Here is a 113,109-nt window from a genome sequence, read left to right as displayed (position 1 = left end):
TGGCCGTTCTTGAGGTCGATCGCGGGAAAGAGGATCACGGCTGCCAGCCCAGGAAATTGGCGATAAGCTTCAGGCCGAGTGTCTGGCTCTTCTCGGGGTGGAACTGAGTGCCCGCGATGTTGCCATGCGCGACCATGGCCGTGACCGGCCCACCATGGTCGGTCAGCGCCACCACATCCTGCGCCCGTTCCGGCACCAGCGCATAGGAATGCACGAAATAGGCATGCAGCCCCTGCGGCCCGGTCTCGATGCCGGCGAGCAGCGGGTGCTCCTCCTGCTTGTGCAGCGTGTTCCAGCCCATATGCGGGATCTTGAGGCTGTCGTCCGCGGGCTCGATCAGCGTGACGTCGCCGGGAATCCAGCCCAGCCCCTCCGTGACCCGGTATTCCAGCCCGCGCGAGGCCAGAAGTTGCATGCCGACGCAGATGCCGAGGAAGGGCCGGCCCTTGCCACGCACCACCTCTTCCAGCGTCTCGACCATGCCCGGCACGGCGTCGAGCCCCGCCCGGCAATCGGCGAAGGCGCCCACGCCCGGCAGCACGATCCGGTCGGCGTGGCGCACGATGCCGGTGTCGCTCGTGACATGGATCGCCGAGGGAATCCCGGCCTCGGTGGCCGCGCGCTCGAAGGCCTTGGCGGCGGAATGCAGGTTGCCGGAGCCGTAGTCGATGATGGCGACGGACTGGCTCATCGGCCCCGTGCCTCCGGGAAGAGGCCGATGATCGGCAGCGGCCCGCTTGGCCGGGACATTGCGCTCGTCGGCGCCGGCTGGGGAAGCGGCAGCGCCGGCTGCTCCGACAGCGCACGCTCGAACCAGCGCCGCTCAGCGTCCGCCAGATCGCGTGCCTCGACGACGTCGGCGAGCTGCCAGCCCTGGCGCACCAGCTTGCGCACGACAAGGTTACGGCCTTCGAGGCCGAGGAAAAGCGCGACCATCCAGTAGAGCAGGCTCAGCGCGCTGTCATGGAAGCCGAAGCGGCCATGGACGAACCAGACCGCGCCCCAGAAAAGAACGAACAGCAGCGTCGCCAGCCACAGCCGCCGGCCGAGCAGCCACAGCCCCGTCAGCAGGAAGGCGCCCCAGCTGAAGCTGTCCGGGATCACCCGCGCCTGCTCGACGGCCTCCCGCAGGCCGGTCTCGGCCGCGGGCGGCGTCATCACGGTGTAGAACGCCATCTAGAGCGCGCCCTTGGTCGAGGGAACGCGGCCGCCCTCGCGCGGGTCGACCTCGAGCGCCTGCCGCAGCGCCCGCGCCAGCCCCTTGAAGCAGCTTTCGGCGATGTGGTGGGCGTTGTCGCCATACAGCGTCTCGACATGCAGGGTGATGCCGGCATTCATCGCGAAGGCCTGGAAGAACTCGCGCACCAGCTCGGTGTCGAAACTGCCGATCTTCTGCGCCTTGAACTCGGTGCGGAAGACGAGGAAGGGCCGGCCCGAGACATCGACGGCGACGCGGGTCAGCGTCTCGTCCATCGGCAGGTGGATGTCGGCATAGCGGCGGATGCCCTTCTTGTCGCCGAGCGCCTGCCTCACAGCCTCGCCGAGCGCGATCCCGGTGTCCTCGACCGAGTGGTGGTCGTCGATCTGCGTGTCGCCCTTCACCGTGACGGTGAGGTCGATCAGCGAATGGCGCGCGAACAGGTCGAGCATATGGTCAAAGAAGCCGACGCCCGAGGCGATCTCGGCCTTGCCGGTGCCGTCGAGATGGAGCGAGACCGCGATATTGGTCTCGTTGGTGCGGCGCTTCACTTCGCCCGAACGCATGCTGGCCTCTTCAGGGCTGTCGGAGAACGGCCCGCTTTAGCAGGGGAGGCCGAGGAAGGCCACTGGGATGGGAGGCTCCGGCCACGCCGTCGTGCCGGGTCGGCGCCGGGCGCCGCCCGAGAATGACGGCGGCGGAATGGCTCACACTTTCGCCAGCGCCCGCTCCAGATCCGCAATCAGATCGTCGGGGTGTTCCAGCCCGATCGAGAGGCGCACCAGCCCTTCACTGACGCCCATCGCGGCGCGGACCTCCGGCGTGAAGCGCTGATGCGTCGTCGTCGCCGGGTGCACGATCAGGCTCTTGGCGTCGCCGAGATTGTTCGAGATGCGGATCAGCTTGCAGGCATCGAGCAGGCGATAGGCGCCCTCCTTCCCGCCCGGAACCTCGAAGGCGATCATGGTCGAGGGGCCGCTCATCTGGCGGGCGATGATCTGCGCCTGCGGATGATTTTTGTGACCCGGGAAGATCACCTTCGTCAGCCTGGCTTGCGCGGCCAGCCAGCCCGCGACCCTCGCCGCGTTCTCCGCCTGCTTGCCGACGCGCAGCGGCAGCGTCTCCAGCGATTTCAGCATCACCCAGGCATTGAAGGGAGACAGCACCGGCCCCGTCTGCCGCAGATATTGCTGGATGTCTCCCTCGATCAGTTCCTTGGAGCCGAGGATGAGGCCCCCGAGGCAGCGGCCCTGCCCGTCGATATGCTTGGTTGCGGAGTAGACGACGATGTCGGCACCGAGTTTGAGCGGGCGCTGGAAGAGCGGCGTGGCGAAGACGTTGTCGACGACGAGCTTCGCCCCGGCCTGTTTCGCCACCTTGGCGATGGCCGCGATGTCGAGCACTTCGAGGGTCGGGTTCGACGGGGATTCCAGGAAGAAGAGCTTGGTGTTGGGTCGCACCGCCTTGCGCCAGGCGTCGAGATCGGTGCCTTCGACCAGCGTGGTCTCGACGCCGTAGCGCGGGAGGTGATCCTCGACGATGTAGCGACAGGAGCCGAAGAGCGCGCTCGCCGCCACGACATGGTCGCCGGCGCGCACCGGCGCCATCAGCGCGGCGGTGACCGCCGCCATGCCGGTCGCGGTGGCGCGGCAGGTCTCGGCGCCTTCGAAGGCCGCCATGCGCGCTTCGAGCATCGCCGTCGTCGGATTGCCGAGGCGGCCGTACTGGAAGCCGGGGTCCGTGTTCAGGAAGCGGCCTTCGGCCTGCGCGGCGTTGTCGTAGACATGGCCCTGCGTCAGGAACAGCGCCTCGGAGGTTTCGCCGAACTGCGAGCGCATCGTGCCGGCATGGACGAGGCGGGTTTCAGGGTGCAGCTGGGCCGCGTCGTGATCCGATGCCGACATGGAGATGGTCCGATGCGTTCTTTTTACCGGACAAGGCCAGTAGCATCTCCTCTAGCGTTCGTAAAGAAGAACAGAATTTGCTTTCCAGACGCCTGGGGCGCGTGAAATCGGCCTTGCTCCCCAGGCTTCGTTCGCTCTACCGGCCGAGCGGCTTCAGGAAACCGGTCAGATCGGCCGTGACGTGGTGGACATGTCCGGCCTCGATCGCGGCCTGTTCCCAGGCCTCGCGGAACGGGTCGGGCGTCCTGGGGATGATCAGCACCGTCTTCATGCCGAGCGCGCTCGGTACCACCAGGTTCTTCTCGATATCCTCGAACATTGCGGCGCGGCCGGGGTCGACCGCATGCTTGGCGAGGAAGTGCTCATAGGTCGCCCGCTCGGGCTTCGGCAGGAAGCCGGCATGGACGATGTCGAAGATGTCCTCGAAGTGATCGAGGATGCCGAGCTTGCCGGCGACGTTCCTGGCATGCCCGACCGAGCCGTTGGTCAGGATCAGCTTGCGGCCGGGCAGGGCCGCCAGAGCCTCCCCAAGCTCGGGATTGGGTTCGAGCAGGGTCAGGTCGATGTCATGGGCGAAGTCGAGGAACGCGTCGGGATCGACCTGATGCTCCTCCATGAGCCCTTTCAGCGTCGTGCCGTAGCGGTGGTAATAATACTGCCGCAGCGCATGCGAGGACATCCCGTCGAGCCCGAACAGCTCCTGCAGGAACAGCGTGATGCGCTCGTTGACCTGCGGCCAGACGCGGCTCTCGTGCGAATAGAGCGTGTTGTCGAGATCGAAGATCCAGTGATCGACATGGGCGAACGACTCCGGCGTAAGCGGCGGGGTCGCTGCAGGAGCTTCGGCGAGAATGGTCTGGGCTGGAATGGTCATCGGACCTGCAGATGTGGCGAGTCCGATTCTGCGGCGCAAGTCGTTCGCGGAGGTTTAATGAAGCGCCAAGCCCGTCATGCCCGGGCTCGACCCGAGCATCTCTGAAACCAGTGTTTCCCCTTGCGAGATTCTCGGGTCGGAGCTTTGCTCCGCCCGAGAATGACGTTCGGGCTCTTCAGCGCCGGATGATCGTGCCCGCGCCCGTATCGGTGAAGAGCTCGATTAGCACCGCATGCGGCACCTTCCCGTCGAGGATGACGACGGCTTCCACGCCCTTTTCCAGCGCGTAGATGCAGGTTTCGATCTTTGGGATCATGCCGCCTGAGATGGTGCCGTCCGCGATCAGGCGGCGGCATTCCTCGACGGTGAGCTCCGGGATCAGCTCCTTGTTCTTGTTGAGCACGCCGGGAACGTCGGTCAGCAGCAGCAGACGCTTGGCGTTGAGCGCGCCCGCGATCGCACCCGCGAAGGTGTCGGCGTTCACGTTGTAGGTCTGGCCATCCTCGGCGGCGCAGACCGGCGCCAGAACCGGGATCAGCTCGGCCTTGAGCACCGCATCGAGCACGCCCGTGCTCACCTTGTCCGGCTCGCCGACGAAGCCGAGGTCGAGAACCTCCTCGATCTTGGAATCGGGATCGACGATGGTCCGCGTCACCTTGCGCGCGGTGACCATGTTGCCATCCTTGCCGCAGAGCCCGATAGCCCGGCCGCCCTCACGGGAGATATAGCCGACGATCTCCTTGTTGACCGAGCCGGCGAGGACCATCTCGACCACCTCGACCGTCGCCTCGTCGGTGACGCGCAAGCCCTGCTTGAACTCGGACTGGATGCCGAGCTTCTTCAGCATCGCCGCGATCTGCGGCCCGCCCCCGTGGCAGACGACCGGCTTCAGGCCCGACTGCTCGAGCAGCACGATATCCTCGGCGAAATCCTCGGCGGTGGCCGCGTCACCCATGGCGTTGCCGCCATATTTGATGACGATCACTTCCTGGTCGTAGCGCTGCATGTGCGGCAGTGCCTGGACGAGCAGATCGGCCGATTGCGACGGCGTGAGTTGGGGCAGATCGGTCATTCGGGAGGCTCCGCACGGCCGCAAGGAAAATGCGGGGCGCTTCTAGCCGAAGTTTCGCGGCGGCGGAAGGACGCGCGCGGCAGATCAGCCGCGTTTCGGCAGCACGGCCGCGATGGACAGGCCAAGCCAGCCCCCCAGCATGAACCAGCCGCCGATCGGCGCCGCGCGCGGAAACAGGGCCTCATTGGCGAAGCCGCGCCGCGCCAGATCGGCGGCGAAGAGCGCGGCCCCGAAGATGATCGCCGAGAGCGCGATCCGTGCCAGCAGGTCGTGCAGGAAGCCGCCCTTGCGCGCCGCCGTCGCGCCGAAGACCACGGAGGCGTGGAACAGCAGCATCTGCCCGGCCGTCTGGGCATTCGCCGCGCCGGTGACATGCGCGGCCGCAGCCAGTAACGCGACGCCGGCCAGTCCCATCAGGCCGGCGAGGGCGAGGTGAATGCGGGCGGCTGTCATCGAGGCTCTCCGGCTGGGGCCGGCGGACCAAGCCGCAGCGGCGCCAGCCGGTCAAGCGGCCCTGATGCCGCGCTTACTGCGCGTCGAACCAGCTTTTCCACTGCGGCACGGCCGTGGCGAAGGTGCCGCGATGGCTGGTGTCGCCGGTCGGAATGGCCTCGACCTTGTCGTTGCCGATCGCCTTCTGATAGGTCATCGGCAATTGGCCGATCTCGATGCGGATCGCCTCATCGGTGAGGCCGTAATAGGTCCGCACCGGCGTCTTGATCACCCAGCGATAGGCGTTGGTCTGTGCCACCAGACGGCCATAGGCCGAGTGGGCGAAGAACTGCGGGTCGAAATATTCCGGCCGGATCAGCTTCTTCAAATCTGTGGGGATAGCGGCCGGATCGAAGGGCTCGCGCAGATAGGCCTTGCGCGAGATCTCGAACGTCTCGTCGGTCAGGAGTGACCGCGCGAGGCCGGGCATGTTGTGGTAGTTCTCGAGCGAGAACACGTTGAGGATGAAGATCGTCGTGATCCAGTTCGCGTCGATCTTGCGCGGAAAGTTCAGGAAGCCGTTGAAGGCGGCGAACGCGTCGGCGGGGGCGCTGGCGGTGGTCGCGGCCTTCACCGGCATGCCGACCGCCTCGAGCCTCTCCAGCATCGCCAGCGTGACGAAGCCGCCCTGCGACCAGCCGCTGAGGAAGAGCTTGCTGTCGGCGAGCTTGAGATCGGCGAGCACGGCGCGGCTCGCGACCAGCATATCATAGGTCGCCTGCTGGTGGCTGCCCTTGACGAGATAGCCTTCGGGCTCCTTCGACGCGCCCATGCCGAAATAATCGGCCCCGGTGACGAGATAGCCCTGCCCGGCGAACTGGGCGATCATCAGCTGCGTCTCCGGCGACTGATCCGGGAAGGAGGGCACCTGCTCCTTTCCGTAGACCGTGCCGTGCTGGTAGGACACCATCGGAAAGACCGTATCGGCCGTGTCGGGAACCGCCAGAAGGCCGGTGGCGGCGATCGGCCGGTTGCCCTGCTCGGGCACGACCGACGGATAGCTCACGCGGTAGAGCTTAACCGCGTTGCGCGCGGGGGTATAGGCGACGGTGATTCCCGCGAATTTCGGGGTGTCTGTCGTCAGGATCTGGTTGAGCTTGGCGACGTCCCAGCGCCCGATCAGCTCGTACTGGACGCCGGATGCGACCTTGATGGGGGCGGCCTTGGCCGAGACCGGGGCTGCCGGCTGTTGCGCCAGGGCAGGCGTTGCGAGTGCCAGAGCGGCCGCCAGCAGGGCGACAAGTGAGGACAGTCTGATCGAGAAAGGCATAAGGGCTCCCCAGCCGGCCGCGGGCTCCGGGTCGACGAACCCCGGCCGTCGCCACGGCAAGTCGATATCCTGCCCGGGCAACGTAAAGATTTCATGGCTCGTCCGGCGCTTGCGCGGCTCAGCTGCGCTCGCCCAGCACGCGGCCGATCGCGGCGCGCAGCTCGGGGATGCCGAGCCCTTTCTCGCTCGAGGTTAGCAGCACCTCCGGGAACGCGGCCGGGCGGCGCTTGATCTCGTCATAGGTCGCCTCCGCCATGAACTGCTGCTCGGAGGCTTTGAGCGCATCGGCCTTGGTCAGCACCACCTGATAGGAGACGGCGGCCTTGTCGAGCGTCTCCAGCACCGCGCCGTCGACATCCTTGATGCCGTGGCGTGCGTCGATCAGCACATAGACGCGCATCAGATTGGAGCGTCCGCGCAGATAGTCGTGGATCAGCCGGGTCCAGGCCGCGACCTTCTCCTTGCCGACGGCGGCATAGCCATAGCCCGGCATGTCGACGATGGTCAGCCGCTCCGCGTCGTCGGTCTGGCGGAAGAAGTTCAGCTGCTGGGTGCGGCCCGGCGTATGCGAGGTGCGCGCCAGGGCGTTGCGCCGCGTCAGCGCGTTGATCAGGCTCGACTTGCCGACATTGGAACGGCCCGCGAAGGCGATCTCCTGGCCGACCATCGGCGGCAGGTCGTCGATCTTCGTCGAGGCCCAGACGAAATCCCACGGCCCCTCGAAGAGCTTGCGGGCCGCCTCGATCTCCTCGGCGTCATAGGGTTTGGTGGTTGCGGTGGTCATGGCGTTCTGCCTACACCGCCGCGCGCAGCGCGTCGATGTCCGCGCTCTGGATCGCGGCGAGGTTGCGCGCGATCCTGTCCGCGTCCCAGTCCCACCAGCGGATCGCCAGCAGTTCCGCGACGATCTCGGGCGCAAAGCGCATCTTCACGACCCGGCCCGGATTGCCGGCGACGACCGCGTAGGGCGGCACGTCCTTCGTCACCTGCGCCCGTGTGCCGATGATGGCGCCGTCGCCGATCGTCACGCCCGGCATGATCACCGCCTCGCGGCCGATCCAGACATCGTTGCCGATCACCATGTCGCCGCGGTTGTTCGCGCCGGGGCGCTTCAGCTCGGCTGCATCCCCGAGGCCGAACATCTGGAACGGATAGGTCGAGAAGCCGCCGAGCGGATGGTTGGCCCCGTTCATCACGAATTGGGCCGCCTGCGCGATCGCGACGAACTTCCCGATGATCAGCCGGTCGCCGATGAAGTCGAAATGGTAGCGCACGCAGCGGGCGACGAAATGCTCCGGCCCACGCGAGTCGTCGTAATAGCTGTAGTCGCCGACCTCGATCAGCGGGTGGTCGACCACGGCCTTCAGGAAGGCGGTGCCTTTCCAGCCCGGGATAGGGTGGCGCGTCTGCGGGTCTGGCAGGGGCATCAGCTTCGCAGGGCAGTCGGCAATGGAGTCGGCAGGCGGCAGTCGAAAGGGTCCCCGCTGCCGACTGCCTGCTCCCTATTGCCTCACTTCTTGTTGGTGTTGGCCGGCTTGGCCGGAGCCGCCACCGCAGTGGCCGGCGGCGGCTTCTTGCCGAACATGCCCTTGATGTTGTCGAAGAGTTCGATCTTCACGCCGTTCTTCTTCATGATGTAGCCCTGCTGGGTGACCGAGAGCAGGTTGTTCCAGCTCCAGTAGATCACCAGGCCGGCGGGGAACGAGCCGAGCAGGAATGTGAAGAACACCGGCATCCAGGTGAACATCATCTTCTGCACCGGGTCCGGCGGCTCCGGGTTCATCTTCATCTGGATGAACATCGTGATGCCCATGATGATCGGCCAGGCACCGAGATGGAGCATCGACGGCGGCGTGAAGGGGATCAGCCCGAACAGGTTGAACAGGTTGGTCGGGTCCGGCGCCGCCAGATCGTGAATCCAGCCGAAGAACGGCGCATGCCGCATCTCGATGGTGATGAACAGGATCTTGTAGAGCGCGAAGAACACCGGGATCTGCAGCAGCACGGGCCAGCAGCCCGCGACCGGATTGATCTTCTGCGTCTTGTACAGCTCCATCAGAGCCTGCTGCTGCTTCATCTTGTCGTCCGCGTAGCGTTCGCGGATGGCCGTCATCTCCGGCTGCATCGCCTTCATCTTCGCCATCGAGGCGTAGGACTTGTTGGCGAGCGGGAAGAACAGGCCCTTCAGGAGCACCGTGACGATCAGGATGGCGACGCCGAAATTGCCGACATGCTTGTAGATCCAGTCGAGCACGACGAAGAGCGGCTTGGTGAAGAAGTAGAACCAGCCCCAGTCGATCAGCAGATCGAAGCGCTTGATGTGCTGGCTGTCCTCATAGCCGTTGATCGCCGCGACCTCCTTGGCGCCGGCGAAGAGCCGGGACTGCGAGGCGGTCGAGGCGCCCGGCGCAAGCGCGACGGCCTCGCCCAGGAAGTCCGCCTGATAGGTGCGCTCCGAACCGGTCTGCACCGAGGAGAAGCGTCCCTCGAACTTGCGTTGCTGGTCGGGGATGACCGCCGCGGCCCAATACTTGTCGGTGATGCCGACCCAGCCGCCGACCGCATCCTTCCAGACCCTGCCGACGGTGCCGGGCGCCAACGCCGGCTCCTTGTCGAGCTTGTCGTAGGTCCACTCCTGCAGGCCGTCCTTCTCGCCGACATAGCCGACGAGGCCTTCATGCAGCACGTAATAGCCGAGCGTATGCGGCTTGCCCTGGCGCACGACCTGTCCGTAAGGGAACAACGTGACGGTGTTGCCGCTCTTGTTCTCGACCTCGTCGCGGATCTGGAACATCGCGTTCGCATCGACATTGACGATGCGCTTGAAGGTCAGGCCCTGGCCGTTGTCCCATGTCAGCGTCACCGGCTGGCCAGGCGTCAGCACCTGCTTGTCGGCCGTCCAGAGCGTCGTCGCATTGGGCACGGGCATGTTGCTGCCCGGCGCCGCGACCCAGCCGAAATCCGAGTAATAGGCGTTGGGGCCGCCGGCCGGCGAGAGCAGCACGATGATCGGGCTGTTGGGATCGACCGTCTCGCGATAGGCCTTGAGCGAGACATCGTCGATGCGCCCGCCTGCGAGCGAGATGGAGCCCGCGATCTTCGGGGTATCGATCTTGATGCGCGGGCTCGCAGCGAGCGCCTGCTCGCGCGTGCCGGAGACCAGGGCGGCTGCCGAACCCGGCGCCGTCTGAGGCGCGGCCGAACCCGGCGCCTGGCCGGGCGGTGCTGCCGTCGCGGCCGGATTGCTCGCGCCTGCGGACGCGGCCTGGGTTTGCGTCTGCTGGTTCTGCCGGGCGATTTCCTGCTGCTTCTCCATCTGCGGCTTGGCGTAGAAGAACTGCCAGCCGAGCAGGATGACGACCGACAGGGCGATCGCCAGCAGCAGATTGCGGTTGTCTTCTTTCATCATGATCGGAAACGGATCTCGCTGGTTCCGGCTGGGTCAGACGGATGAAGGCTGGGGCGCGTGGGGCGGCTTGGACGCACGCCTGTCGGTGCGGGGCTTTTGCGGCCTCGCCCGGTCGATGGCAACCGAAAGATCGGCGACGAGGCTCCGGAAGTCGGCGCCGATCGTCTCGGCGCGCGCGACGATCACGACGTCGCAGCGCCGATCGGCCTGGTCGCGCAGCGCCTGCTCCGCGGCGGCCCGCAGGCGGCGGCGAATGCGGTTGCGCTTGACGGCGTTGCCGGTTTTGCGCGAGGCGGTCAGACCGAGCTTCAGTCCGCCCCGCTCTTCATCGGGCGCGGCATCGCGCACCTGCACCAGGAAGGTGGACGAACGAAAGCGGCGGCCGTGATCGGCCGCCGCCAGAAATTCCTTGCGTTGCGTCAGACGGGCGAGGCGCATGGCGATTGGCCTGTCTTCCGGAACGGGCGCGTTCTGCTCACGCGCCGATCGGCGTCAGGCCGAGAGGCGCTTGCGGCCGTGCGCGCGGCGGGCGGCGATGACCTTGCGGCCGCCGGTCGTCGCCATGCGGGCACGGTAGCCGTGGCGGCGCTTGCGAACCAGCTTGCTGGGTTGATAGGTTCTCTTCATCGTCCGTCTCCGGGGACTTGGCGGCGCGGCGCTCGCGGCCCCTGAAGGTAGCGCAGCGGCCCGAACCGGTCATGTAATAAGGTTCCGCGCTGCCCGGAGGCTGCGCAAGTCGCGGGCTTATGGCGGATCGGCGGTACCAAGTCAATGCCGAAACCGCGCCTGCGGCGAAGCTTCGCGGCCCTTTGCGGAGCCGGCTTGCACTTCGCTCCGACATCCCCGATATAGCGCCCGGGAGGTTGGCGAGGGACGTCTCACTCGCCAACCGGGTCAGGTCCGGAAGGAAGCAGCCCTAACGAGACCGAACGGGTCTTCGTCCAGCCTCCCACCGTCGCCGCATGCTTCGACGGGCTCGGGGCCCGAGGCGGCATTGACCCTCGCCGCCCGATTGGCGAAACCGTTTCCATGAGCGACACGTTCGAAGCCGCAACCGCAGACGAGCCGGGTTTCGCCGGCTTCGACCCGCCGCCCGTGCCGGTGCCGGCCGCGGCCTCCGCGCCCTATCGCGTTCTCGCCCGCAAGTATCGCCCGGCGCATTTCGGCGACCTGATCGGCCAGGATGCGATGGTGCGCACCCTCACCAACGCCTTCGCGGCGGGGCGCATCCCGCAGGCCTGGATGCTGACCGGCGTGCGCGGCGTCGGAAAGACCACCACCGCCCGCATCCTCGCCCGTGCGCTCAACTACCAGACGGCCGATGGCGGCGGCGCGCCGACCACCGATCTGCGCGATTTCGGCATCCATTGCCGCGACATCATCGAGGGCCGGCATATCGACGTGATGGAACTCGATGCCGCCTCCAACAACGGCGTGGAGAATGTCCGCCAGCTGATCGAGGGCATCCAGTACGCACCGGTCTCGGGGCGCTACAAGGTCTACATCATCGACGAAGTGCACATGATGTCGACGGCGGCCTTCAACGCACTGCTGAAGACGCTGGAAGAGCCGCCGGCCCACGCCAAGTTCATTTTCGCGACCACCGAGATCCGCAAGGTGCCGATCACCGTGCTGTCGCGCTGCCAGCGCTTCGATTTGCGCCGTGTCGAATCCGACGTGCTGGTGAACCACCTCTCCGGCATCTGCGGCACCGAGGGCGTCGATGCCGAGGCGGAGGCTCTCGCGGCGGTCGCTCGCGCGGCCGAGGGTTCGGTGCGCGATTCCCTCTCGATCCTCGACCAGGCGATCGCGCATGCCGCCGGCCGCATCACGCTCGACGACATCCGCTCCATGCTCGGCCTCGCCGACCGGGCCCGCGTCATTGACCTGTTCGAATCGGTGATGAAGGGCGATGTCGCTGCCGCGCTCGGCGAGTTGCGCGCGCAATACGATGCCGGCGCCGATCCGGTGGTGGTGCTGACCGACCTCGCCGAGTTCAGCCACCTGGTCACCCGGCTGAAGCTGGTGCCGGACGCGGTGAAGGACGCGACGCTCGCCCAGGCCGAGCGCGTGCGCGGCGGCGATTTCGCCCAGCGCCTCTCGGTCCGTGTGCTCGCCCGCACCTGGCAGATGCTGCTCAAGGGCATCGCCGAGGTGAAGCAGGCCGACCGGCCGGTGATGGCCGCGGAGATGGTGCTGGTGCGCCTCGCCCACGCCGCCGATCTGCCGACGCCGGACGAAGCCTTGAGGATGCTCCGCGATGGCATGGGCTCGGGCTCCGGCGGGCAAGGAGGCGGGCAAGGAGGCGGCATGCCGCGTCCGCCGTCCGGCGGTGGCAATACGGCGCTTGCGGCGCGCCCGATCCTTGCCAGCGCCAATCCCATGCCCGTTGCAGCTCCTCGCGCCGTCACGGCGCCGCAGGCGATCGTCGCCTCGCTGGAGGATGTGGTGGCGCTCGCCTCGCAGCACCGTGAGATCGGCTTGAAGGTCGCGCTGGAGCGCGACGTCCGTCCCGTGCGCTTCGAGCCGGGCCGTATCGAGTTTTCGCTGGGGGAGGGCGCCTCGCGCACGCTGGCGCAGGATCTGTCCCGCAAGTTGAAGGACTGGACCGGCCAGACCTGGATGGTGGCGGTCGTCAATGCCGAGGGCGGGGCGACCCTGCGCGAGCAGGTCGCCGCGGCCAAGGGCCGGCGCGAGAGCGACGCGGCAGCCCACCCCGCGGTCAAGGCCGTGCTGGAGCGTTTCCCGGGCGCGCGCATCGTCGATGTCCGCGATCCGCGGGCTGTCGAGGCTGCGGAGAATGCAGCCGCCGCAGCCTCCGGCCCGGACTACCTGCCGGATGGCGACGAACCCCTGTTCGACGATTCAGAGCCGGATTTCGACGGCATCGATTTCTGAGGCGGATTATTTTGTCGCATTTTCTTCACGCGAACCAATATCCCCTTCGCTCGAAAATGCTCCAGGAGATGTGAAACCATGCGCGACATGATGGGCCTGATGAAGCAGGCGCAGCAGATGCAGCAGAAGATGGCCGATCTTCAGGCCGAGCTCGACACCGTCGAGGTGGAGGGCGCGGCCGGAGGCGGCATGGTCACGGTGACGATGACGGCCAAGGGCGCGCTCAAGGCCATCAGGATCGACCCCAGCCTGATGGTGCCGGACGAGCGCGAGATTCTCGAAGACCTGATCGTCGCCGCCTGCACCGACGCCCGCACCCGCTCCGAGCGCGTGATGCAGGACCGCATGGGCGAGATCACCAAGGGCCTGCCGATCCCGCCCGGCATGAAGCTGTTTTGAAGGTCAGGCGAATGGTGAATGGCGGATGGCGGGTGCAGCGGGCTGGCTTTCGCCATTCGTCATTCGCCATTCGCGGATAAGACCATGTCCCGCGCCATTGCCGGCCCCGAGATCGAGCGCCTGATCCAGCTCCTGGCCAAACTGCCGGGGCTCGGGCCGCGCTCGGCCCGGCGTGCCGCCCTGCATCTGGTGAAGAAGCGCGAGCAGCTGCTCGCCCCGCTCTCGGAGGCGATGAGCATCGCGCGCGAGCGCATCGTCGTCTGCTCGAGCTGCGGCAATGTCGATACGACAGACCCTTGCGGCCTCTGCACCGATCCACGCCGCGACGACGGGGTGATCGTCGTCGTCGCAGACATCTCAGACCTCTGGGCGCTGGAGCGCTCTGGTGCGGTCTCCGGCCGGTATCATGTTCTGGGCGGTGTGCTCTCGGCGCTCGATGGCGTCCGTCCCGAGCATCTCTCGCTCGACGCGCTGGTGGCGCGGGCCTCGGCGCCGGCGGTGAAGGAGGTCATCCTGGCGCTCAGCGCCACGGTGGACGGCCAGACGACGGCCCATTTCATCACGGATCTGCTCGGTCACCTGCCGGTCAAGGTGACGAAGCTCGCCCATGGCGTCCCGGTCGGCGGAGAGCTCGACTATCTCGACGATGGAACTTTGGCGGCAGCGATCCGCCAGCGCACGGGGTTTTGAGCGGCACGCCATCCGTCATTGCGCTGTTCGCAATGACGGATGGCGTCTTTGGTCAGAACTTGTAGGCCACGCTCGCCCGCGCGCTGTGCGTCGTCAGCTCCTGGTCGCCGGTGAGGCCGGGGAAGGGGCCCGACGAGGCGAAGCGGTTGCGGCCGAAATCGGTGTAGCGGTACTCCGCGCCGAGGATGAGATGGTCGGTGAAGGCGAAATTGACGCCGGCGCCGAGGTTCCACCCAGTCCGCGCACTGGTCAGCCGCTCGCCGAACCCGCCGCCGGTGCTGAAGAGGCGCCGCTCATACTCGGTGAAGGAGGCGCCGCCGGCCGCATAGACCATCAGCCGGTCGAAGGCATAGCCGAGCCGGCCACGTGCCGCGCCCTGCCAATCCTGCGAGACGCGGCCGGCCAGCGCGACGCCGTCGAAGCGGCTGCGGCTGTTGACGGCCTCGATGTCGCCCTCGAGCCCCAGCACGACGCTGCCCATCTGGTAGTTGAAGCCGGCATGCGCTCCGCCGAAGGCCGAATCGTCGTCGACGCGGAAGCTCATCGGCGCGTAGGGGCCGGTCGGGGCGCCGATGCGGACCCGGTTGCTGCCCCAGGAATAGCCGCCCTGGACGCCGGCATAGACGCCGGTCCAGGAATAAAAGCTCGGCAGCGCCGGAGCGGGTGGCAGCGCCACGCTGCGGAGGTCGGCGGCTGCTCCCGCTCCCGCCCACAGCATGGCGAGGCCGCTCAGGCCGGCTTTGATCAACTTGGTCATTGAACTCGCTCGTGCGACACGCCGCCTTGAGCCTCGCGGCCTAGCCCCGATAACGAAGCATTAAGGTTAACAATCGCCTAAGCCGCCCCGAGCCCCGCCCGAAAAAGGAACAATTGCGGTCACGCCTTGTTGCCCGCAAGCTTGCGCGGCAATGGAGACACCAGCGTTCATGGCCTACCTGAAACGGATCACGGGTGCGGCCGGCATTGGCGTCGCGCTTGGCTATCTTTCGGGGATGGTCTCCAGCCGCATGGGCGGCAAGAAGAGCGCCACGCGCCGCGGCCGACTGGCACGAACGCCCTGGCAGATGCCCTGGCTCGGCTGGAAGGACGTTCTGCTGCGCTTCATCGGCAATGTCATCGACAACCGCCTGACCTCGCTCGCCGGAGCGGTCGCGTTCTTCACCCTCCTGTCGCTGGTGCCGGCGCTCTCGCTGCTGGTGACGATCTATCGCTATTTCACCGATCCGGTGACGATCGCCGAGCAGTTGGACGGCGTGACCACCATGTTCCCGCAGGCCGCGCGAGACCTGATCCATGAGCAGGCGATCCGGCTGTCGAGCCAGTCGGGAGCCAGCCTGTCGCTGACCTTCCTCGTCAGCTTCCTCGTCGCGACCTGGTCGTCGAATGCAGCGATGAAGGCGATGTTCGACGCGCTCAACATCATCTACCGCGAAACCGAGAAACGCAGCCTGATCAAGCTGAATCTGGTGTCCCTTGTCACCACTGTGGGCGCGATCCTTCTTGTCACGACGGCCCTGATCGTCATCGCCAGCTTGCCGCTCGTGACCGCGCTGTTTCCGTTCCACTCGGAGGTGGAAAGGCTGATCCGGCTGGTTCGCTGGCCCACCTTTCTGCTCCTCGGCACGCTGTCGATCGCCTCTCTCTACTGGATCGGTCCAAGCCGCGAACGCATGCGCTTCGTCTGGGTCATGCCGGGCGCCATCGTCGCGGCCCTGCTTTGGGCGGGCGCCTCCTATGTCTTCTCCTGGTATGTCAGCACGCTCGGCAACTACACCGCGGCCTATGGCTCGCTGGCGACGATCGTCGTCTTCATGACATGGCTCTGGATTTCCGCGACGATCGTGCTCGCGGGCGCCGAGCTGAATGCCGAGCTCGAGCACCAGACGGCTCACGACACCACCACGGGCCGCCCCAAGCCGCTCGGCAAGCGCGGCGCCACCATGGCCGACCAGATCGGGCCCGCGAAAGCCGATTGATGCTGGATCCCCAGACGACGCGTCACGACGACCTGCGCAAGGGGCAGGGGCCCTGGCTGCCCGGGATTCCGCGCCCGCCCGGAGGGAGGCTGGAGGCCGATACGCGTTGCGACGTCGTGGTCGTGGGGGCCGGGATTACCGGCGCGCTGATGGCCGAGCACCTGACCGCGATGGGCAAGGATGTCGCTCTGATCGACCGCGAGCGCGAAGGCTTCGGCAGCACGGCGGCCTCGACCGCCATGCTGCAATGGGAGATCGACCTCCGGCTTTCTCAATTGGCCGCGCTCTACGGCTTCGAGAATGCCGCGGAGGTGTACCGGCTGAGCTGCAAGGCGGTGGCATCGCTGGGCGAGCTGGTATCCGAGCTCGCGATCCCCTGCGGGTTCTCGCCGCGCCAGACGATCTACCTGTCTGCTGGCGATGTCGGACCCCGCGAGCTGCTGGCCGAATGCGAGGCCCGCCGCCGGGCCGGTCTGCCGGGGGATTTCGTCGAACATGCCCAGCTGATGAACGGGTTCGGCTTCGACCGGGCTGCCGCCATCATCTCTCCTGGCTCCGCTGAGGCGGACCCCTTGAGCCTCTGCCATGGCCTGGTTGCGATGGCGGCCAGGCGCGGCGCGCGCCTGTTGCGCGAGGAGGCGGTGAGCTTCGACGGTTCGGGCAAGGCCGCCGCCGTCACCCTGAAAAGCGGCCGCGTCATCGAGGCCGACGCGATCGTGCTCGCGACAGGCTACGTGATGCCCGGTTGTGTGAACGACGATCTCCACCGTGTCGCGTCGAGCTGGGCGATCGCGACGGTTCCCCAATCGCCGCAGGCGCTGTGGCCTGGTCCGGCTTTGGTCTGGGAGGCCTCGGAAGACTACATCTACTGCCGCACGACGACGGACGGTCGCATCGTCTTCGGCGGCGAGGATGAGGAGATCGACGATCCGGACCAGCGCGAGGCGCTGGGTGCCGAGAAGACCGCGGCGCTGATGGGCCGCCTGCATGCCCTGCTGCCAAAGGCAAAGCTTGATCTCGGCTATAGCTGGTCGGGCGCCTTTGGCCAGACCGGGGATGGGCTGCCGCTGATCGGGCGCGTCCCGGGCCACCCGCGGCTGCTTGCGGCTTATGGCTATGGCGGCAACGGCATCACCTTCAGCTTCCTCGCCTCGCGCATCCTCGGCGCTCTGATCGACGGTCGGGAGGAGAGCTGGTTCCGGCATTTCGCGATCGACCGGCCGAAGCCCGGCTGACGGCCGAGCGGTTGCAGATCTGCAATGTCGCCCTTTCCACCTGAGGAGGCGACAAGCGTGCCCCGGCACGCCATCTTTTGGCTGCGGCGGCCGTAAGCCCCGCCCGCGAAAGGATGACAGCCATGCTCGCAACTGCAGAGAGGGACACGCCCGCCGTCCTGGAAGCGCATCAGGCGCCCTATCATATCGGCGCCGTGACGCTGCGCGTCCGCGACCTCGCCGGGCTTACGGCCTTTTACCGCGACGCCATCGGCCTGTCGGTCCTTCGTTCAGACCCGCAGGCTGCCGAGCTTGGCGTCGGCAGCACGGTGCTGGTCCGCCTTTTGCCCGGCGCCGGGCGGCCAACTGCCGCGACAGGACTGTTCCACCTGGCGATCCTCCTGCCCTCGCGGCAGGCGCTGGCGAATTGGCTGCAACATGCGGCGGGGACCGGGATCCGGCTCGAAGGCGCCTCCGATCACCTCGTCAGCGAGGCTTTGTACCTTTCCGACCCCGAAGGAAACGGCATCGAGATCTACCGGGACCGCCGCCGCGCCGAATGGCCGCGCCGTCCCGATGGCGGCATCGCCATGGCGACCGAGGGGCTCGACCTCGACAAGCTTCTGAGGGAGGCGCAGAGCGGCCCCTATGCCGGGATGCCGGCCGGTACCGCGATGGGCCATATCCATCTGCGCGTCGGTGACACCGCTGCGGCCGAAGCCTTCTACCACGGCCTCATCGGCTTCGACGTGATGGTGCATTATCCGGGTGCGAGCTTCCTCGCCAGCGGCGGCTATCACCACCACATCGCCGGCAATATCTGGGGAAGCCGCGGCGCCGGGGCGCGCGGACCGGGCGAGGCGGGCCTGGACAGCTTCCAGATCGTCGCCCGCGACGCTGCCGATTTCGAGGCGATGAAGGAGCGCATCGTGGCGGCAGGCGGAAGCGTGGCCGATGGTGTGCCGACCATCGCCGATCCCTGGAACAACCGGATCACTCTCGTTCGCTGACGGGTGTCAGCGCGCCAGCAGATGCGAGCGGCGCGTGCCGTTCGTGGCGGGCAGGAACCCCGCCGCTTCCCAGAAGCGTGCCGCACGGTCGTCGCTTGCCCGCAAAGACAGGCGCGGCGCCAAGGCGAGCCCCTGCTGGATCAGGGCGCAGGCGAGCGCCCGCCCGGCTCCGGCCGCGCGGTGCAAAGGCCGGATATAGACGGCGCACCCGCAGCAGGTCGGGTTCTGGATCGTAGGGGTCGGGCGTCAGCGCGCCGACACCCGCCAGTTCACCGTCGATGAAGGCGGCGAAGACGGCGAAACGATCGTCGCCGGCAGCATAGTGGCCCGCCAGCCATTCCTCGCGCAGGCTCTCGACGAAGCGATAGGCCTCGGCGCGCGCTTCGCTGCACAGCCCCTCGAAATCGTCCGGCAGCGTATCGCTCAGCCGGACGATCTGGATCGGCGCTTCGTTCACAGACCGTCGAACAGCGCGCTGGAGATGTAGCGCTCCGCAAAGGAGGGGATGATCACCACGATCGTCTTGCCGGCATTCTCGGGCCTGGCGCCGACTTCGAGCGCAGCCGCGATCGCCGCGCCAGACGAGATGCCGGCCGGAATGCCCTCGTTCTTGGCCAATGCCCGGGCGGTCTCGAAGGCCGTCTGGTTGCCCACCGTCACCACCTCGTCGATGACGCCGCGGTCCAGCACGCCCGGCACGAAACCCGCGCCGATGCCCTGGATCTTGTGCGGTCCGGCCTGTCCGCCCGACAGGACCGGCGAATCCTCCGGCTCGACCGCGACCATCCTGAGCCCAGGCTTGCGGGCCTTCAGCACCTGTCCGATGCCGGTGATGGTGCCGCCGGTGCCGACGCCCGAGACGATGATGTCGATGTTGCCCTGCGTGTCGTTCCAGATCTCCTCCGCCGTGGTCTTGCGGTGGATTTCAGGGTTGTGCGGATTCTCGAACTGCTGCGGGATGATCGCGCCCGGGATTTCGCTCTTCAGCTCTTCGGCCTTCGCGACGGCGCCGCGCATGCCGCCGGGACCCGGCGTCAGCACGAGTTCGGCGCCGAGCAGGGCCAGCATCTTGCGCCGCTCAATCGACATCGTCTCCGGCATCACCAGGATCAGGCGGTAGCCGCGCGCGGCGGCAACGAAGGCGAGCGCGATGCCGGTGTTGCCCGATGTCGGCTCGATCAGCGTGCCGCCGGGCTTCAGCGCGCCCGAAGCCTCCAGCGCGTCGATCATGTTGACGCCGATGCGGTCCTTGACGCTGGAGATCGGGTTGAAGAATTCGAGCTTGGCGAGGATCGTCGCCTGGACGCCGCGCTCCGCCGGCAGGCGGTTGAGCTTGACCAGCGGGGTATCGCCGATCGTGTCGGTGATCGAGTTGTAGATGCGGCCGCGGCCCGGCGCCTTCCGGGAGGTCTGCGTGTCAGCCATGGAGTCACTCCTTCAGCGGCTTCGCGAAAGGCTTGCCCTTCACGAAAGGACTTGTCGGTGACAACGCTAGTCCAATTCACAGGTTCTGTCGAACAAATCTATAAATCACATTCTAAATTGTAAAATGATCCTGTTCTGGCCGTGTGCCGATCTGGTCGGCGAGCGCCCGCGCGCAGAGCTCCTCGACATTGACCCCGGCCAGCACCTTCAGGAAGGCGGCCGAGGCGGCGGCCACCTCCGGCGCGACCACGGCATCGACGAGCGCCGATTGCGGCGGGGGGCCGAGATCCTGCGAGGCGTCCTCCATCGCCGCGCGGGCGATATCGGCTGCGGTGATGCGGCGGCGCTCGCGGGCGAGCTCGTAGCCCCCGCGCGGGCCGCGCACCCCCTTGAGGATGCCGGCATGGACCAGCGCCTGCAGCAGGGTCTCGAGATGGCGCGGCGGCAGGCCGAGCCGTCCCGCCAGCAGCTTCGCCGCCACCGGCGCCGGCCGCGCATGCAGCGCGATATCGACCACCGCGGCAATGGCGAGGAGGCTTCGCCGCGACAGCAGCATCATCGCGACGTTCCCGCGCTCGAGCCGTCCTGGATCCCGGTCGAGCCGAAGCCGCCCGCGCCCCGCTCCGTGGCGTCGAGCTGCGGGACTTCGACGAGGCTGACCCGCGTGACCGGCGCGATCACCAATTGCGCGATGCGGTCCCCGCGCTGGATCCGGAACGGCTCCTGGCCGTGGTTGATCAGCGGTACCTTGATCTCACCGCGATAGTCGCAATCGATCGTGCCCGGTGCGTTGAGCACGGTGACGCCATGACGGACAGCCAGCCCCGAGCGCGGCCGGACCTGCCCCTCGAAACCGTCCGGCAATTGCAGGGCTAGCCCGGTCGGCACGAGCATGCGCCCGCCGGCCGCCAGCACAACCGGCTCCTCGAGCGCGGCGCGCAGGTCCAGCCCGGCCGCCCCTTCCGTCTCATAAGCCGGCAAGGGAAGATCGGCGCCGTGAGCGAGGCGCTGAAGCGGGACGCTTGTCACGGCTCAGCCCGCCTTTGGCGGCAGCAGGGCCGCCAGATGCGCGACGAGGCGGCGAGCCACCTCCTCCTTCGGCAAGGTCGGCCAGGTCTCGACGCCCGACGCGCCGACGAGATGGACGGTGTTGGCGTCGCCGCCCATCACGCCCGTGCCCCCGACATCATTGGCGACGATCAGGTCGCAGCCCTTCCTGGCCAGCTTGGCCTTGGCATAGTCGATGACGTTCTGCGTCTCGGCCGCGAAGCCGACGACGAGGCCGGGCCTCCCGGCCTTGCGGTGCGCCACCGTCGCCAGGATGTCCGGGTTCTCGACCAGCGAGAGCGGCGGCAGGGCACCGCCATCCTTCTTCATCTTCTCGGGTGCCGCGTCCGCGACGCGCCAATCGGCGACCGCAGCGGCGAAGATAGCAAGATCCGCCGGCAGGGCCGCATCCACCGCGGCCTGCATCTCCCGCGCGGATTCGACATGCACGGTTTCGACTCCCTCGGGGTCGGCGAGCGTCACCGGCCCGCTGATCAGCGTCACCCGCGCACCCGCTGCTGCTGCGGCAGCGGCGATGGCATGGCCCTGCTTGCCTGAGGAGCGGTTGGCGATATAGCGCACCGGATCGATCGGCTCATGCGTCGGGCCGGAGGTGATCAGGACATGCCGGCCTGCGAGCGCGCCGGCGGCCGGCTCGCTCTGCGGGGTATCCCCGCCCGGAAGCCGGCCGAGGAAGCCGATCGCGCGCTGCGCCGCCGGCTTCTCGCCCGCCAGCGCCAGCTCGATCGCAGCCAGGATTTCCATCGGCTCGGCCATGCGGCCGAGCCCGCTCTCGCCGCGCTCGGCCATCGCGCCGCTATTGGGGCCGACGACGAGGATGCCGTCCTTCTCGAGCTGCGCCACGTTCCGCCGCGTCGCAGGGTGTTGCCACATGCGCGGGTTCATCGCGGGCGCGATCAGCACGCGCTTGTCGGTGGCGAGCAGTGCGGTCGAAGCAAGATCGTCGGCCTGCCCTGTCGCCATCTTGGCGATGAGGTCGGCGGTCGCCGGCGCGACCACGACCAGATCGGTCGAGCGCGAGAGCTGGATATGCCCGATATCGGCCTCGTCCGTCAGCGAGAACAGGTCGGTGAAGCAGCGCTCCCCGGCCAGCGCCGAGACCGAGAGCGGCGTCACGAACTGCTCGCCGGCCCTGGTCAGGATGCAGCGCGAGGCGATGCCGCGGTCCTTCAGCCGGCGGACCAGCTCCAGGCACTTATAGGCGGCGATGCCGCCGCCGATGATCAGCAGGATGGAGCGGGAAGCGGACAAGGAGGCTCCTCGGGCGAAGCGGCAAGCGACCGACTTTCCCTAGCATCAGCGGCGCTGCGCTGTCAGCCTGTCCTCATGGCCGAGGCATCTCCGGCACCTTGTAGGCCGTCGTCGCCTTGATCCGTTCCATCGCGAAGCGCGACGTGACGTTCTTCAGCGGGATCGTTTCGATCAGTTTCTTGTAGAACGCATCATAGGCGGCCATGTCCGCGACGACGACGCGCAGCATGTAGTCGACGTCGCCGGCCATGCGGTAGAATTCCATCACCTCCGGCATGGCCGAGACGGTATCGGCGAAGGTCGAGAGCCAGGGGCCGGAATGGTCCGCAGTCTCGATCTGGACGAAGACGGTGAGCCCGAGACCGATCTTCTCCGGCGCGACGAGCGCGACCCGCTTCAGGATGATTCCGGCCTGTTCCAGCTTCTGGATGCGCTTCCAGCAAGGCGTCTGCGAGAGACCGACACGGTCCGCCAGCTCGGCGATGGAGATGTTGGCGTCGCCCTGGAGCACCGTCAGAATTTTGCGGTCGATGGCATCCATCTGAAAAATCCGTCCGAGATAGAAAATGACTCTGGAGAAGCAGCGCAGGAAAGAAGGATTATCTTTTTGGAGCCCGCTACTTGCATCCAGATAGAAAATCCTTTTCTCCATCTGTCAATGGTTCCCTTGGGCGCCTCGTGCTTCGACAGGATGTGATGGTCATGGATCGCCGCCGTTTTCTCACCGGAGCCACCGGCCTTGTGGCCTTCGCGCCTTGGGCCGCGAGGGCACAGAGCCCGTCCGTCGCGGCGCGCATCGGCTATATTCCGGTGGTCGGCACGGCGCCGTTCTTTGTCGCGCAGGGCGAAGGCTGGCTGAAGCAGGGCGGCGTCGAGCCTGTCGTGACGGTTTTCGAATCCGGCCCGAACATGATCCAGGCGCTCGCCTCCGGCACGATCGACGTCTACGTCGCCGGCGTTGCGCCGCTGGCGGTCGCCCGGTCGCGGGGCATCGACGTGCGCGTTGTCGCGTCGACCGCGATCGGCGAGAACGTCGTCGTCGCTGCCCCGTCGCTGTCCAAGTTCTTTGCCGTCAATGTCACGCCGGCGGCTGCCTTCAAGGCGTTCAAGGCGGCGACCGGCAAGGCCGCACGACTCGCCACCCAGCCTGCCGGCTCGGTGCCCAACACGGCGCTGCAGCACTGGCTCTGGGAGGTCGCCCGGATCGACAGGAGCGAGGCCGAAATCGTGCCGATGGGGATCGACGCCACGCAGCAGGCGATCCTCGCCGGTGCGGTCGATGGCGGCATCGTGCGCGAGCCGGCGCTGACGATCCTCCAGAGCCGCAACAGCGCGATCAAGCTGGTGGCCGCCGGCGAGGAGGTGTTTCCGGGCCAACCCGGCACCGTCGTCGCAGTCTCCGGCGCCTTTGCGACCAGGACCCCGCAAGCGGTCCAGACGATCGTCGACGGGCTGGTCAAGGCCGCTGCGCTCATCAAATCCGCGCCCGACAAGGCGGCTCCGCATGTCGGCGCCGCGCTCGGCAAGGGCATCGTCGACCCGGGCCTGATCCGCAAGGCGCTGGTCTCGCCCGCCAGCGTCTTCGAGATCGACCCGCGCAAGATCATCGAGCCGGCTCGTGCCATGCAGGCTTATCAGGTCAAGCTCGGCTCGCTCGACAAGGAACTGCCTTTCGACGGCCTGTTCGAGACGCAGTATTACGAGCGCGCCGTCAAGGCTGGCGGCTGAGGCCGTGGCGCGGCTGCGGGCCCCCGCCCTGGCCCTGCTGGGCCTTCTCGCCTTCCTGCTGTTGTGGGAGGCGGCGCCTTATTTCGGCTGGGTGAACCCGGCCTTCCTGCCGCCGCCGAGCGTGCTGCCCCGGGCCTTCATGCGCGAGCTCCAGTCCGGCGCCTGGCTCGCGGCCATTCTGGGCTCGCTCTGGCATTATTTCGTCGGGCTGTTCGCTGGAGCGGGACTGGGCATCGCGCTCGGCGTGCTCGTCGGCATGTCGCGGATCGCGGAAGAGGCGACCGCCTGGGTGGTGCGGGTGCTGCGGCCGATCCCGGGTCTCGCCTGGGTTCCCTTCGCCATCATCTGGTTCGGCGTCACCCCGGGCGCCGCGGTGTTCATCATCGCGGTCGGCGTGTTCTGGATCTCCTTCTTCGCGGCGCAGGGCGCGGTGCGCGGTGTCGATCGCGATCTTGTCGAGGTGGCCGATGCCTTCGGCTTCCGCTCGCCCTGGGCCCGGCTGTTCAAGATCCTCCTGCCGGCAGCGATGCCAGGCATCCTCGTCGGCTTCCGCACCGCGCTCGGTCAGGCCTGGATGGCGGTGGTTGCTGCCGAGATCTTCGGCGTCGCCGGCGTCGGCCAGCGCATGATGCAGGCCTCCAGCCTGCTCGCGACCGATATCGTCGTGGTCTACATGCTGACGATGGCGGCGCTCTACGGCCTGCTCGACACGGCCTTCGTCGCCTTCCAGACATGGGTGCTGCGATGGAAAGCGTGATCGACATCAAGAGCCTGTCGCTGACCTTCACCCGCGACGGCGAGCAAACCGAGGTGCTGCGCCAGCTCGATCTTTCGGTCGAGCGGGGCGAGTTCCTGGCCATCGTCGGCCCCTCGGGAGTGGGCAAGTCGACGCTGCTGCGCGTCATCGCCGGCCTGGCGAAACCGAGCGGCGGCGAGGTCGTGATCCATGCGAGGGACGGCACCCGCCGCCCCGTCGCGCTGGTCTTCCAGGATTCGCGGCTCCTGCCCTGGCGCAAGGTGGTGTCGAATGTCGGCTTCGGGCTGGAGGGCCGCACCTCGCGTGGCCAGCGCCTCTCCAAGGCGCAGGAGATGCTCGATCTCGTCGGCCTCGGGGGCCTGGCCCAGCGCTGGCCGCATCAGCTTTCCGGCGGGCAGCGCCAGCGCGTCTCGCTGGCGCGTGCGCTCGCCGTCGAGCCCGAGATCCTGCTGATGGACGAGCCCTTCTCGGCGCTCGACGCGTTGACGCGCGAGCACCTGCAGGACGAGCTGATCCGCGTCTGGCAGCGCACGCGCAAGACGGTGCTTTTCGTGACCCACGATATCGACGAGGCCGCCTACCTCGCCGATCGTGTCGTGATCCTGTCGGGCGCGCCCGGCCAGATCATCGCAGAGCACCGCATCGATGCGGCCCGTCCACGCAGGCGCGGCGCGGCGGCGGAGGCGGAGATCGTCCGCGCCGTCCGTCAGGGGCTGGGCGCAGACATCGTCGCGGATGGTGCGGCGATCTAGCCTTTCGTTGCGACGATGAAGAGGCGCGGGAAGGGGAGCAGCACCTTGCCGTCGCTCTCGACCGGATAGGCCGGCGCGATCCGGGCGAGATAACGGGCGAGGAAAGCCTCCTGCTCGGTCGCGTCGAGCCGGTCGAGGAAGGGCTTCAGCCCCGTGCTCCTGAACCAGTCCGCGATGGCGGCGAGGCCGGCGAGCTCATGGACATAGGTGGTCTGCCAGATGTCCACCCGGCAGCCGGCCTTGTTCAGCCAGCGCCGGTAATCGCCGAAGGAGCCGATCGCGGTGCGCGCCGCCAACGCGGGTGCGAGCTTCGTCGCCCAGGGCTGCTCCATCGCCACTTCGCGCATCGCGACATGCGAGGGCCGTCCGAGATTGTCCGGCATCTGCACCGCAAGGCAGCCGCCGGGCTTCAGCGAGCGCACCAGCTGCGGAATCAGAGCGGCATGGTCCGGCAGCCATTGCAGCACGGCATTCGCGAAGATCAGGTCATAGGCATCCTCGGCGAGCCAATGGCCCGCATCGCCGAGCGTGAAGGTGAGCTGCGGCAGGCGCTTGCGGGCTTTGTCCAGCATGTCGGGCGAGGAATCCAGCCCCTCGACCCACGCCTGCGGGAAGCGCGCGGCCACCAGCTCGGTGCTGTTGCCCGGCCCGCAGCCCAGATCGATGCAGCGCTCCGGGTCGCTCGGTGGCACGCGCGCGAGCAGATCGATGGAGGGGCGGGTCCGCTCGTCCTCGAAGCGCAGATATTGCGCGGCGTTCCAGTCCGGTGCGGCGGCCATGGCGCTCTCCCTCCGGCGGCGATGGCCGGTTACGCGGTCGCGATAAGCCTCGCCGCCGAAAGCCGCAAGAACGGTCTGCTCAGAGCGAGGAGACCAGATGCCCGCCATCGACGGCGAGCGAGGTGCCGGTGATGTAGCTTCCGGCCTTGGAGGCCAGCAGCAGCAGCGCCCCGTCGAGTTCCTCGGCCCGGCCCAGCCGGCGCTGCGGGATGCGGCGGACCAGCTGCTGGCCCGGCTCCGTCGCGAAGAAGTCGCGGTTGATGTCGGTCTCGATATAGCCGGGGCAGAGCGCATTGACGCGGATACCATCGCGCGCCCATTCCAGCGCCAGCGCCTTGGTGAGCTGGATCACGCCGGCCTTCGAGGCGGCATAGGCGCTGACGCCGCCGGCGACGCGCTCGCCCAGGATCGAGGCGATGTTGACGATCGCGCCGCCGCGGCCGCCCTCCCGCATGCCGCGCGCGGCGGCCTGCGCGACGAGGAAGACGCCCTTGAGGTTGGTGTCGATCACCGCATCCCAATCGGCTTCGGACAGGTCGGCGGCCCGGCCGGCGCCGCTGATGCCGGCATTGTTGATCAGGATATCGAAGTGCCGCTCCGCCAGAGCCGCCGACACCGAGGTCGGATCGGTCACGTCCAGCCCCAGCGCTTGTGCCGCGCCGCCCGCCTCCGCGATCCCGCGGCAGGCCCCCTCCAGCGCTGCGATCCGCCGGGCCGCGAGCGTGACGTTGACGCCATGGGAGGCGAGCAGCCGGGCAAAATGCAGACCGAGCCCCCCGGAGGCGCCGGTCACCAATGCGCTCTTGCCGTGGAGATCGTCGAAGAAAGCTCGTGCTGTCGTCATCGGCCGAGCTTCGGCGCGATCGTGGCGGGGATCAAGCTCTCACGCTGAAGCAGCGAGCCACAGGCCATCCCGGATCTTCGCTGCGCGTTGTCCGGGATGACAGCCTTCCACAACAGAGGATCAGCCGGTTCAGTCGTCCATCTTGAGGGCGGCGATAAAGGCTTCCTGCGGGATTTCGACCTTGCCGAACTGCCGCATCTTCTTCTTGCCTTCCTTCTGCTTGTCCAGAAGCTTGCGCTTGCGGGTGGCGTCGCCGCCATAGCACTTGGCGGTCACGTCCTTGCGCAGGGCGCGGATGGTCTCGCGGGCAATGATCTTGCCGCCGATCGCCGCCTGCACCGGAATCTGGAACATATGCGGCGGGATCAGCTCCTTGAGCTTCTCGCACATGGCGCGTCCGCGCGATTCCGCCCGCGTGCGGTGGACGAGCATGGAGAGCGCATCGACCGGCTCGGCGTTCACCAGCACCGACATGCGTACGAGGTCGCCCTCGCGGTAATCGGTGATGGCGTAGTCGAAGGAGGCGTAGCCCTTCGAGATCGACTTCAGCCGGTCGTAGAAATCGAACACGACCTCGTTCAGCGGCAGGTCGTAGACCACCTTGGCGCGCGAGCCGACATAGGACAGGTCCGTCTGGATGCCCCGGCGATCCTGGCAGAGCTTCAGCACCGAGCCGAGATATTCGTCGGGCGTGAAGATCGTCGCCTTGATCCAGGGCTCCTCGATGAATTCGATCTTCATCACGTCCGGCATGTCGGCCGGGTTGTGAAGTTCGATCGTCGTGCCGTCGCGCAGCTTGAGACGATAGACGACCGAGGGCGCCGTCGAGATCAGGTTGAGGTTGAATTCGCGCTCGAGCCGCTCCTGGATGATCTCGAGATGCAGCAGGCCGAGGAAGCCGCAGCGGAAGCCGAAGCCGAGCGCGGCGGAGGTCTCCATTTCGTAGGAGAAGCTCGCATCGTTCAGCCGCAGCCGCGACATGGCGGCGCGCAGCACCTCGAAATCGGCGGCGTCGACCGGGAAGATGCCGCAGAACACCACCGGCTGCACCGGTTTGAAGCCGGGAAGCGGCTCAGCGATCGGCCTCTTGTCGTCGGTGATCGTGTCGCCGACGGCGGTATCGGCGACCTCCTTGATCGAGGCGGTGAAGAAGCCGACCTCGCCCGGCCCGAGCTGCTTCACCTCGGTCATCTTCGGCTTGAACACGCCGACGCGGTCGACGCCGTAGGAGGCGTTGGCGCGCATCATGCGGATGGTCATGCCCTTCTTCAGCACGCCGTCGATGACGCGCACCAGCACGACGACGCCGAGATAGGCGTCATACCAGGAATCGACCAGCAGGCATTTCAACGGCGCGTCGGGGTCGCCCTTGGGCGCAGGCAGCTTCTGGACGATGGCTTCCAGCACGCCCTCGATGTTGAGACCGGTCTTGGCCGAGATCGGCACCGCCTCCGAGGCGTCGAGGCCGATCACATCCTCGATCTGCTGCTTGATGCGCTCAGGCTCCGCCGCCGGCAGGTCGATCTTGTTGAGGACGGTGACGATCTCGTGGTTGGCGTCAAGGGCCTGATAGACGTTCGCCAGCGTCTGCGCCTCGACACCCTGCGAGGCGTCGACGACGAGCAGCGAGCCCTCGCAGGCCGCCAGCGAGCGCGACACCTCATAGGCGAAGTCGACATGGCCGGGCGTGTCCATCAGGTTCAGGATGTAGGACTTGCCATCCTTGGCCGTGTAGTCCAGTCGCACCGTCTGGGCCTTGATGGTGATGCCGCGCTCCTTCTCGATATCCATCGAGTCGAGGATCTGCTCGCTCATGTCGCGGGCCGCGACCGTGCCCGTCTGCTGGATCAGCCGGTCGGCCAGCGTCGACTTGCCGTGGTCGATATGGGCGACGATCGAGAAGTTGCGGATATTGTCGATGCTGCGGGTGCTCATGCGCGCGCCATAGCAGTGAAGCTCCCCAACGCCAAGCGCTTGGCGTCGCGCGGCCTGTCCCAAGGGCTTGCCGATTCCATGATATAAGAATAATTCTCTTCCATGAGGTTTGACACGGACGAAGACATCGACCGCCGGCTCGGAGAGCGGCTCAAGGCCGCGCGCCAGCGCCTTGACCTGACACTGGACGACCTCGCCCGCCGCTCCGGTGTCAGCCGTGCCATGATCTCGCGGGTCGAGCGTGGCGAATCGAGCCCCACAGCGGCCCTGCTGGTGCGGCTGGGCTCCGGGCTCGGCCTGTCGCTCTCGGCGCTGCTCGGCGCCGCGGAAAGTGCCGGGCCCCTGTCCCGCCGGGACGCGCAAGCCGTCTGGCGTGATCCGGCGAGCGGCTATGTCCGACGAAACGTCTCGCCGCGCGGCACGGGCTCCGGCTTCGAAATCGTGGAGGTGGAACTGCCCGGCGGCGCCGAGGTCAGGCTGGACAGCGCGGTGGGTGCGCCGGCGCTCGACCAGCAGATCTGGGTGCTGGCCGGCCGGCTCGGCCTGACCATCGATGGCATCGGCTCTGAGCTGGCCGCCGGCGACTGCCTGCAGATGTATCTGCGGAAGACCATCATCTATCGCAATCCGGCGGCGGAGCCCGTCCGCTACGCCGTCATCCTCGCCGCGGGCAGCGGCTCATTTCCGGGATATGCCGCATGAGCAGGATCGAAACGCTCGACACCGCCGCAGCCGAGTCCGCGATCCCCGACCTCGCGGCCATTCTGCAGGACTGCGTCGCCAACGGCGCCTCCGTCGGCTTCATGCACTGGAGCACGCCGGCCGACTACGAAGGCTTCTGGCGCGACGTGGTCGCGGGCGTCGGGAGCGGGCGGATCGTGCTGCTGGCTGCGCGCACCGAGGAGGGGATCGTCGGCACCGCGCAGCTCCATCTGATCGGCAAGCCGAACCAGCCGCATCGCGCCGACATCGCCAAGGTGCTGGTGCATTCGCGCGCCCGCCGGCAGGGGATCGGCGAAGCGCTCATGCGCCGGGCCGAGGCGATCGCTCGTCAGCACGGCCGCGATCTCCTGGTCCTCGACACCGACGAGCATGGCGCGGCGCGGCGGCTCTACGCCCGGCTCGGCTGGACGGAGCTCGGCACCATCCCGCGTTTTGCGCTGATGCCGGACGGCGCCGATTGCGGCTCGACCTTCTTTTACAAGAGCCTGGCCGAGGCTCAGCCTTCCTTGGCCTCGCCGCGCACATAAGGCTCCACCGGGCCCTTGAGCGTGATCGTCATCGGGCGGCCGAAGCGGTCCTTGGCGGCGCCGGCTGCGACCTTCACCCAGCCTTCGGAGACGCAATATTCCTCGACATTGGTCTTCTCGACGCCCTTGAAGCGGATGCCGATGTCCCGCGACAGAACCTCTTCGTTGTAGAAGGGGCTCTCGGGATTGACGGAGAGGCGGTCGGGAAGCTGGTCGGACATCGGCCTGGCCTGAATGCGAAGGAAAACTGGGCGCTCGATAGACGCTTCCGCGGGTAAAGCCAACTCAGCGCTTCATCCGCCCCCCGGCCACCTCGATCGCCGCAGCGATGGCATCCTGGCCCTTCGCTCTCGCATGGGCCAGCGGCATGATCCCGTCACGGTCCGCGAGATTCGGGTCTGCGCCTGCGGCCAGCACCATTCTTGTCACCTCCCGATGGCGCGGGCCGCCATCGCCGAGGATCACGATCTCCAGAAGGCAGGTCCAGCCGAGATCGTTGACGTGGTTCACGTCGATGCCGCTGGTGAGCAGCAGCTTCACCGTCTCGACATGCGCCCGTTCGCAGGCCGGGATCAGCGCGTTGCCGCCATAGCGGTTGCGCAGCGAAAGGTCGGGCTTCAGCGGCAGCATCGCCGCGACGATCTCCGTCCGCCCGGAAGCGCCGGCGAGGAGCCAGGGCGTGTCGCGGTTGGCCGCCTGCGTGTTCGGGCTGGCCCCCGCCGCCAGCAGCGCCTTCGCGGCGACGACGTGGTTGCCCGCGACGGCGAGCAGCAGGGCCGTGCGGCCTTGGGGATCGCGGGCTTCCAGATCGACACCCTCGCGGATCAGCCGTTCGACTTCGGCGGTGTGGCCGGTTTCCGCCGCGGCCAACAGGGCAGCGCCGGCCTGAGCCGTCGTCGCGGTCATCAACAGACCTCCAAGGACAGCAGCAGCCAGCCGCCTCACCGGCTCCCATCCAGCAGGCGCCCGACGACCTTGGCGGTGTAGTCGACCATCGGCACGATGCGGGCATAGTTCAGCCGTGTCGGCCCGATGATGCCGACGACGCCGACGATACGCTGTTCGGCATCGCGGAAGGGGGCGGCCACCATTGACGAGCCGGACATCGAGAACAGCTTGTTCTCCGAGCCGATGAAGATGCGGACCCCGTCGCCCTCCTCGGCCCGGGTCAGCAGGTCGATCACGTCGGTCTGCGTCTCCAGGTCGCCGAACAGCAGGCGGATGCGCTCCAAATCTTCCTGCGCCCGCAGATCCTCCAGCAGATTGGCCTGGCCGCGCACGATCAGGTGCCGGTCGCTGCCGGGGCCGGCGGATGTCGCGATGCCGCTCTCGACCAGCTTCGCCGTCAGCGTGTCCAGCTCGCGCTCCATCGACATGCGCTGCGCCGCGATCTCGCCGCGCAGTTCGCCGAGCGTCTTGCCGAGGGCGCGCGCGTTGAGGAAGTTCGCCGCCTCTGTCAGCGCCGAGGCCGGCAGTCCCGGTGGCAGCGCCAGCAGACGGTTCTCGACCGTCCCGTCCTCAGAGACCAGGACGACCAGCGCCCGGGACGGATCGAGTCGCACGAATTCGATATGCTTCAGCCGCGGATCGGCCTTGGTCGTCACCACGACGCCGGCCCCGCGCGAGAGACCGGACAGCAGCGCCGAGGCCTCCCCCAGCGTCTGGTCGAGGTTGCGATGGCCGGCAGCGGCCTTGATCTGCGCCTCGATGCGGGTCCGCTCCTCGGAGGTGAGGTTGCCGACCTCCATCATCGCATCGACGAAGAAGCGCAGGCCCCGCTCGGTCGGCAGACGCCCGGCCGAGGTGTGCGGCGCGTAGATAAGGCCTGCCAGCTCCAGATCGGTCATGACGTTGCGCACCGTGGCGGGTGACAGCGTCATCGGCAGGAGGCGGGCGATGTTGCGCGAGCCCACCGGCTCGCCGGTCGTCAGATAGCCGTCGACGATCTGCCGGAAGATCTCCCGCGAGCGCTGATCGGTCTCGATCAGGCTGCTCGCCGTCTCGGGGCGGGGCGTATGGGCGCTCATTCCGACTGGAAATGCGGGTTCGACATGGCGTTATTGTCGGCTCTGACCCGAGAAGGATCAAGCGGAAACGGTCATCGAAGGTCGGGAGAGCCCTCTCCTTATGGGAGAGGGCTCCCTGCGCCCAACCTTGCCCCGATGGGCCCAACCGCCTACAAGCCGCGAACTTCAAACAGTCAGGACCGACCCATGCGACCCTCCAAACGCGCCGCCGACGAGATGCGCAAGGTCACGCTCGAGCGCGGTGTCGTGCGCTATGCGGAAGGCTCCTGCATGGTCACCTTCGGCGAGACCAAGGTGCTCTGCGCCGCGACTGTCGAGGAAAAGGGGCCGCCCTGGCTGCGCGGCACGGGCAAGGGCTGGGTCACGGCCGAATACTCCATGCTGCCCCGCGCGACGCATGAGCGCACCCGCCGCGAGGTCACGTCCGGCAAGCCTTCGGGCCGCACGCAGGAAATCCAGCGCCTCGTCGGCCGTTCCTTGCGCGCCGTGGTCGACCTCACCGCGATCGGCGAGCGCCAGATCGTGGTCGATTGCGATGTGATCCAGGCCGATGGCGGCACCCGCACGGCCTCCATCACCGGCGCCTGGGTCGCGCTGCACGATGCGCTGAAATGGATGGAAGGGCGCAACCTGCTCAAGGGCGCGAACCCGCTCAAGGACCATGTCGCCGCGGTCTCCTGCGGCATCGTGGCGGGCCAGCCGGTGATCGATCTCGACTATGTCGAGGATTCCGGTGCCCAGACCGACGCGAACTTCGTCATCACCGGCACCGGCGGCCTCGTCGAGGTGCAGGGCACGGCTGAAGGCGCACCCTTCTCGGAGGACGAACTGATGGCGCTGCTCAGGCTCGCCAAAGGCGGCGTCTCCAAGCTCGTTGCGCTGCAGAAGGCGGCGGTGGCGTAAAACGCCGCCGTCATTGCGAGCGCAGCGAAGCAATCCAGCGCGGCAGAGCTCGAGAAGCCCTGGGGTGCTTCGTCGCTCCGCTCCTCGCAATGACGGTAAGGAAGGAACCGGGAATGACGACGCAGCACCGCCTCCTCACCGGCAAGGTCGTGATCGCGACCCATAACCAGGGCAAACTGCGCGAGATGCGCGAGCTTCTGGCGCCCTATGGCGTCGAGCTGGTCTCGGCCGGCGAACTCGGCCTGCCCGAGCCGATCGAGGACGGGATGATGTTTTCCGAGAATGCCGCGATCAAGGCGGTCGCTGCGACGCGGGCGAGCGGCCTGCCGGCCCTCTCCGACGATTCCGGCATCTGCATCGATGCGCTCGACGGGGCGCCGGGCCTGTTTTCCGCGAACTGGGCCGGGCCGGGCAAGGATTTCGCGCCCGCCATCGCTCGCGTCCAGATGGAGCTTGCCAAGCGCGGCGCGCTGGCGCCGGAGCAGCGCAAGGCGCATTTCGTCTCGGCGCTGGTCATCGCCTGGCCGGACGGCCACCAGGAGCTGTTCGAGGGCCGTGTCTTCGGAACGGTCACCGAGCATGCGCGCGGTGCGGGCGGCTTCGGCTACGATCCGATCTTCCTGCCCGATGGCCACGGCAAGACCTTCGGCGAAATGAGCGCGGAGGAGAAGCACGGCATCCCTGCCGATGGCTCGCCCGGCCTGTCGCACCGCGCACGCGCCTTCCACGCGCTGGCCGCAGCCTGCCTCAGGACGCCGGCGTGAGTGCACCGGCCGCCCTGATCGAGGGGCCGCCAGCCTCGCATCCCACTGCGGATGCGGGCTTCGCCGTCTATGTGCATTGGCCCTTCTGCCTGGCCAAATGCCCCTATTGCGACTTCAACTCGCATGTCCGGCTGCAGCCGCCGGACCAGGCGCGCTACATCGCCGCCTTCCGCCGCGAGATTGCCCATCGCGCCGCCCTGGCTCCCGGCCGCACCGTCTCCTCGATCTTCTTCGGCGGAGGCACCCCCTCGCTGATGGAAGGCCGCACGGTCGGCGCGATCCTCGACGCCATCGGCGAGCATTGGGCGGTCGCCCCAGATTGCGAGGTTTCGCTGGAGGCCAATCCAACCAGCGTCGAGGCCGGCCGCTTCGCCGATTTCCGCGCGGCGGGCATCAACCGCGTCTCGCTCGGCGTCCAGGCGCTGAACGATGCCGACCTCAAGGCTCTTGGCCGGATGCACTCCGCCGAGGAGGCGCTGGCGGCCGTCGCCATTGCCCGAAAGTACTTCGAGCGCTATTCCTTCGACCTGATCTATGCGCGTTCCCCGGCCCAGACGCCCGCGCTCTGGCGCGCCGAGCTTGAACTGGCGATCAGCCACGCGGCCGAGCATCTCTCGCTCTACCAGCTCACCATCGAGCCGGGCACCGCCTTCGAGCGCCTGTTTCGCGCGGGCAAGCTTGCCATCCCCGATCATGATGCGGGCGCGGCACTCTACGAGATGACGCAGGAGATCACCGCCCGGCACGGCCTGCCGGTCTACGAAATCTCCAACCACGCCCGCCCCGGCGCTGAATGCCGGCACAACCTGGTCTACTGGCACTATGGCGAATATGCCGGCATCGGCCCTGGCGCCCATGGCCGGCTGGTGACGGCGGAGGGCCGCATGGCCCAATCGACCGAGAAGCGGCCGGAAGTCTGGCTCAGCCGAGTCGAGGCGGAAGGCGATGCCCTCGTCGAGGACGAGCGGCTGAGCGCCGAATCGCAGGGCGACGAATATCTGCTGATGGGGCTGCGCCTGGTCGAGGGCATCGACCCCACGGTCTTCGAGGCTCTGTCGGGGCGTACGCTCGATGCCAAGCGGGTCGCCGATCTCATCGACGAGAAGTTGCTGATGCACCGCGCCGGCGGCCGCCTCGCCGCGACGCCGGACGGCGCGCTTCTGCTCGATGCGCTGGTGGCGGATCTGGCGGCTTAGGAAAAGCCGTCAGCCCTGCCGAGCCGCGCCCCGGTCTGCGGGTCGAAGACATGCACCTTGGCGGGATCGACGGTGATCCAGAGCCGGCCTTCCTGCGCAGCCACCTCCCCGGTCGCCGCCTGCATCACGAAGGGCTTGCCCGCGAGCTTGCCGTGGAAAAGCTGCGTCGCCCCCAGTTCCTCGATGAACTCGACCTCGAAGGGCAGCGAGCCGGCCTGGCCTTCGGACGCGATCTCGACATCCTCCGGCCGCAGGCCCACTTCCACGGCCATCTGCGGCGCCAGATCCAGGCGCATGTCATGCGCCTCCAGGATCGCCTCGCCCAGCGCCACGATGCCGGGTCCGTCGACGGCGCCGGAGAGAATGTTCATCGGCGGCGAGCCGATGAAGGTCGCGACGAACTTGCTTGCCGGCTTGCGATAGACATCCGCAGGCAGGCCGATCTGCTCGACCTGTCCCGCATTCATCACCACGAGCTTGTCGGAGAGCGTCATCGCCTCGACCTGGTCGTGAGTGACGTAGATCGAGGTGACGCCGAGCGCGCGTTGCAGCTTCTTGATCTCGACGCGCATCTGCACGCGCAGCTTGGCATCGAGGTTGGAGAGCGGCTCGTCGAAGAGGAAGACCTGCGGCTTGCGCACGATGGCACGGCCCATCGCGACACGCTGGCGCTGGCCGCCGGACAGCTGCTTGGGCCGCCGCTCCAGCAGAGGCTCGATGGCGAGGATGCGCGCCGCTTCCCGCACACGCCGGTCGATCTCATCCTTGGGTGTGCCGAGGTTGCGCAGCCCATAGGCCATGTTGTCGTAGACGCTGAAATGCGGATAGAGCGCGTAGTTCTGGAACACCATGGCGATGTCGCGCTCGGCCGGCTCGATCTGGTTGACGACCCGGTTGCCGATCGCGATCTCGCCGGACGAGATCGTCTCGAGCCCGGCGACCATGCGCAGCAGCGTGGACTTGCCGCAGCCGGAGGGGCCGACGAGCACGCAGAAGCCGCCATCGGGGATATCGAAGGACACGCCCTTCACGGCTTCGACGCCGCCGGCATAGACCTTCTTGACGTTGCTGAGGGTAACTTGGGCCATTGGGGTTCCCGGGCAGTCGGCAATCGGCAGTAGGCAGTCGGGGGAAGGATGGGCGTTCGACTGCCTACTGCCGACTGCCCATTGCCGAAATCTACTTTTCCGTCTCCACCAGGCCCTTCACGAAGAGTCTCTGCATGGCGATGACGACGATGACGGGCGGCAGCATGGCCAGCATGGCGGTGGCCATGGCCAACTGCCACTCGGTGAGGGCGTCGGCGGTGACGATCATCTTCTTGATGGCGATGACGATGGTCTGCATCGAGTCCTTCGTCGTCACCAGGAGCGGCCAGAGGTACTGGTTCCAGCCATAGATGAACTGGATCACGAACAGGGCCGCGATCGTCGTCATCGAGAGCGGCAGCAGCGTGTCCTTGAAGAACTTGAACGGCCCGGCGCCGTCGATCTTCGACGCTTCCAGCAATTCGTCCGGGATCGTCATGAAGAACTGCCGGAAGAGCAGCGTTCCGGTCGCCGATGCGATCAGCGGGACCGCGAGCCCCTGATAGGTGTCCAGCATGTTGAGGTCGGAGACGATCTTGAAGGTCGGGAAGATGCGGACCTCGACCGGGAGCATCAGCGTGACGAAGATGATCCAGAACGCCGCCATCCGGAACGGAAAGCGATAATAGACGACCGCATAGGCCGAGAGCACCGAGATGAAGATCTTTCCGAGCGCGATCGTCATCGCCATGATGAAGGAGTTCACCATCATGCCGATCACGGGTTCGCGCGTCGTGCCCGAGGTCCCGACGAACAGGATCCGGTTGTAGTTCTCGAGGAGATACGGTCCCGGATAGAGCGGCATCTGGCCGTTGATCACGGTCGAGGCGTCCCAGGTCGAGGCGACGAAGGTCAGCCAGACCGGAAAGGCGACAATCAATACGCCGATCGTCAGGATGATATAGGCGATCGCGTCGCCGAGGCGGCGGTCCTCGACCATCAGCCGGCCCTTCCCATCTCGCGCAGCAGTCCCGCCAGCGCTTCTGCGCAGGCATCGAGGCAGGCCCGTCCCTTGGCGGGGCTCGCCCGCCGCGCATCGCCGATCACGCCGCTCCCGGTCATCTCCCGGAACGAACGGTGGTGCGACACCTCAGGCCGGCCCGGCAGGCCTTCCAGGGCACCGAAGGCCTCGCCGCGCTTGTCTTCGCGCACGCATCCCGGCGCCAGCACCATCATCATCGAGGTTTCGACCTCGCAGGCATGCTGCACGCCTTTCTGATCTTCCAGCAGCGCCGGAAGGGCGGCCTGCGCCAGCAGGAAATACGTTGTCGCCTCGACATGCAGCCGCGTCTCGCGGGCGAAGTCGGGGAGGAAGGCGGTCAGCGCGGCGATGTTGCCGCCATGGCCGTTGACGATCAGCACCCGGTGGAAGCCGTGCCGCTCGATGCTCTTCAGCAGCGAGAGCAGCACGGCGCGATAGGTCGGGATGTCGAAGGTGAAGGTGCCGCCGAAGGTCATGTGGTGCTCGGCCATGCCGCACCAGAGCGTCGGAGCCACGACAATCTCGATGTCGCTCGCCTTCTCGGCCGCCGCCTTGCAGACCCCGCCGCAGAGCACGGTGTCGACGCCCACGGGCAGATGCGGCCCGTGCTGCTCGACCGAGGCGACGGGCAGCACGACGACGGCATCCCTGGCCGCCTTGGCCCGCAACTCCTCGGCGGTCAGCTCCATCCAGAGAACGGACGCCATCAGTAGCTCACCTTGCGCTCGATGAACTTGAACTGGATCGCCGTCATCGCGATCACCATCACGAGCAGGACCACCGATTGCGCCGCCGAGCCCCCGAGGTCGGAGCCGCCCTTGCCGTCGGAAAACACCTTGTAGACCAGCGTCTCGGTCGCACCCGAGGGCCCGCCGCCGGTCACCGAGTCGATGATGCCGAAGGTGTCGAAGAAGACGTAGACGATGTTGACGACCAGCAGGAAGAAGGTGGTCGGCGAGAGCAGCGGGAAGACGATCGTCCAGAAGCGCCGCATCGGCCGCGCCCCGTCGATCACCGCCGCCTCGATCACGCTCTTGGGGATCGACTGCAGCCCGGCCAGGAAGAACAGGAAATTGTAGCTGATCTGCTTCCAGGTGGCGGCCAGGATGACGAGCAGCATCGCATGGTTGCCGTTGAGGCGCGGGTTCCATGCGATGCCGAGCGATTGCAGCCCGCGCGCCAGCATGCCGAGCGAGGGATCGAACATGAACAGCCAGAGCACGCCGGCGATGGCGGGCGCCACCGCATAGGGCCAGATCAGCAGAGTCTTGTAGATCTCGGCACCGCGAATCTGCCGGTCGGCCATCACGGCGAAAAGCAGCGCAATCGACAGCGAGAAGATGCACACGAAGGTCGAGAAGATCGCGGTGTTGATGAAGGCCTTGAGATAGCCCGGGTCGGCGAACAGGTGCTGGTAGTTCTCGAACCAGACGAATTCGGTCGAGGTGCCGAAAGCGTCCTGCAGCAGGAAGCTCTGCCAGACCGCCTGGCTCGCCGGCCAGTAGAAGAACACGATGGTGATCGCGAGCTGCGGCGCGAGCAGCAGCAGCGGGATCGTCAGACCTTTGAAATACGCGTTCTTCTGCATTCCGGCTCTCAATTGCGCGGGTTATCCCGGGTCGACCTTTGGCCGCCCGGGATAACGCACTGTCCTGCAGCAGGCCTCAGCGCGCGGCGGTGCGCTCGAACTGGCGCAGCATCTGGTTGCCGCGCTCCACAGCCGCGTCAAGTGCCGCCTGCGGGGTCTTCTGGCCGTTCAGCGTCGACTCCAGCTCCTCCGACCAGATATCGCGAATCTGGACGAGGCTGCCATAGCGCAGGCCCCTGGAGTTGTCCGTCGGCGCCTTGTTGGTGAGCTCCAGGATCGGCGTCTCGAGATAGGGCTTGTCCTTGTAGAAGCCGGACGCCTTGACCTTCTCATAGGCCGCCTTGGTGATCGGCAGGTAGCCGGACTCAGTGTGCAGCTTGGCCTGCCGGTCGACATCCGAGATGAAGGTGAAGAACTTCGCCACGCCCTTGTACTCATCGGCCTTCTTGCCGCCCATCACCCACAGCGAGGCGCCGCCGATGATCGAGTTCTGCGGCGCGCCCTGCACGTCCGGATAATACGGCATCGCCGCATTGCCCCAGGCGAATTTCGCATTGGCGACGACGTTGCCGTAGAAGCCCGAGGAGGTCAGGAAGATCGGGCATTCGCCGGAGGTGAAGCGGCCCTCGCCATTGTTGGTGCGGCCGGAATAATCGTAGGTCTTGTCCTTCTGCAGCTCGACCAGGTTGGTCCAGTGCTTGAGGAAGGCCGGGCTCTTGTTGAAGTTCAGCACGGCGTCGAAGCCGGCCATGCCGTTGACCTTGGTCGAGAGCGGGATGTTGTGCCAGGCGCCGAACTGCTCGATGTTCGCCCAGGTCGCCCAGGCGTTCGAGAAGCCGCATTTGTCGTAGCCGGCGGCCTTCAGCTTCTTGGCGTTCTCGAACACCTCCGGCCAGGTCTTCGGCGGTTTCTCCGGATCGAGGCCCGCCTTCTTGAAGGCGTCCTTGTTGTACCACATCACCATCGACGAGGAGTTGAAGGGGAAGGAGAGCATGTCGCCCTTCGCCGTCGAGTAATAGCCGGTGATCGCGGGGAGATAGGCGTTGGGGTCGAACTTCTCGCCGGCTTCCTTCATCATCTCGTAGACCGGCTTGATCGCGCCCTTGGCCGACATCATCGTGCCGGTGCCGACCTCGAAGACCTGCAGGATGTGCGGCGCCTGCCCGGCGCGGAAGGCGGCGATGCCGGCGTTCAGCGTGTCGGGATAGGACCCCTTGTAGACCGGGATCACCTTGTAGTCCTTCTGCGCCGCGTTGAAGTCGTTGGCGAGCTTCACGACGACGTCGTTGTTGGCGCCGGTCAGCGCGTGCCACCACTGGATCTCGGTCTGTGCCAAGGCCGGCGAGGCCCCGGCCAGCGCGAAGGCGGCTGCCGTCGTCAGGATGCGGGTCTTGAATGTCATGAGGATCGTCTCCCTTTCCGCGGGCATCGGCCTCCGCGGTTCTTGTCGTTGGTGTGCAAGCTAGATGAAGCGCGGGCGACAGTTCAATGACAAATCGATGACGATTGCCGCAATCCGCCTATGGTCGGCAACGGACTTGCGCAATCACCGGGAAACGGGTGTTCTCGCGCCATCCGGGGCTCCGTGCTCCGCCTTTCCGGACGCTGCCGATGCCCGCTCTGTCACTCTCCCCCAGCTCTGCCCTGCCCGAGGACCACGCCTCGGCCGCCCTGCTCGGGCGCCTCTGGCGCCCGGATCGGGGCGGACCGGCCGTCGTCACGCTGCGGGGCGACGACCTTGTCGATGTCACAGCCGCATTCCCCACCAGCCGCGATCTCTGCGAGCAGGCGAATCCGGCGCAGGCGCTGCGCCAGGCGAAGGGCGAGACGGTCGGCACACTGGCCGCGATCCTCGCCAACACGCCGGTCGACGGACGCGACCGCACCAAGCCCTGGCTGCTCTCGCCGCTCGACCTCCAGGCGGTGAAGGCGGCAGGCGTCACCTTCGCCGTCTCCATGCTGGAGCGTGTCATCGAGGAGAAGGCGCGCGGCAACCCGGCCGCGGCGGCGACGATCCGCGAGGAGATCGGCAAGCTCATCGGCGACGATCTCTCCAAGCTCAAGCCCGGCTCGCCCGAGGCGATGCATCTCAAGGATGTCCTGATCGCGCAGGGCGCCTGGAGCCAGTATCTCGAGGTCGGCATCGGCCCGGATGCCGAGATCTTCACCAAGGCTCCGGCGATGTCCACGGTCGGCACCGGCTTCGACGCCGGCCTGCATCCGGCTTCGAGCTGGAACAATCCGGAGCCGGAGATCGTGCTCGTCGTCGCCTCCACCGGCGCGATCGTCGGCGCCACGCTGGGCAACGACGTCAACCTGCGCGATGTCGAGGGCCGTTCGGCGCTGCTGCTCGGCAAGGCCAAGGACAACAACGCCGCGGCGGCGGTCGGCCCGTTCATCCGCCTCTTCGACGACGCCTTCACGCTGGACCATGTCCGGCGCACCACAGTGACGCTGACGGTCGAGGGCGATGACGGCTTCACGCTCGAGGGCTCGTCCTCGATCGCGAGGATCAGCCGCGATCCGGCCGATCTGGCCGCGCAGATGATCGGCCCGCACCACCAGTATCCGGACGGGGCGGCGCTCTATCTCGGCACCATGTTCGCGCCGATCAAGGATCGCGATGCGCCCGGCGGCGGCTTCACCCACAAATACGGAGACATCGTCACCATCGCCGCCCCCGAGCTCGGCAGCCTGGTCAACCGCATGAAGCGCACCGACGAATGCGAGCCCTGGACCTATGGCGCCTCGCATCTGATGCGCCATCTGGCGAAGCAGGGCGTGCTCTGACAGCCCTCCGGATGCGCGGGCTCCGCCAGGCCCGTCAGCGGCTTGGTAACGTTTTTCTGCCATTTCGAGGCTTCGAACAGGAGCGCGCGTGGTGGCGATTGGCGAGATCAGCACCGGCCGGCCCCGGGCTGGCGTGAGCGGCTTTGCCCTGCGTTGCGCGGCCAGTCCCTATCTTTGGATCGCCGCCTTCGTGGCCGTTGCGGTGGCGGCGCTGAGCCTGCCGCTGCGGCTGCCGCTCGGCCCCAACGCCTGGGATACGGTCGTCTATCTCGACGCGCTCCAGCGCATTCGCACCGGCCAGGCGCCGGGGCTGGACTTCTTCGCGCCGGTCGGCCCGCTCGGCTATTATCTGATGGCCTGCCTCGACCGGCTGTTTCCGCAGGCCCAGCCCATGCTGCTGGCGAACTGGGCGCTCTTGCCGGTGCTGTTGCCGCTTGTGGCGTTGATGACGGGCGATCTCGCGCAGCGCCGGCCTGGGCAGGCGCTGGCCCTGCTGCTGCCCTTCCTGCTGTTCGCCGCATTGCCGGTGAACCTGCACTCGCTCTACCCATCGCCCGGCCTTGACGGCTATGGCCACTACAACCGCCAGATCTGCCTGCTGCTTTATCTGCTGATCGCGGCCCTGCTGTTCGTCAAACGGCGCGGGCTGCGGATCGGGCTCGTCTCCACGCTGATGCTCTCGCTCTTTCTGGTGAAGATCACCGGAGCATTGGTCGGCACGCTGCTCGTCGGCTATGCGCTTCTCGTCGGACGGATGCGGTTCGTCGACGTCGTGATCGCCGCGGGCCTGACCATCCTGTCGCTCGGCGGGATCGAGCTCGCGACCGGCCTCGTCTCGGCCTATCTCTCCGATGTCTTCGAACTGGTGGCGCTCAATACCGGCGACATGCTGCCGCGCTTTCTCACGGTGGCGTCGGTCAAGTTCAACGTCATTGCCCCGCTGTTCGTGCTGCTGGCGACGCTCGCCCTTGTCTGCTGGCGCGACGGCCTGCCTTCGACACGCTCCGGCTGGCGCGCATGGGCCGATTCTCCGCTGTGCTGGCTCGCCATCGCCTTTGCCGCGCTCGCCTTCTTCGAGACGCAGAACAGCGGCTCGCTCGAGTTCATCGGGCTGTGGCCGATCCTGCTTCTGCTGCTGACGCAATGGTGGCTGCGGGTGGGAGACCCGCTCCGTCCGGTCGTTCTGCTGCTGCTGATGGCGACAGTCCTGCCCTCGCTGATGATCTATGTGGAGCGCAGCGGCCGTGCGCTGATAGCCGCCCCGGCCTATGCGAAGCTGGACCTTCCGGAGCTCGGGCCGCTCGGCCGCTTCAGTGTGAAGCCGGAGATCGCGACCCGCGCGGCGCATATGCTCGACCATTATGCGGCCCACCAGGCGACCTACAACGAACTCGTCGCCGCCGATCTTGGGCCCTCGCACATCCTGGCTTCGGAGATCGATTATCAGGCGACCTGGCTGCTGGAGGTCCGGCAGGCCGTGCGCGCGATCGCTCGCTGGGAAGCCGAGCACAGGCGCCGGCTGAACGCGGTCTTCACGCTCGATTTCGTCGACCCGATGAACTACCTGCTGAACCGGCCGCCGCCGCGCGAGGTGCCGATCGGCCCCGATCCCAGCCGCACGACCCCGGTCCTCACGCGCGAGACGCTGTCCGAACTCGGCAGGACCGACGCGATCCTGATCCCGAAATGCCCGCCCACCCCTGAGCGGGAGGCGCTGCGTCGCCACTTCGCCCCGGCGTTGGCCGGGCGCGACCCGGTGGCGCTCGCGCCATGCTGGGACATGTATCTGCGCAAGTAGCGGAAAAGGCTCAGCCCGCCGACGTCTGCCCCGCCTCCCACCCCAGGATGGCGCGCTTGCGGGTCAGACCCCAGTGATAGCCGGTCAAGGCGCCGGATTTGCCGATGACGCGGTGGCACGGCACCACGAAGGAGATCGGGTTCTTTCCGACGGCCATGCCGACCGCGCGCGCCGCGCTGGGCTTGCCGATATGGCTGGCGACGTCGCCATAGGTGGTGGCGCGGCCGACCGGGATCCTGAGCAGCGTCTCCCAGACGCGAACCTCGAAATCCGTGCCGATCAGCACGATGCGCAGCGGTGTCTCGGCGCACCAGGCCTTCGGGTCGAAGATGCGCGCGGCGTAGGGCGCGGTCAGCGCGGGGTCGTAGTGATAGCCGGCCTGCGGCCAGCGGCGCATCATGTCGGCCAGCGCCTCCGCCCGGCCGCCCACGACCTTGCCGCCATCGACGCTGGTCGAAACCCAGCCGAGACCGGCGAGCCCGCGATCCGTGACGACGATCAGCGCCTCGCCGAAGGGCGAGGGATGGAAGCCGTAGGAGAGCTTCAGCCCCTCGCCGCCCACCTTCCACTCGCCCGGCGACATCGCCTCATGCGTGACGAACAGATCGTGCAGCCGGCCCGGGCCCGACAGCCCCACCTCCAGCGCCGCATCGAGGACACTGGCGGAGGAGGCGAGCAGGCCCTTGGCGTGGTCGAGCGTGATCGCCTGCAGGAAGGCCTTCGGCGTCAGCCCGCACCAGCGGCGAAAGAGGTGGTGGACGTCGGTCGGGGTCGCGCCGGCAGCTTCCGCGATCGCCTCGATCGTCGGCTGCTCGCGCCAGTGATGGGTGATGAAGGCGAGGATGCGCCGCACCGTATCGTAATCGGAGCCGGGCAGGGGGGCGGGGAAATCGGTCTCCGCCGGCATGGCCTCCGCGGCCCGCGCCAGCACGCCGGTCGAGAAGCGCGTCGGGGTCATCGCCGTCTTGAGCATGGCGGAGGGTTTCATCGGCGTCAGGGCGTTCATGAGGTGGAGCCTCGCATCTTGCGATCGTGAGGCGAGCCTAGCGCCCCGACCATGCCGCTCCCACCCGAAAGCTGGCAAGCGGAATGGCGATCAGTGCTCAGGACGCCCGTAATCCACGCCGCGCCGCGCCGACGCAAGCGCGGCGCCGAGCGCGTCGGCGAAGCCCGCCCGCTCGGCTGGCGAGAGCTCCCCCGCGACCGGCACGCTCTGCCCGCGCGACACCAGCTTCAGGCCGAGGAGGCCGTAATCCTCGTCATTCTGCCGCTCGAGCCGTGTCCAGGCCGGGTTGAACCGCCACACTGCCTCGCGGCCGTGATGCGAGACCTTGCGCAGAAGCACCTCCAGCGGCGACACCACGACACGCTCAAAGGCGCGGGCATGGCGGAAATTGACGTGGAAGGCGATGAACAGGGCCAGCACGTCGAGGCCGAAGAAACCCGCCACCGGCCAGGCGCCCAGAACGACGAAGGGCACCGAGGAGATCACGCTCGAGAGGCAGACCAGCGTCATCACGATCCGGAAGCCGTTTTGCCCGAGCGAGCGGTGCGGCGTGATCGTCGCGTCGAAGACCGGGCGCAGCGCCGCGTCGCCGCTGCCGCCATCCGATCGTGCGTTCAAGGCCTTGCCGGGGTCCATCGGCGCACTATAACGCCCGCATGGACCAGCAGAACAAGCCCCCGCGCAAGGGTGCTCCGGAGAAAGGCATCACATTGCCGCGCGCGCGCAAGGCGGCGGCGCGGGCGCGCAAATCGGCCGAGGTCCGGGAGATCTTCGAGCGCTTCCGGGCCGCAGACCCCGAGCCCAGGGGCGAACTGGAATCGGTCAACGCCTTCACGCTTCTGGTCGCCGTCGTGCTCTCGGCGCAAGCAACCGATGCCGGCGTCAACAAGGCCACGCGCCCGCTCTTCGCCATCGCCGACACGCCGGAGAAGATGCTGGCGCTCGGCGAGGAGAAGGTCCGGGACTTCATCAAGACGATCGGGCTTTTCCGCACCAAGGCGAAGAACGTCGTCGCGCTGAGCGAGAAGCTGATCGCCGAATTCGGCGGGCAGGTTCCGACGACCCGTGAGGCGCTCGAAAGCCTGCCCGGCGTCGGCCGCAAGACCGCGAATGTCGTGCTGAACATCGCCTTCGGGGAGGTCACGCATGCGGTCGACACCCATGTCTTCCGGGTCGCCAACCGGCTGCGCATCGCGCCGGGCAAGAACGTGCTGCAGGTCGAGCTGGGGCTGGAGAAGGCGGTGCCGCCCGAATTCGGCCGGCACGCCCATCATTGGCTGATCCTGCACGGCCGCTACACCTGCAAGGCCCTCAGGCCCGAATGCGGTCGCTGCATCCAGAACGACCTTTGCGATTCGGCGGATAAGCGCGTGGCTTGAACGAGGCTGCGTGGTCGGGCTCGACCCGGCCGTCTCTGGATCGAGAGCTTCCCGGGCCCGCCCTGCGCGCGGCCGGAGAATGAGGGCAGGGCCTTACTTGGCCTCCAGCAACTCCTTCACCGAAAGCAGCACGAGCTCCTCGTCATCGGCCTTGTTCGGGTCGCGCGAGGAGGAGAAGGGCAGGTTGTTGTCGTTGCCGACCACGATGGTGCCCTGCTCACGATCCACGATGTCGACATTCTCGATGGTGAAGAAGGGGAAGGTGAAGACCCCATCCTTCGTGCCCTGCTTCGCCTTGCCGGCCGGGTCCCTGATGGCCAGCAGGTCGATATGGCCGATCTTTCGCACCGGCTTGCCGGCATTGGCCTCGGTCATCTCGATCTTCACGATGCGCTTGAATCTGGCGATGTCGTGGAAGCAGTCGGTCCTGCGCTCGCCGGCCGGGCAGGCCTTGTCGGCGGTGCCCTCGCCGTCGTCGCGCTCGATGATCAGGCCCGTCGTGGCGTCGATCATGTTGAAATCGCCGATGGCGTTGCTCCTGGCTTCCAGCGGGTAGAACCACGAGCGTCCGGTCCACTTCTCGCCCTGGACATCGAATTCGAGGATGCGCAGCACGGCCTTGCCGTCGATCTCCTCATAGGCGTTCTTCTCGCCGTCCCAGAGCGGACCTTCCAGCATCGGATAGAGGAAACGGCCGTCCGGCGACTGCGCCATGCCCTCGAAACCCTTGGAGCGGCGGACGTTGAAGGCGACCGCGCCTCCGGGCGCTCCCGGCGTCGTCACGGCATAATGGTCGGGCGAGCGGGCGGGCTTGCCGTCGACGAGCGTCTCGAACACGGCCTCGACCTTGCCGTCCGCATCGACGCGCAGGAGATAGGGGCCGAATTCCTCGCCGATCCAGTATTTTCCGCCGATAGGCTGGATCGATTCCAGGTCGAAATCGGCACCGGAGAGATAGCGCGCCGCGGTGCCCTCATGGACGATTCGGAACGGCACCTTCTTGTCGGGATCGTGCAGGAAGGCGCTCGAGAGCCGGGTGATCCTGCCGCCGGCGAAGTCCGCCTTGAGCCTGTGGAAGAACAGAGCGGCGTCCGGCGAATTCGCCTTCGAGCCGAAGCCGTTGTCGGTCAGCACCAGGAACTCGCCGTTGCCGAGCGAGCGAATGCCGGAGAAGCCCTGCACCGGCTGGCCGGCGAACGGTGTCGAGATGCCGGTCGGGCGCCCGGCCGAAGTGCCCGCCACCGTGCCGATGGCCTCAACCCGCGTGCCGGGCTTCAGGAACTTGCCCGAGACCTTGAGGTCTTCTGGAGCCTCGGCAGGCGCGGGAATGATGGTGAAGGCCGGCAGAATCGCCTGGCCCAGCAGACTGGACGGGAAGGCCTTCGGGGCATCCTGCGCGATTGCGGGCAAAGCGAGCAGGATCAGCAGGGCGGCGGTGAAACCGGGGCGCATCGACGGCTCCTGAGCGAACGGGTCCGTGATCGTCTGCCGGCCGTTGATGGCGCCTGCGCGACGGGCCGATGACAGGGCCGCAAACCCTGCTCGGGACCCCGCTTCAATAGCCTCGCGCCGGATCGACCACATGCTGGAGCGGCTCGCCCGCTTCCATCCGCCGGATCTGCTGGGCGATCAGCGAGGCGATCGCCTCCGGCTCCGACATGGCGGCATTGTGCGGTGTCACCGTCACCAACGGATGGCTCCAGAGCGGTGAGTCGGACGGTAGCGGCTCGGTCTCGAAGACGTCGAGCGTCGCCCCCTTGAGCGTGCCGGCATCGAGCGCCGCCAGAATGTCGGCCTCGACCTGAAGGCCGCCACGCCCGGCATTGATCAGGAAGGGACCGAGCCGCCCATCCTGCGCCAGACTATCAAGGAGGTCCGCGTTGATGATTCCGCGCGTCTCCTGCGTCAGCGGCAGCAGGCTGACCAGGATGTCCGTCCGCGCCAGGAACGCGCGCATGCCGTCCTCGCCACAGAAGGTCGCCAGCCCCTCGACGCTCTTGGGCGAGCGGCTCCAGCCTGCAACGTCGAAGCCGATCGCCTTGAGCTTCCGAGCCGCGTCGAGCCCCAGCTCGCCCAGCCCCATGATGCCGACGCGCAGCGCGCGGGCGGCCGGCTGGTCGCGGTCGTCTTCCCAGAGCTTCGCTGGCTGCTGTCGCATGTAGCGATGCTGCTGCCGCAGATACATCAGGCAGTGCAGCACGACGTACTCGCTCATCCGCGTGGTGAGATCGGGATCGACCACGCGCGCGATCGGCGCCTCCGGCAGCTTGTCGTCGGCGAAGAGGAAATCGACTCCGGCGCCGAGCGAGAAGATCGCAGCAAGGTTGGGCAGGCCGGTCAGGCTGCCCGGCGGATGTTTCCAGCTCGCGACGTAGTGCACGGCGCGCCGGTCGAAGGGCTCGCCCAAAGTCACGATCGGCATCTCCGGCAGCAGCGCCTGGAAGCGCGCCCGCCAATCCTCGATATGCCAGCCCGACATGGCCAGAAGCAGACTCATCCCAGCGTTCTTTCCGTAATGCGTTCGGCGATCAGCTCGCCCCGTGTCCCAGCCTCTCCGATCCGGTAGGCCTCGCGCAAGCGCGCGCTCGCGGCGGCGTGGTCGTCCTCGCTCCGGGCGTGGACGATGGCGAGCGCGCGGTCGGGGCCGACTTCGGCACCCAGCCCCGCCATTTCCGTCAGGCCGACGGCGGGGTCGATCCCGTCCTGCGGACGCAGGCGTCCGCCACCCAGTGCCACCACGGCGAGGCCGACGCCGCGCGTATCGATGGCCGAGACCGGGCCGGACCGGTCGGCAAAGACTGGCCTCACCACGGCCGCCCTCGCCAGATAGGCCTCCTGCCTCTCGAGCAGATCGGCGGGCCCGCCCAGGGCCGCGATCATCCGGGCGAAGCGCTCCGCCGCGGCGCCCGAGGCGAAAGCTGCCTCGATCCTGTCGCGCGCCTCGTCGAGGTCGTCCGCCAGCCGACCGAGTACCAGCATCTCGGCGCCGAGTGCGACGGTGACGGCGTGAAAGCGCGGCTCGCGCCGCCGCCCGGTCAGATGGTCGAGCGCATAGGCGACCTCGAGCGCGTTGCCGGCCGCGCTCGCCAGCGGCTCCTCCATGTCGGTCAGCAGCGCCGTCGTCGGAAGTCCGGAGCCGTTGGCGACGCTGACCAGCGCCTGGGCCAGCGCGCGCGCCTGGCCCTGCTCGCGCATGAAGGCGCCGGAGCCGAACTTCACGTCCATGGCGAGGCCGTGCAGCCCCGCGGCGAGCTTCTTGGACAGGATCGAGGCGGTGATCAGCGGCAGCGATTCCACCGTCGCGGTGACATCGCGGATGGCGTAGAGCCGCTTGTCGGCGGGGGCGAGATCGGCGGTCTGGCCGATGATGGCGCAGCCGGCCTCGCGCACCACCTGCCGAAAAAGCCCGATGCCGGGCTGGGTGACGTAGCCCGGCACCGCATCGAGCTTGTCGAGCGTTCCGCCGGTATGGCCGAGCCCGCGACCCGAGATCATCGGGACATAGCCGCCGCAGGCGGCGACGGCGGCAGCCAGCGGCAGGCTGACCGTGTCGCCGACGCCTCCCGTCGAATGCTTGTCGAGCGCCGGGCCAGGCAGGTCGTCCCAGCGCAGCACGGTGCCGGAATCGCGCATGGAAAGCGTCAGAGCCACGCGCTCCTTCTCGGTCATGCCGTTGAAATAGACCGCCATGGCGAAGGCGGCCGCCTGGCCCTCGCTGACGGAGCCGTCGGTCAGCCCGGCGATGAGCTGGCGGATGTCGCCGTCGGGCAATTCGCCGCCGTCGCGCTTGGCGGCGATGATCTCCTGCGTCAGCCGCATCAATAGCTCTCCGTGCCGGGCCTGGCCGCGCCGCCCTCGATCGCCGCCACCAGGGCACCGTACAGGCCGCTCGCGCCGAAGCGGAACGTCCGAGGCGTCGCCCAGCTCGGCCCCATGATCTCGTCGGCGAGATCGAGATAGGCTTTCGCGTCGGAGAGCGTCCTGATGCCGCCCGACGGCTTCAGCCCGATGGGCCGGGCACAGGACGCGATGACGCCCAGCATCGTCCGGGCAGCAGGCAGGCTGGCGGAACGGGCGGTCTTGCCGGTCGAGGTCTTGATGAAGTCGGCGCCCGCCGCGATGGCGAGTTCGGACGCCGTCCTGATGCTGTCGAGATCCGGATACTCTCCCGTTTCCAGGATGACCTTCAGCAGCCTGCCGCCGCAGCGCCGCTTGACGTTGCGGATCATGGCCTCGGCTTCCGCGGTGCCGCCGGCCAGCACTGCGCGCCAGGGCAGGACGAGGTCGATCTCATCGGCCCCGGCCGCGAGCGCTTCGTCTGTGTCGCGGATGACCGGCGCGATGGCGGTCCCGCCGTCGGGAAAGTTGACGACGGTGGCGATGCGGACGGGGCTGTCCCCACCCAGTGCCGCGCGCGCCGCCGCGACGAAGCGCGGCCACAGGCAGACCGCCGCGACCGGGACCGGGCCTGACAGCGCCCGCGCGCACAATTCGCGAGCACCGGCCTCCGTCGCGTCGTCGCCGAGATCGGTCAGGTCGAGCATGGCGAGCGCGCGTCGGGCCAGGCCCGCATCGGATGTGGCTGAGTCGGTCATGTCAGCTCCGGCAGGAAGCCGCGCAGCAGCCTGCGCAGCGCGTGCGACGCGGTTCCGGCAACATCGCGCGTCTCGCTGTGATGCGGCGCCCCGCCATGAAGGCCCGCGCCCATGTTGGTGACGACCGAGATTGCCGCGACGCGCAGGCCGTGCCGCCGCGCCAGAATGACCTCGGGCACCGTCGACATGCCGACGAGATCGGCGCCCAGGACCTTCGCCATGCGGATCTCCGCCGGCGTCTCGAAGCTCGGGCCTGTGAACCACAGATAGACCCCCTCGCCGAGCGGCACGCCCTCGCCGGCCGCGGCGCGCATGAGGCCGTCGCGCAGCAGCGGGTCATAGGCATCGACCATCGGCACGAAGCGCCCGTCGCCGGTGTCGCCGATCAACGGGTTCGGCCCGTTGAGATTGATGTGGTCGGTGATCAAAGCGAGGCTGCCCGGGCCCATCTCGGGCCGCAGCGAGCCGGCTGCGTTGGTCAGGATCAGGGGCGGAGAGCCCAGGGCGGTCAGGATGCCGAGCGGCAGCCGCATCACGGCCGGGTCACCGCCTTCGTAATAATGCGCGCGCCCCTGATAGATCAGTACCTTGCGCCCGAACAGCGTGCCGCAGCAGAGCTGGCGGGCATGGCCCGAAACCTCGCCCTGCGGGAAGCCCGGCAGTGCGGAATAGGCAACGACGACCGGGTTCTCGACATCCTCGACGACGCTGCCGAGCCCTGTTCCCAGGACGAGCGCACAGTCGATCGGCCCGGCGATGCCATGGTCGCGCAGGGCGGAGAGCGCCGCTTCGAAGGCCGGATCGACCGTCATCGTTTCCCTTTCGAACCGGCGGGCCGGGCCGCCTCCAAATCAGCGCGGCAAATTGGCGGGTCCGAACGAGGCTGGCAACAGCTCCGCGAGGGTGAAGCGCGCGCGGATGCCCTCCGGCCCGGCGATCGCGACCGGCGTCTCGGGCGCCGCGAATTCGCGGATGCGCTGGCGGCAGGCCCCGCAGGGCGTCACCAGCTCCGCGCCCTCGCCATAGACCAGCACCGCCCGGATCGCGCGGGCGCCCGACGCGATCATCGCCGCGATCGCGCCGGCTTCGGCGCAGCTTCCGACCGGATAAGCGGCGTTCTCGACATTGCAGCCGGCATGGATCGTGCCGTCCTCGGCCAGCACTGCCGCGCCGACCTTGAAGCGCGAATAGGGCGCATAGGCGCGAGCCTGGATGCGGGCGGCGGCAGTGAACATCGCGTCGAAATCGGGCGCGGCGGCCATCTCAGCGTTCCTTCACATAGGGCAGGCCGGAGGCCTTGGGCGGCGTCGCCTTGCCGATGAAGCCGGCGAGCAGCACGATGGTCATGACATAGGGCAGTGCCTGGATCGCCTCCACCGGCACCAGCCCGATGCCGGGCAGGGTGACGCCCTGAAGCCTGATCGCAAGGGCATCGAGCACGCCGAAGAGCAGGCAGGCGCCGAAGGCGGGCCATGCCCGCCAATTGGCGAAGATCACGGCGGCGAGCGCGATGAAGCCGCGCCCGGCTGTCATCTGCGGGATGAAGCCGGCCGATTGCGCCACCGCGAGATAGGTGCCGCCGAGGCCGCAGAGCAGGCCGCCGATCGCCACTGCGGCATAGCGCAGGCCGGCGACGGAGATGCCGGCCGTATCGACCGCCGCCGGGTTCTCGCCGACGGCCCGGATGCGCAGGCCGAAGCGCGTGCGCTTCAGAACCCAGGCGGTCGCGATGACGGCGGCGAGCGCGAGATAGGCCGGCGCGCCATGGCCGGACACGACTTCGTCATAGAGCAAGCCGAGGACCGGCACATGCTCGCGCGCCCAGGGGCCAAAGGGCAGCCTCACGTCGCCGAAGCGCGCCGCGCCCTCCAGCGCCGGGGTGCGGCCGCCCTGCCCGTACCAGGCATTGCCCAGGATTGCGGTCAATCCGACCGCCAGCATGTTGATGGCGACGCCGGAGACGATCTGGTTGCCGCGCCAGGTGATCGAAGCGAAGCCGTGCAGCAGCGAAAACAGCACCGAGGCGGCGATGCCGGCCCCGAGCCCGGCCCAGGCCGATCCCGTGACGAGGGCCGCGACCGCGGCGGCGAAGGCCGCGATCAGCATCTTGCCCTCCAGCCCGATATCGACGACGCCCGCCCGCTCCGACCAGAGCCCGGCCATGGCGGCGCAGATCAGCGGCACCGAGAGCCGGACCGTCGAATCGAGCACCACGGCGATGGTCTGGAGCCACTCCATCAGCCTGTCCTCCGCCCGACCCGCAGCAGCACCGCCACCGCCCGGCGGAACAGCCCGTCCAGCGCGCCGGCGAACAGGATCAGCACGCCGCCGATCACCACCACCATGTCGCGGGTGATCGCCGGCTTGTCGAAGGAGAGCTCCGCCCCGCCCTGGTAGAGAATGCCGAAGAGCAGCGCCGCCAGCCCAACGCCGACCGGATGGGCCCGCCCCATCAACGCCACCGCGATGCCGACGAAGCCGTATCCGGCTGTGAAGTCCAGCACCAGCCGGTGCTGCACGCCGAGCGCCTCGTTGACCGCGAGCCCGCCGGCGAGCGCTCCGGAGATCGCCATCGCGACCATGGTGATGCGAGCCGGGGAGATGCCGGCATAGGCCGCCGCATGCGGGTTGGCGCCCACGGTGCGGATCGCATAGCCGAGCCGCGTGCGCCAGATCAGCAGCCACACCGCCGCCAAGGCTGCGAGCGCCAGCAGGAAGGCGCTGTTCAGCGGGGTCGCCGGCAGCTTGAGGCCGAGCGGCGCCAGCAGCTTGTGCATCGGCAGGAGCACGGCAGAGGCCGGGAAATCCGGCGTCTCCGGCTGCATCGACCCTGCCTTGCCCATCACCTCGCGGAGCAGATAGACGATCAGCGTCGCCGCCACGAAATTGAGCATGATCGTCGTGATCACGACATGGCTGCCGCGCCGCGCCTGCAGCCAGCCCGGAATGAAGCCGTAGAGCGCCCCGCCGGCAGCCGCCGCCAGGATCGCGAGCGGCGCCGCCAGAAACCCGGGCAGGGCGCCCAGAACGGTGCAGGCGAGCGCCGCGCACAGGCCGGCGATCGTCGCCTGGCCCTCGCCGCCGATATTGAACAGCCCGGCATGATAGGCGACCGCGACGGCAAGTCCCGTGAAGATGAAGTTGGTCGTGTAGTAGAGCGTGAAGCCGATGCCCTCGGCGCTGCCGAGCGACCCGCGCAGCAGGAGCGCCGTCGCCTCCAGCGGGCTTTCGCCGATGCCGACGACGACGAGCCCGGCGACGAGCAGCGCGGCCGCCACCGACACCAGCGGAACGAGCGCGGTGTCAGCCCAGCGCGGCAGGTCGACGGGGGCGGCACTCATCCGGTCAGCGTGACGTTTCCGGCAGGGTCCAGCGGGAAGAAGGGGTTGTGCGCCAGCTCCCACAGATGGCCGTCCGGATCGGCGACATAGCTGGAATAGCCACCCCAGAACACTTTTTGCGGTGCCTTCACCGAGGTCGCTCCGGCCGCGATCATCTCCGCGAACAGGTCATCGACGGCGTCTTCGCTGCGAAGGTTGTGCGCGAGGGTGATTCCGGAAAAGCCAATCGGCCCGGCCGCTACCTGCGCATCCTTCGCCAGCTGGTCCCGCGGAAACAGCGACAGCCCGATGCCGTTGAGCTGGAAGAAGGCCACGGTCGACTGCCGCGGTTCGATCTCGCGCCAGCCCAGCGCGGCATAGAAGCGGCGCGAGCGCTCCAGGTCGCCGACGCCCAGCGTCACCAGTGTCAGCCTCTGTTCCATCACGCCGCCTCGTCCGTCACGCCCGCCATCAGCAGGCCGAGCTCGCGCTCGTCCGTCGCCTGTGCGGCCCGTTCTCCGGTGATCCGCCCGCCGCACATGGCGAGGATGCGGTCGGAGAGCGCCATCACCTCCTCGAGCTCGACCGAGACGAGCAGGATCGCGACGCCCGCATCGCGCAGCGCGATCAGCCGGCGGTGGATGAACTCGATCGCGCCGATATCGACGCCGCGGGTCGGCTGGCCGACCAGCAGCACCTTGGGCTGCCGCTCGATCTCGCGGGCGAGCACGATCTTCTGCTGGTTGCCGCCGGAGAACTTCGCCGTCTTGAGGGCAGGGTCGGGCGGGCGCACGTCATAGGCGGTGAAGGCTTGCCGCGCCTGCGCCGCGATCCGGCGCGGCGAGAGCAGCGGGCCGGCGCCGTAGGCGGGGTCGTCCTGATAGCCGAGGATCGCGTTCTCCGCCGCGCTGAAGGCAGTGACGAGGCCGCTGCGATGCCGATCTTCCGGGATGTGCATCAGCCCGCGTCGGCGCAAGGCGGCGGGATGGCGCTCGGCCGCCGACAGGATCTCGCCCCCGAGCCGGATGACGCCGCGCGAGGGCTGGATCAGCCCGGCCAGCACCTCCAGCAATTCGCTCTGGCCGTTGCCGGCGACGCCGGCGATGCCGACGATTTCGCCTGCATGCAGCGTCAGCCCGACATCCCGCAGCACTTCGGCGCCGCGGGCGTCGCGGCAGGAGAGGCCGGCCGCCTCCAGCACCGGCGCGCCGCGCTGGCGTGGTTCCTTCTCAACGCGCAGCAGCACGCGCCTTCCGACCATGGCTTCCGCCAGGGCGGCGGGCGAGGTTTCGGCGGTGACGAGATGCGCCACCATCTCGCCGCGTCGCATCACCGAGACCTTGTCGGTCACGTCCATGATCTCGCGCAGCTTGTGGGTGATCAGGATCACTGTCTTGCCCTGGTCGCGCAGGGCTCGCAGCAGCACGAAAAGCTGGTCGGCTTCCGGCGGCGTGAGCACGGCCGTCGGCTCGTCGAGGATCAGGATCTGCGCCCCGCGATACAGCGCCTTCAGGATCTCGACGCGCTGCTGGAGGCCGACGGAAAGATCGCCGACGCGCGCTTCGGGATCGATCGAGAGCCCGTATTCCGTCGAGAGCTGCGCCAGTTCCGCGCGCGCCTTGGCGAGGCCTGCCTTCAGGAACGGTCCGTCTTCGGCGCCCAGCACCACGTTCTCGACCACGCTCAGCGTCTCCACCAGCATGAAGTGCTGGTGGACCATGCCGATCCCGGCCGCGATCGCGTCGGATGAGGAGCGGATGCGGACCGGCGATCCCTTGATCCGGATGTCGCCGGAATCGGCCTCGTAGAAGCCGTAGAGGATCGACATCAGCGTCGACTTGCCGGCGCCGTTCTCGCCGACGAGGCCGTGGATCGAGCCGGCCGCCGCCGCAAGCGAGACGTCCTTGTTCGCGGCGACGGTGCCGAAGCGCTTCGAGATGCCGGCGAGTTCGATCGCGGGCGCGCCGCCGGCCGCGGTCATGGCAGGATCACCAGCCCGTCATGCGCCCGCTCCAGCGCCAGCGGTTCGGCCGCCTGCAGCATCGAATCGCCCATATGGGTCAGGATGATGCGCGAGGCTGAAAGCTGCGGGCGCTTCTCGATGACCGTCCGGTAGTCGAGATGGCCGGGGAGCCTCTGCTCGAAGGTGCAGCATTCGAGCAGCAGCACATCGGCCCCGGCAGCCAAAGGCACGAGGCCCTCCGTCCAGCAGGTATCGCCCGAATAGGCGAAGATCTTGCCGCCATGCGCGAGGCGATAGCCCTGGCATGGGCCGGCGCGCTCGTCGTGATCCATCGGGAAGGCTTCGACCGCGAGGCCGGCGACGTTGCCCGGCCGGTCCGGCGCTATCTCGACGAAGCTGAGGGGGAAGCGCCAGCTCATCGAGGAAGCGCCGGGGAAATGCGCCTCCAGCAGGGTGGCCGTCCGCTGCGCGATGCCCCGCGGCCCGGCGATGGTCAGCGGGTCCTTCCGGCGCGAGACCAATTGGGCGTCGAGCAGGAAGGCCGGCAGCGCCCCGAAATGATCGGCGTGGAAATGCGTGAAGAGCACGGCCGACAGCCCGTTGCGGTCGACGCCGGCACGGTTCAGCGCGGTCATGCTGGACGAGCCGCAATCCAGCAGGATCGCCGCCCCGCCCGCCTCGACATGCAGGCATGTGTTGAACCGCCCGCCCGAGCCGAAGGCGTCGCCGGAACCCAGAACCGTGATCTTCACGTCAGTTTGGCCCGTTCGACGCTCACATCGTGCATTTCTGGTCGGACATGTAGTCATGGACCTGGACGGTGCCGGCGATGATGTCGGTCTTCGCCTTGTCGGCTGCGGCCTTCATCTCGGGCGTGATCAGCGCCTTGTTGTTGTCATCGAGCGCCCAGTCGATGCCGCCTTCTTTCAGGCCGAGCACGGAGAGGCCCGGCTTCCAGGAGCCATTGCGCGCGGCCATGAAGGAGGCGTAGGCGGCGGTATCGACGCGCTTCAGCATCGAGGTGAGGATCTTGCCGGGATGCAGGGCATTCTGGTTGGAGTCGACGCCGATGCCGAGCTTTCCCGCGTCGGCCACGGCGCGCAGCACGCCGATGCCGGTGGCGCCCGCCGCGTGGTAGACGACGTCGGCGCCGCGGTCGATCTGCGACTTGGCGAGCTCGCCGCCCTTGACCGGGTCGGCCCAGGCCGCCGGGGTCGAGCCCGTCATGTTCTGGAAGATTTCGGCATCGGGCTTGGCGGCCTTGATGCCCTGCACATAGCCGCAGGCGAATTTCCGGATGAGCGGGATGTCCATGCCGCCGACGAAGCCGAGCTTGTTGCTCTTCGAGGCCATCGCCCCCAGCAGCCCGACGAGATAGGAGCCCTCCTGCTCCTTGAACACGATGGACTGCACATTCGGCAGATCGACCACCATGTCGATGATCGTGAATTTCAGGCCGGGGAACTCGGCCGCGACCTTCTGCAGCGGGGTCGCCTGGCTGAAGCCGACCGCGATGATCGGCGAGTGCCCGTCGCGCGCGAAGCGCCGCAGCGCCTGCTCGATCTGGGCGTCGTTGGTCGGCTCGAAGTCGCGGAAATCGACCCCGGTTTCCTTCTTGAACTTCTCGGCGCCGATGAAGACGCCCTCGTTGAAGGATTTGTCGAACTTTCCGCCCTTGTCGTAGACGACAGCCGGCTTGATCGCCTGCTGCGCCAGGGCCGTCATCGCCGAGAGTGCAACGCCGGCGAGCGCCGCCGCGAAAGAAGCCAGACGCATCGGTTGGAATCCCCTGTTGAAGCGGGCGCCGTTTCCCGGCCCCTCGATGCCTTACGATGGCACGGGCGCGCGGCGTGGCCAAGCCGGCGAAGCGCGCCGATTGCCCGTCCCCGGTCGCGGGCCTAAAACAAGGCATGAGCCTGAACGACGACGAGATCGAGCGCTATGCCCGCCACATCGTCCTGCCCGAGATCGGCGGGCCGGGGCAGCAGAGGCTGAAGAACGCCCGCGTGCTGGTGGTCGGCGCAGGCGGGCTGGGCGCCCCTCTGATCCAGTATCTGGCGGCGGCCGGCATCGGCAAGATCGGCATCGTCGACGACGACAGCGTCTCGCTCTCCAACCTCCAGCGGCAGACGATCTTCACCACGGCCGATATCGGCGCCCACAAGGCGGTCGCCGCTGCCGGCTTCATCCGCCGGCTCAATCCGAACGTCGTGGTCGAGGAGCACGTCACCCGCATCGACCCGCACAATGCACGGGCGATGATCGCCTTCTACGACGTGGTGGCCGAGGGCTCCGACAATTTCGCCACGCGCTACGCCGTCTCGGATGCCTGCTTCCATGAACGGAAACCGGTGGTGATGGGCGCGCTCGGCCGTTTCGACGGCTCGCTGACCACCATCCGCGCCCATGAAAGCGGGGTGGATGGCCGCCCGAACCCGACCTGGCGCTGTCTCTTTCCCGATGCGCCGCCACCCGGCTCGATCCCCACCTGCGCCGAGGCCGGTGTGCTCGGCGCGCTGCCGGGCGTCATCGGCTCGCTGATGGCGCTGGAGGTCGTTCGTGCGGTGACCGGCTTCGGCGAGCCGCTGGTCGGCAGGCTGCTGCTGGTCGATGCGCTGACGATGCGCTTCGAGACGCTGCGCTACGGCTGGGATGAAGAAAACCCGTTGAACGGCAACGCTGCGACCGGCCCCGCCTGAAAGGCTTCCAAGCATGCGCGCTCTCTTCGTCACGCATCCCGAAGTGGTGATTGATCCGCTCGTCCCCGTTCCGCAATGGCCGCTGTCATCGCGCGGCCGCGAGCGCATGGAACTGCTGGCGGGCAAGCTCGTCGGGGCCGCGATCTCGGCCGTCTGGTCGAGCGACGAGCGCAAGGCGATGGACGGCGCCGAGATCCTCGCCGCCCGGCTGGCAATTCCGCACCATGTCCTGGCCGCGCTGGGCGAGAACGACCGCACGGCCACCGGCTACATCCCCGAGCCCGAATTCAGCCAAGTCGCGGAGGCCTTCTTCGCCCATCCGACGCAGAGCGTGCGTGGCTGGGCAACGGCGGCTGCCGAGCAGGATCGGATCGTCGCCGCGATCCAGGCCGTCGCGGCGCGTGCCGACACGGGGCTGCAGCTGGTCGTCTCGCATGGTGGTGTCGGCCGGCTGCTGCGCGCCAGGCTGGAGGGCGTCCCGATCGGTGCGGAGAGCCGCCCCGGCAACCCGCGCGGGGGCTGCTGCATGCTGCTGAGCGCGCCGCCTTTCGCCGCGCTCTCTCCCTGGACGGATATCGAGGATTGGCCGAGCGCAGACTAGCTGCGCTTCGCCTCGATCACGTCGAAGAGCTGCGCCGCGAGATCCGGGCCGCCGAGCTTCTTGATAGCACGCACGCCGGTGGGCGCCGTGACGTTGATCTCGGTCAGCTTGCCATGGATCACGTCGATGCCGACCAGGAGCAGGCCGCGCCGGCTGAGCTCGGGGCCGATCGCCTCGCAGATTTCGAGTTCTTTCTTCGACAGGTCGGTCGGCCGGGCCGCGCCGCCGCGAACCATGTTGGCGCGCAAATCCCCCTCGGCCGGCACGCGGTTGACCGCGCCGGCCGCCTTGCCGTCGATCAGGATGATGCGCTTGTCGCCTTCGGAGACTTCCTTGATGAAGCCCTGCACCACCCAGGGCTCGCGGAAGAGGTTGCTGAACAGGTCGAAGAGCGAGCCGAAATTCGGGTCGCCCTTGCCGGTCTTGAACACGGTCGCACCGCCATGGCCGTAGAGCGGCTTCATGACGATCTCGCCGAACTCGTCACGGAAGGCCTCGATCTCGGCCCGGTCGCGCGTGATCAGCGTCGGCGGCATCAGCTCCGGGAAATGCGTGACGAAGATCTTCTCGGGCGCGTTGCGCACCTCGGCCGGATTGTTGACGACCAGCGTCTTCGGATGAATGCGCTCCAGCATGTGGGTGGTCGTGACATAGGCCATGTCGAAGGGCGGGTCCTGCCGCAGCAGCACGACGTCGAGCGTCGAGAGATCGACCTTCTCCTCGCCGCCAAACGTGAAATGGTCGCCCTCGACATCGCGCACCGTGACCGGGCGCATCCGCGCCGTCACCGTGCCGTCCCGCAGGGAAAGCCTCTCGGGGGTGTAGGTGAAGAGCCTGTGCCCGCGCGCCTGCGCCTCCAGCATCAGCGCGAAGCCGGTATCGCCGGCGATCCGGATGCGCTCGATCGGGTCCATCTGAATGGCGACGGAAAGGGTCATCGGCAGGCTTCCTGTTGCGGCCGGTTCTTATCGGCCCGGCGGTGCGAAAACCGCAAGTGGGTCGCCCTGCGTCAGAGGACAAGGCCGAAGGCGGCGGGCACATGGCGCGGCCGGCGCCAGGGCGCGAGGAACACCGCATCGGCGCGCAGGTCGCAGCCCTCGGCCCAGGGGTTGAGCGCCAGCCATTGCCGGACGCGCCGCTCGACCAGCCGTCGCTTTTCGGCCGTCACCGCGCCGAGCGCGTCCTCCAGCCGGCCGCGCGCCTTGACCTCGACGAAGACGATGGTGCGCCCGCGCTTCATCACGAGATCGATCTCGCCGCCCTTGCCGCCGAAGCGGCGCTCCAGCAGCCGGTAGCCCTTGGCGGACAGCCAGAGGATCGCGAGCCATTCCGCGCGCCGCCCGGTCAGGCCGGAGCGCCTGGCCCTGCGGCGGCGCAGCTCCGGGCCCGACGCCGGCCCGCTCACGGCTCGTCGCGGGTCAGTTCGAGCGCCCGCGCATAGACCTTGCGGCGCGGCTGCCCGGTCTCGGCCGCGACCTGCGCCACCGCTTCCTTGAGCGAGACCTTCGCCAGCGCTTCGCGCAAGCGCGCGTCGATGAGGTCGCCGGCCGGCAGAAGTCCCTCCGCGCCGGGCGGGCCGATGATCACGACGATCTCGCCGCGCGCCTTCTCCTCGTCCGCGTAGTGGGCGGCGAGCTCCGGCAACGTGCCGCGCTGCACCGTTTCATGGAATTTCGTCAGCTCGCGCGCCACCGCCGAAGGGCGGGGGCCGAGCACGGCGGCGGCATCGGCCAGCATCTCGGCGAGCCGGCGCGGCGATTCGAAGAACACCAGCGTGCCGGGAATCACCGCAAGCTCCGTCAGCCGGGTCTTCCGCCCCGCCGATTTCGGCGGCAGGAAGCCCTCGAAGAAGAAACGGTCGGTCGGGAGGCCTGCCAGCACCAGCGCCGCGAGCACGGCCGAGGGACCGGGAATGCCGGTCACCGGCAGCCCTTCGGCCACCAGTTCGGCGACAAGCTTGTAGCCGGGGTCCGAGACGAGCGGCGTGCCGGCGTCGGAGATCAGGGCGAGCTTGCCGCCCTCGCGCAGCTTCGCCAGCACCTTCGGCCGCATCTGCTCGGCATTGTGCTCGTGATAGGGGTAGAGCGGCGTCGCGATGCCGTAATGCGCCAGCAGCGTCTTCGAGGTGCGGGTATCCTCGGCCAGGATCGCGTCGGCGGCGGCCAGTGTCGCCAGCGCCCGGAAGGAGATGTCGCGCAGATTGCCGATCGGCGTCGCGACGATGTGCAGGCCGGGCGCGAGCGGCTCTGCCTCGGCCTTGAGGCCGAAGGCGGTGTAGCTGGACGAGCGGGGCGGTGTGGCGGCGGTCATGGCGCGACGCTGCCACAGCGGCGCGCCCGGCGCCACGGGGCGGCAGGCCAGGGCGACCGCAACCCATAGTTAACAACTTGAAAATACCATGCGGCACTGGCACGACGTTCCCGCGGGGGACGGAGACGGTTCCGGATGGAGCCGGGAATGCCGGGCGGGGCCGATCGGCTCCCCGGCCACGAGTGGAGAACGCCCGTGTTGCACCATCGGCATGTCGGACCGACCCTGCGCTTCAAGGCGCATTTGCTGGCGGCCTCGCTCGGCCTGATGCTGGCCGCCTGCGGCGGTGGCACCTCGGGCGTACCCGGCTTCGAGAGCGGCGGTACAGGGCCCGCGGCGCCCGCCGGCCAGACGATTGGCACCGGCAAGGTCAAGGTCGGGCTCATCCTGCCGCTCGGCGCCGAAGGCCAGGGCGGCATGGTCGGCCATTCGCTGAAGAACGCGGCCGAGATGGCGCTGGCGGAATTCCCCAACGCCGACCTGACCCTTCTCGTCAAGGACGACCGCGGCACCGCCGACGGCGCCCGCAGCGCCGCCCAGCAGGCGATCTCCGAAGGCGCCGAGCTGATCGTCGGCCCGCTCTTCGCTCCCTCCGTACAGGCCGTCGGGCAGGTGGCGCGTGCCGCGAACCGCCCGGTCATCGCCTTCTCCAGCGACTCCAATGTCGCGGCGCGCGGGGTCTACCTGCTCTCCTTTCCGCCCGAGAACGATGTCGATCGGATCATCGCCTACGCTTCCCAGCAGGGCCGGAAATCCTTCGCCGCGCTGGTGCCCGACACCGCCTATGGCAAGGTCGTGGAGGCCGCCTTCCAGCAGGCCGTGGCGACCCGTGGCGCCCGCGTCGCCGCGATCGAGCGTTTCGGTGCCGACCCGGCGGCGATGCAGGCCTCGGTGCAGCGGCTGATGCCCTCGCTCGGGCAGGCCGATACGCTGTTCGTCCCGGCCGGCGCCGACACCATGCCGGCGCTCGCCCAGGCGCTGCAGCAGGGGGGCTACGACCCGCGCAAGGTCAAGCCGCTGGGCACCGGCGTCTGGAACGACAACGCCATGGCGCAGATTCCCGCGCTGAACGGCGGCTGGTTCGCCTCACCCGACACCGCCGGATTCAACGCCTTCGCCGCCCGCTACCAGCAGCGCTTCAACGCCTCGCCGACCCGGACCGCGACGCTGGCCTATGATGCGGTCTCGCTGGCGGCGGCGCTCGCCCGCACGCAAGGGTCGCAGCGTTTTTCGGAAGCGGTGCTGACCAATGCCTCGGGCTTTGCCGGTGCCGACGGCGTCTTCCGCTTCCGGCCGGACGGGCAGGTCGAGCGCGGCCTCGCCGTGCTGGAGATGCGCAACGGCCAGATCGTCACCATCAACGCTGCCCCGCGGGATCTCGGCCCGCGCTCGCAATAGGTGGTCCGGAGGCGCCAGGCGCTCCTCTCGGGCCAAACCCGCGGATGAGCCTTCGTTCAGCTTGCCGGCGCGTATTTGACCGCACAGCCATAGGCCTTCGTGCTGGCCTGCGACACGGGCTTTCCCGCCTTCAACTCCGCGACCGCCTGCCGCACATAGCTCCGGGCGCCGTCGAGGCTGGAAGCGGCCGCAGAAGGCTTGTCGTCGATGGCGCCCATATAGGCGAGCGTGCCCTTGCCATCGATCACATACATATGCGGCGTCGTCTGCGCGCCATAGGCACGGGCCATCGCGCTCCTGGGGTCGAGCAGCACGGCTGTCGGAGCCGCGTTACGCTGTGCCGTTAGCTCGCGGGCCTTGGCGGCCTCGACATGGCCCTGCTCGCCGGGGGGCGATGAGATGACCGAAAGCCAGACGACGCCATCCTTCGCCATGTCCTTCTGCAAGGTCTGCATGGTCGCGCTGTTGTAGTGCTTCCGCACATAGGGGCAGTCATGGTTGGTCCATTCCAGGACGACGGTCTTGCCCGCGAATTCCGAGAGGCTGCGGGTCCTGCCCTCGGCGTCCACGGCCTGGAAAGCCGGCGCCGGCTGGCCGATGCGGGCCGTCGCCTGCGCCGAGGCCGAGCCCGTCGCGAGCGAGAGGCCGGCGAAGGCGGCTCCGATGATGAAACACTGTCTGCTCAGGCCGGTCATGTCTGTCTCCCTTCGGTCGAGGTCTAAGGCAGGGTCGCGGCAGTCCTGGCCTCCTTGCCGGCGGCGCGTTCCGCCGCCGCGATCACCATGTCGGGCGTCAGGAGTTGCGGCAGGATCTCGGGCTGCGCATCCCTGCGCCCCGGATAGAACAGGTAGAGCGGCACGCCCGCCCGGCCCTGCTCGGCAAGAGCCTGGGCGATGCGCGAGTCCCGGTTGGTCCAGTCGCCCTTGAGATAGCTCACGCCGAGCCGGGCGAAGCTGTCCTTGACCTCCTGCCGCGACAGCGCGACGCGCTCATTGGCGAGGCAGGTGATGCACCAGGCGGCGGTGAAGTTGACGAAGACCGGCTTGCCCTGCGCCTGAAGCGCGGCCACCCGCTCGGGCGTCCAGGCCTGGACATCGTTGGCGCGCGCCTCGCCTGTCGCATTCGGAATCGCGTTCCGGACCGTGAACCAGCCGGCCCCGAGCACGACCAGCGCGGCGAGCGCCGCCCCGAAGACGCGGCGCGGCCGCGAGCCGCGCGTCACGCCGACGAGCCAGACCACGAAGCCCGCGGTCAGCACCGCCACCAGCGCGGCGAGCATGCCGTCCGGACCGGTCTGCACCGCGGCCACCCAGATCAGCCAGATTGCGGTTGCGAACATCGGGAAGGCGAAGGCCTGCTTCATCACCAGCATCCAGCGGCCGGGCTTGGGCAGGAGCCTGAGCAGGCCCGGCGCGAAGGACAGCGCCACCACCGGCAGCGCGAAGCCCAGCGCCAGCGCGATGAACACCCAGAGAGCCACGGCCGGGGCCTGGGTCACCGCATAGCCCATGGCCGCGCCCATGAACGGAGCCGTGCAGGGTGTCGCCACCACGACGGCCAGGACGCCGGTCATGAAGGCGCCGAGCCGCCCGCCGCTTCTGGCGAGCCCGTCGCCGAGCCCCGTGACGGAGCTCCCGAATTCGAAGCCCCCGATCAGGTTGAAGCCGATCAGCACCATCACCACGGCCAGCCCGATGACGAGCGGCGGCGACTGAAGCTGGAAGCCCCAGCCGACGCTGGCCCCCAGCGCACCGAGGCCGATGACGGCGCCGGCCAGCACCATGAAGGTCAGCAGCACGCCGCCGAGGAAGAGCAGGCCCTGCTCGCGCGTCTCGGCGCGGCTGCGATGCGCCGTTTGCGCGAAGCCGAGCGCCTTGATGAACAGCACCGGCAGGACGCAGGGCATCAGGTTGAGAATCAGCCCCCCCGCGAAGGCGAAGGCCAGCGCGGCGAGCAGCGTCAGGTCGGAGCCTTCGATCGGCATCGGAATCCGGACGACGGCCGGGCTGGATGGGCCCGCCCCCGGCAATGCCCCCGCCGCAGCCTGTGTCGCCAGCGCCGGGTCGGCGTCCGCGCTCAGCGTCAGGGCGCGTTTCTCCCCGTTCTGCTGAAAGGTCAGCACGCCCGAGATCTCGCCGCCGTCGAGCTTGAAGGCGCCCGAGCGTGTCAGGAGGAGAGCAGGCGGAGGACCGGGAGCGAAGGTCTGCTCGCCGGCATGGTCGATCAACGTGTCGGAGAACGGAAAGAAGCGCAGATCCCGCGAATCGGCGGGCAGGCCGGGCAACGCCAGCGAGAGCCGGTCGCCTTCGGCTTTCAGCGTTCCGCGAAAACCGGCGGGCTTTGGCAGCGCTGCGAGCGCGGCATCGATCGCTTGCTCGGCGGCGGCGTCCGGCTGGCTCACTGCTGCGACCGGCAGCGTCAGCGCGAACGATCCTTCCTCGGGAACGCAGACCTTCTCGCAGACGAGCCAGGTCGCCTTGGCGGTCAGCGGAAGGCTGTCGCCGGGCTTGGCGTCCTGCGGCACGCTGATCTCGACCGGCAGGACGACGGTACCTTCGAAGCCGAAATTGACGAGCGGGTCGACCGGGATGGCGCGGGGCGCGGGCCAGGCGATCTCGCCTGCGCCCGCTCCGGCGGGGAGTGTCCATTGGATCTGCGTCGGCTCGCCCGAATCGCCGGGGTTGCGCCAATAGGTGTGCCAGTGCGGCGCGAGCTTCTGGACCAGCGCCACGCGGAACCGCTCTCCCGGCACCACGGCATCGCGGCTGGAGATCAGTGTCGTGGTGACGCGTGGAGAGGTCACAGGCGCGGTTTCGGCGGCCGTGGCTGTCGGGACGGGCCAGGAGAGGGACAGCGCGGCCAGCGCCGCCGCCGGCAAGAGCCGGCGAAGGGCAGGGCGCTGCGGCTGGGCGCCGGCATGCCATGCCGCGGTCAGGGCTCGAATGATCGTCTGCATCGGCTTTCCATGCCTCAAGCGCTTCCGGGCCGCCAATGACAAGGCGGTGAACGCCGGGAGCGGCGTCCTATCACACGCCGCCGGGCGGCCGGCAGCGCGCCATGATGTCGCCGCGCGGCGCCCCTTATCTCCGCTGCCCGCGGAGAATCGCCTCTCCCGCCGAACACGAGGCCGTTCATGACACTTCATCCTGCCCTCATCGCCGCCAATGTCGCCATCGTCACCGGTGGCGCCTCGGGGATCGGCTTCGCTGCCGCGCGCGCCTTTGCCGGGCTCGGCATGCGGGTCGCGATCGCCGATAACGATGGAGAAGCGCTGAAGGCGGCTGGACAGGTGCTGGCGACGCTCGTCGGCGCGGAAAACGTGCTGGCGATGACGGTCGACGTCTCGCGCCGGGAAGAGGTCGTCGCCTTGCAGGACGCGGTGACTGGCCGGTTCGGCCGCGTGCATGTGCTGATGAACAACGCCGGCATCCAGCCCGAAAGCGGCATCTTCGGTCCCCATGAGGTGTGGCAGCAGACGCTTGCCGTCAATCTCGGGGGCGTCGTCAACGGGACCCAGGTCTTCGGACCCGGCATGGCCGCGCATGGCGAGCCGGCCTTGATCGTCAACACCGGCTCCAAGCAGGGCATCACCACCCCACCCGGAAATCCGGCCTACAATGTCGCCAAGGCGGGCGTGAAGGTTTTCACGGAGGCCTTGCAGCATGAGCTTCGCAACATGCCGGGCTGCGGGGTCAGCGCCCATCTGCTGATCCCCGGCTTCGTCTTCACGCCCTTGACCGCGCGCGGGCGGGTCGAAAAGCCGGGCGGTGCCTGGACGCCGGAAGAGACCGTCGATTTCATGCTCGAAGGACTGCACGCCGGCGATTTCTACATCCTGTGTCCGGATGGAGAGACGTCGCGCGCGACTGACGAAAAGCGGATGGCCTGGGCGGTGGGTGACATCATCGCCAACCGACCCCCGCTGTCGCGCTGGCATCGGGATTACAAGGCAGCCTTCGAGGATTTCGTCTCAGGGAGGTGAACCCGCCAGCGGATGCGCGCGCCAGCCGGCTTCCTCGTTGAAGCCGCGTCCGGGCGCCGGCTGACTGTCAGACCGCGGCCTCGACCGGGGGCTTGCCGATCGCATTGACGACGAATGTGGCGACCTCATGCGTCGAGAATGGCTTGCGCAGGAAATGCGCTGCCCGCAGAGGCGTCGGCACCTCCTGCGGCGCGGAGCCGGAAACGAACGCGAAGGGGATGCCGATCTGCAGCAGCGTGCTGGCGACTTCGAAGGTCTTGCCGCCCACGACATCGATGTCCAACAACGCACAAGACAACTTGTCCGCCGCGGCGCGACGGGCGGCTGCAACGGATTCGACGACGATCAGTTCTGCCTCGCCGCCGAGCTGTTCGGCCACGGCCGACTCGATGTCCATGGCAATGAACGGATCGTCTTCGACGATAAGGACGCGGATGTCAGCCATCGGGCGGCTTTCTACTCATTTACTCTGCTACACCACCTCAACGTGAGAGATGAGGCGATGTTCCGGGCTGACTTTGCGTCAGGCGCGGTTTCTTTGGATTTGACCGGAATTTTGCGACGATAGGAGTTATCAATCCGTAAGCGCGGTTCAGCGTCGGCGGCGCGGCGTGTTGAGCGTGAGATCAAGTCCGGTCACGCCGATGGCAATGTTGATGCCCCGCAGCGTCTGCACCGCCAGCGGGCGCAGGGACACGGACTTGCCCCGCCCCCCGACAAGGATGGGCGGGCCAGACGATCCATCGGCAGCCGCAAGGCCCGGCCCGGCACTGTACGAGCCGCTGAGCGCGCCGAGCGGCGCGCGGGCATAAGGGCCATAGACGCGCCAGCTCATGCGGGTACCGCGCATGGCGCTCAAATCGACGCTGAACTGCTTGACGACGGCGGTATAGATCTGGTTCGGCCCCCGCCGCGGGTGAAAGCGGCATTGCATGGGCTTCTGCGACTTGACCACCGCGGCCGCATTGGGACCGATCGTGCAGGACAGCCTTCCGCCCGGCGGGCCGGACTGGGCCAGAGCTCCGGTCCCCGACGCCAACAGGCAGCCGAGCGCGGCCCCCGCGAGGCTGAAGCTCGAATGCCGAATGCTCATCGCAGTGCTCCTGGCGCAGACGGGACGCAACGCCCCAAGATGCCCACAGTTCCGGCTCATTGGAACCACGGACGGGAGGTTGAGTTCTCACTGCATCTTGGCATGGGAATGGCGATGTCCGTGAATCGTCCACAGGCGCAGATTCTTGTCAGCGCGAATGGCTCCTTCGATCATCTGGCTGTCCCGCCGTTCTGGGAGCTGGAAGAACTCATCGATCACGGGTTGGAGCGCGCTGGTGCGTTGGCCGTGATGGCTGCTCGCCGGACGAAGCCGATGCTTGCAAAGGACAGGCCCTGCGACCCGGCGCAGATGCCCGCCATGATCGCTTTGGCCCCGACGGCCTGAAGAATTGGTCTCATTGGCAGAACCGGGAGGCGGGCGAGCGCCGCTCCTGGATATCGACATGCAGATGATCGGCATGGGCGGCGTCCGAACCCGGTCCCAGTGCGGTCATGAACGCACCGCAGGCGGATTGGCGGGTCGCGGCGAGGAAACGCTCTTGCGGAACACCGTCAGGCTTCGCCACCCGAATCTCGGATGAGCCTGCACCCGGCTCCAGGCGGAACGCGAAGATGTCGAGTGCTTCTCCGGTGGCATGCTCGCTGAACGGCCCGGCCGATGCGCGGTTGCGACGGCGGCATTCCTGCCCTCCGCCGACCTGCAGTGCCAGGAGATCCTTTTCGAACTGGCCTCGTGCCAAGGGCTGTACCGCGATGTCGAGCCAGCCTGAGACCGCCTTTGCCATGGCGCAGCTGAGCGTCGGGGGCGGCACGAGCGCCACCGTTCCGGAACTGGAGCGAACCGCCAGGGCTTCGACCACGACGGCTTCCTTGATCCGGCAGGCCTGATCCCGCGGCAGTTGCTCTGGTGGAGCAGGCCTGATCCTGTTGCCTTGAACCGCCATCAGGGCGTCGATGCAGCCGGCTGCGCCGGGCTCGCGCGGGGCAGCGCCCAGCTCCTGCGCGGGCTGGGACCGTTGCGGCTCGGGCTGCGATGGGTCGATCCGCTCGTGGCGCGGCTTCTCCGGCGCGCCCAACTCGGCGGGCCGAGGCGGAGGCATCACCGGAGAGGCGGCCGGCGACGTGATCGCCGCAAGACCGACCATGGCCGCCAGTGTGGCCGCTGCGAGGCTGCGGGATCGACCTTGTCGCGAAGGCTTCAGCTGTCGAGGGCGGCGGCGCTGGCCACCGCGATTCCCGTCAGCCCCGCCAGCGCGAGCGACAGAATATCCGCCCCCATCGCATCGGGTGGAATGATCCCCGTAAACAGAGCCGTAGCGACCGATGTCGCCCCGATCACCGCCGCCATGCACGTCATCGCCATCGTCCATGCCCTCCCGGTTGTCTCCCTGCCGACTCGCGAACGTCGGTCTCGGGATCCTGTTCCGGGTTTGAACGAAAAAACCCCGCGGCTCGCCGCGGGGTCTGAACGCGACATTTGATAGAAGCCTCAGGCGGCCTTGCGGCCCGCGCGCCGATCGAAGAACAGGGCCTGGCTGATCGCCGCCTTCACCGCCTCGGGCTGGAACGGCTTGGTGATGAGGAAGGCCGGCTCGGGCCGGTCGCCGGTCAGAAGCCTTTCGGGATAGGCTGTGATGAAGATCACCGGCACGTCGATCGAGGACAGGATCTCGTTCACGGCATCGAGACCGGAGCTGCCGTCCGCGAGCTGGATATCCGCCAGAACCAGGCCGGGACGCTTCTTGGCCACGAGGGCGATCGCCTCGCGCTGGGTGCGCGCCACGCCGGTGACGGTATGGCCGAGCTCCTCGACCATCGTCTCGATGTCGAGCGCGATGATCGGCTCGTCCTCGATGATGAGAACGTCGGTCGCGACCTGTTCGGCAATCTCCTGCCCGGCCGTCTGGATCAGCGTGGCGGCCTCGTCGGCCGGCACGTTCATGATCGTCCCGACCTCGTCGATCGAGAAGCCCTCGACCGTCCGCAGCAGGAAGGCCTGGCGTGGCCGCGGCGTGAGCGCGTCCAGGTTGCGCTCGGCGGGTGCCCGGCCGAGTTCGATCACCGGCTCGCTCATGTCGACCCCGGTCGACGACCAGAGCTTGAGGAAGGTGCGGTAGAGGCCGATGCGCGGGTCGACGTCCCGCGGGAAGCCCGAAGGATCAGCGACCAGCGCCTCCAGCATCGCAACGACATGTGCGTCGCCGCTGGCTTGCGTGCCGCTGAGGGCGCGCGCGAAGCGGCGCAGATAGGGCAGATGAGGCGCGATTTCCTTGGCGATAGACATGATGCGTCCTTATTATCCTTGTGCAATAATGGCTTAGGCGGCGGTCCTGACAAGGTTTTTATTTTTGCGGAAAGCCGGAACTTTTCGCGAGAACCCCTGTTATTAGGGCGCATTGGTGTTGCCATCGCCATCCGGCCGCGGCGAACCGATTGGTTTGAATATCCGGGACCCGCTGGAAAAGCAGGCCCGGCGGCGCGAGGGCTGTGATGACGAATATGGATGCAGCGATGTCCGACCCCGGGGCGAGCGACAATGACGATCTCGACATGGTGCTAGACCCGAAGGTGCAGGAATCGATCGGCCGCTCGCTGAAAGCGCATTACGACGACATCGTCAGCGCCCCGGTGCCAGACAAGTTCCTCGTCCTGCTGGCGCAGCTCGAGGCGACCGAACAGCGCGCAGCCGGAGCCTCGTCCGATGAGCGCAACTGACCTCAAGGCGGCCGAGTTCAAGGCAACCGAATTCAAGGACGGGCTGATCCGCGAAATCCCGAACCTGCGCGCCTTCGCGGCGTCGCTCTCGGGCTCGATGCAACTCGCCGACGATCTGGTGCAGGACACCCTTCTCAAGGCCTGGGGCAATTCGGAGAAGTTCGAGCCGGGGACGAGCCTGCGCGCCTGGCTCTTCACCATCCTGCGCAATACCTATTACTCGCTGTACCGCAAGCGCGGCCGCGAGGTTCAGGACAGCGAAGGCACCTATGCCGAGCGCATGGCGACGCATGGCAACCAGGAAAGCCATCTCGACCTTGCCGATTTCCGCAAGGCCCTTGCCAAGCTCCCGGAGGAGCAGCGCGAAGTGCTGATCATGGTCGGGGCGACAGGGCTGTCCTATGAGGAAGCCGCCGAGATCTGCGGCGTGGCCATCGGGACGATCAAGAGCCGCGTGAACCGAGCCCGCACCAAGCTGGCCGAGCTTTTGTCCATCGGCAGCGTCGATGACCTGGGTCCGGACCGCACGAGCGCGGCAGCCATGCAGAGGATCGGTTCCGAAACAGTCTGAACCCCGATGCGCCTTGCCCGTTTCAGCACCGTTAGGGCACGCCTTCTGGCGCTCCTGTTCGCGATCGCCCTGCCGATCGCCTGCGTAACGGCCCTGGCTGTTGCGACGGCCTATCGCTCCATCACCAACGCCATCGAAGCCTCCCAGTTACAGGCGGCTGACGATTTCGCCGTCCGGACCCGGGTCTGGTACCGCGGGGCGCTGCGCTCGCTTCTGTCCTTCGGTACGGCGATGAGCGCGAGCAAACTGTCTGCCGAGGCCTGCGGGCAGGCGGGGCAGGCGACTTTGGTGGAAGTGAAAGGCTTCTCGGCTATCCTGCTGCGCATGGCCGATGGGCGCAGTTGCGCGGCGTCGCGTGATCCTGCGATCCAGGCGGGCGACTTGGCAAAGGCCGCCGACCGCATGGGCAGCCTGCCGCGGGTCCCTGCATGGGGAGGCCAGGAGCTCGCAGACGCCCGTTACGGCCAGATATCGCTGGGAAACAGTCGTTTCCTCGTGGTTCACGCTTCAAATCCCGATCCGGCTCCGGGCAATCTGAGGGACGGCCTGCTCCTGGTGGACCCCGGCGTTCTTGATAACGTCTTCGACTTGGGCAACGGAAGCCAGGGCATGGAGGTGGCGCTGGTGTCCCGCGCCAGCGGCGTCGTGGCCAGCCGGGGGGCCGGCGACGACACAAGCTGGCTTCCGGAGGATAATAACAACATCCCTGCTCGCGGCGGGCGCTGGGAGGGCCGTAGTCGGAGCGGGGAGACGCGGGCCTATGTCGCGCGTGCCGTCGCCGATCCGGACTTTTATGTCATCGCTGGCTTCGACGATGCGCGCGAGCGGGCCGCGCGGATTCAGTTTGCCGTGCTGTTGCTGGCGCCGCTGATCACGCTCGGCCTGTTGGGTGCGGTCTATCTGCGCGCGCTGGAGAAGCATTGCCTGCGCTGGTTGCGGAGCATCGAGGCGGCGGCGCGGACCCGGCCCGCCGGTGCGACCTCCCGCGCCTTGGTTGCCGACGACATGCCAAGCGACATGCGCAGCGTCGCGGAAGCCTTCAACACCATGGTCGACGAGCAGGAGGTGCGTCAGCGCCGGCTCCAGACCGCGCTCGACGACAACCGCTTCCTGGTGCGGGAGCTGCATCACCGGGTGAAGAACAGCCTGCAGGTCGTGCAGAGCTATATCGGCCTGAGCAAGCGCGACTATCAGAGCGAAGCACGCCTGGCTCTGGCCGATGCCGAGTGCAGGGTCCACGTCCTGTCGGCCGCCTATCGTTTCACCCTCGCGGATGGCGAGATGCAGCCGGTCCGCGTCGACCTGTTCCTCGAGGACGTCGTCACGATGATCTCGAACCTGATCCGCAGCCGCGACCAGTCGGTCGTCAGCCGCATCGAGACCGAGGCTGTCCTGTCGGTGGATCGCATCATTCCGCTCGGCTTCGTCGTCGCCGACGTAGCCTCGCGCGTGCTGCGCAGCACGCCCGGCGTTTCCGTGACCGTGCTGGTGCACGACATCGATGCCGACACGATCGAGATCGCGCTGGAGGCCGACCGGGACATTCCCTTCCGCGAGCCGCCGCGCCTGTTCGCGGGGCTGCTCTCGCAGATCCAGGCGGTTCAAAGCGCCGAGGCGGAGGGGCGCGTTCTGGGGCGTTGGCGCGTGAAGCACGAAGGCTGAGGTGGCGGAGCCTCAGGCGGCCGACGAGGCCGGCAACAGCGGCTCTTCGGCCGGGCCGGGGATGGGCTCGATCGAAACCCCGACGCTGAGGCCGATGAAGGATCCCGCCGGCCCGGTGAAGCTGCCGGCGACCGGTGAAGCGTCGTCGGGAACACGCGCCACGGCGACACGCAGCAGCTGCCGGTCGGCGACGAGATCGTTCGTCGGGTCGAATTCGATCCACCCGTCACCCGGGATGAACACGTCCGCCCAGGCATGGGTCAGGCCGATCGGCGAAACCAGCCCGGCCGCATCAGGCGTGAGGTCCTGGATATAGCCGGTCACGAACCGGGCTGCGAAGCCGAGGCGGCGGGCCATCTCGATGAAAAGCCAGGCATAGTCCCGGCAGGATCCCCGACCTGAAAGCAGGGTATCGGCCGGATGCTGCGTGCCCTCGTCGTAGCGCACGGAATAGCCCAGTCCGACATTGATCTCATGCGCGAGGTCGCGCAGCAGATGGCCCGAGCCCTGGTCGGCGCGCTGCCGAAAGTCCGAAAGCCAGCGCTCCAGCACGCGATCGGCATCGGCCGCGGCGGGGTCGAGATAAGGCTGGAGCACGGCTTGCTCGCTGTCGCTGTAGGACAAGCCGGTCAGGACGGCTTCGGGAGCCATCCGCGTGTGGGGCAGCGCCGGGCCGAAGCGCTCGAGCGTCAGTTCGCTGATGATGTCGAGCGTATCCGAAGATTCGGAGAACTCCGCGACCGCGATGGGGTTGCCATAGGCATCGTGCAGCCAGCGCAGTTCGGCGGCCGGCGAAATGCTGAGCGCGGTATCGACGACGCGCAGGTCGAAGCTGTCCCGCGGCCGCAGCATCAGCCGGTGCGGGCCGAAGGAGACGGGCTGCGTGTAGCGATAGGTCGTCGCGTGGCGGATGCGCAGATACATGGTCGTTCCGCGATGAAGCCGTCCGAATGGTCAAAAAACAAGCCGCCGTGAGGCGGCTTTGAAGTGGAGCGCGAGGATGCGCGGGAGGGTAACGCCGCAAGGACGCTCGTGTTCCGCTCCGTCAGCGCAAAATTGTCGTGCGGCTCTGCTCGGCCATCGCCTGCTGGGACGGGCTGGGAATCGCGCGCTTGGCGGCGCTCTCGGTCTGGTCGGAGCGATTGACGGCGGCGAACTGCGCTCCGGCCGGCACCGCGTCGGCGCCTCGTGCCAGCGCGACGGTCGTCGAGCTCTCGTCGGTCGGAATCTGGAAGGCGGAGCCGAGGGTCAGGCCACCCACGACCGCTCCCATGCATCCGAAGAAGATCAGGGCGCGCTTGGCCGGAGCGAAGCTGTGGTTCAGCATGTCAGTCTCCCAAGGCTCGCCGGCCTCCTGGCCGGCTTTCATGACGGAAAAACGCCGCGAAACCGCCAAAGGTTCCCTTGGGCAGCCATTGCCGGGCGCTCGTGGAGGCAGCGGGACCATGCTATAGGAATAAGCGTCGTTGATGCCGTCGCCTTCGGGGTGGCGGCTCGGGGGATAGGCTTGCGTGATGAACCAGATGATGCGGCATGGACGTGTCGGCACACCGTGCCTCGCCTGTCCCCTGCGTCTGAAGCCTGCCTTCAAGGACAAGACGGACGATGAAATCCGCTTCATCCAGGCGATGAAGACGGATCACCGCATCCTTCCGGCGGGCAGCGACATCATCCATCCCGGTCAGGATGATGCCGAGCTCTACACCCTCTTCTCCGGCTGGGCCTTCCGCTACAAATCCCTGCCCGACGGGCGCCGGCAGATCCTGAACTTCCTGCTGCCTGGCGATCTCGTCGGCCTGCAGGCCTCGCTGCTGTCGGCTGCCGAGCATGGCATCGAGGCCTTGACGGAGGTCGAGGTCTGCACCTTCCCGCGCAAGCGGATCTGGGATCTCTTCGTCAAGATGCCGAACCTCGCCTATGAGCTGTCCTGGCTCGGTTCGCGCGAGGAATGCATGGTCGACGATAATCTGACCTCGGTTGGCCAACGCAATGCCGGCGAGCGGATCGCCGCGCTCGTGATCACCCTTTTCCATCGGGCGGATGCGTTGGGACTGGTCAGCCAAGGCAGCTTCGAGTTCCCGCTCTCGCAGCAGCAGCTCGCCGACGCGCTCGGCCTTTCGCTCGTTCACACCAGCAAGACATGGTCGCGCCTGCGCAAGGCTGGGCTTTTTGCGCTGTCGGGCGGGCGCCTGACGCTGCTCAACCCGCGGCTGACTGCCCATATGGCGGCGATCTACAATCGCCCCGCCGGCGTTCGCCCGCTGATCTGACGGCAGAGCCCGTCCCCCACGTGAACGTCTTGCGACCCGCCGAGCGGGGCGCTTCGACGAGCACCGCCCGCTTTGCGAAACCGCCTGATGCCTGCGAAAACACTTGGCGCGCGGGCCGACTTGACCCCATATGCCGCGAAGGTAACGTTGCGTTGCGCCGAGGGGGACTCTCGCGGCGCCGAGGAATGATATGGCTTCGACGACACGACATCGTCCGCCGCGCGCGGTTTCGATCGCGGCTCGCCTCGGGCAGTCGCGCGTGGGCAGCAGGCTCGAGGGCGAGGTTCGCGTCACGGCCGCCGATCTGGTCGACAGCGTCGCCGAGGCCAGGCTCAAGGTGGCGGCGGTCCGCTACAAGGTCGAGAGCGAGGTCCGCAACAAGACGCAGAAGCTGAGGAGCCGCGTCAGCGAGGCCAAGGCCAAGCTCGGCGACGAGGCCCGCTTCATCAAATCCTGGATCGACGATCCGCTGCGCACCGGCTCCGTCACGCCGTCGAGCCCGGCCCTCGCACGCCGCATGGCCTCCTTCGTCGATCCGCAGAAACCCGGCCCGGTCATCGAGATCGGCCCCGGCACCGGCCCGGTCACCGAGGCTCTGATCGAGCGCGGCATCGGCGAGGAGCGCCTCGTCCTGGTCGAGTACAGCCCGGAATTCTGCGATCTGCTGCGCAAGCGCTTTCCGCGCGCCACGGTGGTGCAAGGCGATGCCTACGCCCTCTCCACGACCCTCGCCGGCCATCTGGAGGAGAAGGCGATCGCGCTGGTGTCCAGCCTGCCGCTGTTCAACCGGCCGCCGGCGACGCGTACGGCGCTGGCGCGCGAGGCCTTTCCCCTGATGGTCGAGGGCGCGCCCTTCATCCAGTTCACCTATTCGGTGATCTCGCCGATCCCGCGCAAGGGTTCCGGGCTCAAGGCCTTCGTCTCGGATTGGGTGCTGCGCAACATCCCGCCGGCGCGCGTCTGGGTCTACCGGCAGGCGAATTGACGCAGCCTTGCGCGGCGCGGCCTGTCTTGCGAATACCGCAGCCGATCCACACAGAATCGTAACCCCCTTCGGCTAGCCACCACCTAGCCGATCAGCCTTCTGGCTTGCCTTGACATCGGCCGGAGTCCAAACCGCCGATGAGTGGTGCAGCCCTGCGTTTCAGCTTGCCGCGCTGGCGCGTGACGCGCTGGCTCGTCGATGCCGGCCCGGACGTCCCCAGCGAGATTCGCACTGCGCTGATCGGGAGCCTGTTCGGCACGTTGCCGATCTTCGCCGGCGGCGTGCTGAACTCGGTGGCTGTGTCGTTCCTGATCGCCTGGCGCATTCCGACGCTGCCGTTCCAACTCTGGTGCGCCTTTGAGGTTCTTTGCTGCGTCGTCCGGTTGCTCGTGCTGTCGAGCGCGCGGAGCCGGGCCGAGCGGGGGCTGTCCACTCCCACGGACATCTATCTCCTGCTGGGCGTTGCCTGGGCCTCGGGCATCGGCGCCGGCACGTTCCTCAGCCTGACCAGCGGCGACTGGGTGGTCGGGGCGCTGGCCTGCCTGTCGGCGGCCGCAATGGTGGGCGGCATCTGCTTCCGCAATTTCGGGGCGCCGCGCATGGTCGGGGTGATGATCGCACTGACGCTCGGGCCCTGCTGCCTGGCGGCGCCCTTCGTCGACCAGCCGATCATGCTGGTCACCTTCATGCAGATTCCCTTCTATCTCTTCAGCATGACCGTCGCCGCCTACAAGCTGAACGCGATGCTGATCTCGACCATGCGGGCGGAGCGCGAGAACGCCTTCCACGCCCGTCACGACATGCTGACCGGCCTGTCGAACCGCGCCGGTTTGAGCAGGGCCTTCAGCACCCGCTTCGCGGCCGCGCCGGAAGGCCGCCGGCTGGCACTGATCTATCTCGACCTCGACGGCTTCAAGATCGTCAACGACAGTTACGGCCACATGGCCGGCGACGCGCTGCTGCAACTCGTCGCCGAACGCCTGCGCGCCCTCGTTCGCAATGCCGACACGGCCGCCCGCATCGGCGGGGACGAGTTCGTCGTGCTCTCCGAGCAGACCGAGCGCGCGCAGCTGCAGAAGCTGGGCGATCGCCTGGTGCGCGAAATCTCCAAGCCCTATGAGCTCGACAGCGGGCACCACATCGCGATCGGCGCCTCAGTCGGCATCGCCCTCGCGCCGGATCACGGCACCGATCTCGCGGCCCTGATGAATGCGGCCGATGCGGCGCTTTACGAGGCGAAGTCCCGCGGCAAGGCGCTGTGCGTCATCGCGGGCCAGAACGCGCTGATCGAGGGCGGGAGCGCGGGCCCCGGACTGCAGCGGCTGCATTGAAGGCGCGTCGGCCGGCGTGTGCCGGCCCGGCGCCTCAACTCCGCAGGCCCGGCGCTTCCTGGCCGGTGCGCGCGACATATTCGGTATAGCCGCCGCCATAGGCATGGATGCCTTCCGGCGTCAGCTCCAGCAGCCGGTTCGACAGCGCCGCGAGAAAATGCCGGTCGTGGCTGACGAAGAGCATCGTGCCCTCGTAGTTCGAGAGCGCGGTGATCAGCATTTCCTTGGTCGCGATGTCGAGATGGTTCGTCGGCTCGTCCAGCACCAGGAAATTCGGCGGATCGTAGAGCATCATGGCCATGACGAGACGTGCCTTCTCGCCGCCGGACAGCACGCGGCAGCGCTTCTCGACATCGTCGCCCGAGAAGCCGAAGCAGCCGGCCAGCGACCTGAGCGAACCCTGGCCGGCCTGCGGAAACCGGTCCTCCAGCGTCTCGAAGACGGTGCGGTCGCCCTCCAGCACTTCCATCGCATGCTGGGCGAAATAGCCGAGCTTGACGCTGGCCCCCATATTCACCGTCCCGGCGTCCGGTGTGGTCGTGCCGGTGACGAGCTTCAGCAATGTCGACTTGCCGGCGCCGTTGACGCCGAGCACGCACCAGCGCTCCTTGCGCTGGATCTGGAAATTCAGCCCTTCATAGATGCTGCGGCTGCCATAGGCCTTGCCGACATTCCTGAGGCTGACGACGTCGTCGCCCGAGCGCGGCGCCGGCTGGAACTCGAAAGCGACCGACTGGCGCCGGCGCGGCGGCTCGACGCGCTCGATCTTGTCGAGCTTCTTCACCCGGCTCTGGACCTGCGCGGCATGGGAGGCGCGGGCCTTGAAGCGCTCGATGAAGGCGATCTCCTTGGCCAGCATCGCCTGCTGGCGCTCGAACTGCGCCTGCATCTGCTTTTCGGCCAGCGCCCGCTGCTGCTGGTAGAACTCGTAATCGCCGGAATAGGTGGTGAGCGCGCCGCCATCGATCTCGATGATCTTGCCGACGATGCGGTTCATGAACTCGCGATCATGCGAGGTCATCAGGACCGCGCCGTCATAGTTCTTGAGGAAGGATTCCAGCCAGATCAGGCTCTCGAGGTCGAGATGGTTCGAAGGCTCGTCCAGCAGCATCGCATCGGGCCGCATCAGCAGGATGCGAGCGAGTGCGACGCGCATCTTCCAGCCGCCGGACAACCCGCCGACATCGCCCTCCATCATCTCCTCGCTGAAGCCCAAACCCGCGAGCACCTCGCGGGCGCGCCCGTCCAGCGCATAGCCGTCGAGTTCCTCGAAGCGCCCCTGCACCTCGCCATAGCGGGCGATGATGTCCTCCATCTCGTCGGCCCGGTCGGGATCGACCATGGCCGCCTCGAGCTCGGCGAGTTCGGCGGCGACCGCGCTGACCGGGCCGGCCCCGTCCATCACCTCGGCGACCGCGCTGCGGCCGGCCATCTCGCCGACATCCTGGCTGAAATAGCCGATCGTGATGCCGCGATCGGTCGAGACCACACCCTCGTCGGGCGCCTCCTCGCCGGTGATCATGCGGAACAGCGTCGTCTTTCCGGCGCCGTTCGGGCCGACCAGCCCGACCTTCTCGCCCTTGAGCAGCCCGGCCGACGCCTCGATGAAGATGATCTGCTTGCCGTTCTGCTTGCTGATGTTTTCGAGGCGGATCATGGAAATGGGGGAACCTTGGAGGAAGGGGATGGCCGCCAATCCCGTCATTGCGAGCAAAGCGAAGCAATCCAGGGGACCGGGTCAAGGGTCGACCCGGTCCCCTGGATTGCTTCGTCGCTGCGCTCCTCGCAATGACGGAAGGCATCCGATCTGTTGAGAGGGCTCTACGCGATCACGCAGGCTTCGGAAAGGTGGCGCGCGGGCGCGATCAGGCCGAAATCGCCGCGCCGCGGGCATCGGCGCAACGCAGCAGGTCGGCCGGCGAGAGCCTGATCTGCAGGCCGCGCTGCCCACCATTGACGTAGACCAGGTCTTCGGCAAGCGCGGCCTCGTCGATGATCGTGGGCAGCTTGCGCTTCTGGCCGAAGGGGCTGACGCCGCCGACCTTGTAGCCCGTCAGCCGCTCGGCATCCGGCACCGGTGTCATCGCGGCCGACTTGCCGCCGAAGGCGGATGCGACCTTCTTCATGCTCGCCTCGCGGTCGGAGGCCAGAACCACACAGACGGGTTTGCCGTCGACCTGCGCGATCAGCGTCTTCAGCACACGGCGTGGCGGTTCGCCCAGCGCCTCGGCCGCCTGCAGCCCGACGCGAGCGGCACTGGGATCGTAGGCGTAGTCGTGAAGCGTGAAGAGGATGCCGAGGCGCTTCAGCGCGAGGGTGGCGGCGGTCGTCTGCGCCATGGTTCGGGGTCGCCTGTGCAGGGAAAAGTCAGCGCCGGCTTCCTGCCCAGAGTCTCCTGAAAGATCAATGGGCCGCCCTCGCCACGAAGGTTTCGGCAGCCGTGGCTCGCGAGACGTGCTGAAAAGAAGGAACCCCTCTGCAAGGTCGCGGTTGTCCCAGGGAACTCATGGGATAGGCGATATGGCTGAAGCGGCCTCTGATCAGCAGACAATTCAGCGCGAACGGCCGCGCCATCATGGCAAGAATCCTCGGATTTATTATGCACATCCGTGGCTTGCCGACCCGCGTGACTGGCCGGAGGTGGTTGCCGAGGCGGCAGAACTCGGTTTCACTCATCTGCTCTTGGGCTGGCCTTTCGGGTCCGCGGAGGATCTGCTCGCCACGAACAGTCTCGATGCCTTCGCCGGCGAGGATGCGGGCGAGGCTCTGGAGAGGCTCGCGCGCCTCTGCGCCGAAGCCGGCCTGCAGTTATGGCTCGACCTCGCCGTCGCCCGGGTTTCCGCCAAAGGCGAGCTCGCTGCTCAGGTCCGGGAGTTTTTTGCACCGGCCGTGGCGCGCGCGCTGGACCCCCGCACCATCTCGTCGACCGATACCCTCGAAGCCGCTGCCGAACATCCGCAGTTTGCGGCCTTCTGGGGGCGGCGCCTTTTGGATTGGCAGGCGCGAGGCGTTTCCGGCGTCCGCTGCCACGAGGGAAATGCCATCCCGCTGCACGTCTGGAAGGCCATCCTCGCGCCGGCGCGAGGCGCGGGACGGTCTTTCGAGGCGTTCGGCTGGCTCCCGGAAGTCCCGCGGGGTTCCAAGGTGGCCGCTGCGGAGATCTTCGACTTCCTTCCCTCCTCCGTGGCGTGGTGGAGCGGGTCCGAGACCTGGCTCATGGAGGAGTACGACGCGCTCGCTCCCCTCTGCCGGCTGATCGGCTTTCCGTCCGACCCCTTCGCGACACGCTCGCCGGCGCGCTCGCCCCTCGATGCCAGCCGGGAGCGCGAGCTTCTGGTCGCGGATGCCGCCCTGCTGGCCGATGGCTGGATGATGCCGATGGGGTTCGAATTCGGCCTCGACACCCCCTTCGCCTCGGCGCGGCGGGAGGATGACAGGGCTGCCCGGCAGGGCGGCCTCGACCGGCGGCCTGCGATCCGGGCCACGAACGCGGAGGCTGCCTCATTCGAGAGCCAACGGGCACGCTATCCCAGACAGCGCCCCCTCCTGCTCGCGAAGGACAGGAGCGTCGTCCTGCGCAAGGCGGGCACCGGCGCCGGGCATCTCGTCCAGATCAATCGCGATCCGATCAACCTTGCAGAACCTGCTTGGCGCGAACGCGCGGCCGCTGTCGACGCGGCGCCGGGCGATGGCACGTCCAGCGGCGCGCTACCTCCCGCTTCCGGCCAGGTGATGCCGCTCGTCGCGGCGCGGCCGGGCGAGCCCGATGGCGCCGTGCCGATTGCAGGCCGGCCGGAGCTTGCGGCAGCGCGCATCGCGATCGAGAATGTGCGTCCGATGATCGATGGCGGTCGTTTTCCGGTGAAGCGCCGGATGGGCGACAGCGTGGCGGTCACTGCCGATATCTTCAGCGACGGGCACGATGTGCTCGAGGCCGCGCTGCTATGGCGGCCTGCCGGTCCGGGCGAATGGACCCGGGCCGCGATGCACCATGTCGTCAACGACCGCTGGGAGGGGGAGTTTCCGCTTCTGGACATCGGACGGCATGACTTCGCGATCGAGGCCTGGTGGAGCGAGTTCGGCACCTTCCGGCGGGATTTCGCCAAGAAGCAGGCCGCCGGCCTGGACCTGACCCTGGAGGTCGCGGAGGGAAGGCTGCTCCTGGACAAATTCCTGGCTACCGCGGCGGGAGGCTCGCGCGCTGTCCTTCAGGATCATCTCTCGCGGCTCGGCGGCAATCCCGAGGAGAGCGCCGCGCTTCTGCTCTCGCAGGAACTGGCCGCAGCGATGGCCGCGTCGGATCCAAAGCAGCATGCCACCGGCTCCGAGACGGTTTATCATGTGGAGGCCGACCGGGAGGCTGCCGCATTCTCGAGCTGGTACGAGCTGTTCCCGCGCTCGATCACCGACACGCCGCACCGCCACGGCACCTTCCGCGACGTGGCCGGCCGGCTGCCCGCCATCCGCGAGATGGGGTTCGACGTCCTCTATTTCCCGCCGATCCATCCCATCGGAAAGACCAACCGGAAGGGACGCAACAACACGCTGACGCCGGCCCCCGACGATCCGGGCAGTCCCTACGCGATCGGCTCTCCCGATGGCGGACATGACGCCGTCCATCCCGAACTCGGGACGCTGGACGATTTCCGCATGCTGGTTGCCGAGGCCGAGCGTCACGGGCTGGAGATCGCGCTCGATTTCGCGATCCAGTGTTCGCCCGATCACCCCTGGCTGAAGCAGCATCCGGACTGGTTCAGTTGGCGGCCCGACGGTTCGATGCGCTACGCCGAGAACCCGCCGAAGAAATACCAGGACATCGTCAATGTCGATTTCTACGGGCCGGGCGCGATCCCCGATCTGTGGCTGGCGCTGCGGGACGCCGTTCAGTTCTGGGTCGATCACGGCGTCCGGATCTTCCGCGTCGACAATCCGCACACCAAGCCCTTCCCCTTCTGGGAATGGCTGATCGCCGATATCCGCTCGCGCGATCCCGGTGCCCTGTTCCTGGCCGAGGCCTTCACCCGGCCCAAGGTGATGTACCGGCTGGGCAAGGTCGGATTCTCGCAGTCCTACACCTACTTCACCTGGCGCAACACCAAGGCCGAGATCACCGAATATCTGACGGAGCTCAACGCGGCGCCGGCCAGCGAGATCTTCCGGCCCCACTTCTTCGTCAACACGCCGGACATCAATCCGGTCTTCCTGCAGCACTCGGGCCGTCCCGGCTTCCTGATCCGGGCAGCGCTGGCGGCGACGCTGTCGGGGCTGTGGGGCGTCTATTCCGGCTTCGAACTGTGCGAGAGCGCGGCGATCCCCGGCAAGGAAGAGTATCTCGACAGCGAAAAATACGAGATCAGGCCGCGCGACTGGCAGGCCCCCGGCAATATCGTCGCCGAGATCACGAGCCTGAACCGCATCAGGCGCAACCACCCGGCGCTGCAAAGCCATCTCGGCCTGAGCTTCTACAACGCCTGGGACGACAACATCCTCTATTTTGGCAAGCGGGCAGGACAGCGTGGCGAGATGATCCTCGTCGCGATCAACCTCGATCCGCATGCCGCGCACGAAGCCCAGATCGAGGTGCCGCTCTGGGAGTTCGGCCTGCCTGACCATGCATCGGTCGCGGTGGAGGACCTGATGCTCGGTCATCGCTTCGACTGGCACGGCAAGATGCAGGCCATCCGCCTCGACCCCCAGATCCTGCCCTTTGCGATCTGGCGCATCGTTCCGCCTGAGGGATTTTGATTGTGAACGCGCCGATGCAGCTTGCCGAGACCACCGAAGGCGTGACCACGGGCCCGCACCCCGATGGCCGCGACCCCCAATGGTACAAGGACGCGATCATCTATCAGCTGCATGTGAAGTCGTTTTTCGATGCCAACGGCGACGGCATCGGCGACTTTCCGGGAGTCATGTCGAAGCTCGACTATATCGTCAGCCTCGGCGTCAATGTGCTGTGGCTGCTGCCGTTCTACCCGTCTCCCCGCCTGGACGACGGCTACGACATCTCGGCTTACAAGGCCGTCCACCCGGACTATGGCTCGATCGCGGACGTGAAGCGCTTCATCAAGGCCGCTCACGAGCGCGGGCTGCGTGTGATCACCGAGCTGGTGATCAACCACACCTCCGACCAGCATCCCTGGTTCCAGCGGGCACGGCTCGCCAAGCCAGGCTCCGCGCACCGCAATTTCTACGTCTGGTCGGACAACGACCAGCTCTACTCCGGCACACGCATCATCTTCCTCGACACCGAGCGCTCGAACTGGACCTGGGATGCGGCCGCCGGAGCCTATTTCTGGCATCGCTTCTATTCCCACCAGCCCGACCTGAATTTCGACAATCCCGCCGTCCTCAAGGCGGTGCTCGGAGTCATGCGGTTCTGGCTCGACATGGGCGTGGACGGCCTGCGCCTTGACGCGGTGCCCTATCTGATCGAGCGTGACGGCACCTCGAACGAAAACCTGGCCGAGACCCACGACATCCTGAAGAAGATCAGGGCGGAGCTCGACGCCGCCTATCCCGACCGCATGCTGCTCGCCGAGGCCAATATGTGGCCGGAGGACACGCAGGCCTATTTCGGCGAGGGCGACGAATGCCACATGGCGTTCCACTTCCCGCTGATGCCGCGCATGTACATGGCGATCGCGCAGGAGGACCGGTTCCCGATCACCGACATCATGCGGCAGACCCCGGACATCCCGGAGAACTGCCAATGGGCGATCTTCCTGCGCAACCACGACGAGCTGACGCTGGAGATGGTGACCGACAAGGAGCGGGACTATCTCTGGAACTTCTACGCCACCGACAAGCGCGCCCGCATCAATCTCGGCATCCGTCGCCGCCTCGCGCCGCTGCTGGAGCGCGACCGCCGCCGGATCGAGCTGATGAACAGCCTGCTGCTGTCGATGCCGGGAACGCCGGTGATCTATTACGGCGACGAGCTCGGGATGGGCGACAACATCTTCCTGGGCGACCGCGACGGCGTGCGCACGCCGATGCAATGGTCGCCGGACCGCAATGGCGGCTTCTCGAAGGCCGACCCCGCCAGTCTCGTCCTGCCCCCGATCATGGACGCGCTCTATGGCTTCGACGCGGTCAATGTCGAGGCGCAGACGCGCGATTCGCATTCGCTGCTGAACTGGACGCGGCGCATCCTCGCCGTCCGCAAGGAGCACAAGGCTTTCGGCCGCGGCACCTTGCGCTTCCTCTACCCGAAGAACCGCAAGGCCTTCGCCTATCTGCGCGAGCATGACGGCGAGACGATCCTCTGCGTCGCGAACCTGTCCCGCTCGGCGCAGGCCTTCGAGCTCGACCTGTCGGAATTCGCCGGGCAGCATCCCGTCGAGATGCTCGGCAACGCGATCTTCCCCGCCATCGGCCAGCTCACCTACCTGCTCACATTGCCGCCCTACGGCTTCTACTGGTTCGTGCTGGCGAAGGACGCACAGGTTCCCTCCTGGCATACGCAGGCACCCGAGCCGATGCCGGACTTCGTCACCTTCGTCCTGAGAGGCGGTCCCGACGAGATGATCACGCCGCAATACCGGCGCGAGTTCGAGACCAGCATCCTCCCGCCCTACCTCGTCAAGCGCCGCTGGTTCGCGACAAAGGACCAGCAGCTCACCAGCGCCCGCGTCGCCTTCACCGCCCGTTTTGGCACCGGCAAGGAGACCGCGCTCGTCGCCGTCGAAGCCGATCACCCCAAGGGAACGGACCGGTACCTGCTGCCGCTCGGCATCGACTGGGACGACCAGGTCTCGGCTGCGCTGCCGCAGCAGCTCGCATTGGCCCGCGTCCGGCGGGGGCGGCGCATGGGGTATCTGACCGACGCTTTCACCCTGCCCGGCTTCATCCACGATCTGCTCGGGTTGCTGAAGCAGGGCAGCTCGCTCAAGAGCTCGACGGGCGAGGTGTCCTTCCGGCCCACGCCTGCCTTCGATGCGATCACGGTCGCTCCGGAGGATACCGTCCGCTGGCTCTCCGCCGAGCAGTCGAATTCCTCCGTCATCGTCGACCACAAGGTGATGCTGAAGCTGTTCCGGCGGCTCGCGCCGGGGCAGCATCCCGAGGCCGAGATGACGCGCGTCCTGACCGAGCGTGGCTTCGCCAATGCACCGGCTCTGCTCGGCGAGATCGTCCATGCGCCTGCGGAGGGCGACGAGGAGGTGATGGCCGTCGTCCAGGCCTTCATTCCGGGCGAGGGCGATGCCTGGGAATGGACGATGTCCTATATCGGCCGGTCGCGGGACGAGATGGCCCGCGAAGATCACGAGCTCCATGATCTGCTCGCGACCTATGATACCTTTTCGCGCACGCTCGGACGCCGGCTCGGCGAGATGCATGTCGTCCTGGCGCAGGACAGCGCGGACGAGGCCTTCACGCCCGTTCGCGCCGGAAGCGACCAGGTGGAGCGCTGGCTGCAACGCATCACCGCCCGGATCGAGAATGCCTGCGAGGGGCTGGAGCGTCATCGCGAGACCTTGGCCCCCGACGACCAGGTGCTCGCCGACGCCGTGCTCACCCGTCGCGAGGCGTTGCTCGCGCTTGTCGCGGATCTGTGCGGCGGTGGCGAGGGTGCCCTGCTTCACCGCGTCCACGGTGATTTCCATCTCGGCCAGGTGCTCGTCGCCAGCGGCGACGTCATGATCATCGATTTCGAGGGCGAGCCGGCCCAGCCTCTGGCCGAACGCCGCGGCAAGGACAGCGGCTGGCGCGACGTCGCCGGCATCCTGCGCTCGCTGGATTATGCCATCGCCTCCGGCCGGCGGCTCGGAGCGGCAGCCGGGCGCGAGGAGCGTTACGACGCTTTGGCCGCCCGCTTCCGGGAGATGATGCCGGCAGCGCTGGTCGAGGCCTATCGCGAGGCCGTCGGTGCCGCACACAGCGAAGACGAGGCGGCCTTGCTTGATCTCTTCATGATCGAGAAGGCGGCCTATGAGATCGGCTACGAGGTGAGCAACAGGCCCGACTGGCTCGCCGTGCCGCTGCTCGGATTGACACAGCTGCTGGATCGACTGCTGCCCGGCAAGGACACCGCATGATGGAAGCCACGATCGACCGTGTTCCCCCCTTGGACATGGCCACGGGCGCTGCACTCGCCGCAGGGCGACTCGGCGACCCCTTCGCCGTGCTGGGTCCCCATCAGGGTCCGCGCGGGCGTTATCTGAGGGTCTTCGTGCCGGGCGCCCTGTCTGTCGCCATCCGCCAGGCGGATCGCGAGGATGTCGGCTTGCGCGCGATGGAGCCCGAGGGCGTCTTCGCGGGCGATCTGGGGCCCGGCTCCTACCGGCTGGTCATCGCCTGGCCGGGCGGCGAGCAGGTCATCGAGGATGCCTATGCCTTCGGCCCGCTGCTGGGCGATTTCGACCTCCATCTGCTCGGCGAGGGCCATCACTACCAGCTCGCCGATGCGCTCGGCGCCAATCCGGTGACCATCGACGGTATCCCCGGTGTTCGGTTCGCCGTCTGGGCGCCGAACGCGCAGCGCGTCTCGGTCGTCGGAATCTTCAATGCGTGGGACGGCCGCCGGCACATGATGCGCCGCCGGGGCGAGACCGGCATCTGGGAGCTGTTCGTTCCCCGTCTCGCGAGTGGTGAGCTCTACAAATACGAGCTGGTCGATGCTCATGGTCAGCTCCTGCCCCAGAAGGCCGATCCGGTGGCCCGCGCTGCGGAGCTGCCGCCAGGCACGGCTTCGATCGTGCCGCGCCGGGCCTCGCATGACTGGATGGATGCAGGCTGGATGGCCGAGCGCGCAGGCCGCCAAAGCCAGGGCGCGCCGATCTCGATCTACGAGCTGCATCCCGGCTCATGGGTGCGCGAGCCTGATGGCGAGATACCGGACTGGCGCGGGCTGGCACGACGCCTGGTCCCTTATGCCAAGGGGATGGGCTTCACCCATATCGAGCTTCTGCCGGTGGCCGAACATCCCTTTACCGGGTCGTGGGGCTACCAGCCGCTCGGCCTGTTCGCGCCGACCCGGCGCTTCGGCGAGCCGGAGGATTTTGCCCTTTTCGTCGATGCCTGCCATGCCGAGGGCATCGGCGTGATCGTCGACTGGGTCCCGGCGCATTTTCCGTCGGACGCCCACGGCCTCGCCCGCTTCGACGGCACGGCCCTTTACGAGCATGAGGATCCGCGCGAGGGCTTCCACAAGGACTGGAACACGCTGATCTATAATTTCGGCCGTCGCGAGGTCGCCAATTTCCTGATCGCGAGCGCGTTGTACTGGCTGGAGCATTTCCATGTCGACGGCCTGCGCGTCGACGCGGTCGCCTCGATGCTCTATCGCGACTACAGCCGCCAGCCGGGCGAGTGGGTTCCCAACATCCATGGCGGACGCGAGAACCTTGAGGCCGTCGAGTTTCTGCGCCGGCTCAATATAATCGTCGCCGAGCGGGCGCCGGGCGCGATCGTCATCGCCGAGGAATCGACGGCCTGGCCGGGCGTGACCCGGAGCGTCGACGACGGCGGGCTCGGCTTCTCCTACAAGTGGAACATGGGCTGGATGCACGACACGCTGCATTATCTGGAGCGCGATCCGATCCACCGCCGCCACCATCACCAGGAGATCACCTTCGGGCTCGTCTACGCTTTCTCCGAGCATTTCGTGCTGCCCCTGTCCCATGACGAGGTCGTGCACGGGAAAGGCTCGCTGCTGACGAAGATGCCGGGCGACGACTGGCAGAAATTCGCAGGTTTGCGCGCCTATCTCGCCTTTATGTGGACCCATCCGGGCAAGAAGCTGCTCTTCATGGGCGGGGAGATTGCGCAGCGGCGGGAATGGAACCATGACGGCGAGATCGATTGGGATCTGCTGGAAGACGACCGTCACCGCGGCGTTCAGTCGCTGGTCAGGGACCTGAACCGCCTTTATCGCGAGGTGCCGGCGCTGCATGCGACGGACTCGCTGCCGCAGGGCTTCCGCTGGCTCGTCCAGGACGACTGGCAGAACAGCGTCTACGCCTTCCTGCGTCACCTGCCAGGCGAAAAGCCGGTGCTGGTCGTCGTGAACATGACGCCGGTGCCACGCTGGAATTACCGCATCGGTGTGCCGCATCACGGACAATGGCGCGAGCTCCTCAACAGTGATGCGGCGGACTATGGCGGCACAGGTCTCGGCAATGGCGGCGCCGTGCATGCGCAGGGCGAAGCGTTCGCAGGCGAGCCGGCCTTCGTCGAGATCATCGTCCCGCCGTTGTCCGCGCTGATGTTCACGGCTGAAGAAGCCGGCTAATCAATGGACCGGCGCGCGGCGACCGCTCCCGGGCTTGTCGGGATGTCCCGCCACGCGCAACAATCGACGATAGAGCCGGATCAGCGCGGATTCGAGGCTCGCCCGGATGATGGAAGCCCGCCCCTGACAGGACAATCGGATCTAGGCGCCTGCTCCGCCCGGGCTCTGCCGCAGCACGGCCACCGGCAGGATGCCCAGGAGACCGGCGACGGCCGCGCGGCCGCCTTCGACCATGACGGCCCTGCCCGTGAGCAGATCCTGCCATCGGCCATCCCGTGCCCGAACAGCGGTCGCCTCCGCGGACTCCCCGCCCTGCGTCGATCGGCGGACGATGACGAGCACCGCCTCCTCTCGCCAGACCCGCTCGAAGGCGAGCAGCGCCGCGCTGCCCTCGCCCTCGACGGCGACCGTCCGGTAGTCGCCGTCGGCGTAGAGCCGTGGGGATGCCGCGCGCTCTTCCAGCAGGATGTGGACGATGCGCTGCTTGATCCGCCCATCCGGCCATGACGCCAGCAGCTCGTCGAGGGAGGCTCCCTGGTCGAGAGCCCGTTCCGCCCGCCCGTAATCCACCGGCCGGCGATTATCCGGATCGACCAGGGAGAAGTCCCAGAATTCCGTGCCCTGATAGAAATCCGGAACGCCCGGCAGAGTCAGCTTCAGCACGGTCCGGGCCACGCTCTTCAGCATGCCGCGGCGGGCGAGCTCGCCCGCCAGCGGCCGGAAGCGCTGCAGGAATGGGCTCCCCGGCTTCAGGGCGTTGGCGATCAGCGTCTTGGTGGCCGCCTCGTAGTCTGCCTTCGGATTGACCCAGCTCGTCCGGCGCTTGGCCTCGCGCAGCGCCTTCTCGGCCCATTGCTGCATCCGCTCGCGGAAGGCATCGAGCTCCCGCTGGTCGTCCTGCTCCAGCAGGGCCAGGGGCCAGGAGGCGAGCAGCTGCTGCAGGATGATGTGCCGATCATTGGCATCGGGCATCGCGTCCGAAGCCGCAATGTCCGGGCTGATCGTCTGCCAGCCTTCGGCCGCCTCCTGCCAGCGATCCGGCATTTCGCTCAGGACCAGCAGCCGGGCCCGGCCGTCCTCGCCGCGCTTGGTGTCGTGGGTCGCGGTTGCGATCATCCCATGCGGCCAGGACCTGGCGCGCTCGGCATTCGCCGCATGGAACTCCTCCAGCGAGAAGCCGAAACCGTCCGGCTCGCCGCCGACCTCGTTCAGCGCCAGCATCGCGCCATAACGGTAGAACAGCGTATCCTCGACGCTCTTGGCTGTGACCGGCCCGGTCAGCTGCTGGAACCGGCGGCGGAAACGCGTCAGCGGCTCCGCCGCCTCGCCGTCGCCGGAGATCTCGCCGAGCAGTGCGCGCGCGATGAAGGCGTGGACGGTATGGTCGGGGAGGCGGCTGGAGGCGATCGCAGTCGCCACGGTCTCCTCGACCAGCGCCCGGTCCTCGGGCGCCGGTTGCTCGACGATATAGGTCCGGTAGACCGGGAAATGCGTGATGATCTCGGTCAGCGCGCGGCGCATCGCATGCGCGGTGTAATCGCGGCTGCGCCTGTCGGCTGCGGCGATGCGGGCGAGATCGGAGACGACGACCTCAAGCTCGCTGGCGAAGCTGCCATCCAGCACCTCGCCCTTGGCCCGGTGGAGCATGGCCTGGTAGGAGGCCTGCTCGCCCGTCACCCTGCGATAATCCGCTTCGATGCGCCGCTTCGACGACCGGTCGACGAGCACGCCGTCGATGACGTTCAGGACGTCGTAGCCGGTGGTGCCGGACATCGGCCAGGCGCGCAGGGTTTCGCCACGGCCGAGGATCTTTTCGGCCAGGATGTAGAAGCCGGGTCCCGCCTGCGCCTGCAGCGCGCGGAGATAGGCCTCCGGATCGGCCAGCCCGTCGATATGGTCGATCCGCAAGCCCTGGATGCGGCCCTCCCGCACCAGCTCGAGGATGAGCGCATGCGTGCGCTCGAACACCTCAGGCTCCTCGACCCTGATCCCCGCCAGCGTGTTGATGTCGAAGAAGCGGCGGTAGTTGATGTCGCTCGCCGCGACCCGCCAGTAGGCCAGGCGATAGCTCTGCATCTCCAGGATGCGGTGGAGCGTGTCGAAGCTGTCGGACAGGCCGGCGGCGCCGTTGATCAGCGCGACGGCCCGCTCCGTCGCCTTGCGAATCGCCGCGGAGCTCTCGAAGGCCTGCGTCAGCCGCTGCTTCAGGGCCTCGCAGTCCTGGACGAGGCCGGCCTGCTGCGCGCCGGCCGGCGCTTCCGACAGGATCCGCAGCCGCGCCGAGATCGCGAGAACCTCGCGGAAGGCCGGCTCCGTGCTCTCCGCCAGCATCAGGATGCGGTCGAGAACGATGGGATACGTCAGCGGGCTGATCGGGAAGCGCTGCTCGAAGTGCCAGATGCTGAAGCCGCCTTCCTCCGGCTCGAAGGTCAGCGTCAGCTCGCCGTCTTCCAGGGCCTCGCCATAGCGCTTGCCGAGGAAGGGCAGGACGAGCTTGCCGTTGGCGCCGAGACGCTCCCAGTCGATGTCGAAGGCCGCGGCATGGGGCGAAAGCCGGCCCCATTCGATGACCGATAGCCACCAGGCGTTGTCGGCGCCGCCGATGCCCATGTGGTTCGGCACGATGTCGATCAACAGACCGAGCCCATGCGCCTTCAGCGTGTCGGAGAGGCGGATGAAGCCGGCCTCTCCGCCCAGTTCCGGGTTGATCGTCCGGTGGTCCACGATGTCGTAGCCATGGGTCGAGCCGGGCCGCGCCGTCTGGATGGGCGAGGCATAGACATGGCTGATGCCCAGCCGGGCGAGATAGGGCACGATCGCGGTGGCGTCCTCGAAGGTGAAGCCCTGGTGGAATTGCAGGCGATAGGTCCCGCGCGGGACGGGCGCGGCGAGCGCCGTCGCCCCGTCCTCGTGCCGCTGGCCGGAGTGGCCCTCATGGGCCAGCACGGCGCCGGTCCATGGCCCCAAGGCGATCGTCTCGGCAACGAGGACTCCCTCGCTGGCCCAGAGACGCTGGCCATCCTCCGCCGGAAGCTCGACCGTGCCATCGCCGAAATTGGCGACGAAACGCAATGTGCCGGCGGCGAACCGCCATTGCACATCGAGCACGCCGGGGGCCGGCTCGGACCAGCGGGCTCCTTCGAACCCGCTCGCGGTGAGGGGGACGATCGAAGCGTGCCGGATGCGTAGCAGGTCCCGGATCTGCGCCAGCACCTCCCGGTGCGGCGGCTTCTCCGCCTCGCTCCAGTCCAGCGTCGATCGATCCACCGTCGCCTGCAGAGTGGGGTCGGGGATCCGTTCCTGTGCCGCCTCGTCCTTGAAGGCGCCGAAGCCGCCGAATTCGCGCCGGCGCCCATCACGCACCGCCTTCGCCAGCTCCTCGTCGGTGAAATCGACGAAATACTGGAAGGGCGCCGAGGCGGCCCATTCCTCGCCCATGAAGATCAGCGGAATCTGCGGCGCGAGAAGCAGCCCGGCCCGGGCCAGAGCAAGTTTCTCAGGCTCGGCGATATGGTTCAGCCGCTCGCCGAAGGCGCGGTTTCCCACCTGGTCGTGGTTCTGGAGAAAGGCGACGAAGGCGGAAGGCGGGAGATGGTCCGATGGCTCGCCGCGCGGCGCCCCCTCATGCTCGGAAAACTCGCCCTGATAGACGAAACCCTCGGCCAGGCAGCGGCCGAGCCGTGCGACGGGATCGTCGTAGTCGCTGTAATATCCGTCGCTCTCGCCGGTGACGAGGCGGTGCCAGACATGGTGGATATCGTCGGCCCACTGGGCCGTGTGCATCACCGGCATGCGATCCTTCCGCTCCAGCCAGCGGGCCTCGTTCGCCGCGTTTTCGAGCACGAGATGGACCTGCCTGGCCGGCAGCTTTTCCCGGATGCGTGCGGCGATCTCGGCGATGAAGTGCTGCCGGCTGTCGTCGGCGATGGCGTGCACCGCGTCGAAGCGCAGGCCGTCGAAATGGTATTCCTCAAGCCAGTAGAGCGCGTTGTGGACGTAGAAGTCCCTGACGGTCGACGACGCGCGTCCGTCGAAATTGATCCCCGCGCCCCAAGGCGTCTGGTGCCTCTCGGTGAAGAACGACCCGGCATAGGTGGGGAGGTAGTTTCCAGAGGGTCCGAAGTGGTTGTAGACCACGTCGAGCAGCATCATGATCCCGAGGCTATGGGCCCGGTCGATCAGCGCCTTCAGCTCGTCCGGCGAGCCATAGGCGTGGTCCGGCGCGTAGTGAAGAACGCCGTCATAGCCCCAGCTCCGCGAGCCCGGGAAATCGGCGACGGGCATCAGCTCCACCGCCGTGATGCCGAGACCGGCAAGCTGATCGAGCTTCTCCGCCAGTGCCGTGAAGGTCCCTTCGGGCGTCGCGGTGCCGACATGCGCCTCGTAGATGACCGCTTCTTCCCAGGGCCGTCCCTTCCAGTCGCCGTCGCTCCAGGCATAGCTGCGCGGATCGAGAACCTGGCTGGGCCCGTCGATGTCGTCCGCCTGGAAGCGCGACGCCGGATCCGGCACGAGGAGATCGTCGCTCACCCGGAACCGATAGGGCTGCCCGGCCTTGGCCCCCTCCAGGAAAAGGCGGTGCCATTCTCCATCGGCTTCCATCTCGAACTCACCTTCCGGCGTCCAGAGGCGCGCCGAGGCGAGCGACGGAGCCCAGAGGCGAAAATCGACGCCGTTCGGCTGCAAAAGGGCACCGAAGGGCATTTCGTGAAAGCGTTGCATGCAAGGATCCGTGCGAGGGGCGACGGCTCAACGCATGGCGGCGAAAAAGAGTTTCCTCGGTGCGGCAGCAATCAGAGGCGAGCGCCCGGGAACGTTCTCCGGCTGGGCCTGGCCCGTCACGCAGGAGGCAGGAGGCTGCCGTCCGCTAGGGTGGCCGGGCGCAGGAACGATCACCCGTTCGCGGCCGCACCTCGAGACAAAGGCGCAGCTCGATCTGCCTCGAAGGGTCATTGTTTCAAATAACTATAAAGTAGGCGATAATAATTGACAGCCTCGCCGCACCGGCATCTAAAGCCCGCCTTGTCTCACGAACTGCCCCGGCGGGAGAAAATCGCCATGAAGCCTTACGCGTCACTTGCTGTCCGCATCTGCGTGCTCGCAGCCACGTTCGCTGTCGCCGGCGGTGCGCGAGCCCAGGACGGCATCACGGTCTACAACGCCCAGCATGCCAGCCTGACCCAGGCCTGGGCCGATGGCTTCACCAAGGAGACCGGCATCAAGGTCACGCTCCGCAAGGGGTCGGATACCGAGCTCGCCAACCAGATCGTGCAGGAGGGCGCGGCCTCTCCCGCCGATGTCTTCGTCACCGAGAATTCGCCGGCCATGGTGCTGGTCGAGAAGGCCGGGCTGTTCGCGCAGCTGCCCAAGGACATCCTCGACCAGGTGCCCGCCCGGTTCCGCCCCGCCAGCGGTCGCTGGACGGGCGTCGCCGCGCGCAGCACGGTCTTCGCCTATGATAAGCGCAAGCTGAAGGAAGCCGACCTGCCCGGATCGATGCTCGATCTGGCCGATGCCAAATGGAAGGGGCGCTGGGCCGCCTCGCCTTCGGGCGCCGATTTCCAGGCGATCGTCGGGGCGCTGCTGGTGCTCAAGGGTGAGCCGACCACGGCCGGCTGGCTCAAGGCGATGAAGGCGAATTCAAGCGCCTATCGCGGCAACAGCGTCGCCATGAAGGCGGTGAACGCCGGCGAGGTCGAGGGCGCGGTGATCTACCACTACTACTACTTCGGCGACCAGGCGAAGACCGGCGAGAACAGCGGCAATGTCGGGCTGCACTACTTCCGTGGCAGGATCCCGGCGCCTTCCTCAGCACCTCCGGCGCGGGCGTGCTGGAGTCCAGCAAGCACAAGAAGCAGGCCGAGGCCTTCGTGAAGTGGATGAGCGGCAGGAAAGGCCAGGCCGTGCTGCGCGAGGGCGATTCCTTCGAATATGCCATCGGCAATGGCGAGGCTTCCAACCCGAAGCTCGAGCCGATCTCCAAGCTCGACGCGCCGAAGGTCGAGCCCTCCCAGCTCGACAGCAAGAAGGTGACCGAGCTGATGACGGCGGCAGGCCTTCTCTGAACAGGCCTTCTCTGAACCGGTTGCTCCGGCCGGGGCTGCGCGCGAAAGGCCTTCGCACGCAGCTTTTCCCATGACCGCTTCATTGTCCCTGGACACGCCAGCCTTGCCGGCCCTGCCCCTGCGGCGGCAACGCAACCTCGCCGGCCGCACGATGCTCCTCCTGGCGGGGGGTGCCGCGCTCTGCGCCCTGCTGCCGCTCGGCTTCATCGGCTGGATCGCGATCGAAACCGGCTGGCAAACGGCGCTGGCGCTGATCTGGCGGCCGCGCGTCGGCGAATTGCTGGCCAACACGCTGCTGCTCGAAATCTGTACGCTGCCACCGGCGATCCTGCTGGCGTTGGCGCTGGCCTGGCTGACCGAGCGCAGCGACATGCCCGGCGCGTCGTTCCTGTCCTGGCTCACCGTCGCGCCGCTCGCCGTGCCGGCCTTCGTCCAGTCCTATGCTTGGGTCAGCCTGTTCCCGCGTTTCCACGGGCTGCCGGCGGCGGCCCTGGTTTCGGTGCTCGCCTATCTCCCGTTTCTCTACCTTCCGGTCGCGGCGCAGATGCGGCGGCTGGACCCGGAGCTTGAGCATGCGGCGGCGTCCCTCGGGCAGTCGCCGGCGCGGATCGTGCTGCGGGTCGTGTTGCCGCAATTGCGGCTCGCGGTCTGCGGCGGCGGGCTGCTGGTCGGCCTGCATCTGCTCGCGGAATACGGGCTCTACGCCATGATCCGTTTCGACACGTTCACCACCGCGATCATCGACCAGTTCCAGTCGAGCTATAACGGTCCGGCCGCAAACATGCTGGCCGGCGTGCTGGTCTTGAGCTGCGCCGGCCTGATCGGCCTCGAATGGCTGCTGCGCGGCCATGCGCGCTACGCCAGGATCGGCTCCGGGGCGCCGCGTCCGGCACCGCGCCGGAAACTGGGCCGCTGGCGGCTGCCGGCCCTCGCCTTGCCGCTCGCCCTCGCCTCGCTCGGCCTCGGCGTGCCCGCGCTGACGCTGTCGCGCTGGCTGATGGCCGGGGGCGACGCCTCCTGGCAGCAGGGCGCGCTGGCTGCCGCCATGGCGACGACGCTCGGCTACGCAGCGGCCGGCGCCTTGGCTGCGGTCGCGGCGGCGCTGCCGATGGCCTGGCTTTCGGTCCGCGCGCCCAGCCGCGCGACGCGTTTTCTGGAGAGCTGTCATAGCTATCCCGGCGCCCTGCCGGGCGTCGTGGTGGCGCTGGCGCTGGTCACCGTGACGGTCAGGATCGCCCTGCCGCTCTACCAGACGGTCGCGACGGTGGTGCTGGCCTACGTTCTGATGTTACTGCCGCGCGCCTTGGTCGGGCTGCGGGCCGGCATCGCGCAGGTCCCGATCGAGCTCGAGCGGGCCGCGGCCTCGCTCGGGCGCAATCCGGCCCGGACATTGCTCGCGGTCACGCTGCCTCTCGCGGCGCCCGGCATCGCGGCTGCGATGGCGCTGGTCGCGATGGGCGTGGCCACGGAGCTGACAGCGACGCTGCTGCTCGCGCCCAACGGCACCCGCACGCTGGCCACCGAGTTCTGGGCCCTGACCAGTGAGCTCGACTATGCGAAGGCGGCGCCCTATGCCGTGCTGATGATCCTGCTTTCGCTGCCGATGACGGCGCTGTTGCACGCCCAGGCGCGGAAGACCCTCAACGCATGACCCGGCTCGTACTCTCCGGTCTTTCGAAACGCTATGGCGCCACGGCAGCGCTGGACGCGGTGTCACTGGCTGTCGAGCGGGGCAGCCGCGTGGCCATCGTCGGGCCGTCCGGCTCGGGCAAGACCACGCTGCTGCGGGTCGTCGCCGGGTTCGAGGCTCCCGATGCCGGAACGGTCGTTCTGGACGGACAGGTGCTGGCCGACGGGCCCGCGATCGCACCCGCCCATCGCCGCAGGATCGGCTTCGTCGCTCAGGACGGCGCGTTGTTCCCGCATCTGGACGTCGCCGGCAATCTCGGCTTCGGGCTGGAGCGGGACGAACCGGATCGGGCGCGGCGGCTGCGCGAGCTGATCGATCTGGTCGAGCTCGATCCGGCCATGCTGAGCCGCAAGCCGCATGAACTGTCCGGCGGGCAGCAGCAGCGGGTCGCTCTCGCCCGCGCTTTGGCCCGAAAGCCCGCCCTGATGCTGCTCGACGAGCCCTTTTCCGCCCTGGATACGGGCCTGCGCGAGAGCGTGCGGGAGTCCGTCACCCGCGTGCTGGCCAAGGCCGGTGTCACGACGATCATGGTCACGCATGACCAGGGCGAGGCCTTGTCGTTTGCCGATCAACTCGCGGTGATGCGCGGGGGGCGGCTGGTTCAGGCGGGGCGCCCCTACGAGGTCTACTGGCGGCCGGTGGATATCGAGACGGCGCTGCTGCTCGGCAATGCCGTGGTGCTCGACGCGACGATCGAGGCGGTGGGCGTCTCCTGCGTCCTCGGCCGGCTCGCCGCCGAAACCGGCGGCCGCAGCGGTCGCGCCAGGATCATGCTGAGGCCCGAGCAGTTCCGGCTCTCGCTGGCCGGGCCGGGCCCGCAGGCCGTCATCGAGGACATCGATTTCAGGGGCGGGCAATGTGCCGTTACATTGCTGATGGTGCGTGACGGCGCCGAAACTCGGTTTACCGCGCATGTGCCGAGCATGGATCTGCCCGAGCTGGGAAGCGCCGTCTTCGTCTCGGTCAACGGCGCAGCCCTGCTCCTCGGCAGGACCGGCTGAGCGGTCGTTTCGGCTTCGTCCGGCAGCGCCGCCGCAACGCGCGCGACCTCGAGCTTTCGCTGCGGCTTCGCATCATTGCGGCGCTGCCGGTGGTTCTTGCGCCGGGAGCCTGACCCGGGTGCCGCGCGCTGAGCCGAGCGCCCGGAATGACCGACAGCGGCTGTAGTGCGTTCGCGACAAACGGTGTAGCCAAGCAATCGGTTCGCGCTGGCCCCGCCGGGGCGAGCCGAGGGGCCGCTGCCGGTATCGGGCGCCTGGCGGTGGCCTTCGATGCCCAGCCCGACGCGGCGCTCGCGCAAGCGCGCCGGCCTTCCACAGCAAGCGAGCCCGCCGCCTGACCATGTTCCGCTTCATCCACTCCAGCGATCTTCATCTCGGCAAGCGCTTCGGCAGCTTCAGCGGCGATCTGCCCGGCCGCCTGCGGGAGGCGCGGCACGGTGTGATCGGGCGGCTGGCGCAGCATGCCCGCGACCATGGCGCCGATACGATCCTGCTCGCCGGGGATACGTTCGATACCGAGACGCCAGCCCCCGATATCCGCCGGCAGGCGCTTGCCGCGATGCGCGACCATGCCCCGATCCGATGGGTGATCCTGCCGGGAAACCACGACTCGCTGCAGGCGACGCAGCTCTGGTCGACGCTGAAGGCCGAGGCGCCGGCGAATGTGGTGCTGGCGAGCGAGCCCGCCGCGATCCACCTGTCGGCCGGCGCCGTGCTCCTGCCGGCGCCCTGCACGACGCGGCGCCCCGGCCGCGACATGAGCGCGTGGATGGACGGCGCGGCCACGCCGGAGGGCGCCCTGCGCATCGGGCTGGCCCATGGCGCGATCCGCGATTTCTCGGAGGAGGGGGCCTCCTCGGACGTGATCGCGCCCGACAGGGCGGCGCGCGCCGGCCTCGACTATCTCGCTTTGGGCGACTGGCATGGGCCGCTCGCCGTCGATCCACGCACACGCTACAGCGGGGCGCCCGAGCCCGATCGGTTCAAGCATCAGCGACCGGGAGAGGCCCTGCTGGTCAGCATCGCCGGACGTTCGGCCTTGCCGGAGGTGACCTCTCTGGCAACGGCGAGCTTCGATTGGCAGATGCGCGAGCTTCATCTGCTCGACAGTGACGATCCGCTCCAGGCGCTCGACGCGCTGCTCCCCGAAAGCAGGCAGCGGCGCCAGACATTGTTGCGGCTCGTCGTGACCGGGCGCAGCCGCCTGCCGTCGCGGACGGCGATGCTGGAGGCGGTCGCGCTCGCGGCGCCCGATTTCGCCTTCATCGAGCTCGACGATGCCGGCCTCGCCATGGACTGCGAGGCCGGCGACCTCGACCTGATCGATCGCGCCGGCGCCTTGCGCGAGGCTGCCGAAGCCTTGCTCGCAGAGGCAGGGGACGACGGTCTCTCTGCCGGCGAGCGGGAGATCGCGCGCGCGGCGCTGGCACGGCTGTTCTCCTATGCGCAGGCGGTGGCGTCGTGAAAATCTCGGCCCTGCGCCTGTTCAACGTCAAACGCTTCGCCGGCCGGGGCGTGGCCATCGAGGGCATCGGAGACGGCGTCAACGTGCTCTGCGCCGCCAACGAGTTCGGCAAGTCGACGAGCTTCGAGGCGCTGCACGCGCTGTTCTTCCAGCCCTATTCCGGCAAGTCCGGTCCGGTCCGGAATCTGCGGCCTTACAGCGGTGGCAATCCGCTCGTTGAGGCGGACATTGCCCATGGCGAGGAACGGTTCCGCATCACCAAGCAGTATTACGGCGGCGGCTTCGCGCGCGTGACCGACCTTGCCAGCGGCCGTCTCGTCGCTCAGGCGGACGAGGCGGAGAACTTCATCAGCGCCCTGATCAAGGGCGGCCCGGCCGGTCCGGCCGGGCTGCTCTGGGTACGCCAAGGCGTCACCGGCATCGAGAAACGCAGCAATGCCGAGGAGGATGGCGAGAAGCAGGTGCGCGCGAGCCTGCTCGAATCGGTGCAGGGTGAGGTCGAAGCCATGACCGGCGGCCGTCGCATGGCCGAGATCATGCAGACGGTGGCCGGAGAGCTCGACAAGCTCGTCACCAAACGCGGGCCGAAGGCGGGCGGGCGTTACGCCGCAGCGATCGAGGTCCGCGACAGGCTGGCGGCCGAGGAAGCGCAGATCTCCGCTGACGTCGGCCTCCTGCGGGAGGCGCTGGACAAGCGCGCCACCGCGCTGAAGCGGCTGGCCGAACTCGACGGCGCGGATGAGCGGCAGCAGCGCCAGGACGCGGTAGCGTCGGCGCAGGTCGCGTTCGAGGCCGCGCAGGCCCAGGGCGAGCGGCTGAAGACCGCGGAGGCCGAATTCAAACTGGCCCGCGAGCGACGCGATGGCGCCGGGCGTGCCCTCGAGGCGTTTCGCACGGCCTTGCAGAAAGACGCCGACCTCGCCGCGCGGCGGCGCGAGGCGGAACGGCGGCGCGGCGAGGCCGTCGGCCGGCGCGGCGAAGCAGCCGAAGCGAGCGCCAGGGCGCAGGCCGCTGCGGATCTCGCGGATGCGCAGGAGCTGGAAACCCGCGAGCTGCTGGCCCGCCTCGATGCAGCGCTGCGGGCTCGCGAGGCGGCCGAGCGTCTCGCCGAATCGCGGCAGCGGCTGAGCGAGGCGGAAGCCAAGCGCGCTGCGCTCGAGGAAGCCGAGGCGCAGCTGGCACTGGTCGGAATCCAGCCAGGCGCCATCGAGGAATTGCAGGCGCTGGAGATCGAACTCTCCGGGCTGCGCGCCGTCGCGGAGGCAGCACGGCCGTCCGTGGCCGTCGCCTATTCCGTGGAAGCCGGCGGCGAGATCGTGATGGACGGCGTTCCGCTCGCCGACGGTCAGGAGCGCAGCTATGACGGGCAGGCGCAGCTGGTGGTCATGGGGATCGGCGTGATCTCGCTGCGCTCCAACAAGACACCGTCCGGCGACAGGCGCCTCGAACAGGCCGAGGAACGGCGTCGCGCCCTGCTGGACGCGATGGGTGTCGAGACCTTGGCCGCGGCGCGTGCGCGCCAGGTCCGCGCTCAGCAGATCGATGCCGAGATGCGCGAGCTGCGAGGCAGCCTGTCCTCGCTTGCACCAGCGGGGCTGGCGCGACTGCGCGAGGAGGTCGCGGCGCAGGCGCTTGCGGGGGCCGAGCTCTCCGAGCCGGAAGGCGACGCCGCGCAGCTTCGCGCGGCGCTGAGCGCGGCGGAGCGGCAACGCCTCGATGCACGGCAGGCCTTGCGCGAGGCCGAACCCGATCGCCGCAGGGCCGAGGACGCCATCGTCGCCGCTGAGACGGCGCTTGCCACGCTGCGCACCGAACAGGCGCATGTCGAAGCCCAGCTCGGACCGGAGGAGCAGCGCGCCGCGCGTGAACGCGCGCTGTGCGAGGACTTCGCCGACCGGTCGCGCGAGGCGGAAAACGCGGATGCGCGCGCGGCGGAGCTTCGGGCGGCAGCCATCGACCTGGTCTCCGCCGAGGCGGCGCTGAAGCGCGCCCGCTCGGTCCAGAGCAGCGTCGAACAGCAGATCGTGGCGCTGCGGGAGGCCGTCGCCGGTCTCAACGCCGGGATCCGGGCGCGATCGGACGAGGCGGTGGAGGAGAGCTGGCGCGAGACCGCGGAGGCGCTGTCGGCGGCAGAGCTGCGCGTCGCCGCGTTCGACAAGGAGATCGCTGTTCTGCAGCGCCTCGCCGTTTCGCTTGACCGAGCCCGTTCAGAGGCGCGCGAGCTTTATCTCAAGCCGGTCATGGCTGAACTCAGCCCGCTGCTGGGCCTGCTGTTCGACGATGCCTCGGTCACTTTCGACGAGCGCACGCTGCTGCCGCAGACGATCTCCCGCAACGGCCAGGAGGAGGAGGTCGAACGCCTCAGTGGCGGCATGAGGGAGCAGCTTTCGGTGCTGACGCGGCTCGCCTTCGCCCGCCTGCTCGCCCGTGGCGGTCGGCCGGCGCCGGTGATTCTCGACGATGCGCTCGTCTATTCGGACGACGACCGCATCGAGCGCATGTTCGACGCGCTGCACCGCCAGTCCAGGGACCAGCAGATCATCGTCTTTTCCTGCCGGCAGCGCGCCTTCCAGAAGCTGGGAGGCAACACGCTCGCGATGGTCGACTGGCGGCCGTAGCCGCTTCGCGGCGCCGATCTCCGCCTGCCGCGCCATCCGCCGATGGGCCGGCCGGGGCGATCCGCCCGGCCGGGAGCCGCTCTCTCTCAGATATCGACCGTCGCGTTCAGCGCGTTGGTCTGGATGAACTCGCGCCGCGGCTCGACCACGTCGCCCATCAGCTTGACGAACAGGTCGTCCGCCTCGTCATTCTGGTCGATCTTGACGCGCAGCAGCGAGCGAGCGTCGCGGTCGAGCGTCGTCTCCCAGAGTTGCTCGGGGTTCATCTCGCCCAGCCCTTTGTAACGCTGCAGCGCGACACCCTTCTTGCCGATCGTCATCACCGCCTCGAACAGGTCGCTCGGCCCGTTGATCGCGAAGGAGTCCCCCTTGCGCGCCAGCGTGCCGGGCTTGGAATAGGCTTCCTGCAGCGAGATCGCCGCCGCGTCGAGGCGGCGCGCCTCGGCACTGGCGAGCATTCCGGCATCCACGGTCGCTGCCTGTCGCACGCCGCGGACCATGCGGGTGAAGACGAAGCCGCCATCCACGACCTTGCCTTCCCAGCCGCGTTCCAGCTCGTCCGAGATCAGGTCGAGCCGCTTGGCGATCCGCTCCGCCGCCTCGTTCGCCTGCGCTTCGTTGCCCTCGCTCACCGGATGGAGAGCTGCGGCGATCGCCATCTGCTCGACCACGCGCCGGTCATAGCGCGAATGCAGCTGTGCCAGGGTGTTGCGGACGTTGCGCGCCTCCTCGATCAGCGTCTTGAGATCGGTCCCGCCGCGCTCCGCCCCATCGCTGTTGCGGAAGGTCGCGCCGTCGATGGTGGTGTCGATCATGTACTCCTCGAGCGCCCTCTCGTCCTTGAGGTAGACATGGCTCTTGCCGCGCGCCGCCTTGTAGAGCGGCGGCTGGGCAATGAAGAGGTGCCCGGCATCGATCAGCTCCGGCATCTGCCGGAAGAAGAAGGTCAGCAGCAGGGTCCGGATATGGGCGCCGTCGACATCGGCGTCGGTCATGATGATGATCTTGTGGTAGCGGAGCTTCGCCAGGTTGAACCCACCCTGATCCGCCTCGCCGCGGCCGATTCCGGTGCCCAGCGCCGTGATCAGCGTGCCGACCTGGTCGGAGGAGAGCATCTTGTCGAAGCGCGCCCGCTCGACGTTCAGGATCTTGCCCCGCAGCGGCAGCACCGCCTGATACTCGCGCGCGCGGCCCTGCTTGGCGGAGCCGCCGGCCGAGTCGCCCTCGACGATGAAGAGTTCGGACTTCGCCGGGTCACGCTCCTGGCAGTCCGCCAGCTTGCCGGGCAGGGAGGCGATGTCGAGCGCGCCCTTGCGCCGGGTGAGGTCGCGCGCCTTGCGGGCCGCCTCGCGCGCCATGGCGGCTTCCGCCACCTTGCCGATGATGGTCCTCGCCTCGGCCGGGTGCTCCTCCAGCCACTCCGACAGGGCCTGGTTGACGACGTTCTCGACGACCGGGCGCACCTCGGAGGAGACGAGCTTGTCCTTGGTCTGCGAGGAGAATTTCGGGTCCGGCACCTTCACCGAGACGATCGCGGTCAGGCCTTCGCGGCAATCGTCGCCTGTGAGCGAGATCTTTTCCTTCTTGGTGATGCCGGAGCTGTCGGCATAGCCGGTGATCTGGCGGGTCAGCGCGGCCCGGAAGCCGGCGAGATGGGTGCCGCCGTCGCGCTGCGGGATGTTGTTGGTGAAGCAGAGCACGTTCTCGTGGTAGCTGTCGTTCCACCACAGCGCGACGTCGACGGTGATGCCGTCCTTCTCCGCGGTCAGCGTGATCGGCTTCTCGAGCACCGAGGCCTTGGCGCGGTCGAGATAGCGCACGAAGGCCTCGACGCCGCCCTCATACATCAGCTCCTCGCGCACCACCTCGGCATGGCGTGCATCGGTCAGCACGATGCGCACGCCGGAATTGAGGAAGGCGAGCTCGCGCAGGCGCCGCTCCAGCGTCTTGTAGTCGAACTCCACCATGGTGAAGGTCTCTTGCGAGGGGGTGAAGGTCACCTCCGTGCCGCGCTTGTCGCCCTGGGGGCCGACGACGGCGAGCGGAGCCACCGCCACGCCGTGGCGGAACTCCATGAAGTGCTCCTTGCCGCCGCGCCAGACCCGGAGCTTCAGCGAGATCGAGAGCGCGTTCACGACCGAGACGCCGACGCCGTGCAGGCCGCCCGAGACCTTGTAGGAGTTCTGGTCGAACTTTCCGCCGGCATGGAGCTGGGTCATGATGACCTCGGCCGCCGAGATGCCCTCTTCGGTGTGGATATCCGTCGGGATTCCGCGTCCGTTGTCGGTCACGGTGACCGATCCGTCGGCATTCAGCGTCACCGTGACGAGGTCGGCATGGCCGGCGAGGGATTCGTCGATCGCGTTGTCGACCACCTCGTAGACCATGTGATGCAGGCCGGAGCCGTCATCCGTATCGCCGATATACATGCCCGGCCGCTTGCGGACCGCGTCCAATCCCTTGAGAACCTTGATGGAATCGGCGCCGTAGTCGTCGGGCTGGGCGCTGAGCGCGGCATCGGTCATGAAACGGTTCCTGCACGGGCGGAGATGGCGCCCGCGATCCTCTTGATTCGATACCCTAATATAGGCGCGAATGGTGGTTTTTTCACGCGCCTACGCGTGCGTGCGCGTGGAATGCCGGAATTCCGCTATGAGCCGCCTATCCTGCGAACTCCCCGATCGCCTCCAGGAAGGCCTCGCCATACTGGGTCAGCTTGCGTTCGCCGACGCCGTCGATGCGACGCATCTCGTCGAGCGCCGCCGGCCGTTCCCGGGCCATCGCGATCAGGGTGCGGTCGGTGAAGATGATATAGGCCGCCACGCCCTCGTCGCGCGCGATCTGGAGCCGAAGCTTGCGCAGATGCTCGAACAGCGCGGCCGTGCCCTCGTCGAGCCCGTCGGCGCGGGCCGCGTCGCGCTCGGAGCGGCGGGCGCGCGGCAGGTTGAGATCGGCCCGCAGCGCGATGCTCTCGCGCCCGAACAGGATATCCTCGCCCTTGGGCGTCAGCCGGAATCCGCCATGCTCGTGGCTCGCCTCCGCCAGCGCATCGGCGGCGAAGAGCTTGCGCGTCAGCGCCATCCAGGACGCCTTGGGCTTGTCCTGCCCGACGCCGAAGGTCTTCAGCCCGTCATGGTTCTGGCGGCGCACGGCTTCCGTCGCCGTGCCGGTCAGGATGTCGGCGAGATGGCCGGCGCCGAAGCGCTGGCCGGTGCGGATCACGGCGGAGAGCAGTTTGCGCGCATCCAGCGTCACATCGGCAAGCGCGGGCGCGGTGTCCCCGCAGAGGTCGCAGCGCAGCGGCGACTGCCCGTGGCGGCATGGCGCGACCTCCTCGCCGAAATAGGCCAGCAGCGCGGAGCGCCGGCAGAGCGCGTTTTCGCACAGGTCGATCATCGCGTTGAGCCGCTTGTGCTCGATGCGCCTGCGCTCGTCGTCGATCGGCTTCTCGTCGATCTGCCGGCGCCTGAGCGCCATGTCCTCCGTGCCGTAGAGCGTCAGCGTATCGGCCGGCAGGCCGTCGCGGCCGGCGCGGCCGATCTCCTGGTAGTAGCCCTCGATCGAGGCCGGCATGTCGTGATGCACGACGAAGCGGACATCGGGCTTGTTGATTCCCATGCCGAAGGCGATCGTCGCGCAGACGACGACGCCGTCCTCCTGCAGGAAGATGTCCTGGTTGCGGTTGCGCTCGCCCTGTTCCAGCCCGGCATGGTAGGGCAGGGCATTCCAGCCCTTCTCGCGCAGGCCCTCGGCCAGGCGCTCGGTTTTCGTCCGGGAGGCGCAGTAGACGATGCCCGAACCGCCGCGATGGCGGCGCAGGAAATCGTCGATCTGCCGACGCGGCTGGTCCTTGGGCGCAAAGGCGAGCTTCAGGTTCGGCCGGTCGAAGGAATGCACCACCATCCGCGGCGGAGCCGGGAAGAGCTGCTGGGCAATGTCGTCGCGCGTCTGCCGGTCCGCGGTGGCCGTCAGCGCCGTCACCGGCACGCCGCCCAGCGCCTCGCGGGCCTTGGCGAGCAGCCTGTATTCCGGCCTGAAATCATGCCCCCATTGCGAGACGCAATGCGCCTCGTCGATGGCGAGGCGCGTGACGCCCAGCCGCTTCAGTCGCCCGACGAGGCCGTCGCCGGCCAGCCGCTCCGGCGAGACGAAGAGCAGCCGCAGCTCCCCGGAATTGAGCTGGTCCCAGGCCTGCGCCGCCTCCTGCTCGCTGTTCATCGAATTGAGCGAGGCGGCCGGAACGCCGGCCCTGACGAGCTGCCCGACCTGGTCGCGCATCAGCGCGATCAGCGGCGAGACGACGAGCGTCAAACCGCCGGAAACGAGCGCCGGCAGCTGGTAGCACATGGATTTGCCCGAGCCGGTCGGCATCACCGCGAACACATCGCGGCCGTCGAGGGCGGCCTCGATCACCTCCCACTGGCCGGCCCGGAAATCATCGTAGCCGAAGACGGATTTCAGGACCGCGCGGGCCTCTGATTCGCGGGGCGAGGACATGGCACTGGATGTGCCGCAGGAACGCGGCCGAGGCCAGCCTATTCGACGACGACCTTGCCCGTTTCCACGCGGACGCGCTGCGAGCCGGCCGGCAGATCGCCGAACAGCGCCGCATCGGCCCCGGTCATCCAGATCTGGCAGCCCAGCCCCGTGAGCCCCTCATACAGCGCGGCGCGCCGGCGCGGGTCGAGATGGGCGGCGATCTCGTCCAGCAGCACCAGCGGCTTGATCCCGCTCATCGCCGCGACCAACCGGGCATGGGCCAGCACGAGCCCGATCAGCAGCGCCTTCTGCTCGCCGGTCGAGCCCTGTCCGGCGGGGATGTCCTTCGGCCCGTGTCGGACCTCGAGGTCGGAGGCCTGCGGGCCGGCGAGGGTGCGCCCCGCCGCCCGGTCGCGATGGCGGCCCTGCCGCAGCAGGTCGCGATAGGCGTCCTCGGCGTCGAGCGCCGGGAGCCGCGCGACGAGCGCGTCAACCTCGCCCGCGAGCGCAAGATCGGCGAACGGGAAGGGCGAGGCCTCGTCGCGGCTTTCGGCGATGATCGCGGAGAGCCGCGCCACCGTCTCGGCGCGCGCCGCCGCAACGGCGACGCCGAGCTCGGCGATCTCGCGCTCGATCGCGTCGAGCCACTGGCTCTGGCCCGGGCTCTCCTCGAGGATACGGTTGCGCGAGCGCAGGGCCCGCTCAAGCGCATTGGAGCGGGTGGCATGGCCGGGATCGATCGCCAGCACCAGCCGGTCGAGGAAGCGTCGACGGTCGCCCGCCGCGCCGCGGAACAGCCCGTCGAGATCGGGCGTCAGCCAGACGAGGCGCAGATACTCGCTGAATGCCAGGGCCGAGCCCGCCGGTTGCCCGTCGATGCGGGTGAGCCGCGCCCGCCGCCCCTCCGGATCGGGCGGCGCGAGCCCGACGCCGAGCCGGCCTGCCTCCTCCGCAAGGGTCACCGAAGCCGCGAACGAGCCGTCGCCGCCCAGCCGGGCCATGGCCGGCAGCTCGGCCCGGCGCAGGCCGCGGCCCGGCGCGAACAGCGACAGCGCCTCGAGGATATTGGTCTTGCCGGCCCCGTTCTCGCCGATCAGCGCAACGATTTGGCCCTCGACCGGGAGATCGAGGGCCTCGTAGGAACGGAAATCCTGCAGGATCAGCCGTGAGACGGCTGTCACGGTCGAAACGCCCTCAAACGCGCATCGGCATCAGGACATAGAGCGCGGAGGCCCCCTCGCGATCCTGGATCACGGTCGGCGAGCCTGGATCGGCGAGCTTCAGCAAGGCGGTGTCGCCGTCGAGCTGGGCCGCGATGTCCATCAGGTAGCGGGCGTTGAAGCCGATATCGAGAGGGCTCGCCTCGTAGTCGACCTCGATCTCCTCGGTCGCCGAGCCGGAATCCGGATTGGTGACGGAGAGGGTCATGCGCCCGTCCGCCATGGAGAGTTTCACGGCCCGGCCGCGCTCGGACGAGATGGTCGAGACACGGTCGACGGAAGCGGCGAAATCGCCCTTGTCGACGGTCAGGCGCTTGTCGTTGCCGCTCGGAATAACGCGCTGATAGTCCGGGAAGGTGCCGTCGATCAGCTTCGAGGTCAGCACGACGGCGGCGGTGGCGACGCGGATCTTGGTCGCGGAAAGCTCGACCGCGACCTCGCTCTCGCCATCCTCCAGCAGCTTCTGGATCTCGGCCACGGCCTTGCGCGGCACGATCACGCCCGGCATCCCGACCGAGCCCTGAGGAGCGGCGGTGTCGACGCGGGCCAGCCGATGGCCGTCGGTCGCAACCGCGCGCAGCACGGGGCGGCCATCGACGTCGATGGTGTGGAGATAGATGCCGTTCAGGTAGTAGCGCGTCTCCTCGGTGGAGATCGCGAACTGGGTCTTGTCGATCAGGCGCTTGAGCTCGCCGGCCGGCAGCACGAAGCGATGCGCCATCTCGCCCGCCGTGATGTCGGGGAAATCGCTCTCCGGCAGGGTCTGGAGCTGGAAGCGCGAGCGCCCCGACCGCAGCACGAGGCCGGTCTCGCCCGTGGTCTCCAGAGAGACCTGCGCCCCGTCCGGCAGCTTGCGGACGATATCGTAGAGGGTGTGCGCGGGAACGGTCGTGGCGCCGGGCTCGGCCGCATCGGCGGGGATCGTCTCCACCACCTCGATGTCGAGATCGGTCGCCTTCAGTTTCAGCCCGTTCTCGGAGGCGCTGAGCAGCAGATTGGACAGGATCGGGATCGTGTTGCGGCGTTCGACCACGCGGTGGACGTGACCGAGCGACTTGAGCAGCGTGGAACGTTCGACCGTGACCTTCATGATGGGCTAGTCTTCTGGCGCTGGTCGCCCGGACGGGACCGTCCGGGCCGGATGAATGGCCAGCGACATTGCAGGAGCGCGAGGGCGCATGCAAGGGCGGGCGCCGCGGCGATCACAGCATTCGGCGCTGCCGGCGCAAAGGCCCCGGCGGCGGCCGCTCACTCCTGCAGCATGCGCTTCAGCAGGTCCACCTCGTCATGCAGCGAGCGGTCCTCGCCGATCGCCTTCTCGATCTTGCGCACCGCATGCAGCACCGTGGTGTGGTCGCGGCCGCCGAAGCGCCGGCCGATCTCGGGCAGCGAGCGCGGCGTCAGCGACTTGGCGAGATACATCGCGATCTGGCGCGGCTTCACCACCGCCGCGGTCCGGCGCTCGGAGAGGATGTCGGCGCGGCTGACATTGTAGCGGGTCGCGACCAGCTTCTGAATGTCCTCGATCTTGACGCGACGCGGCTCGCGGGTGCGGACGAGGTCGCGGATCGCTGCCTCCGCCGTCTCCAGTGTCACGAGCTGGCCCGAGAGCGTGGCATGGGCCAGCAGCCGGTTGGCGGCGCCGTCGAGGTCGCGACCGTTGGTCGCCACGACGCGGGCGACATAGGCGACGACGTCGGGGCTGACCTGGAAGCTCGGATGGGCGTTCTGCAGCGCCTCGAGCCGGCTGCCCAGGATGGTGGCGCGCAGCGTCTCGTCGAGCTCGCCGACCTCGACGACGAGGCCGCCGCCGAGCCGCGAGCGGATGCGCTCGTCGAGCGCCTCCAGCTCTCCGGCGAGCCGGTCGCCGGCGACGACAATCTGCTTGCCCGCATCGAGCAGCGCATTGATCGTGTGGCCGAATTCCTGCTGGATCGACTTGCCCTGGATGAACTGCACGTCGTCGACCACGAGCAGGTCGATGCCGCGCAGCTTCTCCTTGAAGGCCAGCGCCGTCTGCGACTTCAGCGCCGCGACGAAGCCGTACATGAAGCGGTCCGCGGTGAAATAGGCGACGCGCTTGCCCTGGCGGCGGGCCTCCTGGGCGATCGCCTGCAGGAGATGCGTCTTGCCGAGCCCGACGCCGGCATGGAGATAGAGCGGGTTGTAAGGGCTCTGGCCGGCCGGGGCCGCCGCGATGCGCTCGGCCGCCGCGAAGGCGAGCTGGTTCGACTTGCCGACGACGAAGCTCTGGAAGCTCATGCGCCTGTCGAGGGCGGTGCCGCAGGCATCGACGGAATCGCGCTCGCAGGGCTGCGCGCCGGGTATGGCGGCAGCGGCCGTGGCCTCCGTCTTGACGGGAGCGGGGCTGAGCGCGGCCCGGCTGCGCAGGGCGCTCTCGGCCAGCGGAGCCGCCGCGGCATCGCGGGCGACCTGGCGCACCGACAGGATGATGCCATTCGGCGCGGGCAGCTCGGCGGCGCAGTTGAGCCGCAGGCGCTCGGCGTAATGCGCCTCGAGCCAGCTCTTGAGGAAGCGGGTCGGCACCGTCAGATAGGCGACGCCCTCCAGGATGCCGGCGAGCTCGAGCCGTGCGAACCAGCTGGAGAAGACGTCCTCGCCCAATTCGGCCCGCAGGCGGCGGCGGACGCGCTCCCAGGCTTCCTTCACGGAGGTCTCGTCGGCGCCGGCCGGGCCGGCCTCGTCCGCCATCGTCACCACCACCGGCGCTGCCGCGACGATCTCTCCGAATTCATGCCGCTCGAACATCAATCGCCCCATTCGCTTCAAAATGCGCGCCTTTGGAGAGGCGGTCCGCAAGGCGGCCACCGTCCCGGCGCTGTTGTCCGGTGAAAAAAGAACCCCGTCCGATGCCGCCTGTCGCCGGCGCCGGTGTCGTGATCCCGATCCTGTCGATTACGCTTTGGAAGGCTCGCTTTTGGGCGACGCCGCACTTCATCTCAACACATCAAGACAAAGAACCGCATCCTCCAACCTCCATGGTCGCGAGCCAAAACGCTGATAATCTCTGGGGTTCGCCGTTCGCGGCCATTGCTGTCCGCCCGGCGATGAAAGGACCTTACAAGGCCGGCCCGAGAGCCTGCAACAGCCCGCTCAGCCGGCTTCGGAGAGTCCGGCCTCCCGCTCCCTCCATCGGCGGCTGTGCGAAGCGTGCAAAAGGTTGGGGAACTTAAGATTTTCTTCAGTCTCTCGGCGCCGCTCGGATGCGAATCTTTTTTTTCCGCCGGGACCCGTCCCTGCCGCAGAGTCGCCGCGATTCCGCGCGCCAAAATCGTTTGCCCACTAAGATAATGAAAAACAAAGTCTTTTCTTGAGCGGCAGAACCCGCTCGAAGGGTCGTTCGGGCGCCCCGAAACGGCCTGTGGAGTCAAGTGCGTAACGGTGTGGAAAGCTTGCTGAATTGGCTTGAAAACGCGCCTCCGATCGTCCTTCGGAAGCTGTTGCGCGGACGCCACAAGGGCCTTGAAGCCAACAAAAAACCCGGCCTCGCGGCCGGGTTTTTCCAGAGCCGCGCGAGCGGCGAATGGACTGCGTTCAGGAAGCCAGGGCGCCGACGCGATGGGCGAGGCGGGAGACCTTGCGCGAGGCCGTGTTCTTGTGAACCACGCCGTTCTGCGCGGCCCGCATGATGATCGGCTGGGCGGCCTTCAGGGCCTCGGCCGCGGCGCTCTTGTCGCCGGAGGCGATCGCCTCCTCGACCTTGCGCAGGAAGGTACGCATCCGCGAGCGGCGCGCCTTGTTGACCTCGGTGCGGCGGGCGATCTTGCGCGTAGCCTTCTTGGCCGACGTCGTATTGGCCATCGAAACGTCCTCGTTGTCATCGCGCCTCGGTGCCTGGCATCATTGCCGGCGGCCTGGACGCTACCTGATGGAAAAGCGTGAGCGGCGGCCGAGCTTGCGCAGGCCGCCGCGAGTGGAGGGGCTATAGTCGCTCGCGGCCCGGCCGTCAACGCCGGAATGGCCCGCATCGCGCCGGATCATGCGGACGGCGCGATGAAGCGCGCGAAGCTCGCCAGATCGACATTGCCGCCGCTGATGATGACGCCGACGCGCTTGCCGGCGACCGCCACCTTGCCCGTGAGGGCCGCGGCCGAGGCGAGGCACCCGGTCGGCTCGACGACGAGCTTCATCCGCTCGGCGAAGAAGCGCATCGTCTCGATGAGTTCGGCGTCGCTGACGGTGAGGATGTCCTCGACATGGCGCTGGATGATCGGGAAGGTAAGGTCGCCGAGGAAGGCGGTCTGGGCGCCGTCGGCGATCGTCTTCGGCACGCCGATCTTCACGATCTCGCCCTTGCGCAGCGATTGCTGGCCGTCATTGCCGGCCTCCGGCTCGACGCCGAAGACGCGGCAGTCCGGGTTCAGCGCCTTGGCGGCCAGCGCCGCGCCTGCCAGAAGCCCGCCGCCGCCGAGGCAGACGAAGAGCATGTCGAAGGGGCCGGCATCCTCGATCAGCTCCTTGGTCGCCGTGCCCTGGCCGGCGATGACCTCGGCGTGGTCGTAGGGCGGGATCAGCGTCAGGCCGCGCTCGCGGGCGATCCGGTCGCCGATTTCCAGGCGGTCCTGGGTGTAGCGGTCGTAGCGGACGACCTCGCCGCCATAGCCCTGCGTCGCCTCGACCTTCGCCTTCGGCGCGTCCTCGGGCATGATGATCGTGGTCGGCACGCCGAGCAGCTTGCCGGCATAGGCGATCGCCTGGGCGTGGTTGCCGGAGGAGAAGGTCAGCACCCCGGCCTTCTTCTGCTCCGGCGACAGGGCCGAGATGGCGTTGTAGCCGCCGCGGAACTTGAAGGCGCCCATGCGCTGCAGGTTCTCGGCCTTGAAGACGAGGCTCGCTTGCGTGCGCCGGTTGGCCGTCGCGGAGCTCAGCGCCGGGGTGTGATGCGCCACGCCCTTCAGCCGCTCGGCCGCGCGCTCGACATCGGCATAGGTCGGGAGGGACGGTCCGGTCTGGGCGTTCATGATGCGGGTCCTGTTCAAGGGGCGTCATGGTCGGGCCTGGCCCGACCATCTCGTAAACCAGTGCCTTCTCGTCATGAGATTCTCGGGTCAAGCCCGAGAATGACGGAAAACCGTGACGGCGAGGCTCAGCCGTTCCTGAAGTCCGGCTTCCGCTTCTCGACGAAGGCCGCCATGCCCTCCTTCTGGTCCTGCGTGCCGAACAGCGAGGAGAACACCCGCCGCTCGAAGCGCAGCCCCTCCTGCAACGTCACCTCGAAGGCGCGGTCGACGGCTTCCTTCGCCATCATCGCGGCGGGCAGGGATTTGGCGGCGATCGCGTCGGCCGCCTTCAGCGCCTCCGCCATCAGCTCGGCGAGCGGCACGACGCGCGCGACGAGGCCGGAGCGCTCGGCCTCCTGGGCATCCATCATCCGGCCGGTCAGGCACAGATCCATCGCCTTCGCCTTGCCGACCGCCCGGGTCAGGCGCTGCGTGCCGCCGGCGCCCGGAATGACGCCGAGATTGATCTCCGGCTGGCCGAATTTCGCATTGTCCGCGGCGATGATGAAGTCGCACATCATGGCGAGCTCGCAGCCGCCTCCGAGCGCGAAGCCGGCCACCGCGGCGATGATCGGCTTGCGGCGCCGGCCAATCCGGTCCCAGTCCTCGAACTTGTCGTCGAGATAGGTGCCGGGGAAGGTCCGGCTCTGCATCTCCTTGATGTCGGCGCCGGCGGCGAAGGCCTTCTCCGAGCCGGTGATGACGACGCAGCCGATGCCCGCGTCCTGCGTGAAGCCGTCGAGCGCCTGGTTGATCTCGCCGATGAGCTGCCCGTTCAGGGCGTTCAGGGCTTGCGGACGGTTGAGCGTGATCAGCCCGACCTTGCCCTTCGTCTCGACGAGAATGGTCTCATAAGCCATGGCGGCCTCCCGGATGATGCTGTCGCCTCCAGATGTAGCGGGCGGCGGGAGAGCGGTCCATGCGCGTCGCGCGCATCCGCGCATTCGCGCCGCCTCCCAGCGGCTGCCGCGCATGCGTCTGCGCCCGCCCGCGCTCCCGCGCGGCGGTGATGACGAGGGGCAGCGGAGCGCCGCGAGGCGCAGGGGTGTCGGGCCGCTTCCATTGAGCCAGGATGCGGCGCGGAGGGATTGAGCCACCCTCCGCACGCCCCGTGGCGCTCCGCTTCCGGCGATTTTCAAGCCA

At 67.9% G+C, this 113,109-nt stretch carries 103 protein-coding genes, 1 other RNA gene and 3 pseudogenes (1 of these 107 only partly in view); 37 read left to right on the top strand and 70 right to left on the bottom strand.

Features of this window, described 5'->3' with window-relative positions; all coding sequences use genetic code 11:
* From hisA to rpmH, 14 genes are all read right to left on the bottom strand, one after another.
* Positions 1-47, bottom strand: the 5' end (the start) of a protein-coding gene (gene hisA / locus BW981_RS13835) for a 1-(5-phosphoribosyl)-5-[(5-phosphoribosylamino)methylideneamino]imidazole-4-carboxamide isomerase (protein ID WP_139333767.1). The gene continues 688 nt to the left of window position 1, outside the view; 47 of the gene's 735 nt are visible here — the first part of the coding sequence; it begins with the start codon at positions 45-47; its stop codon lies off the left edge, out of view.
* Positions 35-691, bottom strand: coding sequence for an imidazole glycerol phosphate synthase subunit HisH (hisH, locus tag BW981_RS13830; protein WP_076440119.1), 657 nt, complete (start codon positions 689-691; stop codon positions 35-37). The genes hisA and hisH overlap by 13 nt, the downstream gene beginning before the upstream one ends.
* Positions 688-1,176, bottom strand: a complete 489-nt coding sequence (locus BW981_RS13825; protein WP_076440117.1) for a DUF2628 domain-containing protein — start codon at positions 1,174-1,176, stop codon at positions 688-690. Before BW981_RS13825 ends, hisH begins: the two co-directional genes overlap by 4 nt.
* Positions 1,177-1,764: an imidazoleglycerol-phosphate dehydratase HisB gene (hisB, locus tag BW981_RS13820; protein WP_076440115.1), complete on the bottom strand. Its 588-nt coding sequence runs from the start codon at positions 1,762-1,764 to the stop codon at positions 1,177-1,179.
* Between the two features lie 141 nt (positions 1,765-1,905).
* Positions 1,906-3,102, bottom strand: a complete 1,197-nt coding sequence (locus BW981_RS13815) for an O-succinylhomoserine sulfhydrylase (RefSeq protein WP_076440113.1) — start codon at positions 3,100-3,102, stop codon at positions 1,906-1,908.
* Between the two features lie 136 nt (positions 3,103-3,238).
* Entirely contained in the window at positions 3,239-3,976 is a 738-nt protein-coding gene (locus tag BW981_RS13810) for a pyrimidine 5'-nucleotidase (RefSeq protein ID WP_076440111.1), read from the bottom strand.
* Positions 3,977-4,151: 175 nt separating this feature from the next.
* The gene (gene argB / locus BW981_RS13805) at positions 4,152-5,048 is read right to left on the bottom strand and encodes an acetylglutamate kinase (protein WP_076440109.1); all 897 of its coding nucleotides are present in this window, start codon (positions 5,046-5,048) and stop codon (positions 4,152-4,154) included.
* A gap of 84 nt (positions 5,049-5,132) precedes the next feature.
* Complete coding sequence (locus BW981_RS13800; protein ID WP_076440107.1) at positions 5,133-5,501, bottom strand: DUF423 domain-containing protein; 369 nt, start codon at positions 5,499-5,501, stop codon at positions 5,133-5,135.
* A 73-nt stretch (positions 5,502-5,574) separates the two neighbouring features.
* Positions 5,575-6,810, bottom strand: coding sequence for an alpha/beta hydrolase family protein (locus BW981_RS13795; RefSeq protein ID WP_076440105.1), 1,236 nt, complete (start codon positions 6,808-6,810; stop codon positions 5,575-5,577).
* A gap of 118 nt (positions 6,811-6,928) precedes the next feature.
* Entirely contained in the window at positions 6,929-7,594 is a 666-nt protein-coding gene (gene yihA / locus BW981_RS13790; RefSeq protein WP_076440103.1) for a ribosome biogenesis GTP-binding protein YihA/YsxC, read from the bottom strand.
* Between the two features lie 10 nt (positions 7,595-7,604).
* Positions 7,605-8,237, bottom strand: coding sequence for a CatB-related O-acetyltransferase (locus BW981_RS13785; protein ID WP_076440101.1), 633 nt, complete (start codon positions 8,235-8,237; stop codon positions 7,605-7,607).
* A gap of 83 nt (positions 8,238-8,320) precedes the next feature.
* On the bottom strand, positions 8,321-10,216 hold the full coding sequence (gene yidC / locus BW981_RS13780; RefSeq protein WP_076440317.1) for a membrane protein insertase YidC: 1,896 nt from the start codon (positions 10,214-10,216) through the stop codon (positions 8,321-8,323).
* A 36-nt stretch (positions 10,217-10,252) separates the two neighbouring features.
* Positions 10,253-10,657: a ribonuclease P protein component gene (gene rnpA, locus BW981_RS13775; RefSeq protein ID WP_076440099.1), complete on the bottom strand. Its 405-nt coding sequence runs from the start codon at positions 10,655-10,657 to the stop codon at positions 10,253-10,255.
* A gap of 54 nt (positions 10,658-10,711) precedes the next feature.
* A complete protein-coding gene (gene rpmH / locus BW981_RS13770) occupies positions 10,712-10,846 on the bottom strand; it encodes a 50S ribosomal protein L34 (RefSeq protein ID WP_057189143.1) in 135 nt (44 codons plus the stop codon).
* Positions 10,847-11,076: 230 nt separating this feature from the next.
* Between rpmH and ffs the strand changes: the two genes are divergently transcribed.
* From ffs to recR, 4 genes are all read left to right on the top strand, one after another.
* Positions 11,077-11,173, top strand: an RNA gene (gene ffs, locus BW981_RS13765) — signal recognition particle sRNA small type.
* A 75-nt stretch (positions 11,174-11,248) separates the two neighbouring features.
* Positions 11,249-13,117, top strand: a complete 1,869-nt coding sequence (locus tag BW981_RS13760) for a DNA polymerase III subunit gamma/tau (protein WP_076440097.1) — start codon at positions 11,249-11,251, stop codon at positions 13,115-13,117.
* Positions 13,118-13,195: 78 nt separating this feature from the next.
* Positions 13,196-13,516: a YbaB/EbfC family nucleoid-associated protein gene (locus BW981_RS13755; RefSeq protein WP_076440096.1), complete on the top strand. Its 321-nt coding sequence runs from the start codon at positions 13,196-13,198 to the stop codon at positions 13,514-13,516.
* An 84-nt stretch (positions 13,517-13,600) separates the two neighbouring features.
* The gene (gene recR / locus BW981_RS13750) at positions 13,601-14,206 is read left to right on the top strand and encodes a recombination mediator RecR (protein ID WP_076440094.1); all 606 of its coding nucleotides are present in this window, start codon (positions 13,601-13,603) and stop codon (positions 14,204-14,206) included.
* Positions 14,207-14,258: 52 nt separating this feature from the next.
* On the opposite strand, the gene BW981_RS13745 is transcribed toward recR, so the two are convergent.
* On the bottom strand, positions 14,259-14,963 hold the full coding sequence (locus BW981_RS13745; RefSeq protein WP_076440092.1) for an outer membrane protein: 705 nt from the start codon (positions 14,961-14,963) through the stop codon (positions 14,259-14,261).
* A 169-nt stretch (positions 14,964-15,132) separates the two neighbouring features.
* Between BW981_RS13745 and BW981_RS13740 the strand changes: the two genes are divergently transcribed.
* From BW981_RS13740 to BW981_RS13730, 3 genes are all read left to right on the top strand, one after another.
* The gene (locus BW981_RS13740; protein ID WP_076440090.1) at positions 15,133-16,182 is read left to right on the top strand and encodes a YihY/virulence factor BrkB family protein; all 1,050 of its coding nucleotides are present in this window, start codon (positions 15,133-15,135) and stop codon (positions 16,180-16,182) included.
* Positions 16,182-17,417, top strand: coding sequence for an NAD(P)/FAD-dependent oxidoreductase (locus tag BW981_RS13735; RefSeq protein ID WP_076440088.1), 1,236 nt, complete (start codon positions 16,182-16,184; stop codon positions 17,415-17,417). The genes BW981_RS13740 and BW981_RS13735 overlap by 1 nt, the downstream gene beginning before the upstream one ends.
* A 122-nt stretch (positions 17,418-17,539) precedes the next feature.
* Positions 17,540-18,406 (top strand): VOC family protein, encoded by an 867-nt coding sequence (locus tag BW981_RS13730; protein ID WP_083712349.1) that lies wholly within the window; start codon positions 17,540-17,542, stop codon positions 18,404-18,406.
* On the opposite strand, the gene BW981_RS23405 is transcribed toward BW981_RS13730, so the two are convergent.
* From BW981_RS23405 to BW981_RS13700, 6 genes are all read right to left on the bottom strand, one after another.
* Positions 18,390-18,863, bottom strand: coding sequence for a hypothetical protein (locus BW981_RS23405; RefSeq protein WP_083712348.1), 474 nt, complete (start codon positions 18,861-18,863; stop codon positions 18,390-18,392). The genes BW981_RS13730 and BW981_RS23405 overlap by 17 nt on opposite strands.
* Positions 18,860-19,831: a cysteine synthase A gene (cysK, locus tag BW981_RS13720; protein ID WP_076440084.1), complete on the bottom strand. Its 972-nt coding sequence runs from the start codon at positions 19,829-19,831 to the stop codon at positions 18,860-18,862. The genes BW981_RS23405 and cysK overlap by 4 nt, the downstream gene beginning before the upstream one ends.
* Before the next feature lie 112 nt (positions 19,832-19,943).
* Complete coding sequence (locus BW981_RS13715; protein ID WP_076440082.1) at positions 19,944-20,390, bottom strand: RrF2 family transcriptional regulator; 447 nt, start codon at positions 20,388-20,390, stop codon at positions 19,944-19,946.
* A complete protein-coding gene (gene dut, locus BW981_RS13710) occupies positions 20,387-20,860 on the bottom strand; it encodes a dUTP diphosphatase (protein WP_076440080.1) in 474 nt (157 codons plus the stop codon). The genes BW981_RS13715 and dut overlap by 4 nt, the downstream gene beginning before the upstream one ends.
* Before the next feature lie 3 nt (positions 20,861-20,863).
* Positions 20,864-22,150 (bottom strand): phosphopantothenoylcysteine decarboxylase domain-containing protein, encoded by a 1,287-nt coding sequence (locus tag BW981_RS13705; protein WP_076440078.1) that lies wholly within the window; start codon positions 22,148-22,150, stop codon positions 20,864-20,866.
* A 73-nt stretch (positions 22,151-22,223) separates the two neighbouring features.
* Positions 22,224-22,691, bottom strand: coding sequence for an Lrp/AsnC family transcriptional regulator (locus BW981_RS13700; protein WP_076440076.1), 468 nt, complete (start codon positions 22,689-22,691; stop codon positions 22,224-22,226).
* Positions 22,692-22,846: 155 nt separating this feature from the next.
* Here BW981_RS13700 and BW981_RS13695 point away from each other — a divergent pair, with 155 nt between their 5' ends.
* The 3 genes from BW981_RS13695 to BW981_RS13685 are packed head-to-tail and all read left to right on the top strand — an operon-like array spanning position 22,847 to position 25,387.
* Positions 22,847-23,878: an ABC transporter substrate-binding protein gene (locus BW981_RS13695; protein ID WP_076440074.1), complete on the top strand. Its 1,032-nt coding sequence runs from the start codon at positions 22,847-22,849 to the stop codon at positions 23,876-23,878.
* Positions 23,879-23,882: 4 nt separating this feature from the next.
* Positions 23,883-24,635, top strand: a complete 753-nt coding sequence (locus BW981_RS13690) for an ABC transporter permease (RefSeq protein ID WP_076440072.1) — start codon at positions 23,883-23,885, stop codon at positions 24,633-24,635.
* Positions 24,623-25,387, top strand: coding sequence for an ABC transporter ATP-binding protein (locus BW981_RS13685; RefSeq protein ID WP_076440070.1), 765 nt, complete (start codon positions 24,623-24,625; stop codon positions 25,385-25,387). Before BW981_RS13690 ends, BW981_RS13685 begins: the two co-directional genes overlap by 13 nt.
* On the opposite strand, the gene tam is transcribed toward BW981_RS13685, so the two are convergent.
* From tam to lepA, 3 genes are all read right to left on the bottom strand, one after another.
* On the bottom strand, positions 25,384-26,166 hold the full coding sequence (tam, locus tag BW981_RS13680; protein WP_076440067.1) for a trans-aconitate 2-methyltransferase: 783 nt from the start codon (positions 26,164-26,166) through the stop codon (positions 25,384-25,386). The two genes, BW981_RS13685 and tam, sit on opposite strands and share 4 nt — an antisense overlap.
* A 79-nt stretch (positions 26,167-26,245) precedes the next feature.
* Entirely contained in the window at positions 26,246-27,010 is a 765-nt protein-coding gene (locus BW981_RS13675; protein WP_076440065.1) for an SDR family NAD(P)-dependent oxidoreductase, read from the bottom strand.
* A 129-nt stretch (positions 27,011-27,139) separates the two neighbouring features.
* On the bottom strand, positions 27,140-28,945 hold the full coding sequence (gene lepA / locus BW981_RS13670; RefSeq protein ID WP_076440063.1) for a translation elongation factor 4: 1,806 nt from the start codon (positions 28,943-28,945) through the stop codon (positions 27,140-27,142).
* Between the two features lie 102 nt (positions 28,946-29,047).
* Here lepA and BW981_RS13665 point away from each other — a divergent pair, with 102 nt between their 5' ends.
* Together BW981_RS13665 and BW981_RS13660 are read left to right on the top strand one after the other, a co-directional pair.
* Positions 29,048-29,647, top strand: coding sequence for a helix-turn-helix domain-containing protein (locus BW981_RS13665; protein ID WP_076440061.1), 600 nt, complete (start codon positions 29,048-29,050; stop codon positions 29,645-29,647).
* On the top strand, positions 29,644-30,195 hold the full coding sequence (locus tag BW981_RS13660; RefSeq protein ID WP_076440059.1) for a GNAT family N-acetyltransferase: 552 nt from the start codon (positions 29,644-29,646) through the stop codon (positions 30,193-30,195). Before BW981_RS13665 ends, BW981_RS13660 begins: the two co-directional genes overlap by 4 nt.
* Here BW981_RS13660 and BW981_RS13655 read toward each other — a convergent pair.
* From BW981_RS13655 to hrcA, 3 genes are all read right to left on the bottom strand, one after another.
* Entirely contained in the window at positions 30,165-30,416 is a 252-nt protein-coding gene (locus BW981_RS13655; protein ID WP_076440057.1) for a DUF3297 family protein, read from the bottom strand. The genes BW981_RS13660 and BW981_RS13655 overlap by 31 nt on opposite strands.
* A 64-nt stretch (positions 30,417-30,480) precedes the next feature.
* Positions 30,481-31,101, bottom strand: a complete 621-nt coding sequence (locus BW981_RS13650; protein ID WP_076440054.1) for an ankyrin repeat domain-containing protein — start codon at positions 31,099-31,101, stop codon at positions 30,481-30,483.
* A gap of 35 nt (positions 31,102-31,136) precedes the next feature.
* Positions 31,137-32,222, bottom strand: a complete 1,086-nt coding sequence (hrcA, locus tag BW981_RS13645) for a heat-inducible transcriptional repressor HrcA (RefSeq protein ID WP_076440052.1) — start codon at positions 32,220-32,222, stop codon at positions 31,137-31,139.
* A 186-nt stretch (positions 32,223-32,408) separates the two neighbouring features.
* On the opposite strand from hrcA, the gene rph reads away from it, so the two are divergent.
* From rph to hemW, 3 genes are all read left to right on the top strand, one after another.
* Complete coding sequence (gene rph, locus BW981_RS13640; protein WP_076440050.1) at positions 32,409-33,125, top strand: ribonuclease PH; 717 nt, start codon at positions 32,409-32,411, stop codon at positions 33,123-33,125.
* Positions 33,126-33,238: 113 nt separating this feature from the next.
* On the top strand, positions 33,239-33,889 hold the full coding sequence (rdgB, locus tag BW981_RS13635) for an RdgB/HAM1 family non-canonical purine NTP pyrophosphatase (RefSeq protein WP_076440048.1): 651 nt from the start codon (positions 33,239-33,241) through the stop codon (positions 33,887-33,889).
* The gene (gene hemW / locus BW981_RS13630; RefSeq protein WP_244560324.1) at positions 33,886-35,085 is read left to right on the top strand and encodes a radical SAM family heme chaperone HemW; all 1,200 of its coding nucleotides are present in this window, start codon (positions 33,886-33,888) and stop codon (positions 35,083-35,085) included. Before rdgB ends, hemW begins: the two co-directional genes overlap by 4 nt.
* Here hemW and BW981_RS13625 read toward each other — a convergent pair.
* The 5 genes from BW981_RS13625 to ugpB all read right to left on the bottom strand — a co-directional run bounded on the left by BW981_RS13625 (position 35,082) and on the right by ugpB (position 40,145).
* Positions 35,082-36,173, bottom strand: coding sequence for a sn-glycerol-3-phosphate import ATP-binding protein UgpC (locus BW981_RS13625; protein ID WP_076440046.1), 1,092 nt, complete (start codon positions 36,171-36,173; stop codon positions 35,082-35,084). The genes hemW and BW981_RS13625 overlap by 4 nt on opposite strands.
* A 91-nt stretch (positions 36,174-36,264) precedes the next feature.
* Positions 36,265-37,113 (bottom strand): sn-glycerol-3-phosphate ABC transporter permease UgpE, encoded by an 849-nt coding sequence (ugpE, locus tag BW981_RS13620; RefSeq protein ID WP_076440044.1) that lies wholly within the window; start codon positions 37,111-37,113, stop codon positions 36,265-36,267.
* A complete protein-coding gene (locus BW981_RS13615; RefSeq protein WP_076440042.1) occupies positions 37,113-37,862 on the bottom strand; it encodes a creatininase family protein in 750 nt (249 codons plus the stop codon). Before BW981_RS13615 ends, ugpE begins: the two co-directional genes overlap by 1 nt.
* The gene (gene ugpA, locus BW981_RS13610; protein ID WP_076440040.1) at positions 37,862-38,743 is read right to left on the bottom strand and encodes a sn-glycerol-3-phosphate ABC transporter permease UgpA; all 882 of its coding nucleotides are present in this window, start codon (positions 38,741-38,743) and stop codon (positions 37,862-37,864) included. The genes BW981_RS13615 and ugpA overlap by 1 nt, the downstream gene beginning before the upstream one ends.
* 76 nt (positions 38,744-38,819) lie before the next feature.
* A complete protein-coding gene (gene ugpB / locus BW981_RS13605; RefSeq protein WP_076440313.1) occupies positions 38,820-40,145 on the bottom strand; it encodes a sn-glycerol-3-phosphate ABC transporter substrate-binding protein UgpB in 1,326 nt (441 codons plus the stop codon).
* Between the two features lie 209 nt (positions 40,146-40,354).
* Here ugpB and BW981_RS13600 point away from each other — a divergent pair, with 209 nt between their 5' ends.
* Both BW981_RS13600 and BW981_RS13595 read left to right on the top strand, forming a co-directional pair.
* Positions 40,355-41,533 carry a fumarylacetoacetate hydrolase family protein gene (locus BW981_RS13600; RefSeq protein WP_076440311.1) on the top strand — a complete coding sequence of 393 codons (1,179 nt, stop codon included), beginning with the start codon at positions 40,355-40,357 and terminating at the stop codon, positions 41,531-41,533.
* A gap of 88 nt (positions 41,534-41,621) precedes the next feature.
* A complete protein-coding gene (locus BW981_RS13595) occupies positions 41,622-43,331 on the top strand; it encodes a hypothetical protein (protein WP_083712345.1) in 1,710 nt (569 codons plus the stop codon).
* Between the two features lie 10 nt (positions 43,332-43,341).
* On the opposite strand, the gene BW981_RS13590 is transcribed toward BW981_RS13595, so the two are convergent.
* Both BW981_RS13590 and BW981_RS13585 read right to left on the bottom strand, forming a co-directional pair.
* Positions 43,342-44,238, bottom strand: coding sequence for a methylated-DNA--[protein]-cysteine S-methyltransferase (locus tag BW981_RS13590; RefSeq protein ID WP_076440307.1), 897 nt, complete (start codon positions 44,236-44,238; stop codon positions 43,342-43,344).
* Between the two features lie 189 nt (positions 44,239-44,427).
* On the bottom strand, positions 44,428-44,973 hold the full coding sequence (locus BW981_RS13585; protein ID WP_076440038.1) for a DUF2244 domain-containing protein: 546 nt from the start codon (positions 44,971-44,973) through the stop codon (positions 44,428-44,430).
* 20 nt (positions 44,974-44,993) lie between these two features.
* Between BW981_RS13585 and nth the strand changes: the two genes are divergently transcribed.
* Complete coding sequence (nth, locus tag BW981_RS13580) at positions 44,994-45,716, top strand: endonuclease III (RefSeq protein ID WP_076440036.1); 723 nt, start codon at positions 44,994-44,996, stop codon at positions 45,714-45,716.
* A gap of 93 nt (positions 45,717-45,809) precedes the next feature.
* Here nth and BW981_RS13575 read toward each other — a convergent pair whose 3' ends face one another.
* The 12 genes from BW981_RS13575 to BW981_RS13520 all read right to left on the bottom strand — a co-directional run bounded on the left by BW981_RS13575 (position 45,810) and on the right by BW981_RS13520 (position 57,370).
* Positions 45,810-47,168 (bottom strand): esterase-like activity of phytase family protein, encoded by a 1,359-nt coding sequence (locus BW981_RS13575; RefSeq protein WP_076440034.1) that lies wholly within the window; start codon positions 47,166-47,168, stop codon positions 45,810-45,812.
* A 103-nt stretch (positions 47,169-47,271) separates the two neighbouring features.
* The gene (locus tag BW981_RS13570) at positions 47,272-48,213 is read right to left on the bottom strand and encodes a 2-hydroxyacid dehydrogenase (protein ID WP_076440032.1); all 942 of its coding nucleotides are present in this window, start codon (positions 48,211-48,213) and stop codon (positions 47,272-47,274) included.
* Positions 48,210-49,535, bottom strand: a complete 1,326-nt coding sequence (gene deoA / locus BW981_RS13565) for a thymidine phosphorylase (RefSeq protein WP_076440030.1) — start codon at positions 49,533-49,535, stop codon at positions 48,210-48,212. Before deoA ends, BW981_RS13570 begins: the two co-directional genes overlap by 4 nt.
* Positions 49,535-50,311, bottom strand: a complete 777-nt coding sequence (gene deoC / locus BW981_RS13560) for a deoxyribose-phosphate aldolase (RefSeq protein ID WP_076440028.1) — start codon at positions 50,309-50,311, stop codon at positions 49,535-49,537. The genes deoA and deoC overlap by 1 nt, the downstream gene beginning before the upstream one ends.
* Entirely contained in the window at positions 50,308-51,123 is an 816-nt protein-coding gene (locus BW981_RS13555) for a purine-nucleoside phosphorylase (RefSeq protein WP_076440026.1), read from the bottom strand. Before BW981_RS13555 ends, deoC begins: the two co-directional genes overlap by 4 nt.
* Positions 51,124-51,162: 39 nt before the next feature.
* Positions 51,163-51,573 carry a cytidine deaminase gene (locus tag BW981_RS13550; protein ID WP_076440025.1) on the bottom strand — a complete coding sequence of 137 codons (411 nt, stop codon included), beginning with the start codon at positions 51,571-51,573 and terminating at the stop codon, positions 51,163-51,165.
* A gap of 1 nt (position 51,574) precedes the next feature.
* Positions 51,575-52,549 (bottom strand): ABC transporter permease, encoded by a 975-nt coding sequence (locus BW981_RS13545; protein ID WP_076440023.1) that lies wholly within the window; start codon positions 52,547-52,549, stop codon positions 51,575-51,577.
* Positions 52,549-53,652 (bottom strand): ABC transporter permease, encoded by a 1,104-nt coding sequence (locus tag BW981_RS13540; RefSeq protein ID WP_076440021.1) that lies wholly within the window; start codon positions 53,650-53,652, stop codon positions 52,549-52,551. Before BW981_RS13540 ends, BW981_RS13545 begins: the two co-directional genes overlap by 1 nt.
* Positions 53,649-54,074, bottom strand: a complete 426-nt coding sequence (locus tag BW981_RS13535) for a VOC family protein (protein ID WP_076440018.1) — start codon at positions 54,072-54,074, stop codon at positions 53,649-53,651. The genes BW981_RS13540 and BW981_RS13535 overlap by 4 nt, the downstream gene beginning before the upstream one ends.
* Positions 54,074-55,612, bottom strand: coding sequence for an ABC transporter ATP-binding protein (locus BW981_RS13530; RefSeq protein WP_076440016.1), 1,539 nt, complete (start codon positions 55,610-55,612; stop codon positions 54,074-54,076). Before BW981_RS13530 ends, BW981_RS13535 begins: the two co-directional genes overlap by 1 nt.
* Positions 55,609-56,346 carry an MBL fold metallo-hydrolase gene (locus tag BW981_RS13525; protein ID WP_076440014.1) on the bottom strand — a complete coding sequence of 246 codons (738 nt, stop codon included), beginning with the start codon at positions 56,344-56,346 and terminating at the stop codon, positions 55,609-55,611. Before BW981_RS13525 ends, BW981_RS13530 begins: the two co-directional genes overlap by 4 nt.
* A gap of 22 nt (positions 56,347-56,368) precedes the next feature.
* On the bottom strand, positions 56,369-57,370 hold the full coding sequence (locus BW981_RS13520) for a BMP family lipoprotein (protein ID WP_076440012.1): 1,002 nt from the start codon (positions 57,368-57,370) through the stop codon (positions 56,369-56,371).
* A gap of 134 nt (positions 57,371-57,504) precedes the next feature.
* Here BW981_RS13520 and BW981_RS13515 point away from each other — a divergent pair, with 134 nt between their 5' ends.
* Together BW981_RS13515 and BW981_RS13510 are read left to right on the top strand one after the other, a co-directional pair.
* Positions 57,505-58,293: a HesA/MoeB/ThiF family protein gene (locus BW981_RS13515; RefSeq protein ID WP_076440010.1), complete on the top strand. Its 789-nt coding sequence runs from the start codon at positions 57,505-57,507 to the stop codon at positions 58,291-58,293.
* A gap of 13 nt (positions 58,294-58,306) precedes the next feature.
* Positions 58,307-58,894, top strand: coding sequence for a histidine phosphatase family protein (locus BW981_RS13510; protein WP_076440009.1), 588 nt, complete (start codon positions 58,307-58,309; stop codon positions 58,892-58,894).
* Here the strand turns inward: BW981_RS13510 and gshB are convergent.
* The 3 genes from gshB to rsmI all read right to left on the bottom strand — a co-directional run bounded on the left by gshB (position 58,891) and on the right by rsmI (position 61,204).
* Complete coding sequence (gshB, locus tag BW981_RS13505) at positions 58,891-59,832, bottom strand: glutathione synthase (RefSeq protein ID WP_076440007.1); 942 nt, start codon at positions 59,830-59,832, stop codon at positions 58,891-58,893. The genes BW981_RS13510 and gshB overlap by 4 nt on opposite strands.
* A 71-nt stretch (positions 59,833-59,903) precedes the next feature.
* Positions 59,904-60,299, bottom strand: coding sequence for a YraN family protein (locus tag BW981_RS13500; RefSeq protein WP_076440005.1), 396 nt, complete (start codon positions 60,297-60,299; stop codon positions 59,904-59,906).
* Positions 60,296-61,204 (bottom strand): 16S rRNA (cytidine(1402)-2'-O)-methyltransferase, encoded by a 909-nt coding sequence (gene rsmI, locus BW981_RS13495; protein ID WP_076440003.1) that lies wholly within the window; start codon positions 61,202-61,204, stop codon positions 60,296-60,298. The genes BW981_RS13500 and rsmI overlap by 4 nt, the downstream gene beginning before the upstream one ends.
* Before the next feature lie 195 nt (positions 61,205-61,399).
* On the opposite strand from rsmI, the gene BW981_RS13490 reads away from it, so the two are divergent.
* The gene (locus BW981_RS13490; RefSeq protein ID WP_244560323.1) at positions 61,400-62,602 is read left to right on the top strand and encodes a penicillin-binding protein activator; all 1,203 of its coding nucleotides are present in this window, start codon (positions 61,400-61,402) and stop codon (positions 62,600-62,602) included.
* A 56-nt stretch (positions 62,603-62,658) separates the two neighbouring features.
* Here BW981_RS13490 and BW981_RS13485 read toward each other — a convergent pair whose 3' ends face one another.
* Positions 62,659-63,297, bottom strand: a complete 639-nt coding sequence (locus tag BW981_RS13485) for a thioredoxin family protein (protein WP_076440001.1) — start codon at positions 63,295-63,297, stop codon at positions 62,659-62,661.
* A 23-nt stretch (positions 63,298-63,320) separates the two neighbouring features.
* Positions 63,321-65,558: a protein-disulfide reductase DsbD family protein gene (locus BW981_RS13480; RefSeq protein WP_083712342.1), complete on the bottom strand. Its 2,238-nt coding sequence runs from the start codon at positions 65,556-65,558 to the stop codon at positions 63,321-63,323.
* Between the two features lie 177 nt (positions 65,559-65,735).
* Between BW981_RS13480 and BW981_RS13475 the strand changes: the two genes are divergently transcribed.
* A complete protein-coding gene (locus tag BW981_RS13475; protein WP_076439999.1) occupies positions 65,736-66,584 on the top strand; it encodes an SDR family NAD(P)-dependent oxidoreductase in 849 nt (282 codons plus the stop codon).
* Positions 66,585-66,651: 67 nt separating this feature from the next.
* On the opposite strand, the gene BW981_RS13470 is transcribed toward BW981_RS13475, so the two are convergent.
* Together BW981_RS13470 and BW981_RS13465 are read right to left on the bottom strand one after the other, a co-directional pair.
* The gene (locus tag BW981_RS13470) at positions 66,652-67,029 is read right to left on the bottom strand and encodes a response regulator (protein WP_076439997.1); all 378 of its coding nucleotides are present in this window, start codon (positions 67,027-67,029) and stop codon (positions 66,652-66,654) included.
* A 147-nt stretch (positions 67,030-67,176) separates the two neighbouring features.
* Positions 67,177-67,677, bottom strand: a complete 501-nt coding sequence (locus BW981_RS13465; protein ID WP_175624127.1) for a DUF992 domain-containing protein — start codon at positions 67,675-67,677, stop codon at positions 67,177-67,179.
* Positions 67,678-67,785: 108 nt separating this feature from the next.
* Between BW981_RS13465 and BW981_RS13460 the strand changes: the two genes are divergently transcribed.
* On the top strand, positions 67,786-68,022 hold the full coding sequence (locus BW981_RS13460) for a hypothetical protein (RefSeq protein WP_076439995.1): 237 nt from the start codon (positions 67,786-67,788) through the stop codon (positions 68,020-68,022).
* 10 nt (positions 68,023-68,032) lie between these two features.
* On the opposite strand, the gene BW981_RS13455 is transcribed toward BW981_RS13460, so the two are convergent.
* From BW981_RS13455 to BW981_RS13450, 3 genes are all read right to left on the bottom strand, one after another.
* On the bottom strand, positions 68,033-68,581 hold the full coding sequence (locus BW981_RS13455; RefSeq protein WP_280174202.1) for an extensin-like domain-containing protein: 549 nt from the start codon (positions 68,579-68,581) through the stop codon (positions 68,033-68,035).
* 254 nt (positions 68,582-68,835) lie between these two features.
* Positions 68,836-69,000, bottom strand: coding sequence for a hypothetical protein (locus BW981_RS23090; RefSeq protein ID WP_175624125.1), 165 nt, complete (start codon positions 68,998-69,000; stop codon positions 68,836-68,838).
* A 126-nt stretch (positions 69,001-69,126) separates the two neighbouring features.
* Positions 69,127-69,921 carry a response regulator gene (locus BW981_RS13450; protein ID WP_076439991.1) on the bottom strand — a complete coding sequence of 265 codons (795 nt, stop codon included), beginning with the start codon at positions 69,919-69,921 and terminating at the stop codon, positions 69,127-69,129.
* Positions 69,922-70,148: 227 nt separating this feature from the next.
* Here BW981_RS13450 and BW981_RS13445 point away from each other — a divergent pair, with 227 nt between their 5' ends.
* From BW981_RS13445 to BW981_RS13435, 3 genes are read left to right on the top strand one after another with little or no spacing between them, the layout of a single operon-like run.
* On the top strand, positions 70,149-70,352 hold the full coding sequence (locus BW981_RS13445) for a NepR family anti-sigma factor (RefSeq protein WP_139333759.1): 204 nt from the start codon (positions 70,149-70,151) through the stop codon (positions 70,350-70,352).
* Positions 70,339-70,923: a sigma-70 family RNA polymerase sigma factor gene (locus BW981_RS13440; RefSeq protein WP_076439987.1), complete on the top strand. Its 585-nt coding sequence runs from the start codon at positions 70,339-70,341 to the stop codon at positions 70,921-70,923. The genes BW981_RS13445 and BW981_RS13440 overlap by 14 nt, the downstream gene beginning before the upstream one ends.
* Positions 70,924-70,929: 6 nt before the next feature.
* Positions 70,930-72,585 (top strand): sensor histidine kinase, encoded by a 1,656-nt coding sequence (locus BW981_RS13435; protein ID WP_076439985.1) that lies wholly within the window; start codon positions 70,930-70,932, stop codon positions 72,583-72,585.
* Positions 72,586-72,597: 12 nt separating this feature from the next.
* On the opposite strand, the gene BW981_RS13430 is transcribed toward BW981_RS13435, so the two are convergent.
* A complete protein-coding gene (locus BW981_RS13430; RefSeq protein WP_076439982.1) occupies positions 72,598-73,509 on the bottom strand; it encodes a transglutaminase family protein in 912 nt (303 codons plus the stop codon).
* Between the two features lie 121 nt (positions 73,510-73,630).
* Positions 73,631-73,912 carry a hypothetical protein gene (locus tag BW981_RS13425; protein ID WP_139333758.1) on the bottom strand — a complete coding sequence of 94 codons (282 nt, stop codon included), beginning with the start codon at positions 73,910-73,912 and terminating at the stop codon, positions 73,631-73,633.
* 187 nt (positions 73,913-74,099) lie between these two features.
* Between BW981_RS13425 and BW981_RS13420 the strand changes: the two genes are divergently transcribed.
* From BW981_RS13420 to BW981_RS13410, 3 genes are all read left to right on the top strand, one after another.
* Positions 74,100-74,855 (top strand): Crp/Fnr family transcriptional regulator, encoded by a 756-nt coding sequence (locus BW981_RS13420; protein ID WP_076439977.1) that lies wholly within the window; start codon positions 74,100-74,102, stop codon positions 74,853-74,855.
* A 391-nt stretch (positions 74,856-75,246) separates the two neighbouring features.
* Positions 75,247-75,840 (top strand): class I SAM-dependent methyltransferase, encoded by a 594-nt coding sequence (locus BW981_RS13415; protein WP_076440299.1) that lies wholly within the window; start codon positions 75,247-75,249, stop codon positions 75,838-75,840.
* A gap of 137 nt (positions 75,841-75,977) precedes the next feature.
* Positions 75,978-77,171, top strand: coding sequence for a sensor domain-containing diguanylate cyclase (locus BW981_RS13410; RefSeq protein ID WP_076439975.1), 1,194 nt, complete (start codon positions 75,978-75,980; stop codon positions 77,169-77,171).
* A gap of 34 nt (positions 77,172-77,205) precedes the next feature.
* Here BW981_RS13410 and BW981_RS13405 read toward each other — a convergent pair whose 3' ends face one another.
* On the bottom strand, positions 77,206-78,828 hold the full coding sequence (locus BW981_RS13405) for an ABC-F family ATP-binding cassette domain-containing protein (RefSeq protein ID WP_076439973.1): 1,623 nt from the start codon (positions 78,826-78,828) through the stop codon (positions 77,206-77,208).
* 208 nt (positions 78,829-79,036) lie between these two features.
* Entirely contained in the window at positions 79,037-79,510 is a 474-nt protein-coding gene (gene ybaK, locus BW981_RS13400) for a Cys-tRNA(Pro) deacylase (protein WP_076439971.1), read from the bottom strand.
* A gap of 181 nt (positions 79,511-79,691) precedes the next feature.
* On the opposite strand from ybaK, the gene BW981_RS13395 reads away from it, so the two are divergent.
* From BW981_RS13395 to glgB, 3 genes are read left to right on the top strand one after another with little or no spacing between them, the layout of a single operon-like run.
* Positions 79,692-82,916: an alpha-1,4-glucan--maltose-1-phosphate maltosyltransferase gene (locus tag BW981_RS13395; protein ID WP_244560321.1), complete on the top strand. Its 3,225-nt coding sequence runs from the start codon at positions 79,692-79,694 to the stop codon at positions 82,914-82,916.
* 14 nt (positions 82,917-82,930) lie between these two features.
* Complete coding sequence (gene treS / locus BW981_RS13390) at positions 82,931-86,212, top strand: maltose alpha-D-glucosyltransferase (protein ID WP_076440295.1); 3,282 nt, start codon at positions 82,931-82,933, stop codon at positions 86,210-86,212.
* Positions 86,209-88,407: a 1,4-alpha-glucan branching protein GlgB gene (gene glgB, locus BW981_RS13385; RefSeq protein WP_210188668.1), complete on the top strand. Its 2,199-nt coding sequence runs from the start codon at positions 86,209-86,211 to the stop codon at positions 88,405-88,407. Before treS ends, glgB begins: the two co-directional genes overlap by 4 nt.
* A gap of 141 nt (positions 88,408-88,548) precedes the next feature.
* On the opposite strand, the pseudogene treY reads toward glgB, so the two are convergent.
* Positions 88,549-91,272: pseudogene (treY, locus tag BW981_RS23255) on the bottom strand (malto-oligosyltrehalose synthase); the annotation flags it as partial.
* A 75-nt stretch (positions 91,273-91,347) separates the two neighbouring features.
* Positions 91,348-93,129, bottom strand: a pseudogene (gene treZ, locus BW981_RS23400) (malto-oligosyltrehalose trehalohydrolase); the annotation flags it as partial.
* A gap of 336 nt (positions 93,130-93,465) precedes the next feature.
* Between treZ and BW981_RS13375 the strand changes: the two are divergent.
* The 5 genes and pseudogenes from BW981_RS13375 (at position 93,466) to BW981_RS13355 (ending at position 101,246) form a co-directional block, all read left to right on the top strand.
* Positions 93,466-94,472: pseudogene (locus tag BW981_RS13375) on the top strand (iron ABC transporter substrate-binding protein).
* 151 nt (positions 94,473-94,623) lie between these two features.
* Positions 94,624-96,123, top strand: a complete 1,500-nt coding sequence (locus tag BW981_RS13370) for an ABC transporter permease (RefSeq protein WP_244560329.1) — start codon at positions 94,624-94,626, stop codon at positions 96,121-96,123.
* A complete protein-coding gene (locus BW981_RS13365; RefSeq protein ID WP_076439965.1) occupies positions 96,120-97,163 on the top strand; it encodes an ABC transporter ATP-binding protein in 1,044 nt (347 codons plus the stop codon). Before BW981_RS13370 ends, BW981_RS13365 begins: the two co-directional genes overlap by 4 nt.
* 340 nt (positions 97,164-97,503) lie before the next feature.
* The gene (locus BW981_RS13360) at positions 97,504-98,628 is read left to right on the top strand and encodes a metallophosphoesterase family protein (protein ID WP_076439963.1); all 1,125 of its coding nucleotides are present in this window, start codon (positions 97,504-97,506) and stop codon (positions 98,626-98,628) included.
* Positions 98,625-101,246, top strand: a complete 2,622-nt coding sequence (locus BW981_RS13355; protein WP_076439961.1) for an AAA family ATPase — start codon at positions 98,625-98,627, stop codon at positions 101,244-101,246. Before BW981_RS13360 ends, BW981_RS13355 begins: the two co-directional genes overlap by 4 nt.
* 86 nt (positions 101,247-101,332) lie before the next feature.
* Here BW981_RS13355 and gyrB read toward each other — a convergent pair whose 3' ends face one another.
* From gyrB to BW981_RS13315, 8 genes are all read right to left on the bottom strand, one after another.
* Positions 101,333-103,771: a DNA topoisomerase (ATP-hydrolyzing) subunit B gene (gyrB, locus tag BW981_RS13350; RefSeq protein WP_076439959.1), complete on the bottom strand. Its 2,439-nt coding sequence runs from the start codon at positions 103,769-103,771 to the stop codon at positions 101,333-101,335.
* Positions 103,772-103,907: 136 nt separating this feature from the next.
* On the bottom strand, positions 103,908-105,743 hold the full coding sequence (recQ, locus tag BW981_RS13345) for a DNA helicase RecQ (RefSeq protein ID WP_076439957.1): 1,836 nt from the start codon (positions 105,741-105,743) through the stop codon (positions 103,908-103,910).
* Positions 105,744-105,781: 38 nt separating this feature from the next.
* Positions 105,782-106,906, bottom strand: a complete 1,125-nt coding sequence (gene recF / locus BW981_RS13340; RefSeq protein WP_076439956.1) for a DNA replication/repair protein RecF — start codon at positions 106,904-106,906, stop codon at positions 105,782-105,784.
* A gap of 13 nt (positions 106,907-106,919) precedes the next feature.
* The gene (gene dnaN / locus BW981_RS13335; RefSeq protein ID WP_076439955.1) at positions 106,920-108,035 is read right to left on the bottom strand and encodes a DNA polymerase III subunit beta; all 1,116 of its coding nucleotides are present in this window, start codon (positions 108,033-108,035) and stop codon (positions 106,920-106,922) included.
* Between the two features lie 158 nt (positions 108,036-108,193).
* Positions 108,194-109,657 (bottom strand): chromosomal replication initiator protein DnaA, encoded by a 1,464-nt coding sequence (gene dnaA, locus BW981_RS13330; protein ID WP_083712361.1) that lies wholly within the window; start codon positions 109,655-109,657, stop codon positions 108,194-108,196.
* 843 nt (positions 109,658-110,500) lie between these two features.
* Positions 110,501-110,767, bottom strand: a complete 267-nt coding sequence (rpsT, locus tag BW981_RS13325) for a 30S ribosomal protein S20 (protein WP_076439953.1) — start codon at positions 110,765-110,767, stop codon at positions 110,501-110,503.
* A gap of 176 nt (positions 110,768-110,943) precedes the next feature.
* A complete protein-coding gene (locus BW981_RS13320) occupies positions 110,944-111,927 on the bottom strand; it encodes a threo-3-hydroxy-L-aspartate ammonia-lyase (RefSeq protein ID WP_076440291.1) in 984 nt (327 codons plus the stop codon).
* A 125-nt stretch (positions 111,928-112,052) separates the two neighbouring features.
* Positions 112,053-112,826: an enoyl-CoA hydratase gene (locus BW981_RS13315; RefSeq protein ID WP_076439952.1), complete on the bottom strand. Its 774-nt coding sequence runs from the start codon at positions 112,824-112,826 to the stop codon at positions 112,053-112,055.
* Positions 112,827-113,109: the final 283 nt, after the last annotated feature.

This window comes from Allobosea sp. TND4EK4 (assembly GCF_900156025.1).
In the GTDB taxonomy this organism is placed as follows: domain Bacteria; phylum Pseudomonadota; class Alphaproteobacteria; order Rhizobiales; family Beijerinckiaceae; genus Allobosea.
The sequence above is the reverse complement of the archived record's forward strand: the minus strand, read 5'-3'. Positions and strand labels throughout refer to the sequence as shown.

Coding starts and splice junctions, on each gene's coding strand:
- hisH (WP_076440119.1), bottom strand. CDS start 691: ATGAGCCAGTCCGTCGCCATCATCGACTACGGCTCCGGCAACCTGCAT.
- BW981_RS13825 (WP_076440117.1), bottom strand. CDS start 1,176: ATGGCGTTCTACACCGTGATGACGCCGCCCGCGGCCGAGACCGGCCTG.
- hisB (WP_076440115.1), bottom strand. CDS start 1,764: ATGCGTTCGGGCGAAGTGAAGCGCCGCACCAACGAGACCAATATCGCG.
- BW981_RS13815 (WP_076440113.1), bottom strand. CDS start 3,102: ATGTCGGCATCGGATCACGACGCGGCCCAGCTGCACCCTGAAACCCGC.
- BW981_RS13810 (WP_076440111.1), bottom strand. CDS start 3,976: ATGACCATTCCAGCCCAGACCATTCTCGCCGAAGCTCCTGCAGCGACC.
- argB (WP_076440109.1), bottom strand. CDS start 5,048: ATGACCGATCTGCCCCAACTCACGCCGTCGCAATCGGCCGATCTGCTC.
- BW981_RS13800 (WP_076440107.1), bottom strand. CDS start 5,501: ATGACAGCCGCCCGCATTCACCTCGCCCTCGCCGGCCTGATGGGACTG.
- BW981_RS13795 (WP_076440105.1), bottom strand. CDS start 6,810: ATGCCTTTCTCGATCAGACTGTCCTCACTTGTCGCCCTGCTGGCGGCC.
- yihA (WP_076440103.1), bottom strand. CDS start 7,594: ATGACCACCGCAACCACCAAACCCTATGACGCCGAGGAGATCGAGGCG.
- BW981_RS13785 (WP_076440101.1), bottom strand. CDS start 8,237: ATGCCCCTGCCAGACCCGCAGACGCGCCACCCTATCCCGGGCTGGAAA.
- yidC (WP_076440317.1), bottom strand. CDS start 10,216: ATGAAAGAAGACAACCGCAATCTGCTGCTGGCGATCGCCCTGTCGGTC.
- rnpA (WP_076440099.1), bottom strand. CDS start 10,657: ATGCGCCTCGCCCGTCTGACGCAACGCAAGGAATTTCTGGCGGCGGCC.
- rpmH (WP_057189143.1), bottom strand. CDS start 10,846: ATGAAGAGAACCTATCAACCCAGCAAGCTGGTTCGCAAGCGCCGCCAC.
- BW981_RS13760 (WP_076440097.1), top strand. CDS start 11,249: ATGAGCGACACGTTCGAAGCCGCAACCGCAGACGAGCCGGGTTTCGCC.
- BW981_RS13755 (WP_076440096.1), top strand. CDS start 13,196: ATGCGCGACATGATGGGCCTGATGAAGCAGGCGCAGCAGATGCAGCAG.
- recR (WP_076440094.1), top strand. CDS start 13,601: ATGTCCCGCGCCATTGCCGGCCCCGAGATCGAGCGCCTGATCCAGCTC.
- BW981_RS13745 (WP_076440092.1), bottom strand. CDS start 14,963: ATGACCAAGTTGATCAAAGCCGGCCTGAGCGGCCTCGCCATGCTGTGG.
- BW981_RS13740 (WP_076440090.1), top strand. CDS start 15,133: ATGGCCTACCTGAAACGGATCACGGGTGCGGCCGGCATTGGCGTCGCG.
- BW981_RS13735 (WP_076440088.1), top strand. CDS start 16,182: ATGCTGGATCCCCAGACGACGCGTCACGACGACCTGCGCAAGGGGCAG.
- BW981_RS13730 (WP_083712349.1), top strand. CDS start 17,540: ATGCTCGCAACTGCAGAGAGGGACACGCCCGCCGTCCTGGAAGCGCAT.
- cysK (WP_076440084.1), bottom strand. CDS start 19,831: ATGGCTGACACGCAGACCTCCCGGAAGGCGCCGGGCCGCGGCCGCATC.
- BW981_RS13715 (WP_076440082.1), bottom strand. CDS start 20,390: ATGATGCTGCTGTCGCGGCGAAGCCTCCTCGCCATTGCCGCGGTGGTC.
- BW981_RS13700 (WP_076440076.1), bottom strand. CDS start 22,691: ATGGATGCCATCGACCGCAAAATTCTGACGGTGCTCCAGGGCGACGCC.
- BW981_RS13695 (WP_076440074.1), top strand. CDS start 22,847: ATGGTCATGGATCGCCGCCGTTTTCTCACCGGAGCCACCGGCCTTGTG.
- BW981_RS13685 (WP_076440070.1), top strand. CDS start 24,623: ATGGAAAGCGTGATCGACATCAAGAGCCTGTCGCTGACCTTCACCCGC.
- tam (WP_076440067.1), bottom strand. CDS start 26,166: ATGGCCGCCGCACCGGACTGGAACGCCGCGCAATATCTGCGCTTCGAG.
- BW981_RS13675 (WP_076440065.1), bottom strand. CDS start 27,010: ATGACGACAGCACGAGCTTTCTTCGACGATCTCCACGGCAAGAGCGCA.
- lepA (WP_076440063.1), bottom strand. CDS start 28,945: ATGAGCACCCGCAGCATCGACAATATCCGCAACTTCTCGATCGTCGCC.
- BW981_RS13665 (WP_076440061.1), top strand. CDS start 29,048: ATGAGGTTTGACACGGACGAAGACATCGACCGCCGGCTCGGAGAGCGG.
- BW981_RS13660 (WP_076440059.1), top strand. CDS start 29,644: ATGAGCAGGATCGAAACGCTCGACACCGCCGCAGCCGAGTCCGCGATC.
- BW981_RS13655 (WP_076440057.1), bottom strand. CDS start 30,416: ATGTCCGACCAGCTTCCCGACCGCCTCTCCGTCAATCCCGAGAGCCCC.
- BW981_RS13650 (WP_076440054.1), bottom strand. CDS start 31,101: ATGACCGCGACGACGGCTCAGGCCGGCGCTGCCCTGTTGGCCGCGGCG.
- hrcA (WP_076440052.1), bottom strand. CDS start 32,222: ATGAGCGCCCATACGCCCCGCCCCGAGACGGCGAGCAGCCTGATCGAG.
- rph (WP_076440050.1), top strand. CDS start 32,409: ATGCGACCCTCCAAACGCGCCGCCGACGAGATGCGCAAGGTCACGCTC.
- rdgB (WP_076440048.1), top strand. CDS start 33,239: ATGACGACGCAGCACCGCCTCCTCACCGGCAAGGTCGTGATCGCGACC.
- BW981_RS13625 (WP_076440046.1), bottom strand. CDS start 36,173: ATGGCCCAAGTTACCCTCAGCAACGTCAAGAAGGTCTATGCCGGCGGC.
- ugpE (WP_076440044.1), bottom strand. CDS start 37,113: ATGGTCGAGGACCGCCGCCTCGGCGACGCGATCGCCTATATCATCCTG.
- BW981_RS13615 (WP_076440042.1), bottom strand. CDS start 37,862: ATGGCGTCCGTTCTCTGGATGGAGCTGACCGCCGAGGAGTTGCGGGCC.
- ugpA (WP_076440040.1), bottom strand. CDS start 38,743: ATGCAGAAGAACGCGTATTTCAAAGGTCTGACGATCCCGCTGCTGCTG.
- ugpB (WP_076440313.1), bottom strand. CDS start 40,145: ATGACATTCAAGACCCGCATCCTGACGACGGCAGCCGCCTTCGCGCTG.
- BW981_RS13600 (WP_076440311.1), top strand. CDS start 40,355: ATGCCCGCTCTGTCACTCTCCCCCAGCTCTGCCCTGCCCGAGGACCAC.
- BW981_RS13590 (WP_076440307.1), bottom strand. CDS start 44,238: ATGCCGGCGGAGACCGATTTCCCCGCCCCCCTGCCCGGCTCCGATTAC.
- BW981_RS13585 (WP_076440038.1), bottom strand. CDS start 44,973: ATGGACCCCGGCAAGGCCTTGAACGCACGATCGGATGGCGGCAGCGGC.
- nth (WP_076440036.1), top strand. CDS start 44,994: ATGGACCAGCAGAACAAGCCCCCGCGCAAGGGTGCTCCGGAGAAAGGC.
- BW981_RS13575 (WP_076440034.1), bottom strand. CDS start 47,168: ATGCGCCCCGGTTTCACCGCCGCCCTGCTGATCCTGCTCGCTTTGCCC.
- BW981_RS13570 (WP_076440032.1), bottom strand. CDS start 48,213: ATGAGTCTGCTTCTGGCCATGTCGGGCTGGCATATCGAGGATTGGCGG.
- deoA (WP_076440030.1), bottom strand. CDS start 49,535: ATGCGGCTGACGCAGGAGATCATCGCCGCCAAGCGCGACGGCGGCGAA.
- deoC (WP_076440028.1), bottom strand. CDS start 50,311: ATGACCGACTCAGCCACATCCGATGCGGGCCTGGCCCGACGCGCGCTC.
- BW981_RS13555 (WP_076440026.1), bottom strand. CDS start 51,123: ATGACGGTCGATCCGGCCTTCGAAGCGGCGCTCTCCGCCCTGCGCGAC.
- BW981_RS13550 (WP_076440025.1), bottom strand. CDS start 51,573: ATGGCCGCCGCGCCCGATTTCGACGCGATGTTCACTGCCGCCGCCCGC.
- BW981_RS13545 (WP_076440023.1), bottom strand. CDS start 52,549: ATGGAGTGGCTCCAGACCATCGCCGTGGTGCTCGATTCGACGGTCCGG.
- BW981_RS13540 (WP_076440021.1), bottom strand. CDS start 53,652: ATGAGTGCCGCCCCCGTCGACCTGCCGCGCTGGGCTGACACCGCGCTC.
- BW981_RS13535 (WP_076440018.1), bottom strand. CDS start 54,074: ATGGAACAGAGGCTGACACTGGTGACGCTGGGCGTCGGCGACCTGGAG.
- BW981_RS13530 (WP_076440016.1), bottom strand. CDS start 55,612: ATGACCGCGGCCGGCGGCGCGCCCGCGATCGAACTCGCCGGCATCTCG.
- BW981_RS13520 (WP_076440012.1), bottom strand. CDS start 57,370: ATGCGTCTGGCTTCTTTCGCGGCGGCGCTCGCCGGCGTTGCACTCTCG.
- BW981_RS13515 (WP_076440010.1), top strand. CDS start 57,505: ATGAGCCTGAACGACGACGAGATCGAGCGCTATGCCCGCCACATCGTC.
- BW981_RS13510 (WP_076440009.1), top strand. CDS start 58,307: ATGCGCGCTCTCTTCGTCACGCATCCCGAAGTGGTGATTGATCCGCTC.
- gshB (WP_076440007.1), bottom strand. CDS start 59,832: ATGACCCTTTCCGTCGCCATTCAGATGGACCCGATCGAGCGCATCCGG.
- rsmI (WP_076440003.1), bottom strand. CDS start 61,204: ATGACCGCCGCCACACCGCCCCGCTCGTCCAGCTACACCGCCTTCGGC.
- BW981_RS13485 (WP_076440001.1), bottom strand. CDS start 63,297: ATGACCGGCCTGAGCAGACAGTGTTTCATCATCGGAGCCGCCTTCGCC.
- BW981_RS13480 (WP_083712342.1), bottom strand. CDS start 65,558: ATGCAGACGATCATTCGAGCCCTGACCGCGGCATGGCATGCCGGCGCC.
- BW981_RS13475 (WP_076439999.1), top strand. CDS start 65,736: ATGACACTTCATCCTGCCCTCATCGCCGCCAATGTCGCCATCGTCACC.
- BW981_RS13470 (WP_076439997.1), bottom strand. CDS start 67,029: ATGGCTGACATCCGCGTCCTTATCGTCGAAGACGATCCGTTCATTGCC.
- BW981_RS13465 (WP_175624127.1), bottom strand. CDS start 67,677: ATGAGCATTCGGCATTCGAGCTTCAGCCTCGCGGGGGCCGCGCTCGGC.
- BW981_RS13460 (WP_076439995.1), top strand. CDS start 67,786: ATGGCGATGTCCGTGAATCGTCCACAGGCGCAGATTCTTGTCAGCGCG.
- BW981_RS13455 (WP_280174202.1), bottom strand. CDS start 68,581: ATGGCGGTTCAAGGCAACAGGATCAGGCCTGCTCCACCAGAGCAACTG.
- BW981_RS23090 (WP_175624125.1), bottom strand. CDS start 69,000: ATGGCGATGACGTGCATGGCGGCGGTGATCGGGGCGACATCGGTCGCT.
- BW981_RS13450 (WP_076439991.1), bottom strand. CDS start 69,921: ATGTCTATCGCCAAGGAAATCGCGCCTCATCTGCCCTATCTGCGCCGC.
- BW981_RS13445 (WP_139333759.1), top strand. CDS start 70,149: ATGTCCGACCCCGGGGCGAGCGACAATGACGATCTCGACATGGTGCTA.
- BW981_RS13440 (WP_076439987.1), top strand. CDS start 70,339: ATGAGCGCAACTGACCTCAAGGCGGCCGAGTTCAAGGCAACCGAATTC.
- BW981_RS13435 (WP_076439985.1), top strand. CDS start 70,930: ATGCGCCTTGCCCGTTTCAGCACCGTTAGGGCACGCCTTCTGGCGCTC.
- BW981_RS13430 (WP_076439982.1), bottom strand. CDS start 73,509: ATGTATCTGCGCATCCGCCACGCGACGACCTATCGCTACACGCAGCCC.
- BW981_RS13425 (WP_139333758.1), bottom strand. CDS start 73,912: ATGCTGAACCACAGCTTCGCTCCGGCCAAGCGCGCCCTGATCTTCTTC.
- BW981_RS13420 (WP_076439977.1), top strand. CDS start 74,100: ATGAACCAGATGATGCGGCATGGACGTGTCGGCACACCGTGCCTCGCC.
- BW981_RS13410 (WP_076439975.1), top strand. CDS start 75,978: ATGAGTGGTGCAGCCCTGCGTTTCAGCTTGCCGCGCTGGCGCGTGACG.
- BW981_RS13405 (WP_076439973.1), bottom strand. CDS start 78,828: ATGATCCGCCTCGAAAACATCAGCAAGCAGAACGGCAAGCAGATCATC.
- ybaK (WP_076439971.1), bottom strand. CDS start 79,510: ATGGCGCAGACGACCGCCGCCACCCTCGCGCTGAAGCGCCTCGGCATC.
- BW981_RS13395 (WP_244560321.1), top strand. CDS start 79,692: ATGGCTGAAGCGGCCTCTGATCAGCAGACAATTCAGCGCGAACGGCCG.
- treS (WP_076440295.1), top strand. CDS start 82,931: ATGCAGCTTGCCGAGACCACCGAAGGCGTGACCACGGGCCCGCACCCC.
- glgB (WP_210188668.1), top strand. CDS start 86,209: ATGATGGAAGCCACGATCGACCGTGTTCCCCCCTTGGACATGGCCACG.
- BW981_RS13370 (WP_244560329.1), top strand. CDS start 94,624: ATGCTCCTCCTGGCGGGGGGTGCCGCGCTCTGCGCCCTGCTGCCGCTC.
- BW981_RS13365 (WP_076439965.1), top strand. CDS start 96,120: ATGACCCGGCTCGTACTCTCCGGTCTTTCGAAACGCTATGGCGCCACG.
- BW981_RS13360 (WP_076439963.1), top strand. CDS start 97,504: ATGTTCCGCTTCATCCACTCCAGCGATCTTCATCTCGGCAAGCGCTTC.
- gyrB (WP_076439959.1), bottom strand. CDS start 103,771: ATGACCGATGCCGCGCTCAGCGCCCAGCCCGACGACTACGGCGCCGAT.
- recQ (WP_076439957.1), bottom strand. CDS start 105,743: ATGTCCTCGCCCCGCGAATCAGAGGCCCGCGCGGTCCTGAAATCCGTC.
- dnaN (WP_076439955.1), bottom strand. CDS start 108,035: ATGAAGGTCACGGTCGAACGTTCCACGCTGCTCAAGTCGCTCGGTCAC.
- dnaA (WP_083712361.1), bottom strand. CDS start 109,657: ATGGCGGACGAGGCCGGCCCGGCCGGCGCCGACGAGACCTCCGTGAAG.
- rpsT (WP_076439953.1), bottom strand. CDS start 110,767: ATGGCCAATACGACGTCGGCCAAGAAGGCTACGCGCAAGATCGCCCGC.
- BW981_RS13320 (WP_076440291.1), bottom strand. CDS start 111,927: ATGAACGCCCAGACCGGACCGTCCCTCCCGACCTATGCCGATGTCGAG.
- BW981_RS13315 (WP_076439952.1), bottom strand. CDS start 112,826: ATGGCTTATGAGACCATTCTCGTCGAGACGAAGGGCAAGGTCGGGCTG.